This is a genomic window from Sediminibacillus terrae, assembly GCF_009602435.1.
GTDB classification, from domain to species: Bacteria; Bacillota; Bacilli; order Bacillales; family Amphibacillaceae; genus Sediminibacillus; species Sediminibacillus terrae.
Map to the genome: position 1 here is coordinate 1 of NZ_VZDQ01000026.1, position 115,343 is coordinate 115,343.

Annotated in this window: 118 protein-coding genes, 1 other RNA gene and 3 other annotated features (1 of these 122 running past the window's edge); of the genes, 17 read left to right on the forward strand and 102 right to left on the reverse strand. The window is 43.8% G+C overall.

Annotated features, from left to right (window positions below):
* Nucleotides 1-168: 168 nt before the first annotated feature.
* The 13 genes from F6X55_RS15270 to rpsU form a co-directional block, all read right to left on the reverse strand.
* Nucleotides 169-318 carry a YqzL family protein gene (locus tag F6X55_RS15270; protein WP_081704499.1) on the reverse strand — a complete coding sequence of 50 codons (150 nt, stop codon included), beginning with the start codon at nt 316-318 and terminating at the stop codon, nt 169-171.
* 290 nt (nt 319-608) lie between these two features.
* Nucleotides 609-1,514, reverse strand: coding sequence for a GTPase Era (era, locus tag F6X55_RS15275; protein ID WP_026569916.1), 906 nt, complete (start codon nt 1,512-1,514; stop codon nt 609-611).
* A gap of 340 nt (nt 1,515-1,854) precedes the next feature.
* The gene (locus F6X55_RS15280) at nt 1,855-2,232 is read right to left on the reverse strand and encodes a diacylglycerol kinase family protein (protein ID WP_153464605.1); all 378 of its coding nucleotides are present in this window, start codon (nt 2,230-2,232) and stop codon (nt 1,855-1,857) included.
* Nucleotides 2,207-2,674, reverse strand: coding sequence for an rRNA maturation RNase YbeY (gene ybeY / locus F6X55_RS15285; protein ID WP_026569914.1), 468 nt, complete (start codon nt 2,672-2,674; stop codon nt 2,207-2,209). The genes F6X55_RS15280 and ybeY overlap by 26 nt, the downstream gene beginning before the upstream one ends.
* Complete coding sequence (locus F6X55_RS15290) at nt 2,674-4,821, reverse strand: HD family phosphohydrolase (protein ID WP_153464607.1); 2,148 nt, start codon at nt 4,819-4,821, stop codon at nt 2,674-2,676. Before F6X55_RS15290 ends, ybeY begins: the two co-directional genes overlap by 1 nt.
* Nucleotides 4,822-4,902: 81 nt before the next feature.
* Complete coding sequence (locus F6X55_RS15295) at nt 4,903-5,859, reverse strand: PhoH family protein (protein WP_026569912.1); 957 nt, start codon at nt 5,857-5,859, stop codon at nt 4,903-4,905.
* Nucleotides 5,860-5,861: 2 nt separating this feature from the next.
* The gene (gene yqfD / locus F6X55_RS15300) at nt 5,862-7,091 is read right to left on the reverse strand and encodes a sporulation protein YqfD (RefSeq protein ID WP_153464609.1); all 1,230 of its coding nucleotides are present in this window, start codon (nt 7,089-7,091) and stop codon (nt 5,862-5,864) included.
* Between the two features lie 27 nt (nt 7,092-7,118).
* A complete protein-coding gene (yqfC, locus tag F6X55_RS15305) occupies nt 7,119-7,400 on the reverse strand; it encodes a sporulation protein YqfC (protein WP_026569910.1) in 282 nt (93 codons plus the stop codon).
* Between the two features lie 952 nt (nt 7,401-8,352).
* Nucleotides 8,353-8,871: a hypothetical protein gene (locus F6X55_RS15310; RefSeq protein WP_026569909.1), complete on the reverse strand. Its 519-nt coding sequence runs from the start codon at nt 8,869-8,871 to the stop codon at nt 8,353-8,355.
* A gap of 30 nt (nt 8,872-8,901) precedes the next feature.
* Entirely contained in the window at nt 8,902-9,891 is a 990-nt protein-coding gene (gene floA, locus F6X55_RS15315) for a flotillin-like protein FloA (protein ID WP_026569908.1), read from the reverse strand.
* Nucleotides 9,891-11,204 carry an NfeD family protein gene (locus F6X55_RS15320; RefSeq protein WP_237648698.1) on the reverse strand — a complete coding sequence of 438 codons (1,314 nt, stop codon included), beginning with the start codon at nt 11,202-11,204 and terminating at the stop codon, nt 9,891-9,893. Before F6X55_RS15320 ends, floA begins: the two co-directional genes overlap by 1 nt.
* Before the next feature lie 290 nt (nt 11,205-11,494).
* Nucleotides 11,495-11,941, reverse strand: coding sequence for a GatB/YqeY domain-containing protein (locus F6X55_RS15325; RefSeq protein WP_026569906.1), 447 nt, complete (start codon nt 11,939-11,941; stop codon nt 11,495-11,497).
* Between the two features lie 21 nt (nt 11,942-11,962).
* A complete protein-coding gene (gene rpsU, locus F6X55_RS15330; RefSeq protein ID WP_067837072.1) occupies nt 11,963-12,136 on the reverse strand; it encodes a 30S ribosomal protein S21 in 174 nt (57 codons plus the stop codon).
* 930 nt (nt 12,137-13,066) lie between these two features.
* Between rpsU and F6X55_RS15335 the strand changes: the two genes are divergently transcribed.
* On the forward strand, nt 13,067-13,999 hold the full coding sequence (locus tag F6X55_RS15335) for a Na/Pi symporter (RefSeq protein ID WP_153464611.1): 933 nt from the start codon (nt 13,067-13,069) through the stop codon (nt 13,997-13,999).
* Between the two features lie 152 nt (nt 14,000-14,151).
* Here F6X55_RS15335 and deoC read toward each other — a convergent pair whose 3' ends face one another.
* From deoC to gpr, 13 genes are all read right to left on the reverse strand, one after another.
* Nucleotides 14,152-14,823 (reverse strand): deoxyribose-phosphate aldolase, encoded by a 672-nt coding sequence (gene deoC, locus F6X55_RS15340; RefSeq protein ID WP_237648692.1) that lies wholly within the window; start codon nt 14,821-14,823, stop codon nt 14,152-14,154.
* Nucleotides 14,824-14,966: 143 nt separating this feature from the next.
* On the reverse strand, nt 14,967-16,322 hold the full coding sequence (gene mtaB, locus F6X55_RS15345; RefSeq protein WP_026569901.1) for a tRNA (N(6)-L-threonylcarbamoyladenosine(37)-C(2))-methylthiotransferase MtaB: 1,356 nt from the start codon (nt 16,320-16,322) through the stop codon (nt 14,967-14,969).
* A 2-nt stretch (nt 16,323-16,324) separates the two neighbouring features.
* Complete coding sequence (locus F6X55_RS15350) at nt 16,325-17,080, reverse strand: 16S rRNA (uracil(1498)-N(3))-methyltransferase (RefSeq protein WP_026569900.1); 756 nt, start codon at nt 17,078-17,080, stop codon at nt 16,325-16,327.
* Nucleotides 17,081-18,037, reverse strand: coding sequence for a 50S ribosomal protein L11 methyltransferase (prmA, locus tag F6X55_RS15355; protein WP_026569899.1), 957 nt, complete (start codon nt 18,035-18,037; stop codon nt 17,081-17,083).
* 153 nt (nt 18,038-18,190) lie between these two features.
* The gene (gene dnaJ, locus F6X55_RS15360) at nt 18,191-19,318 is read right to left on the reverse strand and encodes a molecular chaperone DnaJ (RefSeq protein ID WP_026569898.1); all 1,128 of its coding nucleotides are present in this window, start codon (nt 19,316-19,318) and stop codon (nt 18,191-18,193) included.
* 208 nt (nt 19,319-19,526) lie between these two features.
* Complete coding sequence (dnaK, locus tag F6X55_RS15365) at nt 19,527-21,356, reverse strand: molecular chaperone DnaK (protein WP_026569897.1); 1,830 nt, start codon at nt 21,354-21,356, stop codon at nt 19,527-19,529.
* 30 nt (nt 21,357-21,386) lie between these two features.
* On the reverse strand, nt 21,387-21,950 hold the full coding sequence (grpE, locus tag F6X55_RS15370) for a nucleotide exchange factor GrpE (protein WP_026771150.1): 564 nt from the start codon (nt 21,948-21,950) through the stop codon (nt 21,387-21,389).
* 169 nt (nt 21,951-22,119) lie between these two features.
* Nucleotides 22,120-23,151, reverse strand: a complete 1,032-nt coding sequence (gene hrcA / locus F6X55_RS15375; protein ID WP_153464615.1) for a heat-inducible transcriptional repressor HrcA — start codon at nt 23,149-23,151, stop codon at nt 22,120-22,122.
* 77 nt (nt 23,152-23,228) lie between these two features.
* Nucleotides 23,229-24,386, reverse strand: coding sequence for a radical SAM family heme chaperone HemW (gene hemW, locus F6X55_RS15380; protein ID WP_026771149.1), 1,158 nt, complete (start codon nt 24,384-24,386; stop codon nt 23,229-23,231).
* Between the two features lie 164 nt (nt 24,387-24,550).
* A complete protein-coding gene (lepA, locus tag F6X55_RS15385) occupies nt 24,551-26,365 on the reverse strand; it encodes a translation elongation factor 4 (protein ID WP_026569893.1) in 1,815 nt (604 codons plus the stop codon).
* Between the two features lie 184 nt (nt 26,366-26,549).
* Nucleotides 26,550-26,870: a DUF3679 domain-containing protein gene (locus F6X55_RS15390; protein ID WP_026569892.1), complete on the reverse strand. Its 321-nt coding sequence runs from the start codon at nt 26,868-26,870 to the stop codon at nt 26,550-26,552.
* 11 nt (nt 26,871-26,881) lie between these two features.
* Nucleotides 26,882-28,087: a stage II sporulation protein P gene (gene spoIIP / locus F6X55_RS15395; RefSeq protein WP_153464617.1), complete on the reverse strand. Its 1,206-nt coding sequence runs from the start codon at nt 28,085-28,087 to the stop codon at nt 26,882-26,884.
* 88 nt (nt 28,088-28,175) lie between these two features.
* The gene (gpr, locus tag F6X55_RS15400; protein ID WP_026569891.1) at nt 28,176-29,276 is read right to left on the reverse strand and encodes a GPR endopeptidase; all 1,101 of its coding nucleotides are present in this window, start codon (nt 29,274-29,276) and stop codon (nt 28,176-28,178) included.
* A 166-nt stretch (nt 29,277-29,442) separates the two neighbouring features.
* Between gpr and rpsT the strand changes: the two genes are divergently transcribed.
* Nucleotides 29,443-29,709, forward strand: a complete 267-nt coding sequence (rpsT, locus tag F6X55_RS15405; protein WP_026569890.1) for a 30S ribosomal protein S20 — start codon at nt 29,443-29,445, stop codon at nt 29,707-29,709.
* 176 nt (nt 29,710-29,885) lie between these two features.
* Here rpsT and holA read toward each other — a convergent pair whose 3' ends face one another.
* Entirely contained in the window at nt 29,886-30,938 is a 1,053-nt protein-coding gene (gene holA / locus F6X55_RS15410; RefSeq protein ID WP_026771145.1) for a DNA polymerase III subunit delta, read from the reverse strand.
* A gap of 322 nt (nt 30,939-31,260) precedes the next feature.
* Here holA and F6X55_RS15415 point away from each other — a divergent pair, with 322 nt between their 5' ends.
* Complete coding sequence (locus F6X55_RS15415) at nt 31,261-31,395, forward strand: YqzM family protein (RefSeq protein ID WP_026569888.1); 135 nt, start codon at nt 31,261-31,263, stop codon at nt 31,393-31,395.
* A gap of 113 nt (nt 31,396-31,508) precedes the next feature.
* Here the strand turns inward: F6X55_RS15415 and F6X55_RS15420 are convergent, their stop codons facing one another.
* The 3 genes from F6X55_RS15420 to F6X55_RS15430 form a co-directional block, all read right to left on the reverse strand.
* Nucleotides 31,509-33,797 (reverse strand): DNA internalization-related competence protein ComEC/Rec2, encoded by a 2,289-nt coding sequence (locus tag F6X55_RS15420; protein WP_153464619.1) that lies wholly within the window; start codon nt 33,795-33,797, stop codon nt 31,509-31,511.
* A 30-nt stretch (nt 33,798-33,827) separates the two neighbouring features.
* A complete protein-coding gene (locus F6X55_RS15425; RefSeq protein WP_026569886.1) occupies nt 33,828-34,391 on the reverse strand; it encodes a ComE operon protein 2 in 564 nt (187 codons plus the stop codon).
* A gap of 64 nt (nt 34,392-34,455) precedes the next feature.
* Nucleotides 34,456-35,070: a helix-hairpin-helix domain-containing protein gene (locus F6X55_RS15430; RefSeq protein ID WP_153464621.1), complete on the reverse strand. Its 615-nt coding sequence runs from the start codon at nt 35,068-35,070 to the stop codon at nt 34,456-34,458.
* 87 nt (nt 35,071-35,157) lie between these two features.
* Between F6X55_RS15430 and comER the strand changes: the two genes are divergently transcribed.
* On the forward strand, nt 35,158-35,982 hold the full coding sequence (gene comER / locus F6X55_RS15435) for a late competence protein ComER (RefSeq protein WP_026569885.1): 825 nt from the start codon (nt 35,158-35,160) through the stop codon (nt 35,980-35,982).
* Nucleotides 35,983-36,587: 605 nt separating this feature from the next.
* On the opposite strand, the gene F6X55_RS15440 is transcribed toward comER, so the two are convergent.
* Genes F6X55_RS15440 through F6X55_RS15475 form a run of 8 tightly spaced genes read right to left on the reverse strand, consistent with a single transcriptional unit; the run spans nt 36,588 to nt 41,606 of the window.
* Nucleotides 36,588-37,343, reverse strand: coding sequence for a class I SAM-dependent DNA methyltransferase (locus tag F6X55_RS15440; RefSeq protein ID WP_153464623.1), 756 nt, complete (start codon nt 37,341-37,343; stop codon nt 36,588-36,590).
* Nucleotides 37,343-37,690 carry a ribosome silencing factor gene (gene rsfS, locus F6X55_RS15445; protein WP_153464624.1) on the reverse strand — a complete coding sequence of 116 codons (348 nt, stop codon included), beginning with the start codon at nt 37,688-37,690 and terminating at the stop codon, nt 37,343-37,345. The genes F6X55_RS15440 and rsfS overlap by 1 nt, the downstream gene beginning before the upstream one ends.
* Nucleotides 37,683-38,276 (reverse strand): bis(5'-nucleosyl)-tetraphosphatase (symmetrical) YqeK, encoded by a 594-nt coding sequence (gene yqeK / locus F6X55_RS15450; protein ID WP_153464626.1) that lies wholly within the window; start codon nt 38,274-38,276, stop codon nt 37,683-37,685. The genes rsfS and yqeK overlap by 8 nt, the downstream gene beginning before the upstream one ends.
* Entirely contained in the window at nt 38,263-38,832 is a 570-nt protein-coding gene (locus F6X55_RS15455; protein ID WP_026569881.1) for a nicotinate-nucleotide adenylyltransferase, read from the reverse strand. Before F6X55_RS15455 ends, yqeK begins: the two co-directional genes overlap by 14 nt.
* An 11-nt stretch (nt 38,833-38,843) precedes the next feature.
* A complete protein-coding gene (gene yhbY / locus F6X55_RS15460; RefSeq protein WP_026569880.1) occupies nt 38,844-39,134 on the reverse strand; it encodes a ribosome assembly RNA-binding protein YhbY in 291 nt (96 codons plus the stop codon).
* Nucleotide 39,135: 1 nt separating this feature from the next.
* A complete protein-coding gene (aroE, locus tag F6X55_RS15465) occupies nt 39,136-39,975 on the reverse strand; it encodes a shikimate dehydrogenase (protein WP_153464628.1) in 840 nt (279 codons plus the stop codon).
* 10 nt (nt 39,976-39,985) lie between these two features.
* Nucleotides 39,986-41,086 (reverse strand): ribosome biogenesis GTPase YqeH, encoded by a 1,101-nt coding sequence (gene yqeH, locus F6X55_RS15470; RefSeq protein ID WP_153464630.1) that lies wholly within the window; start codon nt 41,084-41,086, stop codon nt 39,986-39,988.
* A 4-nt stretch (nt 41,087-41,090) separates the two neighbouring features.
* Nucleotides 41,091-41,606 (reverse strand): YqeG family HAD IIIA-type phosphatase, encoded by a 516-nt coding sequence (locus F6X55_RS15475; protein ID WP_026771140.1) that lies wholly within the window; start codon nt 41,604-41,606, stop codon nt 41,091-41,093.
* Between the two features lie 396 nt (nt 41,607-42,002).
* On the opposite strand from F6X55_RS15475, the gene sda reads away from it, so the two are divergent.
* The 8 genes from sda to sigK all read left to right on the forward strand — a co-directional run bounded on the left by sda (nt 42,003) and on the right by sigK (nt 49,418).
* A complete protein-coding gene (sda, locus tag F6X55_RS15485) occupies nt 42,003-42,143 on the forward strand; it encodes a sporulation histidine kinase inhibitor Sda (protein WP_026569877.1) in 141 nt (46 codons plus the stop codon).
* A 283-nt stretch (nt 42,144-42,426) separates the two neighbouring features.
* On the forward strand, nt 42,427-44,757 hold the full coding sequence (locus F6X55_RS15490) for a Na+/H+ antiporter subunit A (protein WP_153464632.1): 2,331 nt from the start codon (nt 42,427-42,429) through the stop codon (nt 44,755-44,757).
* Between the two features lies 1 nt (nt 44,758).
* Entirely contained in the window at nt 44,759-45,097 is a 339-nt protein-coding gene (locus F6X55_RS15495) for a Na(+)/H(+) antiporter subunit C (RefSeq protein WP_026569875.1), read from the forward strand.
* Nucleotides 45,090-46,571 carry a Na+/H+ antiporter subunit D gene (locus F6X55_RS15500; RefSeq protein WP_026569874.1) on the forward strand — a complete coding sequence of 494 codons (1,482 nt, stop codon included), beginning with the start codon at nt 45,090-45,092 and terminating at the stop codon, nt 46,569-46,571. Before F6X55_RS15495 ends, F6X55_RS15500 begins: the two co-directional genes overlap by 8 nt.
* Before the next feature lie 6 nt (nt 46,572-46,577).
* Nucleotides 46,578-47,054 (forward strand): Na+/H+ antiporter subunit E, encoded by a 477-nt coding sequence (locus tag F6X55_RS15505; protein ID WP_153464634.1) that lies wholly within the window; start codon nt 46,578-46,580, stop codon nt 47,052-47,054.
* Between the two features lie 85 nt (nt 47,055-47,139).
* Complete coding sequence (locus F6X55_RS15510) at nt 47,140-47,361, forward strand: monovalent cation/H+ antiporter complex subunit F (protein WP_371068787.1); 222 nt, start codon at nt 47,140-47,142, stop codon at nt 47,359-47,361.
* Nucleotides 47,342-47,725, forward strand: a complete 384-nt coding sequence (mnhG, locus tag F6X55_RS15515; protein ID WP_026569871.1) for a monovalent cation/H(+) antiporter subunit G — start codon at nt 47,342-47,344, stop codon at nt 47,723-47,725. The genes F6X55_RS15510 and mnhG overlap by 20 nt, the downstream gene beginning before the upstream one ends.
* A 988-nt stretch (nt 47,726-48,713) precedes the next feature.
* Nucleotides 48,714-49,418, forward strand: a complete 705-nt coding sequence (gene sigK, locus F6X55_RS15520; protein ID WP_026569870.1) for an RNA polymerase sporulation sigma factor SigK — start codon at nt 48,714-48,716, stop codon at nt 49,416-49,418.
* Between the two features lie 160 nt (nt 49,419-49,578).
* Here sigK and F6X55_RS15525 read toward each other — a convergent pair whose 3' ends face one another.
* The 3 genes from F6X55_RS15525 to F6X55_RS15535 form a co-directional block, all read right to left on the reverse strand.
* Nucleotides 49,579-49,818, reverse strand: a complete 240-nt coding sequence (locus F6X55_RS15525; RefSeq protein ID WP_026569869.1) for a YrhC family protein — start codon at nt 49,816-49,818, stop codon at nt 49,579-49,581.
* A 92-nt stretch (nt 49,819-49,910) separates the two neighbouring features.
* Nucleotides 49,911-50,603, reverse strand: a complete 693-nt coding sequence (gene mtnN / locus F6X55_RS15530; protein WP_153464636.1) for a 5'-methylthioadenosine/S-adenosylhomocysteine nucleosidase — start codon at nt 50,601-50,603, stop codon at nt 49,911-49,913.
* Nucleotides 50,604-50,633: 30 nt separating this feature from the next.
* Nucleotides 50,634-51,326 (reverse strand): YrrS family protein, encoded by a 693-nt coding sequence (locus F6X55_RS15535; protein ID WP_026569867.1) that lies wholly within the window; start codon nt 51,324-51,326, stop codon nt 50,634-50,636.
* A gap of 181 nt (nt 51,327-51,507) precedes the next feature.
* Between F6X55_RS15535 and F6X55_RS15540 the strand changes: the two genes are divergently transcribed.
* On the forward strand, nt 51,508-51,753 hold the full coding sequence (locus tag F6X55_RS15540) for a KTSC domain-containing protein (protein ID WP_161993099.1): 246 nt from the start codon (nt 51,508-51,510) through the stop codon (nt 51,751-51,753).
* Between the two features lie 512 nt (nt 51,754-52,265).
* Here the strand turns inward: F6X55_RS15540 and greA are convergent.
* The 15 genes from greA to cymR all read right to left on the reverse strand — a co-directional run bounded on the left by greA (nt 52,266) and on the right by cymR (nt 68,232).
* A complete protein-coding gene (greA, locus tag F6X55_RS15545; protein WP_026569866.1) occupies nt 52,266-52,742 on the reverse strand; it encodes a transcription elongation factor GreA in 477 nt (158 codons plus the stop codon).
* Between the two features lie 304 nt (nt 52,743-53,046).
* On the reverse strand, nt 53,047-53,670 hold the full coding sequence (udk, locus tag F6X55_RS15550) for a uridine kinase (RefSeq protein WP_026569865.1): 624 nt from the start codon (nt 53,668-53,670) through the stop codon (nt 53,047-53,049).
* A gap of 26 nt (nt 53,671-53,696) precedes the next feature.
* Nucleotides 53,697-54,332 carry an O-methyltransferase gene (locus F6X55_RS15555; RefSeq protein ID WP_026569864.1) on the reverse strand — a complete coding sequence of 212 codons (636 nt, stop codon included), beginning with the start codon at nt 54,330-54,332 and terminating at the stop codon, nt 53,697-53,699.
* A 140-nt stretch (nt 54,333-54,472) separates the two neighbouring features.
* A complete protein-coding gene (gene mltG / locus F6X55_RS15560; protein WP_153464639.1) occupies nt 54,473-55,618 on the reverse strand; it encodes an endolytic transglycosylase MltG in 1,146 nt (381 codons plus the stop codon).
* Nucleotides 55,619-55,947: 329 nt separating this feature from the next.
* Nucleotides 55,948-56,232: a DUF1292 domain-containing protein gene (locus F6X55_RS15565; protein ID WP_026569862.1), complete on the reverse strand. Its 285-nt coding sequence runs from the start codon at nt 56,230-56,232 to the stop codon at nt 55,948-55,950.
* A gap of 26 nt (nt 56,233-56,258) precedes the next feature.
* Nucleotides 56,259-56,675 carry a Holliday junction resolvase RuvX gene (ruvX, locus tag F6X55_RS15570; protein WP_026569861.1) on the reverse strand — a complete coding sequence of 139 codons (417 nt, stop codon included), beginning with the start codon at nt 56,673-56,675 and terminating at the stop codon, nt 56,259-56,261.
* Nucleotides 56,676-56,677: 2 nt separating this feature from the next.
* Nucleotides 56,678-56,941, reverse strand: coding sequence for an IreB family regulatory phosphoprotein (locus F6X55_RS15575; RefSeq protein ID WP_026569860.1), 264 nt, complete (start codon nt 56,939-56,941; stop codon nt 56,678-56,680).
* A 93-nt stretch (nt 56,942-57,034) separates the two neighbouring features.
* Complete coding sequence (gene alaS, locus F6X55_RS15580) at nt 57,035-59,671, reverse strand: alanine--tRNA ligase (RefSeq protein ID WP_153464640.1); 2,637 nt, start codon at nt 59,669-59,671, stop codon at nt 57,035-57,037.
* A gap of 116 nt (nt 59,672-59,787) precedes the next feature.
* Nucleotides 59,788-59,995 (reverse strand) — a binding site (T-box leader).
* 65 nt (nt 59,996-60,060) lie between these two features.
* Nucleotides 60,061-61,128 (reverse strand): AI-2E family transporter, encoded by a 1,068-nt coding sequence (locus F6X55_RS15585; RefSeq protein ID WP_026569857.1) that lies wholly within the window; start codon nt 61,126-61,128, stop codon nt 60,061-60,063.
* Between the two features lie 116 nt (nt 61,129-61,244).
* Nucleotides 61,245-61,433: a hypothetical protein gene (locus F6X55_RS15590; RefSeq protein ID WP_026569856.1), complete on the reverse strand. Its 189-nt coding sequence runs from the start codon at nt 61,431-61,433 to the stop codon at nt 61,245-61,247.
* A 70-nt stretch (nt 61,434-61,503) separates the two neighbouring features.
* Nucleotides 61,504-63,819, reverse strand: coding sequence for an SF1B family DNA helicase RecD2 (gene recD2, locus F6X55_RS15595; RefSeq protein WP_026569855.1), 2,316 nt, complete (start codon nt 63,817-63,819; stop codon nt 61,504-61,506).
* A gap of 21 nt (nt 63,820-63,840) precedes the next feature.
* A complete protein-coding gene (locus F6X55_RS15600; RefSeq protein ID WP_153464641.1) occupies nt 63,841-64,515 on the reverse strand; it encodes a tetratricopeptide repeat protein in 675 nt (224 codons plus the stop codon).
* A gap of 971 nt (nt 64,516-65,486) precedes the next feature.
* Complete coding sequence (mnmA, locus tag F6X55_RS15605) at nt 65,487-66,599, reverse strand: tRNA 2-thiouridine(34) synthase MnmA (protein ID WP_026569853.1); 1,113 nt, start codon at nt 66,597-66,599, stop codon at nt 65,487-65,489.
* Nucleotides 66,600-66,646: 47 nt separating this feature from the next.
* Nucleotides 66,647-67,789, reverse strand: coding sequence for a cysteine desulfurase family protein (locus F6X55_RS15610; protein ID WP_026771136.1), 1,143 nt, complete (start codon nt 67,787-67,789; stop codon nt 66,647-66,649).
* Between the two features lie 23 nt (nt 67,790-67,812).
* Nucleotides 67,813-68,232 carry a cysteine metabolism transcriptional regulator CymR gene (gene cymR / locus F6X55_RS15615; protein WP_026569851.1) on the reverse strand — a complete coding sequence of 140 codons (420 nt, stop codon included), beginning with the start codon at nt 68,230-68,232 and terminating at the stop codon, nt 67,813-67,815.
* A 396-nt stretch (nt 68,233-68,628) separates the two neighbouring features.
* Between cymR and F6X55_RS15620 the strand changes: the two genes are divergently transcribed.
* A complete protein-coding gene (locus F6X55_RS15620; RefSeq protein WP_153464642.1) occupies nt 68,629-69,918 on the forward strand; it encodes a replication-associated recombination protein A in 1,290 nt (429 codons plus the stop codon).
* A gap of 268 nt (nt 69,919-70,186) precedes the next feature.
* Nucleotides 70,187-70,864, forward strand: coding sequence for an RsfA family transcriptional regulator (locus tag F6X55_RS15625; protein WP_026771134.1), 678 nt, complete (start codon nt 70,187-70,189; stop codon nt 70,862-70,864).
* A gap of 80 nt (nt 70,865-70,944) precedes the next feature.
* Here the strand turns inward: F6X55_RS15625 and ssrS are convergent.
* The 13 genes from ssrS to F6X55_RS15680 form a co-directional block, all read right to left on the reverse strand.
* Nucleotides 70,945-71,137: non-coding RNA, 6S RNA (gene ssrS / locus F6X55_RS15630), on the reverse strand.
* Between the two features lie 118 nt (nt 71,138-71,255).
* Nucleotides 71,256-73,034 carry an aspartate--tRNA ligase gene (aspS, locus tag F6X55_RS15635; RefSeq protein ID WP_153464643.1) on the reverse strand — a complete coding sequence of 593 codons (1,779 nt, stop codon included), beginning with the start codon at nt 73,032-73,034 and terminating at the stop codon, nt 71,256-71,258.
* Between the two features lies 1 nt (nt 73,035).
* Nucleotides 73,036-74,316, reverse strand: a complete 1,281-nt coding sequence (gene hisS, locus F6X55_RS15640; protein ID WP_153464644.1) for a histidine--tRNA ligase — start codon at nt 74,314-74,316, stop codon at nt 73,036-73,038.
* Nucleotides 74,317-74,422: 106 nt separating this feature from the next.
* Nucleotides 74,423-74,643, reverse strand: a binding site (T-box leader).
* Between the two features lie 49 nt (nt 74,644-74,692).
* A complete protein-coding gene (locus F6X55_RS19995; RefSeq protein WP_161629531.1) occupies nt 74,693-74,869 on the reverse strand; it encodes a 4-alpha-glucanotransferase in 177 nt (58 codons plus the stop codon).
* A gap of 185 nt (nt 74,870-75,054) precedes the next feature.
* A complete protein-coding gene (gene dtd / locus F6X55_RS15645) occupies nt 75,055-75,504 on the reverse strand; it encodes a D-aminoacyl-tRNA deacylase (protein ID WP_153464645.1) in 450 nt (149 codons plus the stop codon).
* A 14-nt stretch (nt 75,505-75,518) separates the two neighbouring features.
* Nucleotides 75,519-77,723, reverse strand: a complete 2,205-nt coding sequence (locus F6X55_RS15650) for a RelA/SpoT family protein (RefSeq protein WP_026569845.1) — start codon at nt 77,721-77,723, stop codon at nt 75,519-75,521.
* Nucleotides 77,724-78,009: 286 nt separating this feature from the next.
* A complete protein-coding gene (locus F6X55_RS15655) occupies nt 78,010-78,522 on the reverse strand; it encodes an adenine phosphoribosyltransferase (RefSeq protein WP_026569844.1) in 513 nt (170 codons plus the stop codon).
* Nucleotides 78,512-80,860, reverse strand: a complete 2,349-nt coding sequence (gene recJ / locus F6X55_RS15660) for a single-stranded-DNA-specific exonuclease RecJ (RefSeq protein ID WP_153464646.1) — start codon at nt 80,858-80,860, stop codon at nt 78,512-78,514. The genes F6X55_RS15655 and recJ overlap by 11 nt, the downstream gene beginning before the upstream one ends.
* Nucleotides 80,861-80,933: 73 nt before the next feature.
* The gene (locus tag F6X55_RS15665; RefSeq protein ID WP_153464647.1) at nt 80,934-81,260 is read right to left on the reverse strand and encodes a LapA family protein; all 327 of its coding nucleotides are present in this window, start codon (nt 81,258-81,260) and stop codon (nt 80,934-80,936) included.
* A gap of 629 nt (nt 81,261-81,889) precedes the next feature.
* Entirely contained in the window at nt 81,890-82,192 is a 303-nt protein-coding gene (locus F6X55_RS20425) for a transposase (RefSeq protein WP_474103979.1), read from the reverse strand.
* Entirely contained in the window at nt 82,189-82,323 is a 135-nt protein-coding gene (locus F6X55_RS20430) for a hypothetical protein (RefSeq protein ID WP_419866469.1), read from the reverse strand. Before F6X55_RS20430 ends, F6X55_RS20425 begins: the two co-directional genes overlap by 4 nt.
* 204 nt (nt 82,324-82,527) lie before the next feature.
* Entirely contained in the window at nt 82,528-84,777 is a 2,250-nt protein-coding gene (gene secDF, locus F6X55_RS15675) for a protein translocase subunit SecDF (RefSeq protein WP_153464649.1), read from the reverse strand.
* 158 nt (nt 84,778-84,935) lie between these two features.
* Nucleotides 84,936-85,235 (reverse strand): post-transcriptional regulator, encoded by a 300-nt coding sequence (locus F6X55_RS15680; protein WP_026569840.1) that lies wholly within the window; start codon nt 85,233-85,235, stop codon nt 84,936-84,938.
* A 120-nt stretch (nt 85,236-85,355) separates the two neighbouring features.
* Between F6X55_RS15680 and spoVB the strand changes: the two genes are divergently transcribed.
* Nucleotides 85,356-86,912 (forward strand): stage V sporulation protein B, encoded by a 1,557-nt coding sequence (spoVB, locus tag F6X55_RS15685; RefSeq protein WP_153464650.1) that lies wholly within the window; start codon nt 85,356-85,358, stop codon nt 86,910-86,912.
* A 171-nt stretch (nt 86,913-87,083) separates the two neighbouring features.
* Here the strand turns inward: spoVB and F6X55_RS15690 are convergent, their stop codons facing one another.
* Nucleotides 87,084-87,752, reverse strand: coding sequence for a DUF421 domain-containing protein (locus F6X55_RS15690; RefSeq protein ID WP_035426677.1), 669 nt, complete (start codon nt 87,750-87,752; stop codon nt 87,084-87,086).
* Nucleotides 87,753-87,830: 78 nt separating this feature from the next.
* Entirely contained in the window at nt 87,831-89,129 is a 1,299-nt protein-coding gene (locus tag F6X55_RS15695; RefSeq protein ID WP_153464651.1) for an ArsB/NhaD family transporter, read from the reverse strand.
* 157 nt (nt 89,130-89,286) lie between these two features.
* On the opposite strand from F6X55_RS15695, the gene F6X55_RS15700 reads away from it, so the two are divergent.
* A complete protein-coding gene (locus tag F6X55_RS15700; RefSeq protein ID WP_026569836.1) occupies nt 89,287-89,676 on the forward strand; it encodes a TIGR04086 family membrane protein in 390 nt (129 codons plus the stop codon).
* Between the two features lie 231 nt (nt 89,677-89,907).
* Here F6X55_RS15700 and yajC read toward each other — a convergent pair whose 3' ends face one another.
* The 31 genes from yajC to F6X55_RS15855 all read right to left on the reverse strand — a co-directional run.
* Nucleotides 89,908-90,171 carry a preprotein translocase subunit YajC gene (gene yajC, locus F6X55_RS15705; RefSeq protein ID WP_026569835.1) on the reverse strand — a complete coding sequence of 88 codons (264 nt, stop codon included), beginning with the start codon at nt 90,169-90,171 and terminating at the stop codon, nt 89,908-89,910.
* A gap of 15 nt (nt 90,172-90,186) precedes the next feature.
* A complete protein-coding gene (tgt, locus tag F6X55_RS15710) occupies nt 90,187-91,323 on the reverse strand; it encodes a tRNA guanosine(34) transglycosylase Tgt (protein WP_153464653.1) in 1,137 nt (378 codons plus the stop codon).
* A gap of 33 nt (nt 91,324-91,356) precedes the next feature.
* Nucleotides 91,357-92,385: a tRNA preQ1(34) S-adenosylmethionine ribosyltransferase-isomerase QueA gene (gene queA, locus F6X55_RS15715; RefSeq protein WP_153464655.1), complete on the reverse strand. Its 1,029-nt coding sequence runs from the start codon at nt 92,383-92,385 to the stop codon at nt 91,357-91,359.
* A 19-nt stretch (nt 92,386-92,404) separates the two neighbouring features.
* Nucleotides 92,405-92,596, reverse strand: coding sequence for a DUF2905 domain-containing protein (locus F6X55_RS15720; protein WP_035426777.1), 192 nt, complete (start codon nt 92,594-92,596; stop codon nt 92,405-92,407).
* A 5-nt stretch (nt 92,597-92,601) separates the two neighbouring features.
* Nucleotides 92,602-93,603 carry a Holliday junction branch migration DNA helicase RuvB gene (gene ruvB / locus F6X55_RS15725; RefSeq protein ID WP_026569831.1) on the reverse strand — a complete coding sequence of 334 codons (1,002 nt, stop codon included), beginning with the start codon at nt 93,601-93,603 and terminating at the stop codon, nt 92,602-92,604.
* 60 nt (nt 93,604-93,663) lie between these two features.
* Entirely contained in the window at nt 93,664-94,278 is a 615-nt protein-coding gene (ruvA, locus tag F6X55_RS15730) for a Holliday junction branch migration protein RuvA (RefSeq protein ID WP_026569830.1), read from the reverse strand.
* A gap of 155 nt (nt 94,279-94,433) precedes the next feature.
* Nucleotides 94,434-94,994 carry a BofC C-terminal domain-containing protein gene (locus F6X55_RS15735; RefSeq protein ID WP_051382009.1) on the reverse strand — a complete coding sequence of 187 codons (561 nt, stop codon included), beginning with the start codon at nt 94,992-94,994 and terminating at the stop codon, nt 94,434-94,436.
* A gap of 139 nt (nt 94,995-95,133) precedes the next feature.
* Nucleotides 95,134-95,883: a YebC/PmpR family DNA-binding transcriptional regulator gene (locus F6X55_RS15740; RefSeq protein ID WP_153464659.1), complete on the reverse strand. Its 750-nt coding sequence runs from the start codon at nt 95,881-95,883 to the stop codon at nt 95,134-95,136.
* Nucleotides 95,884-96,852: 969 nt separating this feature from the next.
* Nucleotides 96,853-97,371 (reverse strand): YhcN/YlaJ family sporulation lipoprotein, encoded by a 519-nt coding sequence (locus tag F6X55_RS15745; RefSeq protein WP_153464661.1) that lies wholly within the window; start codon nt 97,369-97,371, stop codon nt 96,853-96,855.
* A 72-nt stretch (nt 97,372-97,443) separates the two neighbouring features.
* Nucleotides 97,444-98,181: an NAD(+) synthase gene (gene nadE, locus F6X55_RS15750; RefSeq protein WP_153464663.1), complete on the reverse strand. Its 738-nt coding sequence runs from the start codon at nt 98,179-98,181 to the stop codon at nt 97,444-97,446.
* A 28-nt stretch (nt 98,182-98,209) separates the two neighbouring features.
* Nucleotides 98,210-99,178: an aminoglycoside phosphotransferase family protein gene (locus F6X55_RS15755; protein WP_026569826.1), complete on the reverse strand. Its 969-nt coding sequence runs from the start codon at nt 99,176-99,178 to the stop codon at nt 98,210-98,212.
* Nucleotides 99,171-100,262 (reverse strand): SafA/ExsA family spore coat assembly protein, encoded by a 1,092-nt coding sequence (gene safA / locus F6X55_RS20345; RefSeq protein WP_026771121.1) that lies wholly within the window; start codon nt 100,260-100,262, stop codon nt 99,171-99,173. Before safA ends, F6X55_RS15755 begins: the two co-directional genes overlap by 8 nt.
* A 190-nt stretch (nt 100,263-100,452) precedes the next feature.
* On the reverse strand, nt 100,453-101,316 hold the full coding sequence (gene pheA / locus F6X55_RS15765; RefSeq protein ID WP_035426676.1) for a prephenate dehydratase: 864 nt from the start codon (nt 101,314-101,316) through the stop codon (nt 100,453-100,455).
* 13 nt (nt 101,317-101,329) lie between these two features.
* Entirely contained in the window at nt 101,330-101,779 is a 450-nt protein-coding gene (locus F6X55_RS15770; RefSeq protein WP_026569824.1) for an ACT domain-containing protein, read from the reverse strand.
* A gap of 44 nt (nt 101,780-101,823) precedes the next feature.
* Nucleotides 101,824-103,104, reverse strand: coding sequence for a GTPase ObgE (gene obgE, locus F6X55_RS15775; RefSeq protein ID WP_153464665.1), 1,281 nt, complete (start codon nt 103,102-103,104; stop codon nt 101,824-101,826).
* Between the two features lie 14 nt (nt 103,105-103,118).
* Nucleotides 103,119-103,649 carry a Spo0B domain-containing protein gene (locus tag F6X55_RS15780; protein ID WP_153464667.1) on the reverse strand — a complete coding sequence of 177 codons (531 nt, stop codon included), beginning with the start codon at nt 103,647-103,649 and terminating at the stop codon, nt 103,119-103,121.
* 132 nt (nt 103,650-103,781) lie between these two features.
* A complete protein-coding gene (gene rpmA, locus F6X55_RS15785; RefSeq protein ID WP_026569821.1) occupies nt 103,782-104,072 on the reverse strand; it encodes a 50S ribosomal protein L27 in 291 nt (96 codons plus the stop codon).
* Nucleotides 104,073-104,087: 15 nt separating this feature from the next.
* Nucleotides 104,088-104,420: a ribosomal-processing cysteine protease Prp gene (locus F6X55_RS15790; RefSeq protein ID WP_026569820.1), complete on the reverse strand. Its 333-nt coding sequence runs from the start codon at nt 104,418-104,420 to the stop codon at nt 104,088-104,090.
* An 11-nt stretch (nt 104,421-104,431) separates the two neighbouring features.
* Nucleotides 104,432-104,740, reverse strand: a complete 309-nt coding sequence (gene rplU, locus F6X55_RS15795) for a 50S ribosomal protein L21 (RefSeq protein ID WP_026569819.1) — start codon at nt 104,738-104,740, stop codon at nt 104,432-104,434.
* 15 nt (nt 104,741-104,755) lie between these two features.
* Nucleotides 104,756-104,830: a sequence feature (ribosomal protein L21 leader region), on the reverse strand.
* Nucleotides 104,831-104,866: 36 nt separating this feature from the next.
* Nucleotides 104,867-106,330 carry an Rne/Rng family ribonuclease gene (locus F6X55_RS15800; RefSeq protein ID WP_153464669.1) on the reverse strand — a complete coding sequence of 488 codons (1,464 nt, stop codon included), beginning with the start codon at nt 106,328-106,330 and terminating at the stop codon, nt 104,867-104,869.
* 12 nt (nt 106,331-106,342) lie between these two features.
* Nucleotides 106,343-107,212: a M50 family metallopeptidase gene (locus F6X55_RS15805; RefSeq protein WP_237648693.1), complete on the reverse strand. Its 870-nt coding sequence runs from the start codon at nt 107,210-107,212 to the stop codon at nt 106,343-106,345.
* On the reverse strand, nt 107,196-107,960 hold the full coding sequence (locus F6X55_RS15810; RefSeq protein WP_026771116.1) for a M23 family metallopeptidase: 765 nt from the start codon (nt 107,958-107,960) through the stop codon (nt 107,196-107,198). Before F6X55_RS15810 ends, F6X55_RS15805 begins: the two co-directional genes overlap by 17 nt.
* 376 nt (nt 107,961-108,336) lie before the next feature.
* The gene (gene minD, locus F6X55_RS15815; protein ID WP_026569815.1) at nt 108,337-109,137 is read right to left on the reverse strand and encodes a septum site-determining protein MinD; all 801 of its coding nucleotides are present in this window, start codon (nt 109,135-109,137) and stop codon (nt 108,337-108,339) included.
* A complete protein-coding gene (gene minC, locus F6X55_RS15820) occupies nt 109,130-109,816 on the reverse strand; it encodes a septum site-determining protein MinC (RefSeq protein WP_152525502.1) in 687 nt (228 codons plus the stop codon). The genes minD and minC overlap by 8 nt, the downstream gene beginning before the upstream one ends.
* Nucleotides 109,817-109,880: 64 nt before the next feature.
* The gene (mreD, locus tag F6X55_RS15825) at nt 109,881-110,420 is read right to left on the reverse strand and encodes a rod shape-determining protein MreD (RefSeq protein ID WP_051390397.1); all 540 of its coding nucleotides are present in this window, start codon (nt 110,418-110,420) and stop codon (nt 109,881-109,883) included.
* Entirely contained in the window at nt 110,420-111,280 is an 861-nt protein-coding gene (gene mreC / locus F6X55_RS15830) for a rod shape-determining protein MreC (protein WP_026569812.1), read from the reverse strand. Before mreC ends, mreD begins: the two co-directional genes overlap by 1 nt.
* 14 nt (nt 111,281-111,294) lie before the next feature.
* Nucleotides 111,295-112,335: a rod shape-determining protein gene (locus F6X55_RS15835; RefSeq protein WP_026569811.1), complete on the reverse strand. Its 1,041-nt coding sequence runs from the start codon at nt 112,333-112,335 to the stop codon at nt 111,295-111,297.
* A 266-nt stretch (nt 112,336-112,601) separates the two neighbouring features.
* Entirely contained in the window at nt 112,602-113,291 is a 690-nt protein-coding gene (gene radC / locus F6X55_RS15840) for a RadC family protein (protein WP_026569810.1), read from the reverse strand.
* Between the two features lie 33 nt (nt 113,292-113,324).
* Nucleotides 113,325-113,897 carry a Maf family protein gene (locus F6X55_RS15845; protein WP_153464674.1) on the reverse strand — a complete coding sequence of 191 codons (573 nt, stop codon included), beginning with the start codon at nt 113,895-113,897 and terminating at the stop codon, nt 113,325-113,327.
* 168 nt (nt 113,898-114,065) lie between these two features.
* Nucleotides 114,066-114,980 (reverse strand): hypothetical protein, encoded by a 915-nt coding sequence (locus F6X55_RS15850; RefSeq protein ID WP_153464675.1) that lies wholly within the window; start codon nt 114,978-114,980, stop codon nt 114,066-114,068.
* A gap of 138 nt (nt 114,981-115,118) precedes the next feature.
* A protein-coding gene (locus tag F6X55_RS15855; RefSeq protein WP_035426671.1) for a hypothetical protein crosses the window boundary here: on the reverse strand, nt 115,119-115,343 show its end. The gene runs 384 nt beyond the window's last position; only the last 225 of its 609 coding nucleotides appear in the window; the start codon falls outside the window, past its right edge; its stop codon occupies nt 115,119-115,121.

Consider the following 115,343-nt stretch of genomic DNA (forward strand, 5'->3'; position numbering starts at 1 on the left):
CTTCTTTGGTGAGATGAAGTGGTCGGGAAACCAACTTTATCCTACCATGAAGTGAGGTTTTTTTATTACCACGCTGTAAGCTCTCCGGAACCCCTGGCATTGCCAGGGGTTTTCTAATTCATTAAAAGAAGACGCCGCCTAGTTTCCATTTGGCGGCGCGGCAGTCGCTTATAAGTTTCGATCAAATTCTTGCAAATGTTCTTTATAGTTTGCATTAGCAGATGATTCTTCATCGTAGTAAGATTCCATTTCTTTCATCAGTAAATAGGTTTCAATGTTTCCTGTTTGACTGAATATTTTCCAGGGAAAGTCGAGCACAAGAAACCCCACCTTTCTATAAACTGTTATACATATTAGAAATCATACTTTTTATAGGAAGTTCAAAATATCCGGTGAAAATGACTCTGCGTATTTCTTCGTTCGTTGCGCTTCTCGGTTCCTCATATATGCCTTTATACGCTCCGGACCCTCTATAACTCCCATGACAGCTGACAGGCAGCTGCTTCCCCCACACCTCTAGGATGGCCTTCTCTTTTGGTTACATGAGTAAAAATATTTACCATGTATGAACAGAAAGGAACTTCTTCACCGGCGGATTTTGTCAGAATTCAATATTCGTCACTGCTAAATCCATACTCCGTCAACTGACTTTGTCTGTTGCGCCAATCCTTCTGTACTTTGACCCATAGTTCTAAGTATATCTTCGTTCCCAAGAGTGCTTCTATATCCTGTCTGGCTCGTTTTCCGATTTCTTTGAGCATCGAACCCTGTTTGCCGATAATGATACCCTTTTGTGATTTTCTCTCTGTTACAACCGTAGCTTGTATAAAAACACTTCCGCCTTTTTCCCTGACTTCTATATTGTCAATGACAACTGCAATGGAATGGGGAATTTCTTCTCTGGTCAATTGTAAAGCTTTTTCCCTTATCAATTCACTGATAATGAAACGCTCTGGGTGGTCAGTGATTTGATCTTCCGGATAATACTGTGGTCCTTCCGGTAAATGATCCTTCAAAACATGAAGCAAATGGGCGACATTGTTTCCTTCCAACGCTGAAATCGGAATGATTTCCTCGAAGTCATATTTGTCTTTATACTCATCGATTAGCGGAAGCAGATCATCAGGATGTACCTGATCAATTTTATTGATGATCAAAAAAACAGGGTTGGTTACATTCTGCAAGCGATCCAGAATAAACTGGTCACCCCTCCCATAACCTTCTTCCGCATTAATCATGAACATTACCGCGTCTACTTCGTTAAGCGTATTTTCTGCGACTTTCACCATGAAGTCACCAAGCTTATGCTTTGGTTTGTGGATTCCGGGAGTGTCGATAAAAACCATCTGGGCATCTTCTTCTGTTAAAACCCCTTGGATTTTGTTGCGGGTGGTTTGTGGTTTGTCACTCATTATTGCAATTTTTTGTCCGATCACTCGATTCATGAACGTCGATTTTCCAACGTTCGGCCTTCCGATTATTGATATGAATCCTGATTTGTATGCTGCATCCATGTTGTATCCTCCATCGTTTATGCCTTTTTATGTTTTATAGCTTTTTCATCCTGTGGTTTTCTTCTATTTTACTATAAAAATTTACCCCTTTCATGGATTCGACAAAACCTCTCTAAAAAAGTTGTAATACAAAAGCAACATAAAAGAAAACCGAAAAATCTACATGTTTTTGTTTTCCTTCGTTTAGTTTATACCAACTCTATCCTAATATCATTATAAAATGGCCTCCATGCTTCCAATCCACAAGGGTTATATATTCTGTTCAAAAGCTGTTCTATTCTTTCAGTAATGCCTTAAAAGAAAAACCCGGCCACCTGATAATAGGGGCCGGGTTTGGCTGTCAAAACAACTGTGCAATTTTCGGAAGGAAAATTATCGCTCCCACTACTGTAGCTGCAGCAGCCATGGCCAGAACGGAGCCAGCAGCAATGTCTTTAACAGCTCCCGCTTTCGCGTGGAATTCCGGTGCTAAATAATCAAGCAGCCGTTCAACCGCTGTATTGATCATCTCCATTGCAATCACCATACCGATTACCACAACAAGGAGGAGCCATTCGATCGCTGTGATCCGGAAAATAGCGCCCATAACGGATACAACAATGGCCGCAAACACCTGGATACGCAGGTTCCGTTCCTTCCAAGCGTTTTTCCATCCACGCAAAGCAAACGTGAAACCGACAGTCCGCTTCCGTTTACTTCCTTTCAAGTCCGAACGCATTTAAAATTTCCTCTTGTCGCTGGAACATTTTCCGCTCGTCTTCTTTTTGTATGTGATCATAGCCGAGAAGGTGTAAAAAACCGTGCAAGGCCAAAAAACCGAACTCCCGTTGAAGGGAATGTCCATACTCTTCTGCCTGTTCAGCGGCCTTATCGACAGATATGACGATGTCACCAAGAATTAACGGGATATCTTCACCGATTACTTTCAATTCTCCTTCACCCTCTTCCTGCATTGCGAAAGAAATCACATCTGTCGGTTTGTCCTGCTGTCGATAATTACGATTGATGATTTGAATTTCCTCATTATCGACAAAATTAACAGAAACCTCCGATTCATCCGTGATTCCTTCTTTTTCTGCAGCAAAAGTCAAAAGCCGCTGAATCAAATCGGTCGTATCTTCTTCAACTTTGTTTGTTTGATCATGAAAATCGATATGCATTAATTTGCCTCCTTCACTTCTTGATCTGTCGGGTACTGTATCCTGGAATGGAAGATACCATTAAGCGTTTCACAAACCGCTTTACGGATTTTCTCCAACTCTTTGAATGTTAACGGTGCATCACTCAACTGTCCATCCATCAGCTTATTGTGAATGATCGAGGTGACTATTTCTTCAATTTTTTCGTTCGTCGGCTCCTTCAATGAACGCACAGCCGCTTCAATCGAATCGCATATACAGACAATCGCCGCTTCCTTTGTTTGCGGGAGAGGACCAGGATAACGATATTCCGACTCTTTCACTTGTTTGTTCTGCTCTTTTGCCTTATGGTAAAAAAATTGCAGAAGACTCTTTCCATGATGCTGTTCTGCGATATCAACAATTTCCTTGGGGAGTTTGTGTTTCCTTAGGAGTCGAGCCCCAGCGTATGGATGGTTGATAATAATTTCAGCGCTTTGCTTTGGCTGCAGCATGTCATGAGGATTGGTGATGCCCATTTGATTCTCAATAAAATAATGCGGTTGTTCCGTTTTTCCTAAATCATGATAATAAGCAGCCACTCTTGCAAGGAGCCCGTTGGCTCCTGCTGCTTCGCAGGCAGTTTCACTTAGATTCGCTACCATGACACTGTGATGGTAAGTCCCCGGTGCCTCGATCAATATCTTACGTAATAGTGGATGATTCGGATTGGATAGGGTGAGCAGTTTTGTATCAGACAATATTCCCAGTCCGGTTTCAAAAAATGGCAACAGTCCGATTGTTAAAACGGATGAAAGAAAAGCGGCGACTACGCCATATCCACTGAAAGTCAACATATCCGCGATAGCATATTTTTCGAAAGAAAGAAATAAAAATAATAGTACGGTAAGTATGTGTACCAGTGTTATTCCTATTCCTGCCTTCAGAATTGCGATACGATCTTTCAGACTGGCCAGGAACACGATTCCGGCCAATTGAGAAAATAGCATGTAGATGCCCGCTTCCATGTTGAGCGATCCTGGTATCTCTCCATTGAAAATGAGACTTGCAAGGATACTGTATAGAATCGCCATCGCCATCGCCAAGCGTTCATCAAGCAAAATTTTCAACAACATCGCACCTGTCGCTGCAGGAACGAGAAAGAACAATTGATTGACAGAATCCGTGAAGACACTAGCCACTTTCATCAAAGATACCATCAACACACTGATTAGAATAATGGAAGCAATCTTCCTGACATCCAATTCCCGTTTTTTAGAATGGATATGCATTTCATAAGTGATGATACCCCCGATTAAAAAAATCAGTAAAATAAGTCCGATCAACGGATAGACATTACGATCATCGTTCAAGAGACCGACCAATTTCAATTGTTCATAAATCTCATTGGTGATCGTCTGTCCTTCGGTTACAATGATTTCACCGGCCCGGATCATCACTGGTTCCACATTATTGGATGCATGTTTTTGTGCTTCGACCGTCTTTTCCGCATCATAAAACGAATTTTCCACCACAGCAAACTCACTGAGTATGTAAAGGACTTCCTTTAAGTCATCGTTTAAGCTGGAATACTGGAGCTTTTCATTTACATTTTTCACAGCATTTTCTACAGTTTCCGTTGTCACGCCGTCATTCATTACCTCGTAAATGGACGTTGTGAGCAACTCTTTCGCCAGGGATCGTTTTTCTGAATTTGCATGGATCAACACAGTCAATTCTTCCCGGTCGAGCGCTTCGCTCAATTCCGGAGAAATAATCTGTTGAAGCTTCTGCACTTTATCCTTATCGGTGACGGCAGGTTCGCCCTCTTCTTCGCTGGATTTCGATGCCTTTTCTTCCTCTTCGAGCTTATCGATCGCTTCAAACAACTCATTGATATAACCTGCACGTTCCTGCGTGATTTCTGACGATATCTCATACCTGTCCTCTACTGCCTGAATCGCTTCTCTTCTTTCACGCTCTGTTTCTTTTTTGTTTTCGATCGACAATGGAGAGCGGATGGTTTCTTTCGCTTCGTTAAACCTTTCGATATTGTATGTTTCCGTATAAACATTAGAAAGCGTGATGAAAAAGAAAAAAATGCATAAAAGCAAAACTGCCAAACTGATTTTCAGCCATTTGTTTTTATAAACCGGTAATTGTTTAAAACGTTTCCAGTAATGCTTCATTCCCTCACCTCATTTTTGAAAAAGAGCGGTCTATACAGAAATAAGACCCTGGAAAATGGGTCTTAATCCTGTAGTCAATGCTTACTCTTCCTCATAAGCATCGATAATTTTCTGAACCAGTGGATGACGAACTACATCAGACTGTTTTAAATACATAAAAGCGATGCCTTTGATTGATGCCAACCGGGCTTCGACAGCTTTCAGGCCGGATGTGACACCCATAGGAAGATCGACTTGAGTAATATCGCCGGTGATTACCATTTTCGAGCCAAAACCAAGTCTGGTTAGGAACATTTTCATTTGAGCAGGGGTTGTGTTTTGCGCTTCATCCAGAATGACGAATGCGTCATCAAGCGTCCTGCCCCTCATATAGGCGAGCGGTGCGATTTCAATGGTGCCTCTCTCAATCAGCCGAAGGGTGTGCTCGTTACCGAGAACATCGTGCAAGGCATCATAAAGAGGGCGTAAATAAGGATCGACTTTTTCTTTTAGATCGCCAGGCAAGAAACCAAGACTTTCGCCGGCTTCGACTGCCGGCCTTGTCAAAATGATTTTTTTGACAAGGCCTTTTTTTAGAGCTGTCACTGCCATGACAACCGCCAAATAAGTCTTTCCAGTTCCAGCAGGACCAATGCCGAAGACAAGATCGTTGGATTTTATCGCATTGACATAATTACGTTGCCCCAACGTTTTGACCCTGATGGATTTTCCTTTGGCATTTTTGGTAATTTCATCTTCAAACAATGTTTCAAATTGATCTATTTTACCTTTTTTGGCGAGATCGACAGCATATACCACATCGCGTTCTGTGACAGTCAGCCCTTTGCGGACAATATGAAGTAATGCAAGCAATATTTCCTCTATAAGCTGGGTATCTTCCGGTGTGCCGGAAACGCTGACCTGTTCTCCTCGCGTGACAATCGATACATTCAAATGTTGTTCGATTTGTTTTAGGTGTCTATCTTCGGTTCCAAACAATGTGAGTGCTTCGTTTGGATTTTCCAGTTGTAAATCGATCGTTTTTAAATCTTCAGGCATAATCAATCTCCTTGAGATATTGGTTGAATTTTTGTTATATCTTCCTTAGCTTTAAAATAAAGGGTTAACTTAACTTTACCACTCTCTATTCGTTCGTGCAAAACTTTTTGAAAAGCTATTTCTGCATCCTTTCCAAGCTCACTCCGAAGCTGCTTTGTCGCTTGTTTCACGGCTTCTTCTCTGGCTTTTTCCCTGCTTCGTTTTTCATTATAAGATGCCTGTTCATTCCATTTCTCTTCCACGATGGATATCGGCAGCGTCCAATGCAAAAAGTACAATGGTTTACTTGTGGTTTCTTTATATACATGTTCATAATCGACCTTTTTGAAACCCCAAACCGGAATTCTCAGTTTCCCGATTTGAAGATGGAATTTCGTTTCATTTTCCCCGGTAAGGGTTTGATAATTCGCCTTCATCGGTACAGTTGTTTCCACCTCGTACCACGTCTCTGCAATTACTTCCCCTTCGGCTGCCACGTTGTTCTTTGGCTTAGCGTTTTTTTCTTTGTCGTCATCTTGTTCTTCCTCTGTTTTCTCCTCGTTCAGGTTGCCGGAAACCAATACTTGCCCAGGTGTGACAAGGTCATTCACTTTGACCAAAGGAAGCCCCTTAGCCACAAACATATCAACAATGACACCTTTCTTTGCAGCAACCAGATTCCTGGGGCCAGGCTGCTCAGGTTCTTCGACAATCGTTTTCTCGACAGCTTCCAGTTGATAGGTTGTCCCCTTTTCCGTCACACCCACCCATAGCAATTCAGGCAAATCATCCAGCAAACGTTGTTGAATGTCACTTGGTGTACCGATGGTAAACTTTATGGCACCGCGGTGAATACCATACTCGTCCAATTTTTCGATAATCTTCGCTTCTATTTCTGGCGGGACATTTTCGACTTCTATGTCCCAGACGACGTTCGAAAGAAACATGACGAACAAGATACTCAAAAATAATCCTGCCATGAATGGTTTTTTACGCAAAACGCGCTGTATCAAAAAAGGAAAACCTTTCCGTGACAGAAAAGACAGCTTGTAAACCGTTTGCCTGCGCAATCTTTTTATCGCGGAAATATCACGTAATCTTACATATCCGACACATCGCGTTTCATTTATTTTTATCACATTCCAAACAGTTATTCCTTCCCTTGCGCACAGATCGAAAAACAGCTCCGGGTGGTGTCCGGTCACTTCTATCTTTACAGATCCTGTAAAAAATATGTCTTGTGTGTGCTTCATCTCTGCCCCCCTCCGCCGGCTATCCGGTCACGCCTCGATGAATGCCAGCTCCTTGATTTTACCCTCAAGCAGGATTTCCTCCGGCAGCATCATCTTCAGCACAAATTTTTCTCCAGTTATCCGGAGGTATCCGTCTTTCATACGTAAACGGAGCTCAGATTCTGAAAACAGAATGAGTCCTTTATGATTTTCGATATAAGCATGGATTTGACCGATAGTCGTAATTCTCGGAAGTTCGAGGATAACATCGGAAGGAAGTTCAAGATGCTGCGTGAGCATTTTCTCGATGCGCTGTTTCCATTTGTTCACCCAGGATGCCCCCTCTCACATCATATGTATGAATGAAACCAGGAGATAAGAACAGCAAAATATCCAAGGCTAAACCATGTATGATGGGTTATAAAGGGGAGGGCCGGCCAAATGATAATTAACAACACACTAGATATTTTACGAAAGAACGCGGTTTAAAAACAAAAGGGCTTTCGTCTGATTGAAAAAGTGGATTGGATAAAAACATGACTATCAAAGCTAAAACTTAATCAGATTCTACATGCTAATCAAATGCTCCTAAGACAAACTTCTTTTATCCTGTTTTTTTATCGGTGCTGTATCGCTACGGCAACCACGGGCAGAGCTTCACCTTCCTCTGAAAGCACCAATCACTTTCTTGCAGGATTTTCAGGCCGTGCTTCTACATGCGAAAGAAAAGATGAATAGAACCGGATTCGGTGTTAGGTTTCTAAACAATGACAAAGACGTAAGGGAGGAGTCGTTATTCTTCCGAAATTGGAGGGGGTGAACTAACAGCAAGGTAAAAGGCTTCCATGCGGCTTAGTTATTTCTCGTAACGGCAATAGACAAGACGGAAAATTACGCAGAAGAAAGAATATCTCCAACCAACCGAGGCAAGGTAACTCCAGCAGGATGAGCGCGAGCTGAAGATCCATTTGGCAAAGGGCATTTCTTTGCCGAATTAGCTGAAGGCGTGTCTGCGGAAAGCGAAGTATCTTGAGGCTGCAGGATTCATTTCATGTGAAGCCTGTTAAGTTGCTCGCACTCCAAAAGGAGTTACTCTGTCACAGGGCTCCAACCTTAGGATTTCTCCACCAGTCGCCTGTCAGCTACTGAGCGTCTTGATCCTTACACAGGCTGGGCTTTCACCAGTAAGCAATTAATAGCGTGCTGGGCACGAGTAATCAAAAAACCGAACGAATCGTTCGGTTTTTATTTTGGTCACTATGCTTTTGTCCCAGTCCCTTTTTCACTTCGTGTGCCGTCTTTTTTGGTAAGGCCGATGAGCCCGAGGCTGACCGAGCACTTCTGCCATCACAAAACTTTCTGCAATCCCTTTTTTGGATAGATTCCGGCGGATGGAAAGCTTCTTATTCGAACGGCCGTCTTTTTTGGCGGTTCGATTGCTGACTCCTTTATCCAACTGTCTCGGTCGTTCCACCTCCTGGATAGAGTCCATGTGATAAGAAAAAACGTCCACATCTGCATACTGTGTTTCTGCCAGCTTCGCCTTCTTTTTCTCGTAATACGTTTGTGCACTCGACGGCCCTACTGCAGTGGAAGGATTTGTTTGTGTTTCAGCCTCAACATTCACAGTTGTTTGTGCAGGCTCTTTAGTGCTTGTTTGTTGGCGTGAAGGAGAAGGATTTGGCCGGGAAGGCCGGGTAGGTTTCCCGCCCTTCTGTTCCTCCTCCTCATTTTTAAACATGCCAAACAGCCATCCGACCACGGCAAGAAGCGGGATGATTAAGCCTATTAAATCCTCCATTGATCATCCTCCTCTTTCACTCGGCCTCTATTATTGGTCCTCGTCATTTTCTTCTTGAGAAAGCTTGCCAATCGTATCACGCATATCTGTATCAGCATTGATGTTCTTATAATTCATATAGTCCATCACGCCCATATTGCCTGATCGAAGCGCCTCGGCGAGCGCGAGCGGTACATCTGCTTCTGCCTCGACGACTTTTGCGCGCATTTCCTGTACCCTTGCCAGCATTTCCTGCTCTTGGGCCACAGCCATTGCACGACGTTCTTCCGCTTTAGCCTGGGCAATGTTTTTGTCTGCTTCTGCCTGATCAGTGGAAAGAGTAGCCCCGATGTTTTTACCGATATCGATATCAGCGATATCAATCGATAGAATTTCAAAAGCTGTTCCTGCGTCCAACCCTTTGGATAGGACATTATGGGAGATGGAATCCGGATTTTCCAATACTTTCGTATGGCTGTCCGAGCTACCAATCGTACTTACAATCCCTTCACCAACACGTGCGATCACTGTATCTTCACCAGCACCACCGACAAGCCGGTCGATATTTGCCCGGACAGTGATCCTGGCTTTTGCTTTCACTTCAATCCCATCCATAGCAATACCTGCAATAAACGGTGTTTCTATTACTTTCGGGTTAACACTCATTTGGACAGCTTCCAGCACATCACGGCCAGCCAAGTCAATTGCAGCAGCCCGTTCGAATGTCAATTCAATATTAGCCCGTTGTGCGGCAATCAACGCATTGACCACCCGATCGACATTACCTCCTGCCAGATAGTGACTCTCCAATTGATTCGTGTTTACTCCAAGTCCAGCTTTGTGCGCTTTGATCAGCGGGTTGATCACTCTGGAAGGGACGACCCTTCTCAGTCGCATTCCGACAAGGGTGAATATGCTGACCCGGACACCAGCGGCCAAAGCGCTGATCCAGAGCATGACGGGAATGAAAGTGAATAAAACAGCAACTGCTATAACAATTAATCCGATTACTATGATCGGTAATAAACTTTGAATGTCCATTATACTTCCTCCTGTGTATGTTGATTGTTTATTTTTCTTACCACAATTCTTGAACCTTCCGTTTTGACGATCTTGATAGGAGTATCCTTCTCGACAAAAGCTCCTTCTGTCACGACATCAAGCCGCTCCTCCCCGAAGACCGCCGTTCCTGACGGCCTAAGCATGGTGACCGCTCTGCCTTCCAAACCGATTAAATCCAACCTGCTCACCGAAGACACATATCCCTGTTCGGTAGTGGTGGCATCCTTTAATATGATGTTTTTAAAGAAACCTTTTTCCAGACCGATTGTTTTGAACAGAATAACAGAAACAACGATCGATGACAGTAGGGCGATTGCTATGCTCAAGGCCATATGGCCCATATCCGCTGAAGACATGAACAGAGCAGCGACTACTGCACCTATCCCGAGAATCCCGAGTATTCCTCCGGGCACAAAAATTTCTGCAATAATCATAATGATTCCTAATACGAGCAAAATGACTGCTTCATATCCTGCAAGGCCTGCCACAATATGTCCGTAGAAAAATAATACAAGGGACAACAGCCCAATGGAACCTGGAATGCCGAATCCCGGAGAATATAACTCTACGATCAAGCCAATGCTTGCAAGAGACAACAGTATCGGCACCACCACGGGATTGGTCAAAAATCTGGCAATTTCCTCTGCAAGCGTAGTATCGGTTTCGATAATTTCAGCATTTTGCAAATCCAGCTCAGCTAGAAGTTCTGTACGGTGGTTAACGATTGCTTCAGCATAACCTACCTCTACAGCCGTGGTCGGCTCTAAGGTTAAAAAATCTCCTTCCGGCGCCCCGTACTCCGGTAAATCAATCGAAGGATTCGCCATCGCTTCTGCATACAATGGATCTCTATCCTTAGAAGCAGCGGCACTCTTCATAGCCGAAATCCAGGCTGACTGTGCCTTTTTATCAGCAGCCGTTCCATCTGAGTTTATGACACCGCTCGCTCCCATTGTTGCATGCGGCTTCATGTAGATATTGTCGGTGTTCAATGCTATGTACGATCCCGCTGACAATGCTTCATTTGTAATAAACGCTGTCGTCTGTATTTCTAAATCCTGTAACATTTCAGCTATCTGCCCTGCTGCATCCACTCGGCCGCCAGGTGTATCTATTTCAAAAATGATATGGTCGGCATTTTCTTCTGCAGCTTCCTGTGTGGTCCTTCTCAGAAAAGCCTCCAGCCCCCGCTCCACTTCATTTTCAACCGGTATAACGTACACCAGCTTCCCGTCTCCGTCAGCTGCGTCAATCGGTGTTGGAGTGACGAAAGAACCGATCAACCCCGTTATCACGCCCAAGAACACGACCAAGACAACGGCTATTCTTCTGCCCACCTGCTATCGCCCCCTTTCTATCGACACGCTATGTATACGGTCCACTACCTATGAAAGTTTCAAATCTTTTCTTCAGTTTAACATATATTTTCAGCCGTTAGTATTCACCCAACGCCACAAATTCATAAGAATAAGCTCCCGAATGAAGAAGAGTTCCCGTCATTTTCCTATAAAAAAAGAGAAGCAGCTTCGCCTTGACCGGCGAAAACCACTTCTCCCTTTTAGCGCTCACTTGTTTAAACTAATTAAGACAAATGCTTTTGGACAAGACGATTCACTTGTGAACCATCAGCCTGCCCTTTTACTTTAGGCATGATGGCACTCATCACTGTCCCCATATCTTTTTTGGAAGTCGCGCCGACTTCCTGGATCGTTTCTTGAACAATTTGTTCAAGTTCTTCTTCTGTAAGCTGTTTCGGCATATATGCTTGTAAAACTTTTATTTCATCTTCAAGTTTTTCCGCAAGATCATCGCGTCCAGCTTCTTTGAATTCTTGGAGGGAATCTTTTCGCTGTTTTAACTCTCTGGATAAAACAGTTAGTTCTTCTTCTTCAGATAATTCGTCTTTACCAAGTTTGATCGCTTCATTCTGTAAAGAAGCTTTCACCATGCGGATGACACTCAAGGCTTGTTTATCCTTGTTTTTCATCGCCTGCTTCATATCCTGGTTCAGACGTTCAACTAATGACATATCTCTTCTACACCCTCTTTGTTACTTACGCTTTCTAGCAGCCTCAGATTTTTTCTTGCGGCGCACACTAGGTTTTTCATAAAATTCACGCTTGCGGTATTCAGACAATGTACCACTTTTAGATACACTGCGTTTGAAGCGACGAAGAGCATCTTCAAGAGACTCGTTTTTACGAACGCGAGTTGTGTTTGACATGCTATTTTCCCTCCCTCCGAAGCATACAACAGGTTTCTGGGACATATGTATCCTTCCATATGTCTCCCGACAATTATAATATATTGCTATTTCCCGGTCAACTTATTTCACAAGCAATTACTAATAAATTCTATTTTTCTTACCTTGCGGCCATTCTTTTGTTTATTTAACATGCTCCTCAAACACTCCGAAACTCGTTGTATGCCGTAGTTGATATAAACTGCGAACTAACTATAACGGAAAATTCCATTGCCTATTCAAAAAGGGTGTTACCCACCGCTTCGGTAGCATACTTCGCTTTCCGCGGGCACGGCTTCAGCTAACTTGGTAAAGAAAACCGCTTTACCAAGTGGATCTTCAGCTCGTGCTGTTCCCGCAGGAGTCTGCGTATGCTCCCTGCGCTAAGGAGCAGGCTGATTAACGGAAGCGTAGACTTTTTCCTTGAGAACCAACAAGCCATCTTAAAAACGTTTGTCAGGAAATGTGTACTTCTTTTCATAAAAGACAGTTGTAATTCCCGCCTTTTCTCCTGTTCTTGGACTTTCTGCTTGTTTTCCTGGCAATGTCTTTTGATGATACGGTGCATGGAGTACTTATGAATAAAAAAATTTCGAGGTGTTTCTAAATAGAAATGCTGTTCCTAGCGAAGAAAATACCCGGAGACTCCCGCGGGAGGAAAGGCCTCGGTGAGATTCCGCAGAGCGTCAGCTCGAGGAAGCTCACCAGCCGCCCGCGGAAAGCGCAGGGTATTTTCGCAGCGTCGAATTCCAACTCAACAAAAGTAAGAAGTCAGAAAAACGCATCCAAACTATGTCGTAGTTTATATTTTTTATGCAAGAATAACCATCTTTTGTTATACAGCCTTGAAAAGAAAGTTTTTAACAGACATGTTTCCACCGCCTGCCCATATAATGTAACGAGGTGAGTGGTTTGGCTGATTTGCTTTCTTTATCCGCGGTATTTTTAATGCTGTTTTTTCTCGGTTTCCAAGTTTTGCGGACAGGCTTGCACCATGTCGCCTTCCATAAAGTAGAACCATTGCTTGCAGGCATGACGAAAAATCATTATTACGGTATTCTGACAGGTCTGCTTGCAACTGCCGTATTGCAGAGCAGCTCCTTGATCATGGTACTGACGATCAGTTTTGTCAGCGTAGGGTTGATGACCTTCAAACAGTCCTTGGGCGTCATACTCGGTGCAAACATCGGAACGACCGCAACAGGTGAATTGCTGACATTCAGTCACTATATTCCCGAATGGGCTTTTGTAGTCATAGGTGCCATCCTGCTGTTCTCCAATATAAAATTACTTTTTGGGGCGGGTACCATCCTGTTCGGCATCGGATCCATCTTTGTCGCATTGGATGGATTCGAATCATTGGCTCCCCTGATTGTGGAACTTCCGATATTGAAAGATGCCATTATGTTTACTCAGTTGAATCCAGAGGCAGGGGTGATCATCGGAATGGTGTTCAGTGGTGCCATCCAATCTTCAAGTGCCACCACTGGTATTACGATGAGTTTTTTAAACGAGGGACTAATAAGCATGGCAGCTTCCATTGCAATCGTACTAGGGGCAAATATCGGTACTTGCCTGACAGCAGTCCTTGCAGCACTGGGCACAGGTAAACAAGCTATCTTAACTGCGATGGCCCATGTCTGGTTCAACTTGTTCAGCGTCCTGCTATTTCTTCCATTCCTTACCGGACTTACTGGATTTGCAGAGTCATTGTCCAGTTATCCCATCAAGCAACTAGCTCATATTGCCGTCTTATTCAATGTCGCTTCCGTACTTTTATTCCTGCCGTTTATCGGACTATTCGAGAGGTTCATCATCCGGTTCCACGGCGAACAGGAAATATGAAAAACACACTGCATGACATTTCCTTCTAAACAGGAACCATTGTTGCAGTGTGTTTTTCCATAAATTATTAAAATTTCAGGGGTGAAAGGAAACGAAGGTTACCTCGCCTGGACAGTCTGCCCGTTCCGGTACACTCTTTTCCTCTACCTCGATTAATAATCAGAGTCGGCTGTGCCTCCGGAGACAATTTGTACACCCGCACTCGCACCGATACGAGTTGCTCCTGCTTCAATCATCGCATCCGTTGTTTCCCTGTCCCTGACACCTCCCGATGCTTTTACTCCCATTTCTTGTCCGACAGTTTTTCTCATCAAAGCTATATCTTCCACCGTTGCACCGCCCCCAGAGAAACCTGTCGACGTTTTTACGAAGTCAGCGCCGGCTTTTTTAGCCAGTTGACAAGCCGTAACCTTTTCCGCTTCATCCAGCAGAGAAGTTTCAATGATTACTTTAGTCAGTGCCAGATTGCGAGCTGCATGAACAACAGCTGCAATATCCTTTTCCACTACATCGGAATCACCAGATTTCAATGCTCCCACATTGATAACCATGTCTACTTCCGTAGCTCCATTTTTGATGGCTTGCTCCGTTTCAAACACCTTTGTTTCCGTCGTTGTTGCCCCTAAAGGAAAACCGATCACGGTGCAGACTTTTACGTCTGTGTCCTTTAATTGTTGATAACAGTAAGAAACCCAATAAGGATTAACACACACGGAAGCAAAATGGTTATCTTTTGCCTCTTGAATGATTTGGTCAATTTTTGAAACTGGTGTATCCGGCTTCAGTTGTGTATGATCAATCATACCCGCTAGATTTTTATCCAATTTTACCCATCCTTTCTCGTTGTACGAACTTCTTATCAATGATAGCACTTCCGAATGGAAAAAACCAAGCATTGTTCAGCAATTACCTAAAACAAAGAGAATCTTGGTCCAGCACATTAAAAAACCCGGCAAGGCCGGATTTTTTAAGAGATTTCTGCTTTTTGGTTGATTTTCGGTTCATCCATCACACGGACGAACTGCCCTTCATTATATGGATATCCTGCTTTTGTAATTTTCACACGGACAATTTTGCCAATCATGTCATCGGAGGCTTCAAATTTCACCTTCAGGTAGTTATCCGTATAACCGACAAATATATTGTCTCCTGCCTCTTCGTCAAAACGCTCTTCAGGTATCACTTCCAGTACCTCGCCTTCATACTGGGAAGCATATTCTTTTGCCTGTTGGTCCGAAAGCTCGATCAGCCGGCGGACACGTTCATTCTTCACATCATCTTCAACTTGATCAGTCATACGTGCCGCTGGTGTCCCAGTGCGTTTGGAGAACGGGAATACATGTAGTTCTGAATAGCCGATTTCCCGGATAAAATCGTACGTTTCCTGAAACTCTTCCTCTGTTTCTCCAGGAAAACCGACAATTACATCAGACGTAATCGCCAAACCAGGCAATGCTCGCTTGATTTTTTCGATTTTTCCACGGTAAAAGTCAGCAGAATATTTTCTTCTCATTCGCTCTAAAACGGTGTCGGAACCTGACTGCAACGGAATGTGGAGGTGGCGGACTATTTTATCCGACTGGTCGAGCACTTCGATCACCTCGTCAGTGATTTGACTCGCTTCAATAGAGGAAATCCGGATACGTTTTAACCCATCCACTTTTGTTTCCAATTCACGCAGTAATTGGGCAAAGTTGTAATCCTTCATATCCTCTCCGTATCCCGCTGTATGAATTCCAGTCAGAACAATTTCTTTATATCCGGCATCTACAAGCTGCTGAGCTTGTTTTAATACATTTTCAGGTTCTCTGGAGCGCAATAGCCCACGCGACCAGGGGATGATACAAAACGTACAGAAATTATTGCATCCTTCCTGGATTTTCAAGGATGCCCGTGTCCGGTCTGTAAACACAGGTACGTCCATTTCTTCGAAGACCCGGTTTTTCATGATATTTGAAACTCCGTTTATTGGCTGACGATCCCGCTTATGCTGCTCGATATACTCGATCATCTTTTCCCGATGCTGGGTTCCGACAACAACATCCACGCCGGGAATCTCCATGATTTCACCCGGTGAGGTTTGAGCATAACAGCCGGTAACACAAACAACTGCTTCCGGGTTTTTCCGGATGGCACGGCGAATCACTTGCCGGCTTTTTTTATCGCCTGTATTGGTTACGGTACATGTATTGATTACATATACATCGGACTGGTGGTCGAAATCCACCCGTTCATAACCTTCCTCTTTGAATTTTCTCCAAATTCCTTCTGTCTCATAATGGTTCACTTTACAACCCAATGTATGAAAAGCCACTGTCGGCATTTTCAACACCCCAATTCTTCAAAATGATACGAAATACTCGACAACAAATACAATGGTGCAGTCTCTGTTCTAAGTATGCGCGGGCCGAGACGGACCGGTTCAAAACCATGGGCTTTGAAGGCTTCGGCTTCTTCTATTGTATAGCCGCCCTCCGGTCCGATACAAGCAATGATTTTCTGGCCTGGTTCCACGTTAGACAGTATAACACTCAAACCTTGATAATCATTGGTTTTTGCCTCATCTTCATAGGCAAATATTTTTACCGGATATTCTTCACTCTTTTCCAAAAGGGCTTGAAAATCTAGAAAAGCTTCCACTTCCGGAACTACGTTACGATGTGATTGCTCACTAGCCTCTTTGACTATTTTCCGATAGCGGGACAGTTTTTTTTCTGCCTTTTTCTGATCCCACTTCACAATCGAACGTCCTGCCTGGAAAGGAATGAATCTGGATGCTCCGAGCTCTGTTCCTTTTTGCAATACAAGTTCCAGCTTATCCCCTTTAGGAAGTCCATGGGCGATTGTCACATCTATCGGAAGCTCTTTGGATTCTTCCAGCCATTCGACGATGTCGGCGGAGATATACTGATCGGTGACCTCGGTGATCGTACAGACCGCCGCTGTGCCTGCCGGTGCATTGCAGATAATCGAATCACCAGACTGCATACGCATCACCCTATCGATGTGATGCCTGTCATCTCCGGTGATTCGGATCGAATTTTCCTTCCATCCCTCTTCAGGTACGAAATATCGCTGCAATTAAAACACCTGCTCTGCTTCTGGTTTTTTTGCTATAAAGGAGATCCAGTCCTCCATCTGATTTACCTCCAGTATTTCGAATCCGTTCTTTTCCAATTCCTGTCGCACCATTTGTTTCTTTGCTTGAATGATACCAGAAGTAATAAAAGTTCCACCCGGTTTCAAGCAGTCATAGGCTTCTTCGACGAAACGGACAATAATCTCAGCCAGAATATTGGATACAATTACATCCGCTTCTTCTTTCACGTTGTCAAGCAAGTTATTCTGTCTTGATTCAATCTTACTCTCTACATGATTCAATTTCGCATTGATGACAGTGCTTTTTACAGCGATGTCATCCAAATCGAACGCTTTTACACGCTCCGCTCCCAACAGCACGGAAGCAATGCTCAACACACCTGACCCAGAACCGACATCTAAAATGTGATCCCCTTCCGATACAAACCTTTCCAATGCCTGGATGCTCAAAACTGTCGTAGGGTGCGTCCCCGTCCCAAAAGCCATTCCAGGATCCAGTTCAATGATGATTTCGTCGCTCGAGACAGGCGTGTACTCCTCCCAAGTCGGTATAATCGTCACTCTTTCTGATATTTTCACAGGTTTGTAATACTTCTTCCAGGCAGTTGCCCACTCTTCTTCATGCACTTCGCTAAGCGTTATCTTGTTCATGCCCAGGTCAATATTGTAAAGAAGCAGGTTATTGACTGCCTGCTTGATCTCTTCTACTGTTTCTCCGAGAAAACTGTTGACAGGCAAGTAAGCTTTCACATAGACGCCTTCTTCTGGATAGTCTTCTGGGTTCAGCTCGTATATTTCACCGTAAAAAGTGTCTCTTTCTTTTATCAAATCCCTAGGGTCTTCGATGACAACTCCACTGGCACCTGCTTCGTGAAGTATATTGGAAATCGGTTCTATCGCCTCATTTGTCGTGTGGATTGTGATTTCTGACCATTTCACTGGAATCACCCGCTTTTCCGCAAAAAAGTCTGATGACCAGGCTTTTTTGCGATTATTGATAAATAGATTATCTAAGTCGTGATGGAAGCTATTTAAAAAACGGGCAGGAAGTTACATTATTTGTATCCTCCCGCCGTTTTTTCCCACTTATGGTCATTCCCCTTTGAATGCGCGTTTTACCCGCTGAAAGAATGTTCCGTGCTGCTCTTCCGTCGGCTGATTACCGCTGATATCGTTGAATTCGCGCAAGATTTCCTGTTGCCGTTCTGTAAGATTTGTAGGAGTCACCACGCGGATGTTGACATGTTGATCTCCATGTCCATAACCACGTACATTCGGAGCTCCTTTTCCTTTCAAGCGGAACGTCTTGCCTGTCTGTGTTCCAGCTGGAACTTTAAGCTTTACTTTACCATGGACTGTGGGCACTTCAATTTCATCTCCCAGGGCCGCCTGGGCAAAAGTTATCGGCATTTCACAGAAAATATGGTCGCCTTCGCGCTGGTAAAATTCGTGAGGTTTGATTTGGACCACGACATATAAGTCTCCTGGAGGTCCCCCGTTGGCACCGGCTTCGCCTTGTCCGGAAACTCGGATTTGCTGTCCTTCGTCAATTCCTGCCGGGATGTTGATATGAATTTTTTTGCGTTTTTTCACTTTTCCTGTTCCACCGCAAGTATTGCACTTGTCAGGTATGATTTTGCCTGTGCCTTGGCAATAATGGCAGACACGCTTGTTTACAACACGGCCGAATGGTGTGTTTTGCTCCATATTCAACTGACCTGACCCATTACAATGTGAACAGGTTTTTGGTTCTGTTCCAGGCTTGGCGCCAGATCCATTACAAGTGTCACAGGTTTCTTCCCGCGGAATTTGAATGTCAGTTTCCTTACCGAAAATAGCTTCCTCGAAATCCAGCGTCATGGTGTATTGTAAGTCAGCCCCCTGCCGTGGTGCATTAGGGTCCCGCCTTCTTCCACCGCCGCCAAAGAACATGTCGAAAATATCGCCGAAACCACCAAAGTCCTCGGCCCCGCCAAAACCGCCGCCAAATCCCTGACTCTGCGGTCCTGCATGACCGAACTGGTCATACTGTGTTCTTTTTTGTTCATCGCCCAATACTTCATAAGCTTCCTTCGCTTCTTTAAACTTGTCGGCAGCATCTGCTTCTTTATTAACATCCGGATGATATTTGCGGGCCAATTTCCGGTATGCTTTTTTAATTTCATCCTTGGAAGCGTCTTTGGAGACACCAAGGATTTCATAATAGTCTCTTTTACTCACTTGAAGATCACTCTCCCGAATCTCTATAGCATAAAGTTTATCATAACATTACTTCCCGTAACTGAGCAAATACCTTTTCGTGTAGATGAGTTGGGGCAAATAAAAAATAGAAGCTTCATCAATTGGTGTTATAAGATGAATGACGTGTAAAAAGCCAAAGCCAAGGAAATCCTGACTTTGACTTTTTGACACGGACTTATTTTAACGCTTATTTTTTCTCTTCATCATCGTCTACTTCTTCATAATCGGCGTCCACTACGTCTTCGCCTTCCTGGCCGCCTTCACTTTGTTGGGCCTGGGCATCTGCCTGCGCTTGTTCATATAGTTTGACCGATAAAGCTTGAACTTGCTCCTGCAGTGCATCTTTTTTCGTTCTGATTTGCTCCAGGTCGCCTTCTTCCAGCGCTTTTTGCAATTCTTCTTTGGCAGACTCAGCTTTTTGTTTTTCATCTTCAGATACCTTGTCGCCTAGGTCTTTGATGGTTTTATCTGTTGTGAAAACCAATTGATCTGCTTCGTTGCGAAGTTCTACTTCTTCACGGCGTTTCTTATCTTCTTCTGCGTTTGCTTCCGCATCTTTCACCATTTGTTCCACTTCTTCGTCAGATAGGCCGGAAGATGATTTGATGGTGATCGATTGTTCTTTGTTCGTGCCAAGGTCTTTTGCCCGGACATTTACGATACCATTTGCATCGATATCGAAAGATACTTCGATTTGCGGTACACCGCGTGGTGCTGGCGGGATATCGGTCAACTGGAAACGGCCCATTGTTTTGTTGTCGGCAGCCATTTCTCGTTCACCTTGCAGCACATGGATATCAACCGCTGTTTGATTATCTGCGGCTGTTGAGAATACTTGTGAATGGCTGGTAGGAATAGTCGTATTCCGTTCAATCAACTTCGTCGTTACACCGCCCATTGTTTCGATACCCAATGATAATGGTGTAACATCCAGCAATACTACATCCTTGACGTCGCCTTGCAACACACCGCCTTGGATAGCAGCACCAAGTGCAACAACTTCATCAGGGTTTACTCCTTTGGACGGATCGTTGCCGATTTCCTTTTTGATTGCCTCCTGGACAGCAGGAATCCTGGTTGAACCACCCACAAGAAGCACTTTATCGATTTCACCCGCACTCATACTTGCGTCTTTCAACGCCTGGCGAGTTGGTCCCATTGTACGCTCTACAAGATCTGAAGACAGCTCATCGAATTTCGCACGGGTCAAGTTCATTTCCAAATGAAGCGGGCCGGCATCCCCAGCAGTGATAAATGGAAGGGAAATTTGAGTTTGTGCAACACCGGAAAGGTCTTTTTTCGCTTTTTCGGCAGCATCTTTCAGACGTTGCAATGCCATGTTGTCTTGCGACAGATCGATTCCATTTTCTTTTTTGAACTCTGCAACCATATGATCAATAATCACTTGGTCAAAGTCATCGCCGCCCAAACGGTTGTCCCCCGCAGTGGCCACAACTTCAAAGGTACCTTCGCCGATATCCAGAATCGAAACGTCGAATGTACCGCCGCCCAAGTCATAAACAAGAATTGTTTGATCTTGGCCATCTTGATCAATACCATATGCCAATGCAGCTGCAGTTGGTTCGTTGATGATACGCTCTACTTCAAGACCTGCAATTTTACCTGCGTCTTTTGTTGCTTGGCGCTCGGCGTCATTGAAATAAGCAGGTACGGTAATGACGGCTTTGTCGACAGATTCTCCCAGATAGTCCTCTGCATAAGACTTAATGTACTGCAGAATGATCGCTGAGATTTCCTGTGGAGTATATTCTTTCCCTTCAATTTCCACCTTATAGTCTGTACCCATATGGCGTTTGATTGATTGAATCGTGTTTTTATTGGTGATTGCCTGCCGCTTGGCAACTTCGCCTACTTGTCTTTCTCCGTTCTTGAATGCAACAACAGAAGGAGTTGTACGGTTTCCCTCAGGGTTCGGGATTACCTTTGATTCTCCACCTTCCATCACTGCTACACAAGAGTTTGTTGTTCCTAAGTCAATTCCAATTATTTTACCCATGTCTAACTTCCTCCTTTACAGCATATGTAGTCATTGATTGACCTTCACCATGGCCGGCCTGACGACACGGTCCTTCAGCAAATAGCCTTTTTGCAATTCTTGTACTACTACATTGGATTCATATTGATCATCTTCCACCTGCATAACTGCTTGATGGATCGTAGGATCGAACGGTTCGCCTTCTGTCTTGATTTCTTCGACGCCTTCTTTTTCTAAAGCATCCTTCAATTGGCGATAAACCATTTTGATTCCATCCACAAATCCTGCCGTCGATTCATCATCTGGCGCTGTATCAAGTGCTCTTTCGAAATTATCGACAACAGGAAGCAATTCGGACACAAGCGATTGCGACTTATACTTAAGATCTGCCTCTTTTTCTTTTTGCGTGCGTTTACGGAAATTATCATATTCAGCTTGTAATCTCAACAATCGCTGATATACGTCGTCCTTTTCCTTCTTTAATGCTTCGATTTCCTGTGAAGCCTGCTGATCCGATTCTACATTGCCGGAGTCTTCCGCTGTTTCTTCGACCAGCTCCTGCTCAGGTTCTTCCACTACTTCCTGTTCTTGTTTTTCCTGATCTTTTTCTTCCACGATTGTCACCTCCTAAGCAACCTCTTCCATCATAACCATTGTAGAATATATCATGAAAATGGTGTGGGTTAAATTAATACGTTTGTGACTATTTCAAAAAAATCATTCTGTCTGTACACAAAGAAGGGATGGGAAATAATGCCTCCCATCATACCAGCTATGCCCGCAATTATTCCCTTTCATACAGCGAGCGGAAAGTATTGGTCAACCTTTTCGAAAGCACGTTCAACAGACTGATCACCCTGGAATATTCCATCCGCGTCGGCCCAAGCAAGGCAAGTGTTCCCATTTGCTGGTCACCGATAGAATAAGTCGCGGTGATCAAACTGCAATCCTGCATGGCATCAAGCTTATTCTCCTGTCCAATAGAGACTTTGATCCCGTCTTTTTCTGTTCGGAGAAGGCTCGCCACAAGCTCTTCCTGCTCCATCATGGAATATAGCGACCGTATTTTTTCCACGTCTTTGAACTCTGGCTGCATCAATATATTGGTTTTGCCGCCTACATAGAGCTTGACCGGATGCTCCTCAAACAAAGCCCCGTTAAGGTAATGGTAGGCCGTTTTATAATCGCGTGTATGTTCTCTCAGCAATGCCGCTACTTCTGCTTTCAGCTTTTCCTCCAGCTTGATGATCGGCACACCTGCCAATTTATCATTCAGTATATTGACCAGTATTTCCAGATCGGCCGCATTGATTTCATGCGGTACATTAAAAGACCGATGTTCGACATGGCCGGTGTTGGTAACCAGGATGGCAACAGCTGTGTTTGCCGTAAGGCTGATGATTTGCATCTGCTTCAACTTTGTTTCAAAGACCTCAGGCCCTAGAATGATAGATGTATAGTTCGTCAAGTCGGAAAGAATTCCGGCTGACTTTTGCACAACCCGTTCAAATTCCAGCATTTCCTCTTCAAAAGTATGCGTGATTATCTCCAGCTCGGAGTTGGATAAAGAAAACGGGGACAAAAGATGATCCACATAGAATCTGTATCCTTTTTCCGAAGGCACCCTTCCTGAAGAAGAATGCGTTTTTTCAATAAAGCCCAACTCCTCCAAGTCCGCCATTTCGTTTCGAATGGTCGCAGAACTGAAGGTAACTTCATCCTTTTTGGCAATAGCTCTGGAACCAATTGGTTGTGCAGTAGTGATGAATTCATCAATAATAACTTGTAATACGAGCAGCTGTCTATTTGATAACATCGATGATCACCCCTGTTAGCACTCTTATGCAGCGAGTGCTAAATCTACTATTAAATTATCAAATGGGAAGTTTCTTGTCAATAAGTAAGCTCCAGCGAATCATCATCCAAAAGGAATTCTTGAAAAACTTCATTTCCAAACAAAAGGCCCTCGGATGTAAGCTGTAAAAATCCGGCTTTTTCAGTCAGCCAGCCTTTTTGTTTTAACTGCTTTATTTCATTTCCATAGAGATGTTCAATCTCCCGCCCGTACTTTTGGCGGAATTTTTGCTTCGAAACCCCTTGGCGTTTGCGAAGGCCGAGGAACATTTCTTCCTCCACCCGCTCCTTCAGACCTATCGGTTCTGTATGGAGTACCGGTTTTCCATCCTTCAACGCCTGCTCTACATATGCCGGCAAAGGTCTTAAATTGACAGTTCTTTCGCCAGGCAAGTAACCGTGTGCCCCAGCTCCCATTCCATAGTAATGATCATTGTTCCAATACGTTAGATTATGACGGCTCTCATAACCAGGTTTGGCAAAATTACTGATTTCATATTGCGCGAGCCCGTGCGCCTCCATTTGTTCAGTCAACAGCTGGTACATTTCTGCTTCCACTTCTTCCTTCGGTTTATGGAGCTTCCCTTTTTTGTAACGTTGATAGAAAATGGTCTTCGGCTCAATTTGCAGTGAATAGGCTGAATAATGAGGAAGCTGGAAAGACAAAGCTTCATGAAGTGTCCGTTCAAAATGTCCCAACGTCTGATCAGGCAGACTGTATATCAAATCGATGCTGATATTTTGGAAACCGTGTCGAGTTAAGGCATTCACATTCTGATATACATCTTTCACACGATGCACCCTTCCAATGAATTCCAACATCTCATCGTCGAAGACCTGGACCCCCATCGATATCCTTTGTACTCCATAATGCTTCAAAAGCTTGATTTTTTCGTCATCTAAGTCTCCAGGATTCGCTTCAAAGGAATATTCCTCACAGGAGTTCACTTCGAAATATCTGTCGATCATTTGGAGCAGTTTTTCCAATTGACTGCTGTTCAATGCTGTAGGCGTTCCGCCGCCCACAAATATAGTGTTCATGGATTGTTTCGGTTCGTCAATATAAGTGGACATCTCCTTCTCCAAAGCATCGAGATACTCGTCCACAAGTGTTTCGTTATAATAAAATTTAGTAAAATCGCAGTAATGGCAAATTTGCTGGCAAAAAGGTATGTGAATATAAACGGATTTGACCATTTGGTGTCGCCCTTTCTCTGCTAATTGCAGTGTAGCTTGTTGTTATCAGTGAAGGAGCTGTTCCAGAAAGAACAGCTCCTTCACTATTTACTCTTATCTTTGTGTAAACAGAAGCCTGATCAGCCGGTAGGCAGTAAGCCAGAATGATGAAGCAAGATTTTATTTTACTCTTCGTCCATTTTCAGCACTGACATAAAGGCTTCCTGCGGGACTTCCACCGAACCGACCATTTTCATCCGCTTCTTTCCTTCTTTTTGCTTTTCCAACAGCTTCCTTTTTCTGGAAATGTCTCCGCCGTAACATTTTGAAAGCACATTCTTCCGCATCGCTTTGATTGTTGAGCGGGCAACCACTTTGTTGCCGATGGCCGCCTGTACAGGAACTTCGAACTGCTGGCGCGGAATCAAATTTTTCAACTTTTCTACAATCTGTTTCCCTCGTTCATATGCAAAATCCCTATGGACAATAAACGATAATGCATCGATCGTATCCCCGTTTAGCAAGATGTCCATCTTAACAAGGTTGGATTGCTTGTAGCCGATCAATTCATAATCAAAAGACGCATACCCTTTTGTCTGGGATTTCAACTGATCAAAAAAGTCGTAGACAATTTCTGAGAGCGGTATATCATAAACGACATTCACCCGGACTTCATCGAGATACTGCATATCAATGAAGTCGCCACGCTTCTTCTGGCAAAGCTCCATAACCGCACCTACATAATCATTGGGCACCATTACCGTCGCTTTCACGTATGGTTCCCTTACTTCCTGGACGCTTTGCGGATCCGGCATGACAGAAGGATTATCCACTTCTATCTCTTCGCCGTCTGTCAAAGCGACTTGATAGATAACACTTGGAGCTGTCGTAATCAGTTCGATATTGAATTCACGCTCGATCCGTTCCTGGATGATTTCCATGTGGAGCATGCCCAAAAAACCACAACGGAACCCAAAGCCGAGCGCCTGTGAGGTTTCTGCTTCATATTGCAGGGAAGAATCGTTCAACTCCAAGCGTTCAAGCGCTTCGCGTAAATCGTTATAATTATTCGCGTCCACCGGATACATCCCGCAAAACACCATCGGGTTCAAGCGCTTATATCCTGGCAGAGGTTCAGCCGCCGGCCTCCCACTTAGTGTGATAGTGTCACCGACCTGGCTGTCACCCACGTTTTTGATGGAGGCCGTCAAATAACCTACATCTCCTACTGTCAATTCATTTTGTTGGAATGGCTTCGGATTGAATACCCCCAGCTCGTTCACTTCGAACTCTTTTCCATTCGCCATCATTTTAATCTTGTCGCCTACTTTTACTGAGCCTTCTTTCACACATATGTAGGCGACCACGCCGCGGTAAGGGTCGTACAAGGAGTCGAAAATCAACGCCTTCAATGGCGCTTCTGCGTCTCCCTGCGGGGCCGGAATCCTTTCGACGATTTGTTCCAGTATCTCATCTACCCCGAGTCCTGATTTCCCACTAGCGAGAATCGCGTCATCGGCCGGAATTCCGATTACATCTTCAATTTCCTTTTTGACTCGATCCGGATCAGCGCTTGGAAGGTCGACTTTATTAATGACCGGAATGATTTCCAGATCGTTGTCAAGCGCAAGATACACATTCGCCAATGTCTGGGCCTCTATTCCCTGGGCAGCGTCCACCACCAGGATAGCACCTTCGCAAGCTGCCAAACTACGCGACACTTCGTATGTAAAGTCTACATGACCAGGTGTATCGATCAGATGGAATAGATAATCTTCTCCATTGTCGCGTTGATATTTCAGCTGTACAGCATTTAACTTTATCGTGATTCCACGTTCCCGTTCCAAGTCCATGGCGTCGAGGAATTGCTCCTTCATTTCCCGGGAAGTAAGTGCCTTTGTTTTTTCCAAAATTCTGTCGGCAAGTGTTGATTTTCCATGATCGATGTGAGCGATGATGGAAAAATTGCGTACTCTACTTTGATTCCTTGCATTAACCAATGATGATCACTCCTATTTTTCGAGCAACGATAACTAGCATTGATTATAGCAGTAGGCAGCAATACATTCAACGAAAACAGTGGAGTTCCCGCAAATAAATGACAGCAGTATGTTTCCGGCAGTTATTCTTGCCTTCGACATCCTGCTGACACTTCCACTAGACATAATTAATCATCCTTTTTTATCAGAAAAACACTTGTACCAGTTGGTAAATAGCGACAATCAATTGATTGTAGAGCCAGCTCAGAAAACTCCCTAGAGCAGCGGCCAGCTTCTGTGTAAAATGGGTTTCCTCAACTGGTTCATAGTCTCTGTCTGCGGCCAGGACTGACTCCGTTTCCGGCTCTTTGACCGTTATCAAAGGTGCTTTTTCATCTTTTCCTGAAACTAGCTCGACGACAGACGTTGGACGATCCGTCCCTTCTGATACCTGGTTGATCCCTGTAAGTATCCCTCCAAGGAATAGCAGCACCATTATCAATAAACTAAACATCACCTTCGCCATTGGCCGACCTCCTAAGGATTTCCCTGAACCTTCTCTGCATCCCAATAATAGTCACTGAATACTTCTGCCAAAGCCGCGGCCGAACGATACAGTTCATCCATGTTATTGTCGACGCCGCCAAATTCAATAGTCAATGCATTTTCGGAAACATCTTGGTTGTACACACCGTTCCTTCCCGGTCCGCCATACTTCTCGACACCTCGGCTAAGGCCCGGGTACTTTTCTTCCATTAAATGATGTAGTTTGTTGGCGAGTTGTAAATTCTTTTCGAAATGTTTGTTTTCACTGCCTAACACAAACATTATTTTTGCAAAATCTTTCCCGTCGATTTGTTTGGTCGTGACATCTCTTCCCATGGAATCCCGGTGCAGATCGAAGACAAATTGCAGATCTTTATTGCCGGCGAGCGCAGCTTCTACCACCGGCTTTGAGGCCCGATAAGAATCGGCTGTATAATCCCAGCCCTTTTCCTGAAGTTCGCCTGTGTTATCTGTATGATCAACTTGTGTTCCGACCCCGTGCTCTTCTAAGCGTTTTTTCAATTCATCGCTCACTTTGGTGATGTTGACTTCAGCATGAAATGCCTCATCCGGGTTATCTACCCCAGGCAAGTGCGGCAAAAAGGATTCCCGATTGTGGGTGTTATAAATAAACACTACTTTCCTGTCGCCTGTAGTCGGCTGACTGGAAGAATCTTCTTCCTCTTTTTCCCCTTCGTTTTCCTCTGTTTCTTTATCCTGTTCCTCTGGAAGAGAAGCCTCTCTTTCCTTCAAAACCACATCGAGAGGGGCAGAAGATTCAACTGTAAGATTGGTATAGTTTGTCCCTTCACCCGCAACCAATATTTCCCGATCAAACTGCTGGAATCCTGGAAGCTCCTTTCCGAGCAGACTGCGAGGGTCTTCCGGTTTTAAACTCGTGGTCAGCCTGAAAGCCACATCCGATGTATGGAGTGGTTGATAGTCATCCGGATACGCACTCTCGAATGCCCTGTTTTCCATACCTACCAGATAGAGGAACGAAGAACCTTTAATCTGTCTTGTCCATTCATTGATTGTACTGGAGGATAACCGATAGGCAGGTTGAATCGTCGTCAGGACCCCTATAAAAATAAACAATGCCGCTATGCTGAGAATGAGTACACTTCCATTTCTATACCAGGGCTTCGTTTTGTGCACGAATTCGTGAATAGTGGTTTTTTTAGTCTGCTTTTTCATGGTTCCATCCTTCCTGTCTTTTCTATCATCTTTAGTAGAATCTATGAACAGACAAGAAAGAGTAGAACATCGAATTTATGGATTATGATCAGCGGGTATAGGAACCGAAGTTTTCGACATTGATATTTTCATGCAGGGCAGCATTGAGGCCTGACGCAATAATATGGGCCATATCCTCCATATAACCGTCAACCTCTTTTGGAGTCACCATCAGATTATGCCCTAACGGGGTCAAGACTTCTTTGATGAGCGAGCGCTTTTCTTCCTCTGATAAACCACCCACCATGCCTAGTACCGCTTTTCTTTGTTCCTCGCCCGGCAAGTCTTCTTCTGTAAGCTGCCGTTCACCGAAAGACATCCCGGCAGGTGTCAAAGCCTTTGAAGGCTTATCCTTTTCCTTGAACTCTCTCCCAAAATGCTTCAGAAGGAAATCGATTGTGTCGCTGGTTATTGTCACAGCATCGACGACAGTCGGCACCCCTATAGCAATTACAGGAATTCCAAGGGAATCCTCACTAATTTCTTTTCGTTTATTCCCGACTCCCGATCCTGGATGAATACCCGAATCAGAAATTTGTATGGTGGCATTCACCCTCTCCACAGATCTGGAAGCAAGAGCATCAACTGCTATCACGAAGTCGGGTTCCACCTGCTTGATCAATCCAAAAATAATATCACTCGTTTCAATCCCCGTCACGCCCATCACCCCAGGGGTCATCGCGGATACCGGCCGATAGCCGTCTTCTACATATTCTGGATGCAGGTTAAACAAATGGCTGGTAACCATGACTTTTTCAACGGTCATCGGTCCGAGTGCGTCCGGGGTAATATTCCAATTGCCAAGTCCCACTACAAGGCAAGTGGCTTCCTTAGGAAGCTTACTCTGCTTGATCAGCTCTCCCATTTCTTTGGCTAATACTTTCGCGGTCTGCTCCTGGCTCTTGGTATCCTGTTTTTTTACAGCCTCCGAATGAATCGTCACATAGCTTCCCGCTTTTTTGTCGAGCGCTTTTGCCCCCGTTTCATCTATCTGCACATAGGTTACTGTGATGTCACCTTCCTGTCTTTCCTTTGTGGTAACACCTTTTATGCTGCTGTCATCCGTTTTTTCTTTTTCTACATACATGTCTTTTGCTTCAACTGCTAAATCGGTTCTTACTTGGTATTTCTTTTGTTCTTCCTTATTCATGATGGGGCCTCCCTTTTTAATGTTTAGGGTTGCCGATTTTGCTGTTAATCATACGGAATATCGTTTATACTGGAAGATAGCTATTGAAAAGCGGCATGCGCTTTGGTAAAATGGCTTTTGTTCCAAATTAACATTTCAGTGATGTTTTCTATGGAGGTGAAACTAAATGGCTAATATTAAATCTGCAATCAAACGTGTCCGCACCAATAACGATCACCACTTGCGCAATCAATCTTTCAAGACGGATATGCGTACACAGATTAAGCGTGTAGAAAACTTTGTTAATAGCAATGATGTCGAAAATGCGCAAACAGCGCTTCGAAAAGCAACTCATAAAATTGACAAAGCTGTTCAAAAAGGTATCGTACACAAAAACAAAGGCAACCGCCAAAAAGCCCGTCTTGCAAAAATAGTCAATGAACTTAGTGCTTAATGGGCTGCTGATTTTATGACCAACACGAACGATCCTGACGCAGGATCGTTTTTTATTTTCTTAAACCAGAGTTGATCGGCATCGAAGAACTTATATGCCAACTGGGTTTTGATCAATTCAATAGCTGGAAAGAGGGACTGGCGGAAGTTGGATTGCTTCCTTCAGTCCCTCTTTTGCTATCTATTGGTATTGGCCATTCTGGTTTGCCGATGATGGATCAATTGATAAAGAAGCAGTTCAAAAGAAAGGGCTTTATCCATTTTGCCCTGCTTGATTTTTGCATCCGTTTCCGTAAATAGATTAATGATTTGCTGCAACTCATCAAGGGTGAAGCTTTTCTCACGTTTTTGTGACATCTTCACCACATATGGATGTACCTTCAGCTGCTGGGCCATTTGCTTTTGTGAATATCCTTTTTTCTGCAGCACCTTTACATGCATGACCGTTCTGAATTGGGAAGCCAGTAATGCCAGCAAAGCGATTGCATCTTCGTTCGCTTTTTCCAAATCCTTATAAATATGAACAGCTTTACTTAAATCCTTTTCAATGACTGCATCTACCAGCTTTAATCCAGAGGTCGTGGCATTGTGGGCAATGAGCTGCTCGGTGATTTCCTTCGTTATCCTTCCTTCTCCCCCTGCATAAAGTGCAAGTTTATCGATTTCCTGCTTCAGCATGAGCAAATTGGTTCCCACTTCCTGCCCGATAATATCAAAAGCTTCTTCATCGATTCCCACTCCCGCACTCTTCGCCAAACTCTCAATCCATTTCGGGAGCTCCCATTCCTTCACCGGCTGACATTCAATGAAGGCGCTTTGTTGCTTTAACGATTTCGTCACTTTCTTCCGTTCATCGAGCTTTTCATATGGTGCTGTAATCACAAGCACAGTATATTCCGCTGGTGCAGCCAGATATGCTTGAAGTGCATCAAGACTATGCTCGACAGCCACCTTGTCAGGTTTTGCTTTTAAAAAAACCGCATTATTTGCAATGATCACTTTCCGTTCACTTAAAAACGGGTAAGTCTCCGCATCCTCGATCACTTCCTGGATGGATGTTTCCGTTAAATCATATGTAGTGATACCCGTTTCCCTTTCTTCCTCCGACAGTGCATGCAACAGCAGCTGCTGACGGATATCCTGCATTAAATAAGATTCAGTACCATATAATAAATATATTGGAGAAAAATGCTTACTCTTAATTTCCTTTAAAACCTCAAAATAATTCATTCTGTTCACTCCATCCTTGTAAGACAATCGTAAAACGAAAACGTCTTCCTTGCAAGCCGGTTCATGACAGAAAGGAGGAAACAGAGCGAACTGTCTCCTCCTCAAGAAAAAGCAATCTATATCAACGCAGGCATAACAACCCCGGGAAAATGCTATGCCTGCGACATTTTGCTCTTGGGTATAGATTGACCAGTTTATCTTTATATATGGGTGTTAAGTCTTGCTAACAAAGGTAAGTACATATAAACAAGTTAAATTACAATCAAATGTGGATTTTTTGACGGGAATGTCTTATACTAAAATTGTTATAGGAGGGGTTAATGTGAACGAATTTGAAAGAGATGTCCAATCCAAAAATAATGATGTGATTGATTCTGGTAAAGGATTTATTTTCTCATTCCTTTTCTTTTTCATCATTTTCTTCATTGGTGTCTTCGCAAAAGTGATCGGATCCTGAATAAGTATGGTACGCAAGGAAAGAGACTGTATGACGCAGTCTCTTTTTTTAATTGTTAATGTCCATGTTCTGATTCTTTTTGGTAATGGATTGCTTCCGACTACATGATCATTCTATGGAAGAAAAGAATAAAATGTTCCATCTTGGCCGAAAAAAGAGTACCACACTGCACCCTGCCGATCTGTCCGCATGGCGGAAGTATCAAAATGCCTCAACTTTTCAAGCACTTCCTGGTGAGGGTGGCCGTAACGATTTGATTTACCCACAGATATCAAGGCGGCTTTGGGTGTTGTCTGTTGGAGAATTTCTTTCGAAGTGGAGGTTTTACTTCCGTGATGAGCTACTTTCAATACATCGATACGCAAGTACGGATAAGCATCGGTTACAGCCTTTTCCGCTTCTTTTCCAACGTCTCCTGTAAATAACCAGCGTTTCCCTCCAATTTTTGAAAACAATACCAATGAATTGTCATTAGGATTCCCGCTATCACGCGTCGGGGACAGAATAAATAACGTTTGTCCGCCGACCGTAATGGACTGGCCGGCATTTAATTGAACGACACGCGTCCCCCTTTTTTCCAATTCGTCTGTCAGTTGATGATCAAATTGATAATAAGGACTCGTAATCAATTTTTTCACTTCCATATCATGGAGCAAATAAGGAGCACTTCCGTCATGATCCATGTCACCGTGAGACAAAAATAGTCCATCGATGGTTGTAATACCCCTGTAGTACAGATATGGCTTGATTATTTGTTTATAAACTTTGTCTGTCGATGAATGAAAATCGGCCGAGGTTGCGCCGGCAGCATCGATCAGTATCACTCCTTTACGATGAGGAAGCTCTATGACAAAACAATCTCCTTGCCCGACGTCCAGCATGGTCACTTTTCCATTAGGATTAAAAAATGGGGCGAGCGATATCGTTACTAGCAAAGCTACCAATGACGAACCGTATAGCAATGCCTGAAACCGCCTTTCAGCAGTCACTTTTGCCATAAACATAATCAGAAATATAAAGTATGGAAAATACATGACGACAGGAAAATCACCAATAACCCATGAAAAATCAATAAGTCGGTCAAGTTTTCCTAACAACAATAACATCGAGCGATGAATGCTGAAAAACACACTATCGAGGTAAGCGGAAAGAGGGGCTATCACTAGAACAGAAAATTGAAGAGTCAGTAGACAGGGCATGACAAATAGAGTGAAGTAAGGTACGACAAACAGATTTAATATGATGGATAGCGGCTGAAAAAAATAAAAGGTGTCCAGTTGGATGGGCAGGATTGTAAGCTGGGCTATGAGGCTTACTGACAAGCTGATGTAAAGGAAGGAAAACGATTTGGAAAAAAACTTTTTGGAGAGGAGTAAGCCAAAGGTAATGAGATAGGAGAATTGAAACCCTGTTTGCATGATGAGTCGAGGATTCCCTGCCATTAACCCGATAAAAATAAGACTGAGACAATCCGTGAGGGAGAGGCTGCATTTTAACTTTTTACAGACAATCAACAGGACGGCCAATAAACATGCACGCCAAACGGAGGGGGATTCACCGGCCAAAATAGCATAAATAGGCAGAATAGCGATCAAGCCAGATTGAATTTTTTCTATCGTCCACCATCCGGTTTTTACAGCAAGATGATAAAAAATAGCCATCAGCAAACCAACATGCAATCCCGAAATCGCAAGCAGATGACTGATCCCCCACCTTTGAAACCTGTCTGATTGCTCTTCCGGAAGCTGCGTATCATCTCCGATTAAAAGCGCATTGAGCCAAGATGCGGAAAAGGAACTTAAATGGGAATTATTATAACGAAGAACCGAGGATCGAATTTGATCGACGTAATGCAGATAAGAGGAGCCTTTACAATCGATGTTGTCTGTAGAAGAGAGAATCAATTGATAGGAAATGTCCTTCGATTTCAAATATTCCCGATAATCAAACTCACCTGGATTGGTAGCCTGCGGGGGAAGTTCGAATCGACCTTTTATACGACAGTCCGCACCCCTTCGCAGCTGTTCGAAAGGCGGCCCGCTATTTCCGTTTTTGTCCTGGTTGTTAAAGTAAGTGACCAAGGTCTTGAGCCCGCTTGATGTATCTTTGACAGTGAACACCGTTTTTTCAGGACTTTTTTGAATAGAACCGATGATTTTGCCTTGAATGATGTCGGGATCAGAATCAGGAGAAGGAGAAAGTTCATGAGTGAAAACTATCCATCCACTAAACAGGACGAGTGAGGAGATAACCAGCAACAGTTGCCTGCCGGTCAATCGATTGAGTAGATAGAGCATGGTGATCCAGAGGAGGAAAAAGAATACAACGATGGATTTATGAAGGAAAACGGGAAAGGAACTCGCCAGCATTGCCAAAGCTATTAGATGCCAGTTCCCCTTCACCGCTCTCTCTTCCAAACTTCGTTAATAAGATTATACACGGAATAACTGCTCTGCTTCCTGCTTAATGGCAGTGAGTTCGCGTTCGTCTTTTCCCGCTTCTTCCAGCTTGTCCAACAATTGATTCACGTATTGCTTTTTCTCCTGTACGTGGATATCTACTGCAACCTCTTCCAGCTTCACTTTTTCCGTTTGTACTCCCGCGTCATGGAAAAGTTCTATAGCATAAGGATGATTCTTATAATCCTCAGCATAATAGACCTTGCAGATTCCGCTCTGGATAATCGATTTGCAGCATTGGAGACAAGGAAAATGGGTGACATAGAGCTCTGCTCCCTCTGTAGCGACTCCAAACTTCGCACATTGCAAGAGCGCATTTATTTCCGCATGGACGGTCCGTACACAGTGGCCGTCAATCACATAACAGCCTTCATCAATGCAATGAACACTGCCAGACACACTTCCATTGTAGCCCCCCGCAATGATGCGTTTATCTCGGACAATGGTGGCCCCCACCATTAGACGCTGGCAAGTACTGCGCAATGCAAGCAGATGGCTTTGTGCCATAAAATATTGATTCCATGATATTCTTTCCAAATTGATTACCACCTTAACCACAGTTTCATTTAGTTTAACCCCAGCATTATTTCTCGTCAATACTCTATGGGACTTGGATAGAGGGAGCGATTTTTTCCAGAGTCTTCTCTCCTATTCCCCCTACATCAAGCAGATCCTCTTTTTGCTGATAACCGCCATTTTCTTCCCGGTACTGAATAATCGCGTCTGCCTTGGATGGGCCGATTCCCGGCAGTTTTGTCAATTCTTCTGCGTCCGCAGTGTTCACTGGAATCTTGCTGTTCCCCTGTTCCGTTTCATCAGCGGATTTTTCATTTTGGTCGCCTTGGGCAGGAACCATGATCACTTGTTCGTCCTGCACTTTCTGCGCTAAATTTACCGAATCCGTATCTGCTTTTTCAAGAAACCCTCCTGCCAATTCAATGGCATCTTTTACCCTTTTGTCAGCAGATAAAGGATAAACACCCGGATGTTTCACTTCTCCTTTAATATCTACATATACTTCCTCTTTCTTGTTCTGATTTGATTGGTCTTCATTTTTTTCTGTTTGCGTTCCGGAAGCGTCCTTCACTTCCTCTGGTAAGGATAGAGCGTTTCCTTCTTCGGCTGTCAATGGTACACCAAGAAAGTAAATAGCAGTCAGAATGCCTATACCGACAAGTATTAAAATGATCCGGATATGTTTTGTCACTATTTTCATCTTTTTTCCTCCTTGTTAACAAGGTTTTCATAGGACAGGTTATTCGCTCATACAATAGATTGGTAAAACACGCAGGGAGTTGATGAAATGAAATGGGGAGTTATTGGGACGGGAAATATGGGGCAAATCCTTATCGAAGCATGGATGTCATCCCGTGTTATCGATCCGGATCAGCTTTTTATAACCAACCGAACCATCAGCAAAGCCCATGCTATACAAGCGGTTTATCCTGATATTCATGTCTTGGAGGACAAAAATGAACTTACAACCGCTGTCGATATCCTTTTCATTTGTGCAAGACCGACGGAAATTTATTCGCTTATTACCGAAATTCACGGCGGACTTGCCAGTGAACAATGCCTTATATCAATTACAAGTCCATATTCCGTCCAGCGATTGGAACAACTAGTACCCTGTCAGGTCGCCCGGATGATTCCAAGTATCACGAATCGCACTCTTTGCGGGACAACGTTGTTCAGCTTTGGCGAAACGGTGACAAAAGAAATGAAGGGATACCTACTCCAAAGCAGCAAGCTATTTTCCAATCCGCAGGTCATTGAAGAAAAAGTGACTCGCATAGCATCCGACATCGTTTCTTGCGGTCCTGCCTTCTTCAGTTACTTGGCACAGGAATTCATCGAAGCTGCCTGCCGTGATACCAACATCACCAAGCAGGAAGCGACAAGTTTAATGGAAAATATGCTGATCGGTTATGGAAAATTGTTGGAGCAAGGGCATTACAGCCTACCTGGGCTCATTGAAAAGGTATGCGTCAAAGGAGGCGTTACAGGAGAAGGAATCAAGGCACTCGAAGGAGAAGCCGGCCGTTTATTTAGCAGTTTAATCAGCAGGACACATGCAAAGTATTACGAGGACATTGAAAAAATTAGTTATCAGATGCTAGAGGGTTAATAATAGATTCAACAAATTTTGCAAAAATCCTTTTATTAAATAAAAAAAATCCTTGAGCTGAGCATCTCAATAAACTACGACATAGTTTGAATGCGTCTTCCTGACTTCTTACTTTTGTTGAGTTGGAGTTCGACGCTGCGGAAATACCCTGCGCTTTCCGCGGGCGGCTGGGAAAACAAGCAGAAAGTCCAAGAACAGGAGAAACGGCGGAACTCCAGCTGTTTTTCATGAAAAGAAATACCTACTTCCAGACAAACGTTTTTAAGATGGCTTGTTGGTTCTCAAGGAAAAAGTCTACGCTTTCTTTAATCAGCCTGCTCCTTAGCGCAGGGAGCATACGCAGACTCCTGCGGGAACAGCACGAGCTGAAGATCCACTTGATTAAGCGGCTTTCTTTGCCAAGTTAGCTGAAGCCGTGCCCGTGGAAAGCGAAGTATGCTGTCGAAGCGGTGGGTAACACGTTTTTTGAATAGGCAATGGAACTTCCCATTACAGTTATTGTGCTATTTCTATTTATCGCGCATAAAGACTCCTCAGAAAAACATCAGCAGAAAAAACAAAAGCTTGTAGAAAAACTTAAGGTTCTTCTACAAGCCAAGAAGGGATCAAATATCCTCCTTTTTCTCACACACAAAGAAAATCCGTTCTGCCGGCGAATCCTCAAGCAGTTCATCAGAAAAATCCCCGTAAACTCCCCGGATAATAAACCCTGTATCTTTCAGCAGTTCACTGTATTTAATAACTGGAAAAGTCCGTTGGTGATGCTGCTCATCAAAACGTTGATATCGCTGATCTTCTTCTTGAATAAAGAAAGTCAAATCGTGGAAAACTTCTCCTTCATTTTCGCCTGCCTGACAAAGCCATACATACGAAATATCGTCATATATTTCAGCGAATGTCTCGCCCTTCAAATCATTCTCGATATGCTCAACCGAGTGGATATCAAAGAGAAACAACCCTCCCTGTGCTAACATGCGATTCACATTGGCAAACGCTTTGCGTAGAGAGTGTTCGTCCGTCATATAATTGATCACATCACAAAAACTGACAGCTGCATCAAATTGAGGAAAACCATTCATTTCTGTCAAGTCTGCATGGTACCACTGGACTTTCTCCCCCGTTTCTTCGACCGCCCGTCTAGCATAAGCAAGCATTTCTTCCGAGTTATCGATACCTGCCATTTGGTAGCCAGAATTGGCTAAACGTCTGGTGATTTGTCCGGTACCGCAGCCTAAATCAGCAACAGTGGTCACGGATTTGGCATAGCGAGCAAACATCTTTTCGGCAAAGGAAGTCCACTCATCATATGGAGCATCTTCCATCAGCAAGTCATATACCAACGCAAGCCGTGCATAAGACATCAGTTAATTCCTGTTTCTACTAATGGTGCGTCTCCCCATAAACGCTCCAAATTATAATAGCTTCTTTCTTCCTTATGGAATATATGGCAGACTACATCTTCCAAATCGACCAGGATCCACCTTGCCTGCTCGAACCCTTCCAATCGCTTCACGGTTAGTTCCTTTTCTTCTGCTGTTTCCTTTATTGCCCTGGCGATAGCCTGAACCTGTCGTTCATTGCTTCCCTCACAGATGAGGAAATAGTCGGCGATAAGCGAGACACCCTTCATATCCAATAAGACGATATCTTCGCCTCTCTTATCCTCGCATGCTTTTGCAGCTAATTGTGCTAATTGTTTACTATCCATTGATTGCTTCCCTCCATTTATTATCCACCATCACCTTGGTTAAATCGTTGTATGCGTGAAAAGTATCGGGATAAATCCGTTGATTTTTGCTCATTAAATAACGAATGGTATTTTTGGAAACCATCCAGCAGGCGTAGTCTAAATTTTCCTCGGCCGCTTTTCGTACCTCATCGACACCGGGAAAATCGCGTCCAGGTTCCATATAATCGGCCAAAAAGACCAGTTTTTCCAGATGATTCATGCCAGCTTTGCCTGTCGTATGCCAGCGAATCGGACTCAAGACATCGTTATCTTGGATGCCGACTTCACGCTGGACAAGCAAAGCACCGACTGGTCCATGCCACAATTCATGATGGTATTCCAACAAGTCCTTCGGCAGGGGTTCATGGATAATCCAGCCGCGCATTTCCTCTCGGTCACGGTATTTGGCGTAATCATGAAAAATCGCTGCAAGCTCCACCGTTTTTAATTTGCCCCCATATTTGTCCGCCAATTCCAAAGCGGTATCCGTTACCCGGACAGTATGCTCGAACCGTGCTTTTGTCAGATGCGGCTCAACGATGGCCAGTGCTTCACTGCGCTCCATATAATCGATGCTCCTTTATTTTGTTAATCACTTTATCAGGCACCAAATACTTCACAGAATGATTTGACGAAGTCCTGTCTCTTATTAAAGTAGAAGAAACATCTATGCCGGGGATTTCGACTTCCATAACTGGATAGACAGTATCGAGTCGGTAGTCAGAACGTTTCACTCCTACAAAGTGTACCATATCTGCCAACTCCTGGATTTGGTGCCACTTAGGCAAGTATTCCACCATATCGGCTCCTATGATGAAATAAAAATCCGTGTCAGGCTCGCGTTCCCGCAATAACCTTATGGTGTCAATCGTATAGGACTTCCCTTCCCGCTCTAATTCAATTGGCTCGACACGAAAATGAGGATTGTCCTCTATAGCGCTCTCGACCATCTCTAAACGAACCGATGCGTTTGTTCCAGAATGTCGCTTATGCGGCGGCAAATTAGAAGGAATGAACCAAACCTCATCAAGCTGCAATGCATGGTACACTTCCTCGGCAATCAACAAATGGCCCAAGTGAGGCGGGTCAAATGTGCCGCCCAACAAACCAATCCTTTTCATAACAAACTCCTTTAAGGCAGTACAATTTGTTTATTCTCTTCTGATTCCTTGTACAGCACGATAATGTTTCCGATTATTTGTACGATTTCTGCATTGGCACCTTCTGCAAGCTCCTCGGCAACCTCGCCTTTATCTTCCATGCAATTTTGCAGGATACTGACTTTAATCAACTCCCGCTTCTCCAATGCTTCACCCACCTGGGTTATCATATTCTCGTTGACACCTGTTTTGCCAACCTGAAAAATGGGATTTAAATGATGCGCCTGGGATCGTAAATAACGTTTTTGTTTTCCTGTTAACATATCAATTTCCTCGCAATCTTTGTTCTAGTTGAGCGACCAGAGTTTCCATTTTCGGATGGACTCCCGTCCAAATTTCAAAAGCATATTGTGCTTGATAAAGCAGCATGGCATGTCCATGGTGCGTTCTGGCCCCCAAGTCTGCAGCTTGTCTAAGCAGTTTGGTAGTCAATGGCTTATAAACGATATCACTAACCACTGTATGTGGCTTTAATTTATTTAATGAGATGATCTGTTCATTTTGGTCAGGAGACATCCCGACAGAAGTAGTCTGTACAATCAAGTCAAAGTTATCGAGCACCGTTTCCGCTTCGGCATACGAAAGGATTTCTGTCTTTGTATGTATATCCCGCAAATCGAGCAGGCCCTCTGCTTTGGACTTGGTTCTGTTCGCAATACTGATTTCTTGTAATCCCTGTTTGGAAAGGGCACGGTAAATGCCGCGCGCGGCGCCTCCTGCCCCCAGTATAAGAGCCTTCTTCTCCTTTTGAAACACGTCTGGCCATGCTTCCTCAAGGGAGCGCACATAGCCGCTGCCATCGGTGTTATATCCCTTCAACCTGCCGTTTTCATTGACCACAGTGTTTACCGCTCCGATTCTGAGAGCATCTTGATCCACCTCATCCAGCAAGGACATGACTGTTTGTTTATGGGGAACCGTCACATTAAAACCGGAGATCCCCTCTTTTTTCAACAGTTTCACGCGTTTCTCCAGTTGGTCCGGCTCTGTCTCGAAAAGCTGGTAAGACCCTTGGATGTTGGCGTTTTCCATAAATTTTTGATGAATGAACGGTGACAATGAATGCTGAACCGGGTAGCCGATCAATCCTAGCTTATATCCCATTGTTCTCCTCCTATATCAATGAAGGACGGACTGAAATTGTTACGCCTTTCGGGCTGTATACTGTAACTGTTACTTCCCCTTCCGGAATCGTGATCCAGCCCAACCCAGGAAATACTACATCCGTTTTCCCTTCTGTTATTTTCATCGTTTTCTTCTCCAAGGGCGGGAGTAAGTCGATCGATTCTTGACCAGGCGGCGACAATAACTCACCGACATGACGCTGGTAAAGATTGTCTGCATTATCCAATTTGGTACGATGGATGTTCAATTGATTCGCAAAATAACAGACAAAAGATTTTCTTCCTCCCTTATTGAAATCAAAACGGGCAAGACCGCCAAAATAAAGGGTTTGCTGTTCATTCAATTGAAAGACACGTGGTTTTATTTCTTTTCCAGGCGTGATTGCTTTGACATCTTCATCGGATAAATAGTGGGCCATCTGTTTTCTGTTAATGACACCTGGCGTATCATACAAGGAACTATCATCATCCAGCGGAATATCAATGAAACCTAGTGTAGTACCAGGGAAATAAGAAGTGGTAATAGCATCGCTGATTCCACTGCTACGATTGATCAACTTGTTGATCAGTGTGGATTTCCCTACATTGGTGCTGCCGACGATATATACATCCTTCCCTTCCCGGTATGTTTCGATTGCAGCTTCCAGTCCATCAAAACCGATTCCTTTTTCAGCTGAAATCAACAGGACATCCTTAACCGGAAGCCCCTCCTCTTTCGCGGAATGCTGAAGCCATTGCTTTAATTTATTTTTATTTGTAGATTTCGGAAGCAAGTCCACTTTATTTCCAGCAAGCAGTATCGGGTTGTTTCCGGTAAGCCGCTGCAGACTGCTGATGAAGCTGCCATTGAAGTCGAAAATGTCGACCACCTGCACGATTAGCGCATCCGTATTACGGATTTCGCTGATCATTTTCAAAAAATCATCATCTGTCAGCGATACATCCTGTACTTCATTATAATGTTTTAGTCTGAAGCACCGCTTGCAAATCACTACATCTTTTTCCAAAGCCGATTTAGGCGCGAAACCTGGCTTCTCTTCCTTTTCTGTTTGAATATATGCTCCGCACCCTTGGCAGATTATCTCTTCCATCTCACTATTCCTCCCAAGTAATCATCCCTTTTTTTCTCATCCAACTTAAAATCCGTCTTTCAATTTTTCGGTTGATCTTTGTCAATTTACCATCTGTTTGAACAATAGGCACTACAAGAATAGTATAAAAACCGGCACTGTTGCCGCCCAGAACATCCGTCATAATCTGATCTCCGACAACAACGATTTGATCCCTGTCCAACTCCATCTGTTTAGTGGCTTTTTTGAAGGCTTGCCCCAGTGGTTTCCTCGCACCATAAACGAACGGCGTATTTAATGGTTCTGAAAATAATTTTACTCTTTCTTCTTTATTATTTGAAATGATTGTAATTTTGATTTCATGTTTTTCCATCAGTTTGAACCAAGCGATGATTTCTGGTGTGGCCATGGCCACATCCCAAGCCACCAATGTATTGTCAAGATCTGTTATGATACCTTTTATTCCTCGGGCTTTTAAATCTTCCGGATGGATTTCAAAAACGCTTTTCACATGTTCGTTTGGCAAAAATCTCTTTAAAATCAACTGCTAGTCACCTCATTTTATGTATAACCGTTCTCCGCACTCCTTACTCATGATATACATTTTACCTCCATGATTCAAAAGAAATTTTCCAAGCATTCATTTCTTTTTCCATCTTGTCATATATGGCTGATTTCAGCAAAAATGAATCTTTCTTTCGACAAATTCCACCACAATTCACTCTGTGGATAACTTTATCAACATTACTTTTCCCGTCAAATCAAATTATTCGCCCGAAATAAACAGTTTATTAACAAGTTATATACAACCAATTGTTAATAACTTACAACTTGTCCAACCCCTTCTTTCATGGTAAAGTATTAATAACTTCAAGACAGACATTCATTCCTTAAAAATGTATTGATGGGAAACTTCCAATACAGGAGGAGCAGCCTTATGGAACATTTATCGGACGAATTGTTAATAGAATCCTATCACAAAGCGAATGAACTGAATTTGAGCAATGAATTCATTCATTTAATAGAAGCGGAAATTCAAAGAAGATCGCTAACTCACGAAATTAAATACTCCAGCTGATGCTTCCGTTTTCTGTTTGAGTTAAATGGATGATTTACTGAAAATTGTCAAACTCTTGTCATGTTTTCTCATGGCAGGGGTTTTTTATTTTCGCTAAAATAAGATTATGTATGCTTTTTGTCTGCCCATCATCCGCCGTTGAATGCATTTAGTTGAATATTACACCTTGTTCTGATTAAAATGAAAGATAAGTATGCGTTTATCCCGCCATGATATCAGTTTAACTATCAAATGATTAACCTTCCCCTGTGAATGAGATCAACTAAAGGAGGACCATTAATACATGCTATTCGCAGTTTTATTACCACTTGTCTTGACACTTCTTATTCCTTTCTTGAGTAAGTTTAAAGATAAAGTCCACACAGGAATTTTTGTCTTTTTTATACCTCTAGGAATATTCATTTTTTTTGTCCGGTTTATTGGAGAAGGTTTTTCTCCGGAACTGGAAAGCTATCCTTGGATTCCTTCCTTGGGCATTTCGCTAGATTTTTATCTGGATGGGCTTAGTTTATTATTTGTGCTTTTGATCAGTGGAATTGGTGCCTTGGTCACCTTTTATTCCATCTTTTATTTACATAAATCAGAAAAACTGGCTCACTTTTATGTGTACCTTTTGCTATTCATGACCGCAATGCTCGGAGTCGTATTATCCGATAATGTGTATCTTCTGTATACATTTTGGGAATTGACTTCCATTTCATCCTTTTTATTGATTGGATACTGGAACCATCGTGAAGGCTCCAGGTATGGGGCTATGAAATCAATGCTTATTACCGTCTTCGGAGGTTTGAGCATGCTCGGTGCCTTCATGCTTTTGCATGTCATAACTGGCGTCACAAGTGTACAGCAGATGATCGGAAGTGTGGATTTGATTCTTTCGAGTGACTATCTGCCGTTGATAATGACCTTGCTTTTACTGGGGGCTTTCACCAAATCGGCTCAATTTCCTTTCCATATTTGGCTGCCGGACGCCATGGAGGCACCGACCCCTGTCAGTGCTTATCTCCACTCTGCTACGATGGTGAAAGCGGGCATTTTTCTGGTCGCCCGATTCTCTCCAATCTTCCACGGGTATGAATGGTTTTTCATTGTGGTAAGCGGAATCGGCATTATCACACTATGCTGGGCTTCTTACATGGCTGTCAGACAGACAGATTTGAAAGGCATTCTTGCTTTCTCGACAGTCAGTCAGTTAGGTATGATCATGGCCATGCTTGGTTTTGGCACCGAGGCTGCTGTTTTTGCTGCTGTTTTTCACATATTGAATCATGCCACTTTCAAAGGAAGTTTGTTTATGATCGCCGGCATCATCGATCACGAATCCGGAACACGGGATATACGCAAACTGGGCGGGTTGATGACATTGATGCCTATTTCTGCAACACTTGCCCTGTTCGCGGCATTGTCAATGGCAGGTGTGCCACTTCCATTTCTCAATGGATTTTACAGTAAGGAATTATTTTTTGAAAACTCCCTTCATATCGGAGATACCACATTGTGGATAGCTTCCTTTTTAAAACAGGCGATACCTTATCTTGCAGTGTTTGGGAGTATCTTTACATTTGTTTATTCAATGTATTTCTTGTTCGGCACATTTACCGGCAAACAGAAACTCGAGCAGTTGCCAAAAAAACCGCATGAGGCACCGATCGGCATGCTGATTGCTCCTGCGATTCTTGTCTTCGGGGTTATCTTCATCGGCCTGTTTCCAAACCTGTTCAATGAGACATTTCTCGCCCATGCCGCCAAAGCAATCAGCGGGGAAGACACTCATGAACATATCGTGTACTGGCACGGATTGAAACCAGCATTCTACATGTCTTTGATTGTTGTAGCCTTTGGTACCCTGCTATATCTATTCCGGAAAAAGTGGTGGAGTATATACAGGGCCATTCCAGGCAGTCTGAGCTTTAATAGGGTTTATAATGGCATTTTGAAAGGATTGGATGTCTACACCGCTAAATTGACAAAAAGTTATATGAATGGATCATTGCGTAGATATACTGCACTGATTGTTTCGACTATTATCATTGTGACTGGACTGGTCATGGCCGGGACGAATGGTTTCACCTTTAAAACAGACGACCTGGCACCTGTCACAATCCCGGAAATCCTTGTGGGAATCATGGTGATAGCTGGTGCAGTCGGTACCATTCTTGCCAAAAACAATGTAGCTGCCATTATCATTCTCGGCGTATCAGGATATGGGCAGGCACTGTTGTTCGTCTTTTACAGGGCACCCGACCTGGCGTTGACCCAATTGGTAATTGAAACGATTACCGTAGCTTTGCTGTTGTTATGTTTCCATCATTTGCCACAATTGAGCCGCAGGACGGAAGGTGCCGGCTTCCGGCTGACAAATGCAGTCATTGCAGTAGGCTTTGGTACATTGATGACTTTGATTGGCATATCGGCACACAGCAGCAAATGGTTCACTGCGATTTCCGACTACTTCCTGGAAACTTCACATGATTTAGGCGGAGGAGACAACGTAGTAAATGTGATTCTCGTTGACATGCGTGGATTAGATACATTGTTTGAGATTACTGTCCTAGGTATCGCCGCGTTCAGCATTTACAGCTTGATAAAGCTGCGCAGCAAGGAGGGAGAATAAATTGGAAATTATCATGTCGGTGGTAGCCGGAATTTTATTTGCAGCAGGCATTTATAATTTGCTGCAAAAACAGCTGCTTCGAATAGTGATCGGTACCGTTATTCTTTCCAACGGAGCTCACTTGTTCATTCTTACAATGGGAAAGTTGAAAAGAGGGGCTCCGCCTGTGTTGGAATATGGAGTAAGTGAGTACGCAGATCCACTTCCTCAGGCCTTGATTTTGACCTCCATTGTCATCAGTTTCGGTCTGACCAGTCTTCTGCTGGTGCTTTCCTACCGGGCGGCACAAGAGAACAATACAGATAATATGGAAAAATTGAGGGGTAACCATGATGAGTAACTTAGCAGTACTTCCGATCATCATCCCGCTGGTTTCCGGGATTTTGTTAGCATTCTTTCATACAAAAACACCGTTCGTACGCCATGCAGCAAAACTGCTGTCTGTGATTAGTACAGGCGTCGCTGCATATGTTTTTTATTATGTATTGCAGAACGGTACCGTCACATTGGAGACTGGAGGCTGGGAAGCCCCTTATGGCATCGTACTAGTCGCCGACCTGTTGGCGGTCACATTAGTTTTGACGACCAACATCATCGGTCTGGCCTGCATTTTTTATGCACCGCATTCCCTGACAGAGCAGAAGGAAAAGTTCTACTTTTACACGTTTTTCTTCCTTCTTATCACTGGCGTGTCAGGTGCATTCCTGACTGGTGACTTGTTTAACCTTTTTGTCTTTTTTGAAGTCCTCTTGATGGCTTCCTATGCTTTGATCACTTTAGGAGGAGAAAAAGTACAGCTTCGTGAATCGATCAAGTATGTGCTGGTGAATTTGTTTTCTTCGATTGTTTTTGTCACTACCGTTGCTTTTCTCTACTCTGTTTTAGGAACTGTCAATATGGCGCAAATGGCTGAAAGGGTCCAAGAAGTAGAGCAACAGGGGATTTTGACGACAATCGGTATCTTGCTGTTTTTCGTATTTGCGACAAAAGCAGCATTGTTCCCGCTCTATTATTGGCTGCCTAAGCCTTATACGGTTCCCAATCCGGTCGTATCTGCAATGTTTGCGGCCCTACTGACAAAGGTTGGCGTTTACTCGATCATCCGAATGTTCACGTTAGTCTTTGTCCATAAGATGGAAGTGACACATGAACTATTTATTTGGATAGCGGGATTCACGTTGGTTTTTGGGGCAATCGGTGCTTTGTCGACGAATAACATCAAACTGGTTATCGCATACAACATAATTCCTGCTGTCGGTTTCATGGTGATGGGTGTCGGAATCTATAATCAAACGGCGCTAAGTGGATCAGTTTACTATATGATTAGTGACATGATTATCAAAGCCGCCTTATTTTTGTTGGCGGGTGCAGTCGCCCACGTTGTCGGCACCCCGGATTTACGAAAAATGAAGGGATTGATTCATCAATTGCCTCTTCTTGGCTGGCTGTTGTTCATATCTGCATTTGTTCTGGCCGGAGTCCCGCCATTCAGCGGGTTCATTGGCAAATTAATGATCATGCAGGGCGGCTTTGCTGATGGAGAGATAGCCATTGTTATCATTGGTTTATTGTCCAGCCTGTTGATATTGTATTCGATAATGAAAATATTTGTCAGAGGGTTCTGGGGAGAAAAAGATGAAAGCATCACGATCGATAAAAAAACCGTCACCGCACTGACTTGGCCGGTCGCTTTCCTGGTATTTTTCACCGTATTGCTCGGAATCGGAGCGGAAATGTTTTACCCGGTCGTTGATGATATCTCGAATCAATTAATGAATCCGGAAATTTATATCGATTCTGTTTTTAAGGAGTAAACCTATATGCCTTTTCAGATTTTATTAAACATTTTGATCGCGGTAATGTGGATGTTCATGAGTGAAAGCTACACATTCTCGACATTTTTTGGAGGGTATTTGATCGGTATCCTGCTTTTGCTGGTCTTGCAGCGCTTTATCCCTGACGCTTTTTATATGAAACGCGTGGTTAAAGTGATAAGGTTGATGCTTTTGTTTACTAAAGAGCTGATTCTTTCCAACCTGCAGATCGTCAAGCTGGTTTACAAACCAAAACTCGACATCACACCGGGTATCTTCGCATTTCCGACAGAACTGAAAAGTGATTGGGAAATCACGCTGCTTGCAAATCTGATTTCCCTCACTCCAGGAACCCTGTCGATAGCTGTTTCGGACGATAACAGTTTGATTTACATTCATGCGATGCATATAGACGATACCCAGGAATCCATTCAGGAAATCAAGGACAGCTTCGAAAAAGCGATAATGGAGGTGACCAGATAATATGACATCAACTGATTTTTACTATATTACAGAGATTGTCACGTATATATGTTTAGTTGCAACCTCCATTTCCCTGATTCTTTTAATGATCCGCGCGATTAAAGGACCGACAAATCCAGATCGGGCGGTAGCACTGGACGCGATTGGGATCAATTTAATGGCTCTGGTAGGTTTGATTGCCATATTGCTTGTCACCACAAAATTGAATGATATTGTATTGTTGATTGGTATTTTATTGTTTATAGGAACGATTGCATTAGCAAAATTCATAGAAAAGGGTGTTATCATTGACAGGGACGAGCGTTGATATCTTCATGGATATTCTGATTTCGGTATGCCTGCTGGTTGGTACATTCTTCATTTTTTCAACATCCATCGGGTTGCTGCGCTTCCCTGATGTCTATACAAGGATGCATGCAGCTACAAAAGCATCCACCCTGGGTATAGCCGGAATCATGATTGGAGCTTTCCTGTTTCTATATGTCGAACATGACATATTAAGCGGAAAGTTGATCTTAGGTTTGTTGTTTGTACTTTTGACTGTTCCGGTATCAGGTCATATGATTTCCAGGGCGGCCCACCGCAGCGGCGTAATTCCCTGGGGTGACAAAGTACGAGATGATTATACAGAAGCAATCAGAGCAAAAGAAAATCCAGATCATATGAAATAGTGTAAAGACAAAATACTCAAAGTTATGAAGAAATCATCAGCAGTAAATAAGATGCTGATGATTTTTTCGTTTACCCAATTTCCAACAAAGCCTCGTTCTCCTGATTCGCCATAAATAGAAACTACGACATGGTTAGAATTTGTCTTTCTTACTTCTTACATTCGCTGAGTGGGAGTTCGGCGCTGCGAAAATACCATGCGCTTTCCGCGGGCGGCTGGTGAGCTTCCTCGAGCGACGCTCTGCGGGATCTCACCGATGCCTTTCCTCCCGCTGGAGTCTCCGGGTATTTTCTTCGCTAGGAACAGCTTTCTGCTTATAAACACGTGTACAAGACTTTTTTTCACTCATGGACATGAACTGTTTTATCAAAAGACATAGCTGGGAAAACAAGCAGAAAGTCCAAGAACCGGATAAAAGATGGAACTCCAACTGTCTATTTATGAAAAGAAGTACACATTTCCTGACAAACGTTTTTAAGACGGCTTGTTGTTTCTCAAAGAAAAAGTCTATTCTTGTACTGATCAGCATACTTCTTAGCGTAGGTAGCATACGCAGACTCCTGCGGGAACAGCACGAGGTGAAGATCCACTTGGTAAAGCGGTTTTCTTTACCAAGTTAGCTGAAGCCGTGCCTGCGGAAAGCGTAGTATGCTACCAAAGCGGGGCTTAACACTATTTTTGAATAGGCAATGGAATTTTCCTTTATAGTTAGTTCGCAGTTTATAGCTATTGTGCAGTAGTCACTCTTCGCTTTTTCATTGCAGGGTTATTCCATGAATTTTCCTGTAGAACGATGTCGCTTAACTGCATATTAGATAAACATGCCCCTGAATTGCTTTGGGAGCATGTTTGAGAATACCCTCTTTTTACCCTGCATGGACTCAGAAGCAGATTAATAAATGTTTCACCGGCAGACAGGCACAATTTCCCTTCACCGCACATAGAGTGAAGATATAGGCTATAGCCCACTCTGACGGAGGTGCTTGTTTTTGTCGGGTATATTAAGTGCGTTGGCATATCTCATCAAAGAAACACTGTTCTTTGTATCCTATGTTAAAAATCATGCTTTTCCCCAGCCCCTTTCCGCAAAAGAAGAAGCATTATATATTGAAAAGATGCAAGAAGGCGACCAGCACGCCAGGGATATGTTGATCGAACATAATTTACGCTTGGTCGCGCACATAGTGAAAAAATTTGAAAATACCGGAGAAGATACGGAAGATTTAATTTCGATCGGGACAATCGGATTGATCAAAGGAATTGAAAGCTTTTCAGTCGGAAAAGGAACAAAGTTGGCCACTTATGCGGCAAGATGTATTGAAAACGAAATACTTATGCATTTACGGGCGTTGAAGAAAACCAAAAAAGATGTTTCTCTCCATGATCCCATCGGCCAAGACAAAGAGGGAAACGAAATCAGTTTGATTGATATTTTAGAAGCAGAAAACGAAGATTTAATAGAATACATCCAATTAAACATGGAAGTGGAAAAAATCAAAGAGTATCTTGGCATACTGGATGAAAGAGAAAAAGAAGTAGTCATCAATCGTTACGGGCTTAATAATACCAAAGAATTAACACAGCGCGAAATTGCCAAAAAGCTGAAAATTTCCCGCAGTTATGTTTCAAGAATCGAAAAACGTGCCCTAATGAAGGTTTTTCATGAGTATTACCGCCAGGAAAGAGGAACCTGATACTCAAAAGGATGTTAAAACATATCGTCCTTCTGCATAGATAAAGACTTTCTTTCCCAGAGCGAAAAAGCAGCTTTCGATGTAGAAAGCTTTCATAATGCATGAAAAAACCGCATGGCGTTCCATGACTTTCAAGTCGTCAAATACCATGCGGTTTGTATTATTCCATTAAACTATTTAACTGTCGTTGCCATTTTTTCAGCAAAACAGCAATCCATCCAGCCGAGGCTACGGTAACTACCAATATCGCCGGCAAAAGACCGCCCCTATTCATCGGCTCTAGATAATAATTGATAATCATCCCTAAATAGAAAAAAGCACTAAGCATCAACAGTGTTACCAAGAAACGGCCAAAATCTTCAATCCGCTCCTCGATAATTTTAGCTTCCTGTTGCTTCATAAGTTTTTCCTCCTTCCTATTCAAGCAAAGCGATTCTATTTGTACTATAACATAGAATTACAGTTTGCCAGGAAGGTAATTCATGGAAAAACTCAAATGTTTTCTACTATCTCGATGATCAAATTTGCCGCATTTGCAGCTGCTTTCTCTAAAAAAGCATCAAAAGACACGGAGGATTCCTTTCCTGCAATGTCCGATAAGGCACGAATGACTACAAAAGGAACCTGATAATTGTATGAAACTTGGGCTATCGCAGCTGCTTCCATTTCTGCCGCAATCATTTCAGGAAATTTCCCCCTCGCAAATGCTACACGTTCTTCATCTTGCATGAAGGAGTCACTGGTAGCAATCAATCCTTTTTTCGCCTGAAGATCGTTCAATCCATTTGCTGCCTGCAGCGCTAATTCTACCAATCGTTCGTCCGCCTCATATTTAGGTGGCATTCCTGGAACCTGCCCATACTTATAATTGAACGCTGTAACATCGACATCATGGTGGGTGACGGAAGTTGAAATGACGAGATCCCCTACTTCCAGTTCCTCATCAAACCCACCTGCTGATCCAGTATTGATTACATGGGAGGGCGCAAATCTTTCGTGCAAAATTGTCGCAGCCATCGCGGCATTTACTTTTCCTATTCCCGATTGAAGTAAAACGACTTCACGGTTTTCGAGGGTACCCTTCACAAACGTACACCCTGCTACTTTAACGGTATCGAGGACGTCCATTTTATCCTTCAAGATTTGCACTTCTTCATCCATTGCTCCGATAATGGCAATCGTCATAGTGTGATTCCTCCTGTAAACTTGGTCTGATCATTGTTCAAAACGGTATTTTTGATCATTTTCTTTTAACACTTCCACCTTGGTTGGTTTCCAGCCCTCGTTATCCACCCAGGTTAGGTACGTCCGGTATGTTTCCGTCTCGTCACTGTCAGAAACGGTCGCAATAACTTGTTGTTGGGCACTTCCTCTTTCGACCCACCAGACAATTCGATCACTGCTTGGCAAATCCGTCGCCAATTCGATGGCTTCCATCATTTCTTCCCAGTCCTCGGTGCCTTCTTCGAACGTTGTCTCATGGGTTCCTTGCTGGTCAGTACCCACCGGTTTCCAATCAGCAGTGTAAGCCTCTTTTACATTACTGTCTCCGCTCGAGTCAACTGTTTCTTTTTCTGCTTCTTGCTCCGTCTCATTTCCATTCGTATCGCTACCTTCTTCTTCGGTTACGTCCGAGTCAGGCTCTTCGACTTCCGGCGCATTTTCATTTTCGCTGTTTCCATTCTCATCCGCTTCGGTAGTAGAATCATTTTCTTCCTCAGGTGAAGCTTCTTGGTTTTCATTGTTGTTTGCGGAATTATCTTCATCCCCACCGCCGAACAGAAAAAAACCAATCAAAACAAGGATCAGTATTCCTCCGGCAATCAAAAGGAAAGTTATCGCTTTTGTGCTTTTTCTTCTTTTCTCAAAACGATTCACCCTTGATGGTGAATGAAAATCGTCTGACATGAAAGTACCTCCTTTTCCATCTATCTGCTATTATACTATGGTATTTTGAATTGGACAAAATCATTCTAAACTGGGCGCCGGATTATTTTTGTCGAACTTCTTCTACTTTTGGCATATAGGAAGGAGTCCTTGCATAAACATCTAACTAATAAAACAGCGAGTTCAGAAGGGGATGATGCTATTGAAAATTACCAAGTTCGATCAGCAGCTTTGGGGGATAACCACCTTCAATGAAGTCGGTTATGATAAAGAACACAATCTGTTTTCCATTTTCTTTTTTGATGGCACAGAGGTTCAATTTGCTGAAGTGGAAGAGTTGGTCGTCTTCGAGTTCCTGATTTCCCTGAAAAAGGAGGATTTTATCAAAAAAGTGTTTCTTCCTTACTATCCTTGCAAGCATAGAACAGAACTTTCAGAGTTGCGGTGAACAAGTTCTTTATAAGGATATGGACTCCGTTCTTATCGACTAAAATAAATTCAACAATGACAGAGTTTTAGAGCTATCCAAACCACTCATCAGCAGTTTTCTCCACTGAAGAGTGGTTTGTTTGGATAGGAAGGATGAACAACATGTATTCTCCTACAGGTGATATGTGTAAGTGATCCACCGTCTTCAGGTAGAACCAAAGAATTTTGGTTCTCTGTCAAATGTGGTGGGGTGGTTTTTCACTCCCCCCTCTCTTTATTGAAAGGATCACTCCAAAAAATAGCTATTTATTCCGCAGGAGTGTCGCTTAGTTCCTCTGTTCTACGCTATTTCTCTCTATAACGTCTTTTTTACCGCTTGCTTAATCGCGCCGCATGCAGTATAGAGCCGGATTTTTTGGTCCAACTAACCATAACAAGAAAAAACCGAACGAAATCGAATGCTTAGGCATTCGCAACATCGCACGGTTTTTCTTCGATTACTTTGTTTTTGTTTCTATCACATTCTCAGCCTTAATCAACGCTAAGGATTTCAACTTCCATATCTCCACCAGGTGTCGGGACGGTTACCTTTTCGCCTATTTCACGTCCTATCAGTGATTTTGCAATTGGTGAATCGTTCGAAATTTTCCCTTCGAACGGATCTGCTTCCGCACTGCCGACAATTTGATAACTTTCCTCGTCACCATCAGGAAGCTCTTTAAATGTAACAGATTTTCCTAAATTGACTACGTTAGGGTTTTCATTATCGTTTTCGATGATTACGGCATTCCGAATCATGTTTTCCACCGTAGCGATACGGGATTCTACAAAAGCCTGCTCATCCTTGGCAGCATCGTACTCCGAGTTCTCGGATAGATCTCCGAATCCTCTGGCTATTTTTATTCTTTCCACAACTTCCTGTCTTTTTTCCGTTTTAAGGTATTCCAGTTCATCTTCTAATTTCTGCTTGCCCTCATTGGTCATATAAAAACTTTTTTCTGCGGCCATTTGACACACTCCTTTGATTCCAACAATAATATCAAATTCCCGATCATTCCAAGTCTTCTTTTATCCAAGGTATATATAGTTTATATAATATACAACAAAAACATGATAAATGAAATGGGTGAAGGTTCACATTGCTGGTCACCAACTTGGTAATCGGGGCGGGACAAAACCTTGTCCTTTTATAAAAATGAGCAGCACAATCGTGCGCTCAAGGTTTTGTTCCCGTTTTCAGTTTTGACTATATCCAATACTATGGCAGATTTTATCTAATTTTTCAATAGTTTTTACTTATGGACGGAAAATTTTACCGGTTCAGAATGGTTTGTATTTTAGTAGCCATCAAATCAATAGCTACATGGTTTTGTCCACCCTCCGGGATAATGATGTCTGCATATCGTTTTGTCGGTTCGACAAACTGCAGATGCATGGGACGGACTACATTGATGTATTGGTCAATAACAGAATCGATGGTGCGCCCGCGTTCCTTGATATCCCGAAGCAACCGCCTGATAATTCTAACGTCTGCATCCGTATCAACAAATACTTTAATATCCATTAAATCGAGCAGGCGTTGATCTTCCAAAATCAAAATTCCTTCTAAAATAATCACATCTTTGGGCTCGACACGTATCACTTCCTCTGAGCGGGTATGACGAGTATAGTCATAAACAGGTTTGTTGACAGGTTTCTGTTCCAGCAGTGTGTTCACATGTTCTATCAATAAATCGTTATCGAAAGCCAATGGATGGTCATAGTTGGTGCTCAAACGTTCTTCATAGGGAAGATGACTTTGATCTTTATAGTAATAATCCTGTTCAATGACCAATATGGTCTTATCTGTAAAACGCTGGCTGATTGATCTCGTTACAGAGGTTTTTCCAGAACCGCTTCCCCCTGCAACGCCAATTACTACTGGTTTGTTCGACATGCTACCTAGCTCTCCTTTTTTTCCTTTCATCTTCTAACACTGACAGCGATTCCGTCTCCAACCGGAATAATCGTTGTATAATAGTCGGGATGATTGACAAGCCATTCGTTATAAGTGCGTATTTTCCCTGCAATCTTGTTGAGCCTGTCCTTTTGATCTGATTCTGCAGCAACCAGTCCTCTGAATAATACGTTATCAGAAACGATGATTGCATCCTCGTTCAACTGCTTGCTGTAAATTTCAAAAAAACGCTGATACTGACCCTTGGCTGCATCAATAAAAAGCAGATCATAGGGCCCGTTCTTTTCTACCCGTTCAACTTCTTCCAATGCATCTCCAAAAAACGCCTGGATCTGATTTTGTTGATTTCGAGCTTCAATATTATTTATTGCTTCCTGATATCGCTGGTCATCCCTCTCGATTGTCGTAATGTGCGCCGCAGGGTGAGCTTCCAGCATTCTGAGCGCAGAGTAACCGATAGCCGTCCCGATTTCAAGTATTTTATCAGGCTTATGAATACGGATCAATTGCATCAACAACTGGATGCCTAGCGGTTCCATTATCGGTATGCGATGCTCATGTGCATATGTCTCAAGTTCTGCAGCCCATTTTGGTACGGCTGGGACAGTTCCTGTTAAATATTGCTCCAACTGATCGTCCACTTTTGCAACCTCCGTCGTTTTCCTTATGTCAAAATACAACTTTTTATAAATAAGATTCTTCAAAAAATGCTTATTAAATCTTTCAACATTTTTTACAACCATATTATTTTAACACAAAAAAAGCAGGGAATGCGAATTTTTCATTCGTTCCCTGCTGCTTCCCTGTGTAAATATTTTTGCGTCAGCTGCTGGTGTTCTTCAAAGGTTTCCGAGTAATAAATCGTCCCATCTTCTGCCGCAACGAAGTACATATAATCGGTATCCTCCGGATTGAGAACCGACTGTAGTGAATTTTCACCGAAGTTTGAAATCGGTCCTATCGGCAGTCCGGATACTTGATAGGTATTATATGGCGATTCGACCTCAAGGTCTTCGAACAACACTCTTGATTTGTGTTCCCCCAAGGCGTAAAGCACGGTCGGATCAGTCTGTAGCCTCATATCTTCAGCCATCCGGTTGAAAAACACTCCTGCTATCATCTTTCGATCTTTCTCCGTTTGCGCCTCTTTTTCCACTAGAGATGCCATTGTCAGTGCTTCATGAACAGATCCAATATTATCGTTGGCTGAAATGGAATCCATATATGGCGTCAAAACGTTTTCTGTCTTTCGCAGCATTTTGTCGATAATCTTTTCCGGTGTAGGATTTTCTACGTAAAAGTCGTAGGTAGCAGCAAATAAGTAGCCTTCCAATGGATATCTTATTTCCAGATCCAATATCTCTTCCGACAATAGCATTGGATGTTGAGCAATCAGGTTTTCTAAGTATTCGGCATCTTCTGTTTTGGAAATAAATGCTTCTGGATCTATGCCTGCTTTTTCAGCATAAATAGAAGCTATTTCTTCAATTGTTTTTCCTTCTGGTATGGTGATTGTCAGAATAGGATCCTTGACAAGCGTACCTGTCTGCAATGACTCCACAATCTGGTCAAAGCTCATCGACGGCGAGAACTCGTATTCTCCGGCTTGAAATTCTGCTACATTGTTGAATTTTATATAAAAGCGGAATACAAGGCTGTTGCTGATGATGCCATTTTCTTCTAGAATCCCGGCGATTTGGGAAGTAGAAGAACCTAACGGTATTTCTACATCTGTGGTCGTATCATCATCCGGATCTACAGGTTCCATGGCAGACTTAACGTATAAATATCCTGCAATAGAGCCGATTACCATTATCAATAGTAAACAGGACAAGACTATAGCGACGATTTTCCTGACGGTGCTTGCTTCTTCCATTCGCTGTTTCCAACGTACGGAAAACTTTGTCTCTTTATCAGAAGTAGACATACGAAACCCCCTTCACCGGATACATTATACTACAAACAACGACAACATTTCTAATTATTATGTATTTTGTTCCCGTTTTCAAGGATTACACGGTCCCGATCATCCGCTAAACCGAGTAACCAAGGACCCGTGTGTTAATCCACAAAGAGGGTGTGTTGTAGTGAAATTTCCATTCCACAGGCAAATACCCGAGCCTCCCCGCCTCCATATTCCACATCATCACAGAGACACCGCACCTACTTTGAGAGCCTAAGTTCCCTGACAGTAAAAAAAAAGCCTATTATCGGTTGTGATCGATAATAGGCTCTTCATTCATCCAATGCGAATGCTTATTCTGTTTCTTCTTCCGTCAGGGTATTAAGCATTTCCTCGACCATTTCCCATTCTTCCTCTGACTCGATTTGAAATAAAGACAAGTCATCTTCATCCTGGGATTTTTCTTCATAGCGGAAGGCAAACACCTCGACTTCATCGTCGTCTTTCTGTTCAGCAGGAACGACAGCAATATAAGAACTGTCTGTCTGGTCTACATCAAAAGTGAACAGTACTTCAAATAGATGCTCTTCTCCATTTTCGTCAGGAATGATAATTCTTTCTTTTTCTTCTAATGCCATTTTCTGCACCTCCGTAAGTTATTCGTTCATTTGTTAGCGTCCAGATAACCTTGCAAAATCATGACGGCAGCCATTTTATCAATTACCTTTTTTCGCTTTTTGCGGCTCATATCGGCTTCTAAAAGAACCCGCTCCGCAGCCATGGTAGTCAACCTTTCATCCCATAAAACGGTCCGGAGTGAAAAGCGGTCCTCGAGATACTTGGCAAACGCTTGAGAAGCTTCTCCCCGCTCCCCGATTGTTCCGTTCATATTTTTAGGCAGGCCGACTACTGCTTCTTCAATATTATATTCAGAGATAATTCTTTCTATTTCGGAATCTGCTGTCGAATAATCCTTTTCATCCCATTTAATGGTCGTGATACCCTGGGCTGTCCAGCCAAGGGCATCACTGACAGCAACTCCGATTGTTTTTTCGCCAACATCAAAACCAATTTTTTTCATTACTACTCCTTATGGTTGTTCAAATAGGACTTGACCAGTTCTTCAATCAACTCATCCCGTTCTATTTTTCTAATTAGGTTCCTTGCATCTTTGTGCCGGGGAATATACGCCGGATCACCGGACAACAAGTACCCGACAATTTGATTGATTGGATTATAACCTTTTTCCCGCAAAGCTTCATGCACGGTTAAGAGCACTTCTTTCACATTTTCTTCGAATGGTTCTTCGGGAAAATTAAATTTCATTGTTTTATCCATAGATCCCATTAGTTTACCCCCGATTTCAAATTTTAACGTATATTGACAATCGACCACAATTCGTTACACACCATTATATACCTAAATAGTGTACAAGAAAAACTAGGAGTTTTCCTTGATGTACGTTTCAGCGTATTGTAGTGCCTCTGGAAGCTGGTCAGGATTTTTGCCACCCGCTTGTGCCATATCCGGACGTCCGCCTCCGCCTCCGCCACAGCGCTGGGCCGTTTCTTTGATCAATTTCCCTGCATGATAACCTTGTTCAACAAGATCCTTCGAAACTCCTGCCGCAAGTTGGACTTTTCCGTCGGAAACCGCACCCAACAGGATAATACCAGAACCTGCCTTTTGTTTGAGCTCGTCGACCATATTGCGCAGCTGGTTCATATCCTGGACATCAACCTGCCGGGCCAAAAGCTTCACTCCGTCGACTTCTTGAATATAATCCAGTACCGAAGATGCTTCCAAATTGGAAAGCTTGGCACTTAAAGATTCCTTTTCTCTTTGAAGTTCCTTCATGTCATTAAACAGGACGTCAATTCGTTCCGGCACATTCTCTGGAGTTGTCTTGAGCATATCTGCTGCCTTCCTCAACACCGTCTGTCTATCGTTTAAATACTGATAAGCTGCTTTTCCAGTGCTGGCTTCAATCCTTCGGGTTCCAGCACCGATCCCCGACTCTGCCGTTACCTTGAACAACCCGATTTCTGCAGTGTTCACGACATGGCAGCCTCCGCATAATTCAATGCTGTAGTCGCCGACCTGGACAACACGTACGATATCGCCGTACTTTTCTCCGAATAAGGCCATGGCTCCCATGTTCTTGGCTTCTTCAATTGGATGATAATCAATTGCAACCTGTACAGATTCCCATATTTTTTCATTGACAAGTTGTTCGACACGGTCCAGTTCCTCTAGCGATATAGAACCGAAATGTGAAAAATCAAACCGAAGTCTGTCTGTTGTCACCAATGATCCGGCTTGATTGACATGTTCTCCTAACACATCTTTCAGTGCCTGGTGCAGCAAATGGGTTGCTGTATGGTTTTTGACGATTTCCGAACGGGATTGTTGATTGACCGTAGCCTTTACCTGGTCTCCTTTTTGCAATCGGCCTTCCTTCACCAGGACACGGTGCAGGTTCTGTCCCTGTGGAGCTTTCTGAACATCTTCTACAGAAAGGGTAGCTTGATCGGTATGAATCCATCCTCTGTCGGCAACCTGCCCGCCGCTTTCCGCATAGAAAGGAGTTTCTTTCAAGAAAAGATAAGCCTCTTCCCCTGCTTCCACTGTATCAACCAGCTGTTTGTCTTTAATGATTGCCAAAACAGTGGTTTGCGCTTCCAGCTCTTCATAACCGGTAAACGTGCTTTCTACTTCCACTTCACCGGCAACGCCTTCCTGGACATGCATGGAATCAACCTTTTGCCTGGCTTGACGGGCCCTTTCCCGCTGTTTGTCCATCTCCTGTTCGAATCCTTCCTCATCCATGGTGAAACCCGCTTCGCTTATATATTCATCGGTAAGTTCCTTCGGAAAACCATAGGTATCGTACAAACGGAATACCTCTTCACCAGGAAAGACATTACTTCCCTTTTGTTTTTCTTTTTCCATAATTTCCGATAAAATTGCCAAACCTTCACTTAAGGTTTCATGGAACCGTTCCTCTTCTGTCTTCACCACATTCTCAATAAAAGACTTTTTCTTCCGAACCTCTTCATAAAATTCTCCCATGATATCACTGACCGATTCCACCAGCTGGTACATGAACGGTCGATCGATTCCGATCTGTTTGGCGTAACGGACCGCCCGCCGCAAAAGTCTTCTCAATACATAACCACGTCCTTCATTCGAAGGAAGTGCGCCGTCGCTGACAGCAAATGTTACCGTGCGGATATGGTCGGCAATCACTTTGAATGCTACGTCGCCTGTTTCTGTATCCCCATAGTTCACACCAGCCAGTTGTTCGGCACGTTTTATCAGCGGCATGAACAAATCGGTTTCAAAATTAGTCGGGGTATCCTGGATGACACACACCATCCGTTCCAAGCCCATTCCAGTATCGATGTTTTTCTTTGGAAGCGGCGTATAAGTGTGATCAGGATTATGATTAAATTGAGAAAAAACCAAGTTCCAGATTTCCAGATAGCGTTCATTTTCTCCACCTGGATACAGTTCCGGGTCCTCTGGGTCATTGCCGTATTTTTCGCCTCGGTCGTAGAATATTTCCGTGTTCGGCCCGCTCGGCCCTTCACCGATATCCCAAAAGTTTTCCTCCAGACGGATTATCCTCTCTTCGGGAAGTCCGATTTTATCCCGCCAAATCCGGAAAGCTTCGTCATCTTCCGGATGCACGGTGACAGATAGTTTATCTTTTTCGAAACCTATCCAATCACTACTGGTAAGAAACTCCCAAGCCCATTCAATCGCTTCTTCTTTAAAATAATCACCAATCGAAAAGTTCCCCAACATTTCAAAGAAAGTGTGATGACGTGCTGTCTTTCCCACATTTTCGATGTCATTTGTCCGAATCGCTTTCTGGGCGTTGACCAATCGGGGATTATCTGGAATCACTCTTCCATCAAAGTATTTTTTCAACGTTGCCACACCACTGTTTATCCAAAGCAGTGTCGGGTCTTCTTTAGGCACTAAGGAAGCACTTGGTTCCACCCGGTGCCCTTTCTCTTTAAAGAAATCTAAATACATCTGCCGAACCTCTGCTGAAGTTAAATGCTTCATAGGTTTTTACCTCCATTTACTTTGACTTATTTTACAAAGGAATGCTTATTGACCCCTTTTTCAAAAGCAGGATGTACTTCCCGATAAGGCAAAAAAAGCCCCCGTTCCTGCCTGAAAGCAGGGACGAGAGCTCTGTTCGCGGTACCACCCTGATTATGGATACAACGATCCATCACCTCTAGTTGCTTGTAACGGTGCATGCCGGCGGAGATGAATCCGCACTCGGATCTAGCTTCCATGGTCCTGACCGGGAATTTTTTCAGCCTGGAAATTCCTCTCTGATCGGATGGTACACCATGTACTCGGGATCTTCAACGCATTATAGCATTCCTTTTATTGACCTTCGTCTACTTGTATCAAAGTATAAAAAAAATTCTTTGCTATGTCAATCAATCAGCCGCCCGAAAACGACGGATGTGATACAGTATCACTTTTAAGACAGTTAGAAGCGGGACAGCCAGTATCATGCCGATGATGCCTCCCACCTCTCCTCCAGCAAGCAAAGCGAATATAATCAATATCGGATGGATATCGATGCTTTTGCCGACAATGAAAGGGGATAGCAAGTTCCCTTCGATGATCTGAACGATAAACACGGAAATCACTACGTAAACCACCATTTTATAAGAGATGGTGAAAGCGATCACTACTGCCGGAACAGCACCCAGAATCGGTCCGAAGTAAGGAATGATATTTGTCACTCCCATGATCACTGCCAAGAGAAGCGGATATCGCATGCCGATCAACCACAACAATCCATAAGTGGTCAAACTAACAAACAGGCAGACAAGCAGCTGTCCCCTGACGTAACTTCCAAGACTCTTGTCTATTTCGATACAGAGTTTCCTTCCATCATCGCGGTATTTCTCAGGGGTCAGCCTGCTGACCACCTTCCTGATCAATTCAAAATCTTTCAGCATATAAAATACTAGGACAGGAATCACAGCTGCCAGTATGACGATGTCCATTAACTTGGCTGCCTGTTCGACTACACTGGTAAGCAAGCGGCCGATAAACTCTTCGACCCGGTAAAAAAGAAGATCCATCCGATCATGTACGGATTCCGGTAAGTATGCTGTCCGTTCATACAGTCCATAGATGGCACTGCGGTATTGTTCCATAAACGTCGGCAAATTGGCGTTCAAATCCCGTAGTTGATGGAGCAAGACAGGAAAAGCTTTGTATAGAAGATAACCTGAAAGTCCAAAAAACACGAGATAAATACCGATGATGGCAAACCAACGCGGGAAATTATATTGATGAAGCTTTTCAATAATCGGATGCAGCAAATAAGCAATTAAAGCAGAAATAATGAAAGGAGTCAATATATGGAGAAGTACAGTCAAAACCGACTGATACAGTGGCAGCAGTTTCCATAATAGATACATAAACAAAAATGCCAATATTCCCGCTGAAATCCAATATAAAAAGCGAATTGATTTATTAGGATGGAACAAGCAATATTCCTCCTTCCCGGTAAAAAGACCTAACGATCAAGGTTAATCAAAATGATCTACGTCTATTTTTCCCGGGAGAGAAGATTTTATCAATCACTGGTCGCTGCCTGGATATTCTACCAACTTGCTTTTCTTTCATCCTCGCTAAAAAGGTCATTCAACGAACTCAAAGAACCGTCCTGTTCCACCTGATGAAGATCAAGTACTTCTCCTAACAGAGACAGCTCTATGAAACAATCCCAGCAATAAAATTGCTGGTTTCCTATTTTCCCAATGTTTTTACCTTTACAGTTAGGGCAATGCATCCAGGACCCTCCTCGCCAATCATAAGTTGTCCTAAAGCATGCCCGGTTTATGCTGTTTTATACATGAAATTTATAGAAAATCGTAAGGCGAAACTTCTTCCACATCCTCTTCCGGTTTGGGTACATTCTCTATTAGCTCACGAAGCTGTTCTTCCAATGAAGTAAACCGCCGATTCGTGTCCTGTTCATTCACTCCGTGAATAAATGCCTGCTTATTGCCACACAAAATCAACGATTTCTTGCATCTCGTGACAGCGGTATACAGCAAATTCTTGCGTAACATTCTTCGGTAACCTTGTATGACCGGAATGATGACAATCGGAAATTCGCTTCCCTGGGATTTGTGTATGGAAGTACAGTAAGCGTGCATTATATTTGCCAGGTCTTTTCGTTCATAAACTACCTCTTTTTCTTCAAAGGCCACGACCACTTCTTCAGCCTGACCGCTTCCTTCGTCTTCCTCGAAAATCGCCGATATTTCTCCGATATCCCCGTTAAAGACACCATCTTCCGGCTGATTTACCAGTTGGATCACTTTGTCGCCGGTCCGGAATGTGACATCTTTTGTCCGGATTTCTCTACGTTGATTTGTTTTTGGGTTGATCAGTTTCTGTATCTCTTCATTAATGCGATGAATCCCCGCCTTGGAGCGATACATGGGTGCGAGCACTTGCAAATCTCTCAAGTCGACCCCTTTGTCATGAGCTCTTTTGACAATCTGAATGATCACATCCACCACTTGATATTCCGGACATTCGATAAAGTTAAAATCGGAATCTTGCCGGAGCGAGTCTGCACTGCATTGATTGTTTTTTATTTCATGAGCAAGCTGGATGATCTTCGAACCTTCTTTTTGCCGATATACTTCACTCAGTTGTACGAAAGGGACAAGACCGCTTTTCAATAAATCGGCCAATACCTGTCCAGGCCCCACCGATGGCAATTGGTCTTCGTCCCCCACAATCAGCACTTGCATATCATTTGGAATTGCTTTGAACAATTGATGTGCCAGCCAGATATCCACCATGGAAAACTCATCGATGACCAGCAGTTTTCCTTCCAAACGATTGTCTTCATTTCTTTCAAATGTCTCGTGACCATTCCATCCTAGCAGTCGATGAATCGTCATTGCAGGAAGACCTGTAGATTCTTTCATCCGCTTTGCCGCCCTTCCGGTTGGAGCCGTCAATATAAACGGATAGGCTGCATCATTGTCATAATCATCCGGATCAAGTGATAGGCCGTGGATTTCTGCATAGGCGTTGATTATTCCTTTAATAACCGTTGTCTTTCCAGTCCCCGGACCACCTGTCAACACCATCAATTTCGAACCGATTGCTTTTTCGATCGCCTGGTATTGTTCCTTTCCATAACTGAGAGACTCTTCTTCCTCGATGCTTCCGACAATTTTTAGCAGCTCTGCATCTGCCGGCAGTTCGGTGATTGATTGACCAATGATGCGGTCGATGTTGGTACAAAAACCGCTTTCTGAATAATACAATGATGGCAAGTAAACCCTGGAATCAACCACGATTATCTTTTTCTGCTTATTCAAGTCTGCAATTTGAGAAGTGATTGCTTCCGGTTCAATCTGATATTGCTCTCCTTGCAACAATTCATCGGCAACTTCAAGATGTTTTTCCAATGGCAGATATACGTGTCCTTCCTGGATACTTTGCTGTAACGTATATATGCAGGCTGCTTGAATACGACTAGGATGGTCCATCGGAATGTGATTTTGATGTGCCACTTCGTCAGCTCGCTGAAATCCGAATCCTTCTATGTCAAAAACATATTGGTACGGATCTCTCTCAAGTATCGAAATCGCTTCATCTTTGTAGGCTTGATAGATTTTTTGTGCCATTTTCAGGCCGAAACCATAGTTGGATAAATGGACGACAATGTGTTCGAATCCCTGGTGTTCAGCCAATTCCTTTGAAAGCTGTTCCGCTTTTTCCTTTGCAAGACCTGGTATCGAATCCAGGACACCTGGATCTTTCAGTATCTTGCTGACGGCAGTTTCTCCCAATTCCTCGACAATCCGCTGAGCTGTTTTCTTACCGATTCCATAAAACAAATCACTGGATAAGTAAGCAACCAATCCATCTTCCGTTTCCGGGATAAATCGTTTGAATTGATTCACTTCATATTGCAGACCGAACTTTTTGTGATGTTCAAAAGTGCCTTGGAAAACATAAGTTTCTCCTTCATTCAGACGGGAGAAATATCCTTTCACAACCAAATCTTTTTCTTTGAAAGATTCATTGGTATCTAGAACCTTGATTCTGGCAATGGAAAAGTGCTCCTCCTCATTGATAAAAATATGATGGATAAGCTCTCCTTTCACATAGCTATTCTGTTGTAGCTGTCCGCTATTATCTTCCATTGCCATCTTGATTGCTCCTTTTTACTGTTCCTGATTATCCTGGCTCAGCATTTCATCAATGCTTTTTTTTCCGTTTGCAGCAAGCAAATGATCAGGCTGGTAATGCAGTGCTTTGTCAAAAAACTCGTAAGCCCGATCAACATCCTCTTCATATAAATAACTTACCCCGATATTATAGAGTGCATCGCTGTGTTCCTCGTTAATTTCAAGCACTTTGAAAAAAGTTTTTTGGGCCAGCTGAATTTGATTGGTCTGTGCTAAAGCCAGTCCATACTGGAATAAAGCTGACTCATCTTTCGGGTTCAATTCAATGGCACGCTGAAAATAAGGAAGAGAAAGCTTTTGATGGTCCTGATGCTGCAAGGACATTGCCAGCATCATATAGACATCTCCTTCTTCAAGCCCTGAATTGACTGCCTTTTGAAAATATTGCTGTGCAGCCGGATAGTCTTCCTGTTCAAAAGCGGCATTTCCCAAACCAAAGTAAGCTGTAGCCGCATTCGGATCGAGTTCGATCGCTTTATGATAAAATTTTTCAGCTCGCTGGTAGTCATTCATATGAAGCAGCAAGTTGCCAAAATTGATGAATCCTACGGGATCTTCCGGATTTTCCTCAATGGCTTCATTGAACAATCTTGCTGCTTCCTGTAGATCCTGTTCTTGCATTTTTTCTATCCCTTTACTGATTTTATCCATCTTTTCACCTCAATTTATTTTCACCCGTCTTATACCCTGCCGTTACTATACATTCTTACAAGTTTTCATTGTTTTTCCTAAACAGTTGACTATCGGCTCTTCTGCAGCTATATAAACAAGACCCATGCGCTCTTGATTTAGGACGAAGAAAAGCATTTTTTGCACCATTTTTTGTCCCAGTTGATAGAAACAGTGACATTGTTTGTGTACGTCTTCCTAACCTACCTATATTCAATGAGAGGAAGTGCTGCGCTGCGAAAATACCCTGCGCTTTCCGCGGGCGGCTGGTGAGCTTCCTCGAGCTGACGCTCTGCGGGATCTCACCGAGGCCTTTCCTCCCGTGGGAGTCTCCGGGTATTTTCTTCGCTAGGAACAGCTTTCTGTTTAAAAATGCGTGTACTAGACATTTTTTATTCATGGTCCTCTATGAACCGTATTATCAAAAGACAGAGCTAGGATAACAAGCAGAAAGTCCAAGAACAGGATAATAAATGGAACTCCAACTTTCTATTTATGAAAAGAAGCACCTATTTCCTGACAAACATTAATAAGACGGCTTGTTGGGACTCAAAGAAATAGTCTCTAGGTTTGCGATAACACCATGCTTCTTAGCGTAGGTAGCATGCGTAGACTCCAGCGGGAACAGCGCGAGCTGAAGATCCACTAGGTAAAGCGGTTTTCTTTACCAAGTTAGCTGAAGCCGTGCCCGCGGAAAGCGTAGTATGCTACCGAAGCGGTGGGTAACACCCTTTTTGAATAGGCAATGACACTTCCCATTAAAGTTACGGCGCAGTTCATTATTTTTGTGTCTCATCATAAGAAATATTTTAAAACCAAATCATTTGGCGAGCAGCAAAAGCACAGCTTAATCTCTTACCTCTAGTCTAATGAAAATTGATTGTCCCGCCAACCCCTTGATCGAACTTTGAAAAACCCCTTGTCTCTTTGGACAAGGGGTTGTGGTAAAACGGTCAGCCAACATAGTCGAGATACTTCTCATCTTTAAGGACTTCATCAATAGTCCCTCCGCCTAAACAAACGTCACCGTCATAAAACACGACAGCCTGACCCGGCGTGATTGCACGCTGTGCATCATGAAATTCCACACGCACCTTATCATCGCCGAGAGGTCTTACCGTCACTTTACTATCCTGTTGACGATAACGGAATTTCGCAGTGCATTCCATCGGTTCAATCAATTTTTCTTCGTTTATCCAATTAAGGTCTGTAGCTATCAAACCGTCAGAGTACAACCTGTGATTATGAAATCCTTGTTCCACGTAAAGAATATTTTCTTCAAGGTTTTTCCCGACGACAAACCACGGATCGCCGGAACCGCCTATGCCCAGACCTTGTCTTTGACCGATTGTGTAATACATAAGCCCTTCATGTCTGCCTTTTTCCACTCCGTTCAAGGTCTTCATTTTACCCGGCTGTGCAGGCAGGTATTCACTCAAAAACTCCTTGAAATTTCTTTCGCCGATAAAACAAATTCCAGTGCTGTCCTTTTTATTAGCAGTGGCCAAATCATGTTCGCCCGCAATTCTGCGCACTTCCTTTTTCGGTAAATGCCCCAAGGGGAACATGACTTTGGATAAGACAGATTGAGAAAGCTGATTCAAGAAATAAGTTTGATCTTTGTTATCGTCCACACCACGGAGCATTTGGTATTCTCCATCCACTTCGCGGACTTGGGCATAATGCCCCGTCGCAAGATAATCTGCTCCTAACGACAAAGCATGATCAAGAAACGCCTTGAATTTTATCTCTTTGTTACACATAACATCTGGATTCGGCGTCCGTCCAGCTTTGTATTCATCCAAAAAATAGGTAAACACTTTATCCCAATATTGTTTTTCGAAATTCACCGCATAGTAGGGTATTTCCAATTGGTTGCACACTCTCACGACATCATCGAAATCTTCTGTAGCCGTGCATACGCCGTTTTCATCAGTGTCATCCCAATTCTTCATAAAAATGCCGACAACGTCATAACCTTGCTCTTTTAGAAGCAAAGCTGCCACGGAAGAATCGACACCTCCGCTCATCCCGACGACCACTCGTGTATCTTTCTTATCTTTCATGCTGTTCACCCGCCTTGTTCATTAGTTACTTTTACTTTATTAATAAATCATTCCGCCAGACGATTGACAATCGAAGCGACCCGTCCAGCTGCTTCTTCTACATTATCTTTGGTATTGGCAAGACCGAAACTGAATCGTATCGAGTTTATCGTACGGTCATCTCCTTTGCCGAACATTGCCGACAATACATGAGAAGGCTCGATAGAACCAGCTGTACAGGCGCTCCCGCTGGAAGCCGCAACACCTGATAAGTCGAAGTTCGTGAGGAGAGCCTCCACGTTCGTCCCAGGAAAGCTGATGTTGACAATAGCGGGAACTGTTTCCGTTTCTATCCCGTTTACAACAAACTGAACATTTTCCTGTCTTAATTTTTGAAGAAATGTCTGTTTGAAATCGGCGTATTTTTGTTGTCGCTCAGAGCGGTTCTCCACAGCCAACTCAACCGCCCGCTGAAACCCTTTTATGCCGGATACATTTTCCGTTCCCGGTCTGCGTTTCCTTTCCTGCTGTCCACCGTATTGCAGGGCTGAAACCTGTACACCTTCCCGCATATAAAGAAATCCGCCAGCCTTGGGTCCGTTGATTTTGTGGGAAGAAGCAGTCAGCAAATCGACGTTCCAGTCATCGACATTTATATCCATCAGTCCGTATGCCTGAACCGCGTCTGTATGAAAATAGGCAGGATGTCCCTTCAAAACCTTGCCCATTTCCTTAATTGGCTGTACCATCCCTGTCTCATTATTTACTGCCATGATCGACACTAAAACCGTATCATCTCTCAATGCGGACTCCAGTTCTTCCACCGATACCTTTCCTTCTGAACCGACAGGAAGATAAGTGATTTCAAAACCTTGTTTTTCCAAGTATTCGGCAGCATGCAGTGTGGCATGGTGTTCGATTTGTGTGGTAATCACATGCATGCCCCGATCCCGGTTAGCCATGGCTGTTCCGACAACAGCAAGATTATCTGCTTCTGTCCCACCGCTCGTAAACACGATTTCTTTTTCATTCGCATGGATACTTCCGGCTATAATCCGCCGAGCTTCATCGATTATCTGTCTCGCCTTTCGACCAAAATGATGTACGCTGGAAGGATTTCCGAACACTTCTTGCAAAACCGGGAGCATGGCTTTCGTCACTTCTGGATGTACCGGTGTCGTTGCTGCATGATCTAAATAAATTGGTTCCATTTTTTATCCTCCCTTCCCTCGAATCAAATATAAAACATATAGGCTTCCTGGCTGTCATCATCACCATGCTTTCGCAAATCGTCAAGGGTTGTGGTATCCAGAACATTTTTCACTGCATCCCTGACCCGCAACCAAAGGGCTTGTTTAGCTGGTTCTTCGTCTTCAATTCCTTCTACAGGAGTGATGGGTCCTTCTAACACACGAATGATGTCACCTGCGGTAATTTCGCTGGGCTGTTTAGCCAAAATATATCCTCCATAGGCTCCCCGTACACTCTTTACCAAACAGGCATTGCGCAACGGGGCCGCCAATTGTTCTAAGTAATGTTCAGACAGTTCGTTTTCCTTGGCGATTGTCTTCAATGATACCGGACCGTTGCCGTAATTTTTAGCTAACTCTATCATGATAGTCAAGCCATATCGGCCCTTGGTCGAGATTTTCATTCCCCTCACCTCTTCATGCATCTTTCTATCAGCAGAACCCTTTTATAGGCTTTAGTTTTGCTTGACTCCGCTATTTGATACATCAAGCTTGTGATATCTTCGCCTTAGTTACCGCTGATTTGTCTGTTTTCTGTTGTGAAACACCTTCATGACAAAAATGTCTCGAAGTATATTTAACCATTTATATAGAAAATTCTTTTGTACCTCACTCTTTTATACGTTGCATCATCTTATCTATAGCCAAAAGCTATTATAGCATGAATAGCAAGTTTCTTGCATTTTATCAAGGTTATCATTACGCTTGAAAATAGTTATTTTATAGACATTCTCATGTTACGTCAAGCTATATACTCACAGAGCGACAATTGGACACTTCATCAAACAGGGGGAATAATAATGAGAAGCAAAGAACCATTGGCTTATCGGATGCGTCCAAAAACGATCGATGAAGTCGTCGGTCAGGAAAATGTGATTGGAAAACAGACAAAACTTTATCAAATGCTGATGAACGGGTATGTACCATCCATGCTTCTATATGGAGATCCAGGTATCGGCAAGACGGCGATTGCCCATGCTATCGCAGGTACAGTAAACATGCCGTTCACTACCTTGAATGCAACTACCGCCGGAAAAAAAGATGTAGAAATCGTCATCGAAAAAGCAAAGATGGAAGGAAGCACCATCCTTTTTCTTGATGAGATTCATCGCTTTAACAAAGCACAGCAAGATTATTTGCTCCCGCATGTGGAAAAAGGATTGATCGTTTTGATCGGGGCCACGACAGAGAATCCTTACCACGATGTTAATCCCGCTATCAGGAGCAGATGTGGACAGATCAAGCAGCTGACAAGGCTGGACAGCAAAGATATTGAAAAGCTGCTTCGTAACGCTTTGGCCGATGAAGAAAGAGGCTTCGGAAAAATCTCTATCACTGTTGACGATACAGTGATTCAGCGCATTGCCGAAGGGACCAACGGGGATGCAAGGAAAGCATTGAATGTACTGGAAGCGGTGGTCTATGCATCCGGTAATCAAGAAGAAGGAATCGTCCTGGAAGAACAAACAGTGGAGGAATTTATCGACAAGGCGGGTGTGTTCGGAGGTAAAAAGGGGTCCAACTTTTATAATTTGTTGTCGAGTCTGCAAAAAAGTATCCGCGGCAGTGATGTAAATGCAGGTTTGTATTATTTGGCTCACCTGTTGGAAAGCGGAGATTTGACTGCAGTCAATCGCCGCCTGCTTGTGATAGCTTATGAAGACATTGGACTTGCTAACAAAGATGTCGGCGGTCGTGTACTGGCAGCTGTGGAGGCAAGTGAACGTCTTGGCATGCCGGAAGCGCGGATTCCTTTATCGGTCGCTGTGGTGGACATGTGTTTATCTACAAAATCCAATTCCGCCTACAAAGCGCTTGATATGGCAATAAATGATATACGGAAAGGTAAAGTGGGGGATATCCCTCTTCATTTGCGCGATACCCATTATAAAGGTGCAAAGGATTTGGGCCATGAAGGATACTTATACCCACACAATTATCCTGTTGGTTCATTTGGCGGTTGGGTCAATCAAGATTACCTTCCCGAAAAATTGAGAGACAGACAGTATTATCATCCCGTCGAAGCTGGAGAGGAACGACGAATGGCTGAAATCTACAGGAAATTGAAAGATTTCAAAAAACAAAAATAGACTTCTTTCAAGGTTTCCGAGGGAAAGCGCCAGGAAGAAAAGCGATTTGATTTTCCCTTTATCGAAATTAGTGCTGACGGTTGTAAGCTTCCTTCCAACAAGTGGGCAAACAATCACCTGCTTTGGCAACGGCAGATCTACATGAAAGTCCGTTCTTGCATAAAAATATCAGAGTATTGCATTCCTGTGTATAAATCCAATAGAAAAGGCAAAGATAGATATAAAATTTACAAACTATTTCTATGAACATAGCGAAGGAGTGAATACTTTGGTTAAAGTTAGACAAGATGCCTGGTCACATGAAGATGACTTGCTATTGGCCGAAACAGTATTGAGACATATCAGGGAAGGCAGCACCCAATTGAATGCTTTTGAAGAAGTCGGTGATAAATTAAATAGAACCTCGGCTGCTTGCGGTTTCCGTTGGAATGCAGAGGTAAGAAAAAAATACGAGCAAGCTGTCGATATTGCCAAGCGTCAACGAAAAGAGAAGAAACGCGCTCTTGCCAAACAACAAAAAAACGCCCAAAGACCGGCAACGGCCTTTTTATCTGGTCCGGTGGAAGAAACGGAGGAAACGGTAAACGAGTCATTTCATTTGCCTGTTCACCTTGCTGAAGAAGAAAAAGAGGCTTCTATCAATTTGGACATGGTTATTGACTATTTAACTTCCTTAAAACAGGGTTATCATGATTCCAGGCAGTCGCAGTTGGATGCTCAAACCTTAACAGAAGAAAATGAATCTCTCAAAGAAAAAAACCACCAGCTCGAGAAACAACTGGGGGCCACGAAGGAACAGTTGCAAGCAATCCAGGAAGATTATCAAGTGTTGATTCAAATCATGGACCGTGCCCGTAAAATGGTCGTCTTTGATGATCAGGACAGCCTGTCGGCATCTGCTTTCAAGATGGACAAGAATGGAAATTTAGAACATATGGCTAGATAACCAGTTAATAAGATAATAAGAAATTACAAAACACAAAGAAAACCTTAAGGACATATCCTTAAGGTTTTTCATTATGTAGCATCAATCCCGATTGTGCCGTCCCCTGGATAGTTTTGAACCCGCTCTCGGCAGGTGGGTGCCCTGTTCTATGTTTTATGCTTCCTCTCATCAGTTATTCCAATGAGGCTTGCACGCTGCACAGAAACCACAGGCTCCCGTTCAACTAAATGTTCGGTCAAAACGTATTGGATGAGACGAACACATCAGGATTGATAGCTGGACTCCTAAAGGAGTGCCGCTTAAGTTATATTCAAATGATAGCACAGAAATATACAGCTTTCAAGAAGCTTACTCATGACGTTTCCATAACAATTGTTACATGCTTGAAATGTCAGGATTTCCGGCTTGATTCTTTCAATTTCAAATTCAATTCATCCAACTGCGCTTGGCTTACACTTCCCGGCGCTTCAGTAAGCAAGTCAGACGCCGAAGCCGTTTTAGGAAACAAGATTGTATCCCGCAAATTCGTTCTGCCGGCAAGCAACATGATAAAACGGTCGAAGCCAAGGGCGATTCCTCCATGTGGAGGTGCTCCATGCTCCAATGCATCCAGCAGAAATCCGAACTGCTCCTCTGCCTCTTCCTGGGAAAACCCTAAAACCTCGAACATCCTGTTTTGCATCTCCCGTTGGTAAATACGCAATGATCCGCCACCCAATTCATAGCCATTAAGAACAAGGTCATAGGCTTCCGCTTTCACTTCCTCCGGGTGGGTATCCAACTTGTCGAGATCTTGTTGAACAGGCATGGTGAAAGGATGATGAGCAGCAAAATAACGGCCTTGTTCTTCGTCATATTCTAGCAACGGCCAATCCGTCACCCAAAGGAAATGGAATGATGATTCATCAATCAACTTCCGTTCTTTCCCCAGTTTCAAGCGAAGTGCTCCCAGGCTTTCGTGCACTACCGACACTTTATCTGCCACAAACAACAACAAATCTCCATCTTCAGCTTTAAGTACTTGCTTTAAATCTTCCGCTTCCTGCTCCGACAAAAATTTAGCGATAGGGCCTTTTAATTCGGATCCTTCTGTTTTCAACCAGGCAAGACCTTTAGCCCCGTATATCTTGACGAACTCTGTCAACTGGTCGATGTCTTTCCTGGAATAATCCGCTCCGGCACTTTTGACATTGAGTGCACTGACTTTCCCGCCATTCTCGACTGCACTGCTGAAAACTTTAAAACCAGCATTTTTTACTACTTCAGAAACATTGACTAACTCCATCGAAAACCTTGTATCCGGTTTGTCGGAACCGAACCTTTCCATCGCTTCATCGTAGCTGATTCGCGGAAAAGGTGTTTCAATGTCCATATCCTTCACTTGCTTCATTACCTTTTTCATCATTCGCTCAGACATCGCCATGATTTCTTCGCTCGACAAGAAAGAAGTCTCGATATCGATTTGAGTGAATTCCGGCTGCCTGTCTGCACGTAAGTCCTCGTCACGGAAACAACGGGCGAATTGATAATATTTTTCAAATCCAGAAACCATAAGCAGTTGTTTAAACAACTGCGGAGACTGTGGAAGTGCATAAAAGTGACCTGGGTGCACCCTGCTCGGAACCAAATAATCCCGCGCCCCCTCTGGCGTGCTTTTTGTCAGCATCGGGGTTTCCATTTCTAAATAATCTTCTTCGTTCAAAAAGCTTCGAATCGCTTGCGTTGTCTGATGGCGCAACTTGAATGTTTTTTGCATCGGCTCTCTTCTTAAGTCGATATAACGGTACTTCAAGCGCAAGTCCTCAGATACCTCTGTATCCCCTTCTATTTGGAAAGGGGGTGTCTTCGACTTGTTCAATATGATGATATTTGATACGGAAATTTCAATTTCACCTGTAGCCATTTTTTCGTTGACAGTAGCACTGTCTCTTTCGACCACCGTTCCTTCGATTTCTACCACATATTCACTTCTAACCCGTTCGGCAATCGCAAGTGCTTCATGAGAAATGTCAGGATTGAAAACCACTTGGACGATTCCGGAACGGTCTCTTAAATCGATAAAAATCAATCCGCCCAAGTCTCGCCGTTTCTGAACCCACCCTTTTAACTTCACTTGTTCACCGACTGACTCTCTCGAAAGCCTACCTGCCATTTGTCTTGATTCTGCCATATTAGTTTCCTCCTTCCAACTCTTCCTTCATATAAGCAACCAACTGCTGGAGCGAAACATCTACTTGCTCCCCGGTACTCATGTTTCTCACGGTCGCTGTATCTTTTTCCAATTCTTCTTCCCCTAGTATCACTACATACTTTGCTTTCAGACGATCAGCGGCTTTGAACTGTGCTTTGAATTTTCGCTGCTGATAATCCTTGTCAACTTGGACACCCGCATTTCTTAATTCATAAGTATAGCGTACTGCCGCCTTTTCAGCTTTTTCACCAAGAGAGACAATAAAACAATCAAGTCCATCATCCACCGGTAATTCAATGCCTTCAGCATCTAGAGCCATCAAAAGTCGTTCCAGGCTCATGGCAAATCCGATTCCTGGAGTCTCAGGACCGCCTAGTTCTTCGACAAGGCCATTGTAGCGGCCTCCACCAGATAAAGTAGTGATAGCGCCAAACCCTTCGGCATTGCTCATGATTTCAAAAGCGGTATGATTGTAATAATCCAGACCTCGTACTAAGTTGGGATTAACGACATAATCGATACCCATGTTGTCAAGATGGTTCTTAACTTCCGCGAAATATTTTTCGGAATCTTCGTTCAAATAAGTCAGGATAGAAGGGGCTGTTGCCATTGCTGGATGGTTGCGGTCTTTTTTACAGTCCAAAATCCGCAGTGGGTTTTGTTCAAGCCGTACCTGACAATCTGCACAAAGCTCCTCTTTATGTGGTGAAAAATGCTCTACAAGAGCATTACGATGATTGCTGCGGCTTTCCGCATCACCCAGGCTGTTGATTACGAGCTTCAAAGAACGAAGCCCTAATTGCTGATAAGCACTCATAGCCAATGAAAGAACTTCCGCATCCACGGCAGGGTCAGCACTGCCCAAAGCCTCGATGCCGAATTGGACAAACTGTCTCATTCTTCCTTGCTGTGGCCTCTCATAACGGAACATCGGCCCGAAATAAAAAAGTTTGACCGGCTGATTGGCGAGTCCGTAAAGCTTATGTTCGACGAACGCCCGTACTGCCGAAGCAGTTCCTTCCGGGCGAAGGGTAAGACTTCTGCCGCCCCTGTCTTCGAAGGTGTACATCTCCTTTTGCACAATGTCTGTACTGTCACCTACTCCCCTTTGGAACAATTCGGTGTGTTCGAATACAGGAGTGCGTATTTCTTGATAGTTGAACCTTCTGCATAAGTCGGTCAATTTCTGTTCGATATATTGCCAGTCACCAGTAGTTTCGGGTAATAGGTCTTGGGTACCCCTCGGTGCCTTGATATTCATTTTCAAACCCCCTGTAATGTATGTAGTCTTGAGTATGGTTCGATGTCATGAGACATCTCGCAACACATGTTTCAGCAAATAAAAAATAAACTCTCGTCCCTTTAAAAAAAGGGACGAGAGTTCACCCGCGTTGCCACCCTGGTTGAAGCTGTATGCACAGCTTCCACTTTCACAGTTAACGCCTGCAAAACGTTTGTATTTACTAAATTCAATACAAAACCTCCGGGACGTCTTTCGACAGAGCATCATGTAGAAGTGCTCTCAACCTGTGGCACTCCTTCTCTGTACACGTGTGATTCTGTCTACTTTTCCCTTCCATGGTTGTTCGATTCATATTAAGAATTGTTTATAATCATAATGTTTGCCGCTTCTGTTGTCAAGCGCGGTTCAATTTTTCTTTCAGTTTTTTTACATCACCTAGCGAGATACCGAGGTCTTCGGCAATTTCCAGTCTGTTCAACTGCCCTTCAATTTCCATAAAACGGTGAAAATCCGCTCCAAAAATGCTCGGTGCTGCTGACTGCATGTCCGATTGCTTTTGGTTGTACCGCATCGGCTGTAGGCCTCCTTATCGATTTGGATTTCCCCTAACGACTAGCCAAGCGAAACGCTGAAGAAAATAACGCTGTTTCGTTCTCTACCCTAAGTATGCCCAAGTCAATTGGCGACTATGCCGACACCCGACAATCGGGATGTGCTAAAAACAAACTGGATTGCTTTACGACAGACCGATTACATTCATCTGCGGTCCGAACTGTCCAAAAGCAAGGTTACAGGGCCATCGTTTGTAAGATGGACCTGCATATCTGCCCCGAAGGTGCCTGTTTCTACTTTGGTTCCGGAATCTGCTACATACTGATTGAATTTTTCATACAGTTGTTCAGCAGGACCGGGCTTCGCCGCGGCCATGAAGTTTGGACGCCGTCCCTTCCTCGTATCCGCGTACAAAGTAAACTGAGAAATAGAAAGCACACTGCCTCCAACGTCTTTCAAGGACAAATTCATCTTTTCCTGATCATCTTCAAAGATGCGGAGAGATACTATCTTATCCGCCAAATATTTGGCATCTTCTGTTGTATCCTCTTGGCCTATTCCGAGTAATACAACCAGCCCGGATTCTATTTCCCCTACCGTTTTATCCTCCACCTCAACCTTGGCATGTTTTGCCCGTTGAATGACAGCTTTCACCTTTAACGCACTCCTTATTGCAACATTCTTGTTACCGTGTAAACATCTTTAATTTGCTTCAGCCTGTCCACTATCTTTCGAAGATGACTGATGTTATGAATCAAGATGGTAATATGGATGAGGGCCATCTTATTGCGGTCCGATTTCCCGTTGACCCCGATGATGTTCGTTTTGGTTTCATTGACAGCCTGTAATACCTCATTCAGTAATCCCCGCCGATCGAACCCGGAGATTTCTAAATCTACATGATATTGTTTTGACAATGCATCATTGTTTTCCCAATCCACCTCTAAAATCCGGTCTTGCGCTTCTTCTGTCTGTATATTAGGGCAGTCGGTCCGGTGAACGGAAACACCACGGCCTTTCGTTATATAACCGACAATATCGTCACCCGGGACTGGATTGCAACATTTAGACAAACGGACCAGGAGATTGTCGACACCTGCGACCCGCACTCCTGAATCTCTTTTTCTACCGTGCCCTGATTTGACATCTGTTTTGGATACGCCTTCCAAAGTTTCAGCTAAATCCTGGGTTTTCAAATTTTGTTTCTTCTGTTTTTCAGTCAGGCGCGTGGCGATTTGTGCGGCAGTGATTCCCTGATAACCTACAGCTGCGTACATATCTTCCTCATTGCTGAAGTTGAATTTTTCGGCAATTTTTTCAATATTCTCGGCGGTTAAAATATCTTTTGGTTCGAAACCTGCAGCCTTCACTTCTTTTTCGACCAATTCTTTTCCTTTCACCACATTTTCGTCGCGGCGCTGTTTCTTGAAAAATTGTTTGATTTTATTTTTCGCCTGGGATGTCTGCGTGATACTTAGCCAGTCCTGGGACGGTCCATAAGAATGTTTGGAAGTCATCACCTCGACAATATCTCCAGTGTGCAGGCGGTAGTCAAGAGGTTCCATCTTGCCATTCACTTTTGCACCGATTGTTTGGTTCCCGACCTCTGTATGGATTTTATAAGCAAAATCCAAAGGTACAGAACCCGATGGAAGCTCAATCACATCTCCTTTCGGGGTGAAAACATATACCATATCGGAAAATAAATCGACTTTCAAAGACTCCATGAACTCTTCTGCATCATGTGTTTCGTTTTGCCATTCCAGTATTTCCCGGAACCAGCTCAACTTGGCTTCAGAGTCCTCTTGATTCTGATCAAGCTGTTTTCCTTCTTTATATGCCCAATGAGCGGCGATTCCGAATTCGGCAATTTCGTGCATATCCTTTGTCCGGATTTGGACTTCCAGAGGAGCCCCCTTCGGCCCGATCACGGTCGTATGCAAGGACTGATAAAGATTTGGTTTCGGCATAGCGATATAATCTTTGAAACGTCCCGGCATTGGTTTCCAACAAGTATGGATGATGCCAAGTACGGCATAACAATCTTTTATGCTGTCGACAATTATCCGGACAGCCAGTAAATCATATATTTCGTTAAACTGTTTATTCTGCATGGCCATTTTTTTATAAATACTATATAAGTGCTTCGGCCGTCCGGAAAAATCAGCTTTGATATGGACGTCATCCAGCTGCTTTTGCACTTCCTGCATGACTTCTTCAATATAGTTTTCACGTTCCTCGCGCTTTTGTTTCATTAAATGCACGATTCGATAGTACTGTTGAGGATTTAAATATCGTAACGCCGTATCTTCTAATTCCCACTTGATGGTGGAAATACCAAGACGATGCGCCAAAGGAGAAAATATTTCCAGTGTCTCATTTGAAATCCGTCTCTGCTTCTCGGGTGGCAAATGTTTCAGCGTCCGCATATTGTGGAGCCGATCCGCCAGTTTGATCAGGATGACCCGAATGTCTTTGGCCATCGCAACGAACATTTTACGGTGATTTTCTGCCTGCTGCGCTTCTTTGGACTTATACTTGATTTTTCCTAGCTTGGTTACGCCATCCACAAGCATTGCAACCTCATCATTGAACGCTTCAGCTAACTGTTCCACCGTTACATCGGTATCTTCGACAACATCATGTAAGAACCCGCCGGCAATTGTCTCCGGATCCAGTTCCAAATGAACGAGAATGCCCGCCACTTGTACGGGGTGGATAATATAGGCTTCTCCGGATCGCCGATACTGGCCTTCATGTGCCTTTTCGGCATAGTAGTATGCTTCTCTGATAAAGGATACATCTTTTTCAGGAAGATACGTACCGGCTTGCTCCATGACATCTTCTGCTGTCAAAATTTTATCTTTCGACATGTAATCACCTTGATTTCTTTTACTATTGAACACTGGAATGGACAATGTTGTGTGAATCAAAACCTAAAACTATCAGATTGCTGAATCAAGTAAGAAAGCTTCCGCTATACAACAGGGATAGTTCAATCTGCAATAAAAGTGTAAAATAACATCATTTGCTGTTTATGCTTTCTTCTAGTATAAAAAAAGCTTAAAAAAAGTAAAGAAAAAAAGTTTTTCCATCCGTACAAACCGGATAGTAGCTAAACAGGAGTACTCCTGAGAGCACTCCTCTTTTTTGCTTATATCAATATTGCATTAAAGTAAGGACATCATAACCATCCAGCTTCTGCCGGCCATGTAAGTAAGTTAACTCGATCAAGAAGGCACAACCTGCCACAATACCCCCCAGTTCTTCTACAAGCTTGATGGTCGCTTCGATTGTTCCCCCTGTTGCCAACAAATCATCGGTAATCAGGACCCGCTGGCCGGGTTTGATGGCATCCTTATGGATTGTCAGTACATTTTTTCCATATTCAAGACCGTAATCGACTTTGATCACTTCGCGCGGCAGCTTGCCTTCTTTTCTGACAGGGGCGAAACCGACTTCCAACGCATATGAAACAGGACAGCCGACAATGAACCCTCTTGCTTCCGGTCCCACCACCAAATCGATTTCTTTCGTGCGGGAGTACTCGACAATCTCATCCACTGCAGCCTTATAGGCAGTCCCATTATCCATAAGAGTCGTGATATCTTTGAATCTTACTCCCTCTTTCGGCCAATCTTCTACGACGGTGATGTATTTTTTATAATCCATGGCTTACTTCCTCCTTAGGTGATCCGCTCTTTTCCATAAATGGATCGAACCAAGCTTTCAATTCATCATAAGATGAATAATAAAGTTTTTTCTCTATTTCCAGCCTGTTTTGCATCTTTTGATATGCAGGCGCTTCGGTCAAATCTTTTTTTGCTGGATTCGGATTGGTTTTCAGCAGACCATCCTCTATTTTAACAAATTCCAATTCAAAAAACACTTGGCTGATGAATTTTATCTTTTCCGGCTTCCAGCCTTTATGCTTCGCGAGCATATCCAATTCTGTATTCATATCGAATTGTTTTCTCTTCAACACCATGGCATAAAACCACTTGAAATCCTCACGGCTCGGGAGCACTTCCAGAAAACGTCCGTCTTTTTCATAGAAACAAGCAAAAATTTTGCCTGGTTTCAACCGGGACAACAGTTGCTCTAAATCCCCCAAACGCTCAGGCAAGTCGAGCAAAATCAAGCTTTCGATATTTTCCTGCTCCCAGCGAGACAGCTTGTCCTCGCTATAAAGCGACGGGTTGACTTCAGCTGGAATACGTTGTTTAATTGATTCCTCATGAAAACAGACAGCCAGACTTTCCTGGAAAAGTTCCAGTGGAATTTGCTTTGAGAGGTGTCTGGACCCGCGATAATCGAAAAGCTGCCAGGCATGTACTGCTAAATCTTTAACCATTAGCTGTACTTTTTGTTTTCCATTCCATTCATTAATCTCCAGCTCTCCAATCACATCAATAACGGAACGAGGAGAGATTTTACTGTAGAGTTCGCCCATACCGAAAGCGATGCCGTCCAATTTTTTTTGTTCTCCCTGGAAGGAAAACTTCAGATGATTTTGCTGGCTTCCGATAAGCCTTATTTCTGCAGGTTTAGCTTGAACATGGAACAACGGTTTGGGGTTGCTCATTCCGAATGGAGCTAATTTATTGACCTCTTTTATGATCGAGACATCCAACTCTTCGATATCGACGGTCGAATCTATTGTCAATGACTGTTTGTAGTCCTCTTCCGTAAGTTTATTGGCAGCCGCATCGTTCAAGAGATTCCGGAGTGCCGGGAGATTTTCCACCGGCAACGTCATACCGGCAGCCTGTGCGTGCCCGCCAAAATGCGTAAAGGTTTCCCTGATTTCCATACAGTTGTTGAACAAATCAAAAGCATCGATACTTCTTGCCGATCCCTTGGCCTGGTTTTTGTCAGCGTTAATGGATAAGACAATTGCAGGCCGATCATATTTCCTTACGAGTTTTGATGCAACAATCCCCAAAACTCCTTCATTCCATCCCTCTTTCGCAGCCACAATGACATGTTCTCCCGTGTCACCCGCTTCTACCAATGCTTCCGCTTCTTTAGCAATGTCGGCAACTATTTTTTGCCTTTCCTGATTCAATTCCTGGATGAATCCTGCCAGTTCCTCCGCCTCGGCACCATCCTGTGTAAGCAGCAAATCCACGGCCATATCCGCATCCTGAAGCCTTCCCACCGCGTTGATTCTCGGGCCAATAAAAAAACCGATATGTTCTTCGGTAATATCGCCCTCTATATTACAAACCTTCTTCAAAGCTTTAATTCCTGGACGGTTTGATTGCGAGATTGCTTTCAAGCCGAATTTGGCCAGCACTCTGTTTTCATTGACCAGCGGCACCAAATCAGCGATGGTCCCTATCACAGCCAAATCCAACAATTGCTTGGGAAAATAGCCAAGTAACTGCTGGGCGAATTTAAAAGCTACTCCTACACCGGCAAGTTCCTGAAATGGATAATCAGTGGAACATTTGGGATGCACGATTGCCAGCGCATCAGGAAGCTGATCCTGCACTTCATGGTGGTCGGTTATGATCAAGTCCAAACCGATTTCTTTGGCGATTTCCGCCTCTTCGACTGCAGCAATCCCCGTATCCACAGTGATGATCAAGTTTACACCCTCCGTTTTCGCCTTCCGGAAGGCTTGTCCATTGGGTCCGTATCCTTCGGTAAAGCGATTGGGAATGTAAAAAGTACAGTCCGCTCCCAACTCCCGAAGTGCCTCTAGCATGACCGCAGTCGAGCTTACACCATCTGCATCATAGTCTCCAAAAACAAGAATTTTTTCTCCATCCGCTATGGCTTGATGGACTCTTTCACCAGCTTTGCTGATGTCATTCATCAACGTCGGATCATGTAGGTCCTCAAGACTTGGATGAAGGAATTTTTTCACCTGCTCCTTTGAAACGATGCCTCTTTGAAACAACAGACGCTCGGTTAAAGGAGCCAAGGAAAATTCTTCTGTAAAATCGATACCTTCATCTGAATCGTTATATGTAAACTTCCAATTTGCTTGGCTTTGTAACATAAATTCACCCCTGACCCACTTATTATACTAGAGTGAATCAGGGGGAGCAAATGGATTTTTTTCGTATCTTCCCTCATTCTTTGTGATTGGACATTGCTTCTTTCTGGTCTTGTTCCGTGCTTTCTTCCATCGAAGCCGGCTCGGCAACAGGTTCGTCGAGTTGTTCGTTTTTCTTTTTCAACGAGCGGACTTCCTTTTGCAATCGAAGCACTTTGACCCAGCCCACGGCAGCCGTGATCAATCCCCCCATCAAGACAGATATCAAGATGACCAGGATCAATGGTGCATTTCCGGTTCCGAATAAGTAGTCGACTTCTACAGGTTCGACATTAATAACAGCGAAAATCGCCACAATCAATGCAAATATGAGTGCAAGGATGATATAGCTTTGCCCTTTCATTTGTTTCCTCCTTTACTGCATGATAGAGGTTATAAACACCGGTTAAAGATATACTTCCCAACCTAAGTAGAAAAAAAACCCTCGTAATTCAGTGACGCCACTGACCCTATAAAAGTGCAACTTTCCACTCCGGCAAGGTACTTCGCTTACCGCGGACACGGCTTCAGCTAACTTGGCAAAGAATGAGATACCTTCTTCAGGTGTGTTTTCCGTTTTGCCTCATGTCCTTGCGGATAGAAAGCGAAGCCGCATGGAGACCAGGTGTACTTCTTTTCCTTATTATGCAATTGTCCAGTTTCCAAAGAATAAAGGAACCTCCGTACTTATTTTTTGTCTTCTCCTCTGTTTAGATACCTATCAACCAATAAAAGAATACCGTCTGGTCATCTTGTCTTGATAAAGTAGAAATCAGAGCACAAAAACGTAGCGAAGGCAAGATACGGAAACTCCAACGGGAACAGCACGAGCTGAAAATCCCGCAAGAAAGCGTTTTTTACTTTCTGAGGAGGTTGAAGCCGTGCCCGTGGAACGCGTAGTATCTTGCCGTAGCGATTCGAAGCACACATCAAACAACAGGATATAACGAGAATATAAAACGAAAACCGAACGAATTTGATTGGTAGTTAGAATTATTTCGGTATTTGATTTGGCGGCCATGCTTTTGTCCCGGTCTCTTTATCTAATTTTAAGTGATTTTTGCCCTCTATTCCTTCATTCGTTTCACTACGACGGAAGTAAGCTAATAAGCTGGGATCAAAGAAGTCATCTTCTGGTACCATCTCAAGGAAACATTTGAAGGACAAGTCGACCTGAGCGCGTTCCACGAGATTTCCAGCAGACAATGTACACATGGTTTTCAAGAGGAGGTATTGGAGCATACGAAGGGGATGAACAGCGTTCCGTCCATTGTCATGACAGTATTTGTCCTTCAGTTCGTCATAAACGAAGGAAAAATCGAATCGATAAGCTCCTTGATTTCCCGAAGAAGATGGTCCTTAGGGACCACCATATCGTAAAGCCCTTCATACTGGCTTAAATTCATGGATAATGGACGGTCTAACATCGAATCCCTCCCTTTTATGTATTAGAAAAAAGCGTGACTTTCTTTTAAAAATCAAAGAAAATCACGCTTTTTCGTTCTACCTCTGTCAATTCCAAGATGAGCGTTCGGTGGTGACGCCTGCGGGATCAGCGCCAGCCGAAGTCTCATGGTCAACTGGGTTTTCAAGACCAAGTCAGCTGTGGCCGTGTCCCACAGAGAGGCACCTTAAACCTGCGGTCCGCCTGTTTGTTTTTTCTTCACATAGTTAATTGGTTTTTCTTTGATATTTCTTCCACGGAAAATCAACCAAAGCTGGGCTGCAATAAATAATGACGAATAGGTTCCGGCAATTAGCCCGACAACTAACGCAAAGGAAAAGTTAGTAATCGAGGATGCACCGAACACCAGCAGCATAACAGCGGCAAACACCACTGTAATAACCGTATTGAAGCTTCTCGCCAGGGTTTGCATTAAGCTGCGGTTGACGATTTTCGCTAGCTCTCCGAACGATTTCACCCGTTTCTTAAGCTTCAGGTTTTCCCTGATCCGATCAAATGTAACAATAGTATCGTTGATCGAATAACCGACTATTGTCAGTATCGCAGCGATAATCGTAATATCGAATTCCAATCTCGTAATGCTGAACAACGCCACGATGAAAAATGCATCATGCAGCAAAGCGATGATCGCTGTAAGTGCAAAGAAAAATTCAAAACGGATTGTCACATAAACGATGATGCATAGCGCGGCATACAACACTGCCATCACAGCGTTTTTGGCGAGCTCCTGTCCAACTACAGGCGACACCGTACTAACGCTTGGATTGTTCCCGTATTGATCACTGAAATAGTCTTGGAATTCTCCTACTTCGTCCTGAGACAGGACTGTATCGAACCTTGCCACTGCGATGTCGTTATCATCTCCGGAAATGACGATTTGTTCCGGGGAATGTCCGAGTTCTTCAAAATCTTCTTCGATTGCTTCCTGAGTCAGACTTGTATCGGCAAGAACTTCCACTCTGGATCCCGCCGTAAAGTCGATCCCGAGGTTCAACCGGAAAACGGCCAGACAAATTACACCGGCAAGGACAAGAATAAGGGAGAGCGAAAAGAACTTTTTACGATGGCTCACCAAATCAAATGTGCGCCCGAATAGCTTCGGTTCTACCTCATCGGTATTGTCCTTGTCTTGTATATCTTTGGATTTCACGCCAAACCAGCCAGGACGTTTATTTAGAAAACGGCTGTTTACCCAAAGACCAAGAAACAGCCTTGTTCCATAAACTGCTGTAATAAAGCTGACCAATATGCTGATAATCAACATAGTGGCAAATCCCTTGACCGAACTTGTCCCGAAAATAAATAACACTGCCGCCGCAATCATCGTGGTGATATTGGCATCGAGAATCGTCGACAGGGAATTTTTGTTACCGGCTTTGAATGCGGATTGTACCGATTTACCGGATTTCAATTCCTCCTTGATCCGTTCATAGGTGATGATGTTGGCATCGACCGCCATCCCTACCCCTAGTATCAGAGCAGCGATTCCGGGTAAAGTCAACACCCCGTTCATCCATTCAAATACAAGCAGGATCAAGTAAATATAAATGCTCAATGTAATGGAAGCAATCACACCAGGGAAACGGTAGTAGACCATCATAAACAAGAAAATGAGCGCTACTCCGATAAAACCGGCAAAAACTGTTTTATCAAGTGCCTGTTGTCCAAATTGTGCTCCCACTGAGGTAGAATACACCTCATTTAAATTTACCGGCAATGAACCGGCATTTAAAATATCTGCCAACCGTTGGGCAGAATCAACTGTGAAGTTACCGCTGATTTGAACATTCGATGTATTCAATGTCTGATTGACTGCCGGAGCGGAAATATACTTGGGATCTTCTTTCTTTGATTCTTCCTCAAATGAATCTCCTTCTTCATAATCCATCCAGATCACCAGACGGTTATCAGGCATTTGCGAGATTTCCCTCGTAACGTCTGCAAATTTTGAAGGGTCCTTCAACTGAAGAGTAACGATCGGCTGATTGGTGTTTGGATCAAAGTCCTGCCGAGCGCTGTTCTCTTTTAAGTCATCTCCGTTTAAGTATTCTTTATCATTGACATCACGAAATGATAATTGGGCTGAAGTTGAGAGCAACTCCCTTGCCTCATTCTGGTCGTCCACTCCCGCGAGCTGTACCCGAATCCGGTTCGGCTCCTCAATATTGAAATTCGGTTCATTGACACCTAGAACATCGACACGTTCACGGAGCGCTTCCGTCGTCGCTTCCAACGTTTCCATGCTGACATCCGAATCACCATCCAGTGTCTCCACTTCATATAACACTTCAAAACCGCCCTGCAAATCAAGGCCTAGCTTGATATCCTTGGTTATACCTGTAATCGTTGTCCCAATCGTCCCTGCAAAAATCAACACGATTAGAAAAAAGGCAACGATTCTGCCTCTTTTAACCATCCTGTTTGTGCCTCCTCATACTCCATCCGCTCTAACAGCAAATACAGCTAATTTGTGACCGGCTAAATCGCCTGGATCCTTTTTTCATTAATGTTTCATATCAAACAACACATAGGAACATTATAGAAATTATTTACATGAAGGTCAATGGACTATTCCTATCCTTCTTCTTCAACAGGACCGGATAAAGCGGCAATGGATGCCATTAAATCGTCGTCTTGATAAGCTTGAACGGTTAAATAACTCATATAAATGTTTGAACTCAAATGAAAAATATCTCCCACAACCTCATGGACACGCTTGGGGGGATTGCCTTTCCATACCTTCTTCTTGAGACAATTCCATACATCCAGAGAAGTCGCCCTGGAGTACCCCATCAATTGAAATTCTTCCACTTTGCTTTCCAGTATCAATTCCATTTCTTTTTTCCATTCATCAACTAGTTTTTCCTCCGCCACTGGTGCGCCCCCTCTAGCTTTTGATAATTTTTGTACCTGCCTGTCATGCTTGGCCAACCACCTTGCATATACATTCATTGTATATGAATTATAAAAATTTGAGAAGGCAGGTCGTTACTTGTGACCAAGCAAACATTTCTTCAGGGGACCCTGATTTTGATAGCAGCCGGTATGATCACCAGATTCTTAGGCTTTATCAACCGCATCATCGTTGCAAGATTAATGGGGGAGGAAGGGATAGGCCTGTATATGATGGCTCTTCCTACCTTGTTTCTCGTCTATACACTCACCCAGTTCGGACTGCCGATAGCTATTTCAAAACGGGTAGCAGAGGCAGAAGCACATGGTGATCTCAAAAAGATCAAACGTATTCTAATTATTTCTCTGACTATTACCGGGACACTTAGCGTCATTTTCCTCGTCGGATTGATTTTGATCGCTCCGATAGTAGCGACAAAGTTCTTAACGGATGAACGGACGCTTTATCCGTTGCTCGCAATCAGCCCGATGGTTCCGATTTCGGCTGTTTCCTCTGTCATCCGTGGATACTTCCAGGGAAGACAAAACATGAAACCACAGAGCTACGCTCAAGTCATTGAACAGATTGTCAGGATTTGCTGTGTTTCATTTTTAGTTAAATTGTTTCTTCCTTATGGAGTGGAATTCGCCGCGGCAGGTGCCATGTTTTCTGTTATTGTCGGAGAACTTTGCTCGTTGTTTTTCATGCTGCGCATGTTTAAAACGAAGAAGCGTATCAAGTTGCGGGCTGACATCCTCCACTATATCAAATCCGGAAGAACGACATTCAATGAACTCATGTCGATTGCCTTGCCCGGAACCGGGAGCCGCCTTGTGGGTTCTGTTTCCAATTTTCTCGAACCGATTCTCGTTTCACAAAGTCTGGCCATTGCAGGATTTCATACTGTAGCTGCGACAAAACTTTATGGTTCGCTTACGGGATATGCTCTTCCATTACTGTTCATGCCTACCTTCATCACCCATTCGCTCGCTGTCGCCATGGTGCCGAACATCAGTGAAGCAGACGCGAAACAAAACAGCCAACTCGTTCACTATCGCATTCATCAGGCGATCCGGATTTCTTTTGCTTCTGGTGCTTTGGCGACAGTGATCCTGATGCTTTTTTCGGTCCCGATTCTGGAATTCATGTATGGAACCAGCAGTGCAAGCCGATTTTTGATTTTAATGGCCCCATTCTTCGTCATGCTGTATGTGCAGTTCCCTTTAAACGCAGCACTGCAAGCATTGAATTATGCAAAAGAAGCAATGTGGAACAGCATCATCAGCACAGGGGTGAAATTTGCAGTCTTGGTCATTTTTGCTACCAATCCTCAATTCGGGATCATGGGGGTTGCCTTGGGAATGATTGTAGGTGTCGTTCTTGGTACTATGCTCCATATGGCTACTTTGATCAAAGTCATTTCCTTCAAACTGCCTTGGCTGGATTTTCTGAAAATGGTCTGTTTGTTTGCCATTACCTGGTGGGCAGGAAATCTGCTGAAGCAGTTAATTCCAGGATATGCGGACAATTTGTTGATTTTTCTTGCCATCCTTTTAGTTCTGGGAATCTTTTATCTCGTTTTATTGTTTCAATTTAAATTTTTATCGATGGCCGAGCTGCGTCAATTCCCGCTTCTGAACCGTTTGATCCGTAAATAGGATAAAGCCTGCCATGGCATGGCGACAAAATCAGGTGAGTCACCCCTCCTCGATAAAAAAGGGACCGGTCAGACCGCGGACCGCTAATAAGCCCGGGCTGGCCCTCTCCATGCAACCGTGGAAAGTGCAGCTCTGGAACAGGTTCTTCACTGCCAAAACCCATGACATTTTCTATTTTTTTTCGTTTTTTATATCGATATAAATTTGATCATCTTTGTCGATACTGCAAAAAGAGACCTCTTCGACTGTGAGATCTCGCTTTTTCACTTCCTCAATGAGCCAATCCTTGGTTCTATCTATTTTTTCCAGAGAATCATATTGAATTTTCCCGTCTACGATCATGGGTACTACGTATCCCTCTGATGATATACCCTCCTTGTCATTATCCGACTTTTCAAATATGGATAGTTTTCCGGACGCTTCAAGAATCGCAAATTCTACATCATGGATACTCTTTGTGCCGTTTTCCCGCAGTTGCTGCATCAAATCATTAAAATTGTAACGTTGTTTCCGCATTTCATGTTCATCGATTTTCCCTTTCGAAATAATCACAGAAGGTTTGCCTTCAAACCATCCACGAAATCGTTGATTTTTCAAGGACGCCCAGGCAGTAAAGCGTTGAATGACCATCAAAACAGCCATGGGTATGATAGCTTGGGCGATATTCGACTTCGGTTCCTCGATGGCGAATACCGCCATTTCCCCAATCATGATAAATACGACGATATCCAAAAGGCTTAATTCTCCGATTTCCCGTTTTCCCATCAAACGAAAAATCACCACGATAATTAAATAGGTGAAAACAGTGCGGAATATTATCTTCCCAAGTTCGATATCCATAATCAAATCACTTCCCAAAATCACAGTTATAGCTATTATTGCTAATAGACTGGATTTTATGCTGCAGATGACGCTTGCTTACAAGCTCTGCTGGAAAGGAACGAGATAGCGAAAATAAATATATATGGTTGATACGATTAACGAAACGAGCACGAGTGGAATCCCATAACAAAGAAATTTGATAAAAGGGATACGCTGCCCATTTCCCTCTGCAAGACCCGCTACCACGACGTTGGCAGAAGCCCCGATCAATGTTCCATTCCCCCCCAGACAAGCCCCCAGTGCCAATGACCACCACAGCGGATCCAAGTTCGCCATTCCGTACGATTGAAATTCCTTCACCACCGGGATCATAGCAGCTACGAACGGGATATTATCGATAATCCCTGAGAACAAACCCGCCGTCCATAAAATCAGCAACGCCGTGAAGGGCAGATCCCCTTCTGTCAGTATCATGATTCCCCTGGCCAGTTCATCGATGACTCCGACTCTCTCCAATCCACCGACTAACATGAATAATCCGATGAAGAAAAACAAAGTGATCCATTCTACCTCTTGAAACACTTTTTCTGTACCAGCTTCTTTGTCAGTGAGAAGAAGCAGTAAGAGTGCCCCTGCTACTGCTACTGTGGTCAATTCAATATGGAACACCGGATGAAGCAAGAATCCGGTGATTGTCAGTAATAGAACCGTTACCGATTGATAAAGCATCGGTGTCTTTTTTAAATAGGCTGTTCCAACCATTCCCATCAACTGATCAATGCGGTCCTCGTTTTTCTTCAACTTATTGCGAAATAAAATGACAACTGAAATCATCATGACTGAAAACAGTAAAACGACAACAGGCCCTAAATGAACAATAAACGACAGGAAGGTTAAATGCTCTACCGCCTGGCCGATCATGATGTTTGGCGGATCCCCGATCAAAGTGGCGGTTCCTCCGATATTGGCGCTGAAGATGATTGTCAACAAATAGGGAAATGACGGAAGCTGCAACAGCCTGGTCAATGTCAAAACAATCGGAACAAACAGGAGTACGGTTGTCACATTATCAAGCAAGGCAGACCCAAGCGCTGTAAGGACAGAACAACCAACCAGCAGCGGAATGGGAGCACCATGCACTCTCTGGGCAAAAGCAATTGCAATAAATTCAAACAGTCCCGTTTTTTTCGTGATGGACACGAGTACCATCATCGAAAACAATAAAGCAATCGTATTCCAATCGATGTAATGTGTATAAGCATCTTCCCAACGGTAAATGCCTGTCAGAAGAAGCAGGACCCCTCCTGATAAAGCAACAAGCGCCCGGTTGATTTTCTCGGTCATAATGAAAAAGTAACTGATGATGAATACCGCAATGGCTACCACAGCAGACATGCATTTCTCCCCTTCCCCACGAAAATGCCTGATCGAGCTTCCTTTTAAAAATCCATTACTAAGAATGTATTCAGAGCTTGGGCAAATATTTAATTCTAATTTAAAAAACCCCGAATAAGCTGTTACAAAAGGGACAAACACATAGGGAGGTAATCAGATGGCACGGACACGAATGACCGCACTTCTTTATGGATGGATTACAGCATTGGGAATTATCTTGGCAGCAAGCCTGATTTTATCCATTCTTTTGAAGTTCACCAGTTTTGGGGCAAATGCATTGAACTGGACGACTATCGCAATCAGTATTGCGGCACTGTTCATCGGTGGGCTTATTTCTGGTCTGAAAGGAAAAGAAAAGGGTTGGATATTGGGTGGCCTGACAGGACTGGGGTTTATCCTTTTTGTTTTGCTGTATCAATACCTCGGATACCGTACGGGCATCAGATTGGAGCAGCTCGTTCATTATGGTGGTTTTTTAGCTGCATCGCTAATCGGAGGCATGCTGGGTGTCAACTTAAGCACAGAAGACAATACGTCTTCCAAGTAGATAGTTGAGACGATGCAAGAGGAATGGAAGAAAAGTTTCTTTCAGAAGGACAAGGCCGGATGCAGCTTCCAGTCTTGTTTCTTTTCATTTTCAAAAATTTCTTTGGTTCAGGAATGAGTCATCCGGTCCTTTTTTTCACAAATGATGAGGTCACGGGAGAAGAACAAAAAAAACTCCGATGCCCCTTTATACAAGGAAGCAAATCGGAGTTTGTAAAACAAAAATTTGATTTTAATCTTGGGAAACTACATCTCTTACCGCGGAACGGTCGTATGTAATCTTTGTACCATCCTGGGTAGTCAAAACAAGCGTACCCTCGTCCAGCGCATGCACCGTTCCATGCATGCCGCCAATCGTGATGACTTTATCCCCTTTTTTTAGATCTGACTGCATTTGGCGTACTTGCTTTTGCTTCTTTTGCTGTGGACGAATCAAAAGGAAATAAAAAATAACGAACATTAATATGATCGGTGCTAATGATGCTAAAATATCCATCGTATTTCCTCCCTTCTAAAAGTTTTTTGCATTCGGTTTGTTAAAACCATATTGTTCAAAGAATTCCTCTCTGAAATCGCCAAGACGATCTTCTTTTATCGCTTCGCGGACTTGCATCATTAATTCTAACAGAAAATAAAGATTATGGTAAGTAGTTAAACGAAAGCCGAATGTTTCGTTAGCTTTAATGAGATGCCGGATATAAGCGCGGGAATAATTTCGGCAAACATGACAGCTGCAATTTGGATCCAACGGACCGAAATCCCGTGCATACTTCGCATTTCGGACAACCAGTCTGCCGTTGGAAGTCATACACGTTCCATTTCTTGCAACCCTAGTAGGAAGCACACAATCAAACATGTCTATTCCCCGGATCGCCCCGTCGATCAATGAATCGGGCGATCCCACTCCCATCAGGTAACGCGGTTTGTTTGTCGGCAGCATCGGAGTAGTAAACTCCAGCACTTTATTCATGACATCTTTCGGCTCTCCGACAGACAATCCTCCGACCGCATAACCGGAAAAATCAAGCGAGGTAAGATCCCGGGCACTTTGACGACGGAGTTCTTCGTACTCACCACCCTGCACAATACCGAACAACCCCTGCTCTCCCGGGCGTTTATGTGCCTCCAGACAGCGTTCTGCCCACCTGCTTGTCCTTTCCACTGATGCTTTCATATAATTGTGGGACGCTGGATACGGAGGACATTCGTCAAATGCCATCATGATATCCGATCCTAGAGAATTCTGGATTTGAATTGCTTTTTCAGGAGATAAAAACAACTTTTCCCCACTGATATGATTCCGGAAATGAACCCCTTGTTCCTCGATATCCCGTAAATCACTGAGACTGAAGACCTGAAAACCACCTGAGTCGGTCAAAATGGCACCATCCCAGTTCATGAATTTATGCAGGCCTCCTGCCTCTTCAACAATGTCTTCACCGGGACGCAGCCATAAATGATAAGTATTGGAAAGAATGATTTTAGCCCCCATCTCCTCCAACTCTTCAGGGCTCATCGTCTTTACTGTCGCAAGGGTTCCGACCGGCATAAACATCGGTGTATCAAACGAACCGTGGGGTGTATGCACACGCCCCAGGCGGGCTCCTGTCTGTTTGCATGTTTTGATATGTTCATAGGTGATTGGCATTAACTGCACCCTTTCTTTGTCTTCTATAATAGCTTATACAATCAGCATTGCGTCTCCGAAGCTGAAAAAACGGTATCGTTGATCTACTGCTTCACGATACGCTTTCAGGATAAAATCCTTTCCCGCCAGCGCACTTACCAGCATGATCAATGTCGATTTCGGAAGATGGAAATTCGTGATGAGCCCGTCAATCGCCGTAAAACGGTAAGGGGGATAAATGAAGATATCCGTCCATCCGCTTGCTTGTGTGAATACCCCGCCATTGTCCCGGGTGATGGTTTCCAGTGTTCTTGTCGAAGTCGTCCCGACTGAAATGATTTTTCCACCAGCCGCTTTGATTCTATTCAACTGATCAGCGGTTTCCTTGGACATGTGATAAAACTCACTATGCATGTCATGTTCTTCAATGCTGTCGACACTCACCGGCCGAAAAGTTCCCAAACCGACATGCAGGGTGACGAAGGCAAGCTCGACACCCTTCTCTTTAATCCGTTCAAGCAATTCCTCGGTAAAATGAAGTCCGGCTGTTGGTGCTGCCGCCGAGCCTTCTTCTTTTGCATAAACCGTTTGATACCTGTCTTTATCCGGCAGCTGCTCCTTTATGTATGGAGGGAGCGGCATTTCGCCAAGCTGTTCGAGCACTTCCAGAAAAATCCCGTCGTATTCGAAGCGGACAATCCTTCCACCGTGCTCTTTGATTCCGGTGCAAACGGCTCGCAGTTGACCGTCTCCAAATAAGATGACTGTTCCTTCTTTAATTTTCTTTGCGGGCTTAGCAAGCACTTCCCACTCATCCTGTTGTTGTTGATGTAGCAGCAAAACTTCTATTTTTCCACCCGTATCCTGTTTACTGCCATAGAGCCTGGCCGGCAAAACTTTGGTATCATTCAATACAAGGCAATCGCCAGGTGATAAATAGTCAATCACGTTCGAAAAGTGTTGATGACTGATTGTCTGATTCAGACGGTCCATCACAAGCAAACGGGACGCTGTCCGATCCTCCAATGGCGTTTGTGCGATTAATTCCTCAGGCAAGTCAAAATCAAAATCATTTATATCCATTGTCAATCTCCTTACTATGTTATCGGAATTTCCCTATGATAAATAAAATCACCGATAAGATGATACTGACCAAAATTGAAGTCATGATCGGAAAGTGAAAGGACACATTCCCTTTTTTAAAACTAATATCGCCAGGAAGCCTGCCGAATATCCCCCACAGCAATCCAATGATAATAAAAACGACTCCTATTACAATAAATAGTTTTCCCATTCCGGTCAAGCTTTCGGCACCTCCCGGTTGAAATGGTGATATGCTTTGGCAGTGACCTGCCTGCCCCTCGGCGTCCGCTGAATGAACCCGGTCTGAAGAAGGAACGGTTCATACACATCTTCTATTGTCTGGGATTCTTCCCCAATAGTCGCCGAGATGGTGTCCAATCCGACTGGACCACCGTTAAATCCATCGATGATGCCCAGCAGTAATTTATGGTCGATATGATCCAGGCCGGCAGCATCTACTTGAAGCATTTCCAACGCCGTTTTGGTTGTTTGTTGTGAAATGACCTGCTCACCTTGCACCTGTGATATGTCCCTTACCCTTTTTAGCAGCCTATTGGCAATCCGCGGTGTACCTCTGGACCTTCTGGCGATTTCAATTGCTGCTTCTTTTTCGATTCCTACTTGGAAGATCTCTGCTGTTCTTTCCACAATGGCACACAGGTCTTTTGTTTCATAATATTCCAAACGACTGAGAACACCAAACCGATCGCGCAACGGAGCTGTCAGCAACCCTGCACGGGTCGTAGCCCCGACAAGCGTGAACGGCGGTAAATCAAGCCGTACAGAGCGGGCACTGGAACCGGAGCCTATGACAATATCAAGGCAAAAATCCTCCATGGCAGGATAAAGAATTTCTTCTACCGCCCGGGGCAGCCGGTGGATTTCGTCGATGAACAAAACATCTCCGGCCTCCAATGAAGAAAGTATCGCTGCAAGGTCACCCGCCCGCTCGATCGCGGGTCCTGAGGTCGTACGGAATTGCACCCCCATTTCGTTGGCTATGATGGAAGCCAATGTCGTTTTCCCAAGTCCGGGAGGTCCGTAAAGTAAAACGTGATCAAGCGGCTCATTTCTCATTCTGGCTGCTTCTATAAAGATGCGCAAATTACCCTTTGCCTTATCCTGTCCAATATACTGGGCAAGATTGATCGGACGCAGGCTAAGCTCCATCGACTGATCGTCTTCCTGCAATTCGCCGGAAATCATTCGTTCTTCCACGTTATCTCCCCTTTATCAATAAGAAGTTCTCTCTGGCTGATCCATTTATACAACAGGCACTTATTTCATCAACAAAGCCAATCCTTTACGGATATACGGATCGGAATTTTCATGGTGTTCCTGTTTCAATGTCGGTACGATTGCTTTTACTTCGCGTTCCGAATATCCCAGTGCTTTCATGGCGGCAACTGCTTCCTCCAAGGCGTTGTTTTGTCCCTGGAGAGCATCTGCTTCCGAAGAACGGTCGGCAGTTTCGAGTGCGACAGCCGCAAATCCATCAGGCAGCTTCCCCTTCAAGTCAAGGATCATTTGGCGTGCTGTTTTTTTGCCGATACCCGGAAATTGAGTCAAAAACTTATCGTCTTCCCTTTCGATAGCCGATACGAATTCTTCCACCCGCACAGAAGCAAGAACGGCCAACGCCCCTTTCGGACCAATTCCTGATACATTCAGCAGTTTGGAGAACAATAATTTGTCATCTGTTTTTTTAAAACCAAACAATGTTTGATTATCTTCTCTGACGTAATGATACGTATAAATCAGTACTTGCTCACCTAAAGAATCCTGAAATGCGAATGGATTTGCACAAATAATTTCATAACCAACCCCATTCGCTTCCACTACTACAGCTTCTTCATTCACTGCTTCCAAATTTCCCTTTATGTATGCGATCATCGTGATTATTCTCCCCTATCCACAATAGCCTGTATCTATCTTACCATACAAGCGTATGTTCGTATAACTGTTTTCTATCTAAGCTTACTTGGTGACTATGGGGAGATTCACGAATCATGATAAAAAGGATTCCGGCTGAAAACCGGAACCCTCCATTAACTGTTGACTGAACGCTGGGGAGCCATACCTCGATAAGCCTCCAGAACATACTGGTAAACTTGTTTGGAATCAATTTTGATACCGTTCTGAAGCCTTTGCCGCTGGTAACTCTCCAGCTCACCCGTATCGATCTGATAAAAGGATTGTATCACTTGTTCATGGATAGGCAGTCCTTCAAATATCGCCAATTGGTTGTCAGATAAGCCGAAGTAACCATGTTCCTTCATGTACGGTGAAATGTCAGCAATTTCTTTTTTTAAAACAACCTTTCCTTCCTGCTGTTCGACTACCTTCCAATCATGATAATACGACCAGAAATCTTCCATCGCCCATATTTTTTCCTCATGGGTGCTTTTTTCTACATGTCCGTCCATGTATTGCTTTTGCAGGGTCACTTCCAATACCAATGGTTCTTTTGGTGCAGCTTGCTCTTCTTGTGCCAAGACTTGAGTCGTCCGTCCGCCAGTTGAATGTATCAGTATACCAAACAACAGGAATACACCGGCTATTCCCATAACTGCCTTGTAACAGACAAAAAGCTTTCGTCGTTGTCTCACACTATCCACCCCATATTTTAAAATAGCCAAACCTCTATTTGACAGTTTGGCCATTTTCCACACTTTTTATCCTGAGGAAGAGTGGTCAGCGCACAGAAAAACCGGCAGTTTCCTATAAAAACGCCGGTTAAGAATCACTTTATAATCGGGCAAGAATTTCCTCGTCTGCATCAAGGTTATGGTAAACGTCCTGAACGTCTTCGTTATCTTCCAGCATATCTACCAGACGTATCATCTGTTTCGCTTCGTCTTCACCGAGCGGTGAGAGCGTCTGTGGTATCATCGTCAATTCTGCCGTTGAAAAAGTATAACCATCGGCTTCCAATTGATTTTTCACTTCAGCAAAGCTTTCCGGATCCGTATAGATTTCAAAAACATCGTCCGTCGTTTCCATTTCTTCTGCACCAGCTTCTATGACTGCCAACAGCATTTCATCCTCGTCCGCATCCGTTGTACTTCTATCGATGACGAGATAACCCTTTCGGTCGAACATGAATGCAACACAGCCGTTTTCTCCGAGGTTCCCGCCGTTTTTATTAAAAGCATAGCGCACTTCAGATGCAGTCCGATTTTTATTATCTGTCAAAGCTTTCACCATCACAGCAACTCCGCCTGGTCCGTAGCCTTCATATGTCATTTCTTCATAGTTTACGCCTTCCAAGTCACCGGTCGCTTTTTTTATCGCGCGATCGATATTATCATTTGGCATGTTATTTGCTTTTGCTTTATCTACAGCCAAGCGGAGTGACGGGTTCATTTCCGGATCTCCACCGCCCTGTTTCGCTGCGACGAATATTTCCTTCGCCATCTTCATAAATATTTTGCCGCGCTTTGCATCCTGTGCATTCTTGCGTCGTTGTATATTTTTCCATTTAGAATGACCAGCCATAGGACATTCTCCTCTCTTAATGCTGAATAATTCAGTCAGGACATTGCCTGCAAGTAAAAGTTGAGAAAAAATTCCTTTATTACTATAACATAAAATTTTATGCTTATAAATATTTATATCCCCGGAGTCTGTATTAGTAGAGAATAATTGCTTTTGGCTTTTACACAAAAGATATAAATTGTGACATTGTTTGAATGCGCCTTTCTAGCCCTCCTATAGTCGTTAAGATGGGACTCGGCGCTGCGAAAATACCCTGCGCTTTCCGAGGGCGGCTGGTGAGCTTCCTCGAGCTGACGCTCTGCGGGATCTCACCGAGGCCTTTCCTCCCGCTGGAGTCTCCGGGTGTTTTCTTCGCTAGGAACAGCTTTCTGTTTAGAAACGCGTGGACTCGAAATTTTTAATCATAATACTCCATGCACCGTATCATCAAAAGACTTAGCTGGGAAAACAAGTAGAAAGTCCAAGAACAGGAGAAAAGAAGTACACATTTCCTGACAAACGTTTTTAAGATGGCTTGTTGGTTCTCAAGGAAAAAGTCTACGCTTTCTTTAATCAGCCTGCTCCTTAGCGCAGGGAGCATACGCAGACTCCTGCGGGAACAGGGCGAGCTGAAGATCCACTTGGTAAAGCGATTTTCTTTACCAAGTTAGCTGAAGCCGTGCCCGCGGAAAGCGAAGTATGCTACCGAAGCGTTGATTAGCACACGCTTTTTGAATAGGCAATGGAACTTCCTATTACAACCACTGCGCAATTTCTATCAAGAGCACGGAATGATAAACAAGGGATTTTGAGCCTCCGATTAAACAGAAAGCCTGCATCATTTTACCATGTAAGAACCAGTTCAAATCCTCACGCTGGGGGTTCCAACCATCATAAATCGGGATTGTTGCCATTACTGTCTTCTTCCCAGCGCAAAAAAGCCCTTGCCACAGCGAATACTGCACAAAGGCAAAAATCTGTTATATCGTCTCATCTTACCAGTTCCTTGGCATCTCGATCTCTCATTTGGTTCCAATAGATGTCTCCAGTATAAACGAGAACCTCTTTTCCTTCAGCTTGGCGTTCCACTTTGCTGTAAACCTTGTCTGCTATCGATGCAGCATTATCATCATACTCCTGGTTCAAGGTAAGAGAAACGATGACACGTTGATCGGTAACGTAAACTTGGGCAAGCTTGACTTCATCCAGTCGATTTAGGTCTTCGGTAATGGATTGAGACAATTTGTTGTAAAATCCGCCTAAATGACGCTGGCCAGGCGGCAGGTTCTCCTGGTAGCCGGTATAATCCTGCGCCTCTTCCTGCCCGCCGTTTCGATTGCCTTCATCATCCAATTTCCGTTCGGCCTCATCGTGGGTACTATAGTCGATCGGCATAGTGGAGTCTTCCATGTCCTCACTGATCATTTGTCCTTCTTCCTGCTGATCTGCACACCCCGCTGCAACCATAAGAACCACACAGCCAAAAGCGAACAATAAAAATTTACTCAATAAAAAAACCTCCCTTACCTTTATAATGAGATAAGGAAGATTTTTTAATCAGTTATATTCTGGGAGGAACTGTTACAAGGATGGTCCCGGTGCGATTTCCCGCTTATGAGCTGACTTTTTGTGAAGCCGCTCAATAATATCTTTATCCTTTTGCGGAATTTCTCCACCTTTCAAATATTTGTCGATTTTCTCGTAAGTCGTTCCCATTTCATTCTCGTCGGTTTGTCCTTCCCATAGTCCAGCACTAGGCTGTTTATGGACAATGTCATCGGGTACACCTAAATATTCCGCCATTTCCCGGACTTCACCTTTGCCTAGGCTTACTAAAGGTACCAAATCAACGCCGCCATCCCCATACTTGGTAAAATAACCCGTATAAAATTCTGCTGCGTTGTCTGTTCCAACCACTAAGTATTGATAATTCGCCGCCAAAGCATATAAAGTGCTCATGCGCAGACGGGCGCGTAAGTTGGCATCTGCCAAATGCTGGTTATCCGGATTGACGGACTGCTGGTCGTTGAGCTGTTTTTGGATATTGTTGAACAATACATCATGTGTTTCTGACAAATCAACGGTTAAAGAGTCGATTCCACAACTGTCAATTACCTTCTTGGCATCTTCCATGTCCTGCGGGTTGCTTTTGCAGGGGAGTATTACACCGAGTGAGTGATATGGTGCCGCACGTTTTATCAGATGTGCCACCACGGCTGAATCAATGCCGCCGCTTACGCCTACCAGTAACCCTTTCACTCCGGATTCTTCGATTTTTTCCTGCAGCCATGCTACAATCTTTTCTACTTTTTCCTGCATCGTAAGTCTCCTCCCATTTGATAATAATTTATGTTAGCACAATTTGAACTTCTTTCACAAATTTAACCCGCTTTTCCCATTTATCCTCCAAATCGTCCATAAAATCGGACACTTGCTGCCGTGACGGTTGTTTCCGCAAAAACAACAACCATTCTCTGAGCAAATCGACCGGTATACCGACACCTTGCAAAATAAACTTAAGTTCCTCTTCATTTTCCGGGAAAACATTCCTGCATAATTGATTTACATCATAATTGATGTAAGACAAAAAACGCTGGCCAATTTGAATCCAGTCGTAACTTTCCGGAGCCAGACTGAGCAAATCAAAGTCGATGACTTCCACTGTTCCCGATTTTGTCCGTAAAAAATTGTGGGAAGCGACATCGCCGTGCGTCCAACAGTGTAGATCTACTGCCTTTTTTTCTATTGCATACCAGTCGACATCCTTCCGCAACTGTTCCAAAAGGGCGGTCGTCCTGTCGATGATTTCCCTGGCCAAGCTACCCTTTCCAGCATTATCAAAGAGAACTCGGGTTTTGGAAAACTTTTGCAACCGATTTTCCCACTTGTACAACAGCGGCGGCCGGATGACTGGATCCGACACGTTAATTCCCCTGGCTGCCGAATGAAAATTACGGAGGGCCTTTACCGCCATTTCTCTGTCCTGCTTGTCGGCGAAATGAAGAGACTTTCCCGCCCGGTGAGGCATTAAAAGCCAATAGTAACCATATTCATATAAAAAGAGTTCCCCATTTGGAAAATGGACAAACCTGACAATGCCCGAAGCAGCATAAGCGACTTGAAAATCGAGTTGTTGCTGTACTGATGCTATTTGCCTGATTCCTTTCAGAATATACTCCCGGCCATGTTCATCACGGATAGCGAAAACAGAGTTCTTCAGGAAACTTACTTTTTTCAGGTACAAGTTTGCCCTCTTTTGTAAAAAGGAAGAGAGACGAGCCTTGAAGGCTTCGTCTCTAAGTTCTGGCTTATTCACTCTCTTCTTCTTCCTCCCGGGAATAAGGTGGATATGGTGGGTTGAAATTCGTCATCCCTGTATATGGCTGTTGGGGTTGGAACTGTTGGTGGGATGGATACATTTGCTGTGGCATCATTTGCCCACCGTAAGGCTGCATGCCTTGCTGCGGCATAAATCCAGGATAACCATAACCCGGCCATTGCTGACCTGGATTTCCAGCCATGAACTGATTCGGATCGGCGTACTGCCCCATGAGGGATGAACCCCCGCAACCGCAATCGTCAGTGTGCGTTCCTGCCACATTTTGCGGCATCTGTGGCATTTCCATTGAAGATGAGGATTCCATCAAGTCTTCCATCCCCTGCGAGACACCTTGCACAGCAGGGTAAGAAAAAGAATGACCGGCCGTCATATTCTCCACCCCGAATTGCGGCCCACAAGGCATCATATCACCCATCGGATAATGATGTACCGGCATGGTCATAGGCTGCATCGGGATACAGTATGGCATCGGTTGATAACAGTTGAAAGGCATCGGCTGTTGTGCCGGCATTGTATGTGCAGGCATTTCATAGGTCGGTTTTTCCTGTTTCCATTTTTTATCCTCGTGTTTTTTTGGCGACTCATAGGACGGCTTTTTCGGCACTGTCATATTGATCGGAAACTTTTCCATGTGCTGTTCCATCATGGGCACTTTCGGAACGTCCATCATTTTAGAAAGAGGTTTCTTATGGTCATCTTCCTTGATCACCGGAAATGCTTTTGGCGAAGTATCCTTCCAAGGATGCTTTGCAGGCTGCTTGCCAGCCTGTGGCTGTGTATCCGGCTTTTCTTTTTCCTTGGGCTTCTGCTGGCTTTCCTGTTGCTTCTTCTTCTGTTTTTGTTGTGCTGTTTGCGGAGGGTATTGCTGCATTTCCTTATCTAAACTTCCCTCTTGTTTAACTTGAACAGAATTGCCCGGTATCTTGATTTTCATCCCCGGCATGATCATATCCGGGTTGGACAGGTGAGAATTCACCTGCTTCAGTTCTTCAAAATCCACTCCATACTTTTTGGCTATTTCCCACAATGTTTCTCCTTTTTGCACTACATGAATTCTCAATACTGAAACTCCCTTCTGTATAATTATGGCAGACACTAACGAGCCTGAATTACAGAACAATTCCATACAACATATGCGAATGCCCCAGAAAGGTTGATGAAATATTCGATGATCATGAAAAATATGCCCAAAAAATACAAGCTGCCGGCCGGAATGACTTGCATCATCCCTGCCGGCAGCAAAACTACTTTTACATATTCATTTGGTAGACGGGATATGTACCGAGGAGTGTCACTTTACAGCCCAACGCCTCCAATTCGGCCTTCACCCCGGGAAACAACACTTGGTCATATGCCTGGTTGACATCAATGATGAAATAATAATTTCCCAGGCCTGTCTTCATCGGTCGAGATTCGATTTTGGATAGGTTCATTTTCCGCCAGGCAAAAGCAGACAACACCTGGTGCAATGCACCCGCATAATCGCTTGGGAGCGTAATCAACAATGTTGTTTTTTGCGTACCTGCCACATGACCATTGCTGATTAGCGGTTCCTCTTGTTTCGATAACACCGCAAACCTTGTATGATTATTCGGATAATCATGAATATCCTCTGCCAGGATTGTTAATCCATATTCCTTTGCAGCAAGCTTGTTGCCAATTGCAGCAGCTGTCGGATCGGATGCTGCAACCATCTCTGCTGCCTTTCCTGTAGAAGTGGTGTAATGCACATCCGCCTGCTGCAGTTGTTTATGCAAAAATTGATGACATTGTGCAATTGCATGGCTGTGCGAATATACATGAGCTATATCCGACAAAGACCCGGTCGCTCTTTCGTTCACCAGGAGGTGCTGCTTGATCGGAACAACAATTTCTGCAACGATAGGAAGTCTGACTTGATGAATCATATAGTCAATCGTCAAGTGTACCGTTCCTTCAATCGCATTTTCCAATGGCACGACAGCTATGTCGATTGCTCCATGCTCGACAGCGTCCATACATTCAGGAATGGTCGCAAAATCCGCTTTTTCTTCTCCATTAAAAAGGGAATCTACTGCAATTTTTGTAAAAGTCCCTTTTGGCCCCAAATACCCTATTTTCTTCGTCGTCAACATGCTTCCCCCTGTTCTAAGCACCAGAACTTAATATTTCCACTTTATCGACAAAATCAAGCCGTTTCAATTGTTGAATCAACGTCTCGATTTGAACAGTCATGGCGGAAGTATTCAAGGACAATGTCACATTGGCCTTTCCTTGAAGCGGAATCGTCTGGTGGATGGTCAAAATATTCCCCCCTGCTTTTGCTACCGTATCCAGCAGGTTGGACAATGTTCCTGCCCTGTCTTCCAAGTGGAAAAACAAGGTGATCATCCGCTCTTTTACCATTGCCTGGAAAGGAAATACTGCATCCCGATACTTATAAAAAGCACTCCGCGACAAATCGACTTGTTTCACCGCGTCGAATACAGATTCCACCTTGCCGCGTTCAATGAGTGCTTTTGCCTCAATAGTTTTTTTCATGGCGTCCGGAAGAATGTCACTTCGTACCAGATAAAATTTTTCCTCTTTTTCAGCCATCGGTTTATTCCCCTTTGTATTTGCCTGGCTCCGCCTGTCCATATTTATTCAATGAACTCAAATTCATAATCCAGCAGCCGTACTGTATCCCCGTCTTCGGCTCCCTGCTTGCGGAGGGCTTCGTCTATTCCCATCCCCCGCATTTGCCGGGAGAATCTTCTAACAGACTCATCACGGTTGAAGTCCGTCATTCGGAACAGTTTTTCGATACGCTCCCCTGAAAGGACAAAAGCACCGTCCGGATCACGGGTTATTTGGAAACCTTCCTGCTCCGGCTCATACTTGTAGACAACACGCTCTTCCTTCTCTTCGATCGGCGCACTCTCTTTCGGTATCGTATCGAGTAAATCTGCGACGGCAAACAACAGCTCGCGTACCCCTTCTCTTGTCACCGTAGAAATTGGATAGACAGGATGGTCGTCCGTCATTTTCGCATGGAATTCCTTTAGATTCTCCTCAGCACCTGGCATATCCATTTTATTGGCGACAATTATTTGCGGCCGATTTTCCAGAGCCATGTCGTACTCCTTCAATTCTTTGTTTATGGCTACATAATCCTCGTATGGATCACGCCCCTCACTGGCTGCCATGTCGATCACATGTACAATCACCCGGGTCCGCTCCACGTGACGCAGAAACTGATGCCCTAATCCGACGCCTTCATGGGCACCTTCTATCAAACCAGGCAGGTCCGCCATGACAAAACTGCGATGATCCGTCGTTTCCACTACCCCTAGATTAGGGGATAAAGTCGTGAAATGATAATCAGCGATTTTCGGTTTTGCTGCACTGACAACCGATAACAAGGTGGATTTCCCGACACTTGGAAAGCCGACCAATCCGACATCAGCGATCAACTTCAATTCAATTTGGATATAACGCTCCCGTCCAGGCTCCCCATTTTCGGCCAGTTCCGGCGCCGGATTCCTCGCGGTCGCAAACCGGATATTTCCCCGTCCTCCGCGACCGCCCTGGGCAATCACCGCTCGTTGTTTATGTTCTACAAGATCTGCAATGACTTGTCCTGTATCATCATCTCTCACAGTTGTTCCTGGAGGAACAGCCAATACGAGGGGATCGGAATTCTTTCCGTGCTGTCCCTTGCTCATGCCGTTTTCTCCGCGTTTTGCTTTAAAATGTTTTTGGTAACGGAAATCCATCAATGTATTCAAACCTTCGTCCACTTCAAACACGATATCACCGCCGTTCCCGCCGTCTCCCCCGGCAGGACCGCCCATCGGTACGTATTTCTCTCTCCTAAAAGCAACCAGGCCATTTCCGCCATCCCCTGCTTTCACATACACTTTCACTTGATCGACAAACATAGTTGATCACCTCTTCAGCTGCACACCCATTTGACTGTACATCGATTTTTTTCTGATTCTGAAACCGTAACGAGAAATCGTTCGTCAAGTTCAGAAAGTTCTTTGCCCATCTTTCCAGGTTCTTGGTACACCCCGGAAAACTCCAATAATACGACTAATTGATCCGATTGGTCGGAATGGAGAGTAAGATACCCCTCGTACATTTCCATTTCGTTTGCATGCTGGCTGATCACTTCTATCAGCCTATTCAGCCGGGACACTATCTCTTCATCATATATAGAATACCCGTTTGATTCCAGTGAAATGTCGTAATCAAGCCGCAAATTGCTGTGATGCCAATTAAAACTTATCGCCCATAGTGCGGTTTGTGGCAGGCATGCATTTGAAATTCGCCGTTCTTTCTCCATTTCAGCACCGATTTGATGGATTTTTTCCTTCACTTTATCCAGTTTTCCCATTGAAGCATAACCGCTAATCAACTGCATCGCATTCATCCAATCATGACGATAATGACTTAATAGATCTACAACCTTTTCGGGTTCCATCTTGTTATCCGCCCCCCACTCAGTTATCAAAATTATAGCAAAAAAGCCGGAGAACGAAAACAGGGCTAATTTCTATTTATGTACAGGCATAAAAAAAGACCCTAGCCTCTACTGGTTAGGGTCTTTTTTTCATTAAGCTTCTTGTACTTCCGGATACACGCTCACTTTTTTGCGATCGCGTCCCACACGTTCAAACTTAACGATGCCGTCGGCTTTAGCGAACAACGTGTCGTCTCCGCCGCGTCCAACGTTAGCACCTGGATAGATTTTTGTACCGCGTTGACGGTAAAGAATAGATCCGCCTGTTACGAATTGTCCGTCTGCACGCTTCGCACCAAGACGCTTCGATTCGGAATCACGTCCGTTTTTCGTACTACCTTGACCTTTTTTCTGGGAGAAAAATTGTAGATTAAGACGTAGCATTTGGTTTGCACCTCCTTATTTTTCAGAGATGGTAATATACTTCCCATAGTCTCTTGCTATGGTCTCCAAGGATACCATCATACCCTCAAGCAGTAAATATGCTTTCGCTTTTGTTTCATCTGTTAAGTTTTCAGGCAGTTCCATCCGTAAATAACCGCCTTCTTCGCCAGCCTGTTCAATAATCGGTTCGATTTCACAAAGACGGATAACGGCGTTCACGGATCCGAAAGAAACTGCTGAAACACCAGCGCAGACCAAGTCATAGCCTTCTGATACACTATCAGCATGACCACTTAATTCAAACGCATGGATATTGCCTTGTTTACGATACACAGCCACCTGAATCATGCTATCAAACCTTATGCATTGATTTTATCAATGGTCAGTTTGGTGTAAGGCTGACGGTGACCTTGTTTACGATGGTAGTTCTTTTTCGGCTTGTATTTGAAGACAGTTACTTTTTTGCCGCGGCCTTGCTTTTCGACCTTAGCAGTGACAGTAGCGCCATCAACATATGGAGCACCGACTTTCACGTCATCTCCACCGACAACAAGTACTTTATCAAAAGTGACAGTAGCGCCGTCTTCACCCTCTACTTTTTCTACGTAGATAGCTTGGCCCTCTTCTACTTTCACTTGTTTACCACCAGTTTCAATAATTGCGTACATACTTCTGCACCTCCTCGTTAGACTAAGACTCGCCATTCAGGTGTCAACGAGGTTGACTTATCGACCTGTTCTGAGCGGTTGTAGCAGCGGGTGCTACGATGAATAACATACTGATGTTACCATAGTTTAAAAAAGTTTGTCAACACTTTCTGCCGGTTTGCTATCGAGGTACACTTCCACCTGCTTCTGGCTTCCTGTAAAACCGAGCTGATAACCTGCTCTCAGACAGTCGTCGGTAATCGTGTATAACGAAATGCCCAATTTAACCGCGAGCTCTGGAAGGGAAAGCAACTGTGAAAGTAACTTTATGAATTCGTGACTTGCCACCACAACTACTGCCTCATTCCCGCTGTAAGATGCATCATACAAATCTCTTTCAAGCATGTAGACAAGCGTTGAAGCAGAAAGCGACGATCCGCTATTATTGTTGTCCTGAAGCAAATGCGACAGAGAATACGATTCTCTTTTTCTGGTCATCTCCAGGAGACCGAGATTCGTGAACCCATATATCTCTGTCCTTGTCGGATCATCGGCTAAATGCTGTCGAAAATGACGGAGCAGGTTGGACCGGGCTTCGTCTCTATCCATGTTGATGAAGTCCACCACGATAATACCAGCAATATTTCGCAACCGCAATTGTCTTGCAACCTCTTCTGCTGCGATACGGTTCGTTTTCTCCGCGGTATGTTGTTTACTGTTCCTTCCTGTAAAAGAACCAGAATTGACATCGATTACGGTCATTGCTTCCGTTTGGTCTATGTATAGCTCTACCCCTTTGTGCAGCTTCACACGTCTCCGGGTTGCTTTTTCCACAAGCTGGTTCACAGAAAAGGGAAGGTGGTTTGTCATGTCATTCTTCCACTCTGTCTTTTCTGCCAAAGCAGGAAAGGTCCGTCTGATTCTCCGAGCCAAATCCGCGCTGTCGATTATCACTCTATCCACCTTATCCGGTGCAAAACGTCGAAGCAACCGCTCGGGAATTAACCGGTCCTCATATATACAGGAAGGAGTTTTGGCAGAAGCGGCTTTCCTTGTAATCTCATCCCACTGCTGGCGCAGTCTGTTCAATTCTTCCACGACCATTGCGAAGTCGGTATTGGCAGAGCTGGTCCGGACGATGACCCCCTCTTCCGGGCCCAGGAGAGATCCCAACCTTTCCCTCCACTCGCTCCGTTGCGGTTCATCAATTTTTTTCGAAACAGCCACATAACCTCCAAAGGGCATATATATAATCGAAATTCCTGGCAGGGTGGGATTGGCTGTGAGCTTTGCTCCTTTATCCCCGTATGCCGCCTTTTGAACTTGCACGAACAAACGTTTCCCTTCAGTGATTACATTTTCCAGTTTACGTGTGGGATTTTTTCTCAGTTCCGGCAATTCCTTTTTAGGTAAAAACCCGGGCTTACCAGTTCCAATTTCGATGAAGGCTGCCTGCAGTCCCTTTTCCATATTGGCAACCTGGGCCTGATAGATATTTCCTACTTGGTCCTCCCAACCAGGACGATCGACGACAAACTCTTTGATTACTCCATCCGATTCGATTATTCCGATTTTTTCTGTTGCTTGTGTCAATAAATAAATTGTCAGCAAGTTTGATCATCCTCACTTGGAACGGCTAAGTAATTCACCTGCACTTATCTGGTGCTGCTTCATCTTGAAATAGGCGTCAAGGCAAGTATGTTCTTCCAGCCAATCGGATTGCCTTTTGGACGGTTTCACATAAATGTGATGTGTCTGTCCGCGCTTAAACCGGAAAAACACGTGAAGCAGCCTTGTATTGGGATTAACAATAACCGGCCGTATTTTCGATTTTTCCGTAATTGGCGTCAAATAACGTTTCAACAAAAACCGTAGAAAAATATAATAACGCTGCTTCCATTCTAATCGATTTTCCCATAATATAAAACCGGTCAACATGACAGCGCTCAATGTAAAAGGAAAAAAAAGGAGCAACGAGACAACAGCAGCCAAGGAGAAGGCGATTGAACTGACAATTGTCAGGGTGTGGGCCAACCTGAAAGGAAAAATATAGGATAATAACAAAAATACCATTTTCCCCCCGTCAAGTGGCCAAATCGGCAGCAGGTTAAACAATAAGATGGTTGTGTTGTATAGAAAGCCGATTTCGACGAGGGAAGCGGGCATTGCGGAACTTTCTTTGCATAAAAACAACACACCATAAATCCACAGGTGCTGCAGTGGTCCTGCAGCAATAATCCAAGCTTCCTCCCTGATTGGTTTGCTGCTATGTTCTTCCGTTTCCATCACTCCGCCGAAAACCCATAGATTGATTTTTCTTATCCGCCAGCCATACCACTTCGCTGCCAGGTAATGACCAAGTTCATGTATGACAACAATAAAAAAAATAACCAGAAATTCTGCAAGGGTACCAGTCAGGACTGCAGTAAGTGCGAACAACCATAATATCGGATGAATATGCAGTTGTGGAACCATGTTATGACTGCTCGTCAACTTGCATCACCTGTACAGGGTCGAGAAATTGGTTGTTTTTTTGTATCGCAAAGTAAATGTCTTGTTTCTCTCCTTTTACTGGATCAAACTGCCCGATAACGTGATTATCCCCAATGAACTGATATTGATAAACATCGATATTGGTCAAGTATCCATAAATGCTCTTACTCCGGTCGGCATGCTGTACGATGACTGTTTTCCCGGTATCCGGTTTATTGCCAGCGAAAATCACTGTTCCGTCTTTCACTGCGACTACTTCGGACTTCTCGTCGGCAGCTATACGGATAGCTTCCCCAGTTGATTGAAAGGACTGGCTCACTGTCCCGTTAACTGGAAGCACAGCCGGAAGTTCTTCCGTCTCTTCTTGATCCGGCACCATGGCCAAAGGGTTGCCAAACTTACTTTGATACCATGCGTTCACAGAAGCGAATGGGAATTCTTCAGTGAAGGCCTCGGTCGTCCATTGTTTGGGACGTTCACTCCAACTGGCTTCCAGCTGATGTATCATCGAGACACCAAAAAACAGGACGCCCGCTAATATGCCTTTCAACATTAAGCTGGCAGCAAAACTTTCTTTACGTGTGCCCGGGCTTGTCCCTTGACTAGGGGTGAAAGGAAGATAACCGTGTTTTTCTTCTTCTTGCGGGAAAGGAGTCACTGCTTGTTTATCCGGAAGTGATTGATTTAACGGATGTTCTCTTTTTCTTTTCGCAATGTTTTTCCTGATTTGTCTGACATCTTTTTTCATTTGCTTCACTTTCCTTTGCGGGATTTGTACAAGTCTATGAAGCAATAAAAAAAGATATACCTGTCCTCCAAACCCTTCCCTTTAAACTTCGTCTATTCCATCCGTTTAAAAGTTCATGGCAAGGAAATGATGATAAAGTTCCCCCGCGGAACCGACACGCCCAAGCTTTACGGAACAGGGGGATTTGCTTTTTCGTGACAAGTACGGCTTCGAAGGCTGTTCACCGGTTGCGGAAAACATAGTGGGCTCTCGGTACAGCCAGCCGACGTCTCAAGATTAGAACCGAGTGTATTCCTGCCAATAATGGCATTACCCCACAAAAAATCTCTCAACCTGTCATCGGCAGGTTGAGAGATTGGTAACAAACATATCAGCTTCAGGAGCGCATTCCCAAGAATTTTTTCATTTTGGCGAACATGCCTTTTTCTTCTTCCAGTGACAATAGAGGTACCGTTTCGCCAAGAATCCGGCGGGCGATGTTTCGATAAGCCAGGGAGGCTTTTGTATTCGGGTGAAAAGCAACGGGTTCACCATGATTGGAAGCTTTGATCACTTCATCATCATCCGCAACTATCCCCAGTAATTCAATCGACAAAATTTGAACGATTTCATCCACATCCAGCATATCGCCATTTTTAACCATATGATTCCGGATACGGTTAACAATCAAATGGGGCGGTTCCACTTTTTCTTCTTTTTCCAACAAACCGATGATCCGGTCTGCATCCCGCACGCTTGATTTTTCCGGTGTCGTGACGACAATTGCTTTATCGGCACCGGCAACCGCATTTTTATAACCCTGTTCAATGCCAGCTGGACAATCTATTAAAATATAATCATATTCTTGTTTCAATTCAGCAACAATCGCTTCCATCCCCTCGGGAGTAAGATCCGATTTATCACTCGTCTGGGCTGCAGGAAGCAGATACAAACAATCAAATCGTTTATCTTTGATCAATGCCTGTTTCAATTTACAGCGCTTCTGGATAACATCGACGATATCATAAATTATCCGGTTTTCAAGCCCCATGACAACATCTAAATTACGGAGCCCGATGTCTGTATCAATCAGACAAACTTTTTTCTCCATCAACGCGAGCGCAGTACCTATATTGGCAGTTGTGGTGGTTTTGCCGACGCCGCCCTTACCTGAAGTAATTACGATTGCTTCACCCATGTATCATTCTCCTTTCAAACCCGTTTATATCAGGTCGTTTACGTGCCAAAATCTGTAGACGGTCGATAATGATTTTTTCTTGCTCATGATCGATGATTCCGCATTCCATATAAACGCCTTCTGTTTCATAATCTGGGGAACGACTGATATAATCAGCTATCCGCAGCTGGGTTGGCTTCATATATGCAGCGGCAATCACCGCTTCCCGATTGTTGGGAACTCCTGCATGGGCGACTCCCCGCAAATTCCCCATCACGAAAATATTCCCGCTAGCCATGATTTTTCCGCCAGGATTCACATCACCGATCAGCAACATATCCCCCTGGACCTCGATTACCTGTCCAGAACGGACTACCTTGTTGACCACCTTGACTTCACTATCCTCGAGCCAATCCAGCGCCTGTTTTTTCGGAATGACATTTGATTCGATCGATTGAACGACCAATTTATTTTTACTGCGGATCAACTCGCGCAGTTGTTCTTCTTGATTTTCGTGTAAATAACGGTTCCCCAGCTGAATGGTAACAGTGATCATCGGCTCATCTTCTGCCACATGATTAGTGGACAGGGTTGCTTCGAGTTCGGTTAGCATTTCACTGAATGAGCATGAATCATCAATATACAGGGTAAGACCATCCCGAGTTCCTTTTATCGTTATTAATTGCTTGCTGCCTGCCACGATCATTCACCTCAAACCTTTTATATTTATATCTTTTTCAGGAGATAGAACATTCCGTTAAATCTCAAAACTTCCCAGAAGTGTTGAAACGCTCCGTTGACCATTTGGACAACTTCGCTTTTGTCAATGGGTAAATTAGGATTAAAAGCAACAGATTGGCCAGAAGAGTCGGAATCAGACGAATATAGAAATAATCCTGCCAAGGCAGCTCGGTCAAACCAATAAAGGAGTATACTATATAGACACCAGTATCTGCCAGAACAACTGCCAGGGCGGCAAGAACCACCGCCACCAAAAAATTGGTATGAAGCAATTTTTTCAGACCATGGATTCCATAAACGACTAAAGGATAGATAAACATGTAAACGCCTAAGACGCTAGTATAAACGATATCAATCATCAAACCGAAGACAATGGCATACAGCACCGATACGTATGTATTTTCCAGATCGTAAAAAATACTGATTAACACCAAATACAACAATACCCAATGTGCAGCGATCATCCAGCGGCCGGTCACCAGGCTGTTCGGAAGAAAGTCGACCGCCACGCCCTCGAGTACCAACAGAAGTAAAAGAAAAAGAGGAAGGTAGAATTTCGCCATTATTCTTCCTCCTCCTGCTGATTCCCTTCAGCTGCATTGACGACGATCACATGATCCATGTTATCGACATCGGCTGCAGGAGTGACATAAGCCATTTGGGTAAGACCGTATTTGTCCGGAGTGACTTCTTTAACCGTCCCGATTTCCAGACCGCGGATGAATACCCCGCCCATACCGGATGAAACGACTAAGGCACCTTCTTCGACTTCAGATTCATAGGAATTGAGCTTTAACATCAATGCTTCTTTTTCTTCATCGTAACCAATGACAAACCCAGACTCGTCCTCTTTGTCCTCTTGGGAAACTGTTACAGAAATCCTGTTGGTTCCGTCAAAGCCTCTAAGCAATTGGACAGTGGAAGAAAATTCGGCAGCTGATTTAATTTTGCCGACCATACCTTGGCCTGTAATAACTGCCATATTCTTTTTGACGCCATCCTGTTCCCCTTTATTGATGGTTACTTCTTTGAAAAAAGGTTCTGGACTTTGGCTCCTTACAGAGGCCTGAATCGGTTCATAATCAGAAATGGACTCGGTTTTGTCCAGTATCTGCCGTAACTCTTCGTTATCCTGTTTCAGTTCCTGTATCTCATAGAGCAGTGACTTATGATCGGCCAGCCGCTCCTTCAATAGTTGGTTTTCTTCATACGTATGTTTGATTTCATCAATATTGGAAAAAATATTGCTGGTGAACTCTGCCGGCCGGTGGACCACTCCCTGAAGCCATCCGACCGTATCTTTCAAGAACTCCTCACCCACTGTAAGATTGCTCCGATCACTCATAGAGTATCCGATCAAGGCAACCAGTACAATAAAACCAATTAAAATGATGAACAAACGTGTTCTTCTAAAAAAAGACATCAATTAACACCTACTTACTTCATCGAGGATCGACTGGATACGTTAGGTTGGGAGGTAAAGTGATGGATGTACTCCAATGCTTTCCCTGTGCCAATAGCTACACTGTCCAACGGTTCTTCCGCAACAAATACCGGCATTTTTGTTTCCTCGCTGATGACATCATCCAGCCCTTTAAGCAGTGCGCCGCCTCCTGACAGGACAATTCCCCGGTCCATAATGTCTGCCGCAAGCTCTGGAGGTGTTTTTTCCAGCGTATTTTTGACTGCTTCGACAATGGAAGATACCGTATCTTGCAGAGATGAAGAAATTTCATCCGATGTGATGGTGATGGTTTTCGGCAGGCCTGTCAACAGGTCCCTCCCACGGATATCCATCTCTTCTACTTCGGACGGACTACCTGCGGATCCGATATCCATTTTGATGGATTCCGCCGAGCGTTCACCGATCATCAGATTGTATTGCTTGCGAATATATTGAATGATTGCATCGTCCATATCATCGCCTGCTGTTCTGATAGATTGACTGGTCACAATACCGCCGAGTGAAATGATAGCGACTTCCGTAGTGCCTCCACCGATGTCGACAATCATGCTTCCAGTAGGCTCCCATACAGGCAAGCCGGCACCTATCGCAGCAGCAAAAGGTTCTGCAATCGGAAATGCATCTTTGGCGCCTGCTTGTTTCGTAGCATCGATGACCGCCCTTTCCTCGACCATCGTGATTCCTGAAGGCACACAAACCATGACATTCGGCTTGCGGGCAAAAGCAGACCGGGTTTTTTGCGCTTTTTTGATGTAGTATTTCATCATGACAGCAGTCGTGTCGTAATCCGCAATAACTCCGTCTTTCATCGGACGTATGACGGAAATGTTACCCGGCGTCCTCCCGATCATATTTCGTGCAGAACTGCCAACTGCTTCTATTTCACCAGTCGCTGTGTTTTTGGCTACAACAGACGGCTCCCTTACGACAACACCCTTGCCTTTGACGAATACCAGCGTGTTCGCCGTTCCTAAATCTATACCTAAGTCTTGTGATAAACTGAATCTTCCCAAAAAAATCTCCCTTTCCAACACATCTCATAATCTTGTCATTACATTCTTTTGTATGTTTTACTATATCGATTACCGACATAACTTGCAATTAATCCCATTGCAGTTCCAATGACGGATTTCCTGTTCGGGCGGACACTTGCCATCCATCTTCAATGCAGAAAGCTGCATGAGAAGAAGCGCCAAACCCTGGAAAGAATCCCGAGCATGGCGCTGACTGTATCATCCGCCTATATAATTATACGAAAAAAAATTAAAAATAGATAGTGTTACAGATACCCTTTTTCTTTCAATGAGACAAATTTACGGTCGCCGATCACTATATGATCTAAAAGTTCGATGCCGATCATCTTGCCACACTCGGACAAACGCTTGGTAACATGGATATCTTCCTGAGAAGGGGATGGATCGCCGGATGGGTGGTTATGTGCACAGATAATAGAAGCAGCAGAGCGTTTTACCGCTTCGCGAAACACTTCTCTCGGATGGACGATCGAAGCATTCAAGCTGCCTATGAAGATCGTCTGTCTGTGGAGGATTTGATTTTTGGTGTTTAAAAAAATTACAACAAAATGTTCTTGATTGAGGTTTCTCATTTCTTCCATAATATAATCTGCTCCGTCTTCCGGACTGCGGATGACATACCGTTCGTCCGGTCGAAAACGGTGGAGGCGTTTACCGAATTCAATCGCAGCCAGAATCAAAACTCCCTTGGCTGTGCCGATTCCCCTGATTGCAGTCAATTCTTCAATCGTAGCGTCCTTCAGTAAATCAAGCCCCTCAAAATGCATAAACACACGTTGAGAAAGCGTGGTGACCGATTCATCCTTCGTACCAGTACCAAGCAATATGGCAAGTAAATCCTGGTTCGATAATGTCGCCGGTCCTTTTTCAATCAGTCGTTCCCTTGGTCTATCCTGCTTGGGAACATGTTTCAACGTAACATCCGCTTGCACCATAGCATTTATCAGCCCCTTTTAGATAAACCTCAATTACCCGGAGGAAGATGGGACAATGCCAAAATGCTCAAGCTCGCGGACCACCTTAGACAGCGGCAGGCCGACCACATTGAAATAATCACCATGAATTTCCCGGACCAATAACGAGCCCTTTCCCTGGATGCCATAACCACCAGCCTTGTCGAAAGGTTCGCCGGTGTCGATATAAGCATCCAGTTTTTCATCGGTCATTTCCCAAAAGGTGACCTTGGTTGCGACAGAAAAAACGATAGATTTACCCTGCGAACGAATAGAAACTCCAGTATGTACTTGGTGTGTTTCTCCGTTCAAATCTGAAAGCATGGAGAATGCTTTTTCCCGGCTATCTGGCTTGGTGAGAATCCGTCCATGCAAGCTGACTACCGTGTCGGCACTGAGCACCACCTCTTCTCCGGCAGGATTCAGCTTTTCCCCTTTCATCACGGCCAGTTTTTCCACCAGCTCTCTTGCATTACCAGCGGTAACCGATCGTTCGTCTATATCGGGTGCTTCTACAAAAAACTGCAAACCCGCCTGTTCCAGTAGTTTTTTTCTGCGCGGTGACCCGGAGGCTAAAATAAGCTTCAATTCTCAGTGTCCTTTCCGTTAGGTATTGAGTACGTTTATTGTAACCGAGAAAACAGCTTGCATTCAAGCAGACAAAAAACAATTTTGGACAACTCCACCAACGGAAAAACAGGAATTCCCCCTATTGTTTCCCGGGATTCCGAGCGTCTTTCCGGGTTAAGTAAACCATTACAGTTGGACGGCCATTTTCCACAGAGAAAGCAGTTCAATCTGTATCTCGTTCATCGACAAATCCTTGGCTTGGTTTGTCAGCTCTTTAGCCTTATCATGAAATTGCAGCAACGATTCCGGACCATCTTCCGGAAGCAACCCCAACCAATCGTTCCAATCCTCGCCATTTATCTCTCCTCCAGCACTCACGCTGTCTTGCCATAATTGCGGGAACTGCTTCAGCCATTCTGCTTCCTCTTTTGTGAAATCACTTTTGACGGCTGCTGTCTGCCAAGGTTTTACATAGGTTTCCAGTTCACTGTCAGTCATCTCTACTGCTGTTTTTTTGGCAGCGGCTTCAGTGTCGGCAACTCCGGCAAAGAGATAGTACTGTCCTTCACGCTCCCATACCATCGAAGGAAAATCTGCTTCCGTGAAATTTTTCTGCCATGCCTCCGCTTTTTCTTTTGATGAAAAAACCCCTCCCTGGACGACAAAGGCTTCCATTCCTTTCATGCCACCGGCATTTTCAGCTGTGCCATCTTTTTCTGTGCCGTCATTTGCAGGGCTTGTGTAGGACGATGGCAATGTTCCCGGATCACTTGATTCATCGATACCGGCAAACATTCGAAGCATAATAAAGCCCAATGTCAGGCCAATCGCCAACGCAGAAAATGCCGCAAAAAGAAACACCTTATAAATGCCGGGCAGCTTTCTTTTTGCAGGTGGCTTTTTCTGATACCACTCACTTGCACCTTCTTCTATCGGGCTCTCGAAAAGCGGACTTGCAGAACCATGTAAATTTTTCTCCAAAGCAGCGGCTTGTTCACGGATGGTCTTCTTGCTTTCTTCCGGGTATTCATCGTGTTTGGCGTTGACATGCTTCCTTTTGTTGTCATTGATTCGTACAGTGATCGGTTTATGTTTGTCCACTCCAATTTCCCCGTTTCTCTACTAGAATTTCTTTCAACTCTAGCATATGAAAGGTAAAAAGTAAGAGGAGAATTGTCTAAGACAACTCTCCTCTTTTCTACAAATGCCCCTCATTTTGATTAAATTCCGTCATTATTTTTAAATTTCCTCTTCTGTTGTTGGTTCGGCTTCTCCTATGCTTTCCTCCAACAGAGCTTCCAGGTCCGGGGCATAAAAACCTTGTATATGTACAGTGAAAGCAACTCCATTCTCCTCCCCTGCCATTTCCAAATGATTGACTCGCAAAAGGCGATTCTCTTTTTCCAACAGTTGAAGAAAGTTGTCGACTTCCTCGTATTGTTCCGATTTGCCTTGCAATTCATA

What these genes read in the sequence shown, in the direction of transcription:
- F6X55_RS19995 (WP_161629531.1), bottom strand. Translation starts at nt 74,869, where the DNA reads ATGCGGTACAACCAAAAGCAATCGGACATGCAGTCAGCAGCACCGAGC.
- F6X55_RS15810 (WP_026771116.1), bottom strand. Translation starts at nt 107,960, where the DNA reads ATGAAAAAAGATGTCAGACAAATCAGGAAAAACATTGCGAAAAGAAAA.
- F6X55_RS15505 (WP_153464634.1), top strand. Translation starts at nt 46,578, where the DNA reads ATGCCTTTTCAGATTTTATTAAACATTTTGATCGCGGTAATGTGGATG.
- F6X55_RS15770 (WP_026569824.1), bottom strand. Translation starts at nt 101,779, where the DNA reads ATGGCTGAAAAAGAGGAAAAATTTTATCTGGTACGAAGTGACATTCTT.
- rpsU (WP_067837072.1), bottom strand. Translation starts at nt 12,136, where the DNA reads ATGTCAAACACAACTCGCGTTCGTAAAAACGAGTCTCTTGAAGATGCT.
- F6X55_RS15510 (WP_371068787.1), top strand. Translation starts at nt 47,140, where the DNA reads ATGATCCGCGCGATTAAAGGACCGACAAATCCAGATCGGGCGGTAGCA.
- F6X55_RS15690 (WP_035426677.1), bottom strand. Translation starts at nt 87,752, where the DNA reads ATGGATATCGAACTTGGGAAGATAATATTCCGCACTGTTTTCACCTAT.
- hisS (WP_153464644.1), bottom strand. Translation starts at nt 74,316, where the DNA reads ATGAATATCAAGGCACCGAGGGGTACCCAAGACCTATTACCCGAAACT.
- F6X55_RS15700 (WP_026569836.1), top strand. Translation starts at nt 89,287, where the DNA reads ATGGCACGGACACGAATGACCGCACTTCTTTATGGATGGATTACAGCA.
- nadE (WP_153464663.1), bottom strand. Translation starts at nt 98,181, where the DNA reads ATGCAGGAAAAAGTAGAAAAGATTGTAGCATGGCTGCAGGAAAAAATC.
- ybeY (WP_026569914.1), bottom strand. Translation starts at nt 2,674, where the DNA reads ATGCATATCGATTTTCATGATCAAACAAACAAAGTTGAAGAAGATACG.
- F6X55_RS15695 (WP_153464651.1), bottom strand. Translation starts at nt 89,129, where the DNA reads ATGTCTGCTGTGGTAGCCATTGCGGTATTCATCATCAGTTACTTTTTC.
- comER (WP_026569885.1), top strand. Translation starts at nt 35,158, where the DNA reads ATGAAATGGGGAGTTATTGGGACGGGAAATATGGGGCAAATCCTTATC.
- recJ (WP_153464646.1), bottom strand. Translation starts at nt 80,860, where the DNA reads ATGTTACAAAGCCAAGCAAATTGGAAGTTTACATATAACGATTCAGAT.
- rpsT (WP_026569890.1), top strand. Translation starts at nt 29,443, where the DNA reads ATGGCTAATATTAAATCTGCAATCAAACGTGTCCGCACCAATAACGAT.
- era (WP_026569916.1), bottom strand. Translation starts at nt 1,514, where the DNA reads ATGGATGCAGCATACAAATCAGGATTCATATCAATAATCGGAAGGCCG.
- yqfD (WP_153464609.1), bottom strand. Translation starts at nt 7,091, where the DNA reads ATGAAGCACACACAAGACATATTTTTTACAGGATCTGTAAAGATAGAA.
- rsfS (WP_153464624.1), bottom strand. Translation starts at nt 37,690, where the DNA reads ATGGATAGTAAACAATTAGCACAATTAGCTGCAAAAGCATGCGAGGAT.
- alaS (WP_153464640.1), bottom strand. Translation starts at nt 59,671, where the DNA reads ATGAAGCATTTAACTTCAGCAGAGGTTCGGCAGATGTATTTAGATTTC.
- secDF (WP_153464649.1), bottom strand. Translation starts at nt 84,777, where the DNA reads ATGGTTAAAAGAGGCAGAATCGTTGCCTTTTTTCTAATCGTGTTGATT.
- F6X55_RS15430 (WP_153464621.1), bottom strand. Translation starts at nt 35,070, where the DNA reads ATGAAAATAGTGACAAAACATATCCGGATCATTTTAATACTTGTCGGT.
- rplU (WP_026569819.1), bottom strand. Translation starts at nt 104,740, where the DNA reads ATGTACGCAATTATTGAAACTGGTGGTAAACAAGTGAAAGTAGAAGAG.
- F6X55_RS15310 (WP_026569909.1), bottom strand. Translation starts at nt 8,871, where the DNA reads ATGGAGGATTTAATAGGCTTAATCATCCCGCTTCTTGCCGTGGTCGGA.
- F6X55_RS15720 (WP_035426777.1), bottom strand. Translation starts at nt 92,596, where the DNA reads ATGGGAAAACTATTTATTGTAATAGGAGTCGTTTTTATTATCATTGGA.
- aroE (WP_153464628.1), bottom strand. Translation starts at nt 39,975, where the DNA reads ATGGGATATAAGCTAGGATTGATCGGCTACCCGGTTCAGCATTCATTG.
- F6X55_RS15740 (WP_153464659.1), bottom strand. Translation starts at nt 95,883, where the DNA reads ATGGCTGGTCATTCTAAATGGAAAAATATACAACGACGCAAGAATGCA.
- mltG (WP_153464639.1), bottom strand. Translation starts at nt 55,618, where the DNA reads ATGTCTACTTCTGATAAAGAGACAAAGTTTTCCGTACGTTGGAAACAG.
- F6X55_RS15455 (WP_026569881.1), bottom strand. Translation starts at nt 38,832, where the DNA reads ATGAAAAGGATTGGTTTGTTGGGCGGCACATTTGACCCGCCTCACTTG.
- mtaB (WP_026569901.1), bottom strand. Translation starts at nt 16,322, where the DNA reads ATGCCGACAGTGGCTTTTCATACATTGGGTTGTAAAGTGAACCATTAT.
- holA (WP_026771145.1), bottom strand. Translation starts at nt 30,938, where the DNA reads ATGAATTATTTTGAGGTTTTAAAGGAAATTAAGAGTAAGCATTTTTCT.
- yajC (WP_026569835.1), bottom strand. Translation starts at nt 90,171, where the DNA reads ATGGATATTTTAGCATCATTAGCACCGATCATATTAATGTTCGTTATT.
- F6X55_RS15575 (WP_026569860.1), bottom strand. Translation starts at nt 56,941, where the DNA reads ATGGGATCTATGGATAAAACAATGAAATTTAATTTTCCCGAAGAACCA.
- sda (WP_026569877.1), top strand. Translation starts at nt 42,003, where the DNA reads ATGGAACATTTATCGGACGAATTGTTAATAGAATCCTATCACAAAGCG.
- hrcA (WP_153464615.1), bottom strand. Translation starts at nt 23,151, where the DNA reads ATGTTATCAAATAGACAGCTGCTCGTATTACAAGTTATTATTGATGAA.
- F6X55_RS15440 (WP_153464623.1), bottom strand. Translation starts at nt 37,343, where the DNA reads ATGTCTTATGCACGGCTTGCGTTGGTATATGACTTGCTGATGGAAGAT.
- greA (WP_026569866.1), bottom strand. Translation starts at nt 52,742, where the DNA reads ATGGCCGCAGAAAAAAGTTTTTATATGACCAATGAGGGCAAGCAGAAA.
- recD2 (WP_026569855.1), bottom strand. Translation starts at nt 63,819, where the DNA reads ATGGAAGATAATAGCGGACAGCTACAACAGAATAGCTATGTGAAAGGA.
- mreD (WP_051390397.1), bottom strand. Translation starts at nt 110,420, where the DNA reads ATGGCGAAATTCTACCTTCCTCTTTTTCTTTTACTTCTGTTGGTACTC.
- yqeK (WP_153464626.1), bottom strand. Translation starts at nt 38,276, where the DNA reads ATGGAGCGCAGTGAAGCACTGGCCATCGTTGAGCCGCATCTGACAAAA.
- queA (WP_153464655.1), bottom strand. Translation starts at nt 92,385, where the DNA reads ATGGATATAAATGATTTTGATTTTGACTTGCCTGAGGAATTAATCGCA.
- hemW (WP_026771149.1), bottom strand. Translation starts at nt 24,386, where the DNA reads ATGGTCAAATCCGTTTATATTCACATACCTTTTTGCCAGCAAATTTGC.
- F6X55_RS15780 (WP_153464667.1), bottom strand. Translation starts at nt 103,649, where the DNA reads ATGGAACCCGAAAAGGTTGTAGATCTATTAAGTCATTATCGTCATGAT.
- yqeH (WP_153464630.1), bottom strand. Translation starts at nt 41,086, where the DNA reads ATGGAAGAGATAATCTGCCAAGGGTGCGGAGCATATATTCAAACAGAA.
- dnaK (WP_026569897.1), bottom strand. Translation starts at nt 21,356, where the DNA reads ATGGGTAAAATAATTGGAATTGACTTAGGAACAACAAACTCTTGTGTA.
- F6X55_RS15610 (WP_026771136.1), bottom strand. Translation starts at nt 67,789, where the DNA reads ATGGAACCAATTTATTTAGATCATGCAGCAACGACACCGGTACATCCA.
- F6X55_RS15650 (WP_026569845.1), bottom strand. Translation starts at nt 77,723, where the DNA reads ATGTCGAAAGATAAAATTTTGACAGCAGAAGATGTCATGGAGCAAGCC.
- F6X55_RS15565 (WP_026569862.1), bottom strand. Translation starts at nt 56,232, where the DNA reads ATGGCATTAGAAGAAAAAGAAAGAATTATCATTCCTGACGAAAATGGA.
- F6X55_RS15665 (WP_153464647.1), bottom strand. Translation starts at nt 81,260, where the DNA reads ATGAAAGGGCAAAGCTATATCATCCTTGCACTCATATTTGCATTGATT.
- aspS (WP_153464643.1), bottom strand. Translation starts at nt 73,034, where the DNA reads ATGGCAGAATCAAGACAAATGGCAGGTAGGCTTTCGAGAGAGTCAGTC.
- F6X55_RS15620 (WP_153464642.1), top strand. Translation starts at nt 68,629, where the DNA reads ATGAGAAGCAAAGAACCATTGGCTTATCGGATGCGTCCAAAAACGATC.
- F6X55_RS15535 (WP_026569867.1), bottom strand. Translation starts at nt 51,326, where the DNA reads ATGTCAGACGATTTTCATTCACCATCAAGGGTGAATCGTTTTGAGAAA.
- F6X55_RS15490 (WP_153464632.1), top strand. Translation starts at nt 42,427, where the DNA reads ATGCTATTCGCAGTTTTATTACCACTTGTCTTGACACTTCTTATTCCT.
- obgE (WP_153464665.1), bottom strand. Translation starts at nt 103,104, where the DNA reads ATGTTTGTCGATCAAGTGAAAGTGTATGTGAAAGCAGGGGATGGCGGA.
- mnmA (WP_026569853.1), bottom strand. Translation starts at nt 66,599, where the DNA reads ATGAAAGATAAGAAAGATACACGAGTGGTCGTCGGGATGAGCGGAGGT.
- radC (WP_026569810.1), bottom strand. Translation starts at nt 113,291, where the DNA reads ATGGTGCAAGCGGATGTTACGTTGAAACATGTTCCCAAGCAGGATAGA.
- yhbY (WP_026569880.1), bottom strand. Translation starts at nt 39,134, where the DNA reads ATGTTAACAGGAAAACAAAAACGTTATTTACGATCCCAGGCGCATCAT.
- F6X55_RS15655 (WP_026569844.1), bottom strand. Translation starts at nt 78,522, where the DNA reads ATGGATTATAAAAAATACATCACCGTCGTAGAAGATTGGCCGAAAGAG.
- rpmA (WP_026569821.1), bottom strand. Translation starts at nt 104,072, where the DNA reads ATGCTACGTCTTAATCTACAATTTTTCTCCCAGAAAAAAGGTCAAGGT.
- F6X55_RS15590 (WP_026569856.1), bottom strand. Translation starts at nt 61,433, where the DNA reads ATGCATTGCCCTAACTGTAAAGGTAAAAACATTGGGAAAATAGGAAAC.
- F6X55_RS20430 (WP_419866469.1), bottom strand. Translation starts at nt 82,323, where the DNA reads ATGTTAGACCGTCCATTATCCATGAATTTAAGCCAGTATGAAGGGCTT.
- mtnN (WP_153464636.1), bottom strand. Translation starts at nt 50,603, where the DNA reads ATGACGATTGCCATTATCGGAGCAATGGATGAAGAAGTGCAAATCTTG.
- F6X55_RS15290 (WP_153464607.1), bottom strand. Translation starts at nt 4,821, where the DNA reads ATGAAGCATTACTGGAAACGTTTTAAACAATTACCGGTTTATAAAAAC.
- F6X55_RS15790 (WP_026569820.1), bottom strand. Translation starts at nt 104,420, where the DNA reads ATGATTCAGGTGGCTGTGTATCGTAAACAAGGCAATATCCATGCGTTT.
- F6X55_RS15500 (WP_026569874.1), top strand. Translation starts at nt 45,090, where the DNA reads ATGAGTAACTTAGCAGTACTTCCGATCATCATCCCGCTGGTTTCCGGG.
- cymR (WP_026569851.1), bottom strand. Translation starts at nt 68,232, where the DNA reads ATGAAAATCTCGACCAAGGGCCGATATGGCTTGACTATCATGATAGAG.
- F6X55_RS15525 (WP_026569869.1), bottom strand. Translation starts at nt 49,818, where the DNA reads ATGAAGCAACAGGAAGCTAAAATTATCGAGGAGCGGATTGAAGATTTT.
- mreC (WP_026569812.1), bottom strand. Translation starts at nt 111,280, where the DNA reads ATGTCTTTTTTTAGAAGAACACGTTTGTTCATCATTTTAATTGGTTTT.
- minD (WP_026569815.1), bottom strand. Translation starts at nt 109,137, where the DNA reads ATGGGTGAAGCAATCGTAATTACTTCAGGTAAGGGCGGCGTCGGCAAA.
- F6X55_RS15295 (WP_026569912.1), bottom strand. Translation starts at nt 5,859, where the DNA reads ATGCCTGAAGATTTAAAAACGATCGATTTACAACTGGAAAATCCAAAC.
- F6X55_RS15280 (WP_153464605.1), bottom strand. Translation starts at nt 2,232, where the DNA reads ATGCGTTCGGACTTGAAAGGAAGTAAACGGAAGCGGACTGTCGGTTTC.
- tgt (WP_153464653.1), bottom strand. Translation starts at nt 91,323, where the DNA reads ATGCCAATCACCTATGAACATATCAAAACATGCAAACAGACAGGAGCC.
- udk (WP_026569865.1), bottom strand. Translation starts at nt 53,670, where the DNA reads ATGTCGAACAAACCAGTAGTAATTGGCGTTGCAGGGGGAAGCGGTTCT.
- F6X55_RS15600 (WP_153464641.1), bottom strand. Translation starts at nt 64,515, where the DNA reads ATGGATAAAATCAGTAAAGGGATAGAAAAAATGCAAGAACAGGATCTA.
- pheA (WP_035426676.1), bottom strand. Translation starts at nt 101,316, where the DNA reads ATGTTGACGACGAAGAAAATAGGGTATTTGGGGCCAAAAGGGACTTTT.
- floA (WP_026569908.1), bottom strand. Translation starts at nt 9,891, where the DNA reads ATGGACATTCAAAGTTTATTACCGATCATAGTAATCGGATTAATTGTT.
- ruvX (WP_026569861.1), bottom strand. Translation starts at nt 56,675, where the DNA reads ATGAAAAAAATTGGTTTTGATGTTGGCGAAAAAACAATCGGAGTTGCT.
- F6X55_RS15325 (WP_026569906.1), bottom strand. Translation starts at nt 11,941, where the DNA reads ATGTCATTAGTTGAACGTCTGAACCAGGATATGAAGCAGGCGATGAAA.
- spoIIP (WP_153464617.1), bottom strand. Translation starts at nt 28,087, where the DNA reads ATGAAAAAGCAGACTAAAAAAACCACTATTCACGAATTCGTGCACAAA.
- ruvA (WP_026569830.1), bottom strand. Translation starts at nt 94,278, where the DNA reads ATGATCGCATACATAAAGGGAAATTTGGAAGCAGTGAATGAAGAAGCT.
- F6X55_RS15390 (WP_026569892.1), bottom strand. Translation starts at nt 26,870, where the DNA reads ATGGCGAAGGTGATGTTTAGTTTATTGATAATGGTGCTGCTATTCCTT.
- gpr (WP_026569891.1), bottom strand. Translation starts at nt 29,276, where the DNA reads ATGAATAAGGAAGAACAAAAGAAATACCAAGTAAGAACCGATTTAGCA.